The sequence below is a fragment of the Bacillus atrophaeus genome (assembly GCF_039519175.1).
In the GTDB taxonomy this organism is placed as follows: domain Bacteria; phylum Bacillota; class Bacilli; order Bacillales; family Bacillaceae; genus Bacillus; species Bacillus atrophaeus.
The window spans coordinates 1-115343 of sequence record NZ_CP154443.1; the positions used below are offsets into that span (position 1 = coordinate 1).

Annotated in this window: 107 protein-coding genes, 6 pseudogenes and 1 other annotated feature (1 of these 114 running past the window's edge); of the genes and pseudogenes, 30 read left to right on the plus strand and 83 right to left on the minus strand. The window is 43.6% G+C overall.

The window, feature by feature from the left end:
* The 6 genes and pseudogenes from AAHT65_RS00115 to AAHT65_RS00140 form a co-directional block, all read right to left on the minus strand.
* Window positions 1-243, minus strand: a pseudogene (locus AAHT65_RS00115) (primosomal protein DnaI); the annotation flags it as partial.
* A gap of 27 nt (window positions 244-270) precedes the next feature.
* A complete protein-coding gene (locus AAHT65_RS00120) occupies window positions 271-1689 on the minus strand; it encodes a replication initiation and membrane attachment family protein (RefSeq protein WP_268481622.1) in 1419 nt (472 codons plus the stop codon).
* A 111-nt stretch (window positions 1690-1800) separates the two neighbouring features.
* Window positions 1801-2259 carry a transcriptional regulator NrdR gene (gene nrdR / locus AAHT65_RS00125; RefSeq protein ID WP_088117730.1) on the minus strand — a complete coding sequence of 153 codons (459 nt, stop codon included), beginning with the start codon at window positions 2257-2259 and terminating at the stop codon, window positions 1801-1803.
* A 289-nt stretch (window positions 2260-2548) separates the two neighbouring features.
* Entirely contained in the window at window positions 2549-2929 is a 381-nt protein-coding gene (speD, locus tag AAHT65_RS00130) for an adenosylmethionine decarboxylase (RefSeq protein WP_003223584.1), read from the minus strand.
* A 234-nt stretch (window positions 2930-3163) separates the two neighbouring features.
* Window positions 3164-4186, minus strand: coding sequence for a glyceraldehyde-3-phosphate dehydrogenase (locus tag AAHT65_RS00135; protein ID WP_003325124.1), 1023 nt, complete (start codon window positions 4184-4186; stop codon window positions 3164-3166).
* Window positions 4187-4436: 250 nt separating this feature from the next.
* Complete coding sequence (locus tag AAHT65_RS00140; RefSeq protein ID WP_013390619.1) at window positions 4437-4817, minus strand: winged helix-turn-helix transcriptional regulator; 381 nt, start codon at window positions 4815-4817, stop codon at window positions 4437-4439.
* A gap of 187 nt (window positions 4818-5004) precedes the next feature.
* On the opposite strand from AAHT65_RS00140, the gene AAHT65_RS00145 reads away from it, so the two are divergent.
* Window positions 5005-6201, plus strand: a complete 1197-nt coding sequence (locus AAHT65_RS00145; protein WP_010789460.1) for an MFS transporter — start codon at window positions 5005-5007, stop codon at window positions 6199-6201.
* A gap of 90 nt (window positions 6202-6291) precedes the next feature.
* A complete protein-coding gene (locus AAHT65_RS00150) occupies window positions 6292-7134 on the plus strand; it encodes an aldo/keto reductase (protein WP_343310801.1) in 843 nt (280 codons plus the stop codon).
* Window positions 7135-7178: 44 nt separating this feature from the next.
* Here AAHT65_RS00150 and coaE read toward each other — a convergent pair whose 3' ends face one another.
* The 10 genes from coaE to AAHT65_RS00200 form a co-directional block, all read right to left on the minus strand.
* The gene (gene coaE / locus AAHT65_RS00155) at window positions 7179-7772 is read right to left on the minus strand and encodes a dephospho-CoA kinase (RefSeq protein WP_343310802.1); all 594 of its coding nucleotides are present in this window, start codon (window positions 7770-7772) and stop codon (window positions 7179-7181) included.
* Window positions 7773-7788: 16 nt separating this feature from the next.
* Window positions 7789-8421 carry a sporulation membrane protein YtaF gene (gene ytaF, locus AAHT65_RS00160; protein WP_003325118.1) on the minus strand — a complete coding sequence of 211 codons (633 nt, stop codon included), beginning with the start codon at window positions 8419-8421 and terminating at the stop codon, window positions 7789-7791.
* A 176-nt stretch (window positions 8422-8597) separates the two neighbouring features.
* Complete coding sequence (mutM, locus tag AAHT65_RS00165) at window positions 8598-9425, minus strand: DNA-formamidopyrimidine glycosylase (RefSeq protein ID WP_003325117.1); 828 nt, start codon at window positions 9423-9425, stop codon at window positions 8598-8600.
* 26 nt (window positions 9426-9451) lie between these two features.
* Window positions 9452-12094 carry a DNA polymerase I gene (polA, locus tag AAHT65_RS00170; RefSeq protein WP_088117735.1) on the minus strand — a complete coding sequence of 881 codons (2643 nt, stop codon included), beginning with the start codon at window positions 12092-12094 and terminating at the stop codon, window positions 9452-9454.
* Window positions 12095-12347: 253 nt separating this feature from the next.
* Window positions 12348-14084, minus strand: coding sequence for a two-component system histidine kinase PnpS (pnpS, locus tag AAHT65_RS00175; RefSeq protein WP_088117736.1), 1737 nt, complete (start codon window positions 14082-14084; stop codon window positions 12348-12350).
* A complete protein-coding gene (locus tag AAHT65_RS00180; protein WP_088117737.1) occupies window positions 14077-14799 on the minus strand; it encodes a response regulator transcription factor in 723 nt (240 codons plus the stop codon). Before AAHT65_RS00180 ends, pnpS begins: the two co-directional genes overlap by 8 nt.
* 224 nt (window positions 14800-15023) lie before the next feature.
* Window positions 15024-15962, minus strand: coding sequence for a malate dehydrogenase (gene mdh, locus AAHT65_RS00185; protein ID WP_003325113.1), 939 nt, complete (start codon window positions 15960-15962; stop codon window positions 15024-15026).
* A gap of 34 nt (window positions 15963-15996) precedes the next feature.
* Window positions 15997-17268: an NADP-dependent isocitrate dehydrogenase gene (icd, locus tag AAHT65_RS00190; protein ID WP_003325111.1), complete on the minus strand. Its 1272-nt coding sequence runs from the start codon at window positions 17266-17268 to the stop codon at window positions 15997-15999.
* Between the two features lie 165 nt (window positions 17269-17433).
* Window positions 17434-18552, minus strand: a complete 1119-nt coding sequence (gene citZ / locus AAHT65_RS00195; protein ID WP_003325110.1) for a citrate synthase — start codon at window positions 18550-18552, stop codon at window positions 17434-17436.
* Window positions 18553-18906: 354 nt separating this feature from the next.
* Window positions 18907-19371, minus strand: a complete 465-nt coding sequence (locus AAHT65_RS00200; protein ID WP_003325109.1) for a DUF441 domain-containing protein — start codon at window positions 19369-19371, stop codon at window positions 18907-18909.
* Window positions 19372-19467: 96 nt separating this feature from the next.
* On the opposite strand from AAHT65_RS00200, the gene ytvI reads away from it, so the two are divergent.
* Entirely contained in the window at window positions 19468-20583 is a 1116-nt protein-coding gene (gene ytvI / locus AAHT65_RS00205; protein WP_063637195.1) for a sporulation integral membrane protein YtvI, read from the plus strand.
* Between the two features lie 29 nt (window positions 20584-20612).
* Here ytvI and AAHT65_RS00210 read toward each other — a convergent pair whose 3' ends face one another.
* The 7 genes from AAHT65_RS00210 to dnaE all read right to left on the minus strand — a co-directional run bounded on the left by AAHT65_RS00210 (window position 20613) and on the right by dnaE (window position 30928).
* Entirely contained in the window at window positions 20613-20996 is a 384-nt protein-coding gene (locus tag AAHT65_RS00210; RefSeq protein WP_343310803.1) for an FxsA family protein, read from the minus strand.
* 96 nt (window positions 20997-21092) lie between these two features.
* Entirely contained in the window at window positions 21093-22850 is a 1758-nt protein-coding gene (gene pyk / locus AAHT65_RS00215) for a pyruvate kinase (protein ID WP_106046859.1), read from the minus strand.
* A gap of 40 nt (window positions 22851-22890) precedes the next feature.
* Window positions 22891-23850: a 6-phosphofructokinase gene (gene pfkA / locus AAHT65_RS00220; protein ID WP_088117740.1), complete on the minus strand. Its 960-nt coding sequence runs from the start codon at window positions 23848-23850 to the stop codon at window positions 22891-22893.
* Between the two features lie 192 nt (window positions 23851-24042).
* Window positions 24043-25020, minus strand: coding sequence for an acetyl-CoA carboxylase carboxyl transferase subunit alpha (gene accA / locus AAHT65_RS00225; RefSeq protein ID WP_003325104.1), 978 nt, complete (start codon window positions 25018-25020; stop codon window positions 24043-24045).
* Complete coding sequence (gene accD, locus AAHT65_RS00230) at window positions 25005-25877, minus strand: acetyl-CoA carboxylase, carboxyltransferase subunit beta (protein ID WP_003325102.1); 873 nt, start codon at window positions 25875-25877, stop codon at window positions 25005-25007. Before accD ends, accA begins: the two co-directional genes overlap by 16 nt.
* Before the next feature lie 333 nt (window positions 25878-26210).
* The gene (gene maeB, locus AAHT65_RS00235; protein ID WP_013390620.1) at window positions 26211-27443 is read right to left on the minus strand and encodes an NADP-dependent malic enzyme; all 1233 of its coding nucleotides are present in this window, start codon (window positions 27441-27443) and stop codon (window positions 26211-26213) included.
* 143 nt (window positions 27444-27586) lie between these two features.
* Window positions 27587-30928 carry a DNA polymerase III subunit alpha gene (gene dnaE, locus AAHT65_RS00240; RefSeq protein WP_343310804.1) on the minus strand — a complete coding sequence of 1114 codons (3342 nt, stop codon included), beginning with the start codon at window positions 30926-30928 and terminating at the stop codon, window positions 27587-27589.
* Between the two features lie 141 nt (window positions 30929-31069).
* Here dnaE and AAHT65_RS00245 point away from each other — a divergent pair, with 141 nt between their 5' ends.
* The 3 genes from AAHT65_RS00245 (at window position 31070) to AAHT65_RS00255 (ending at window position 32207) form a co-directional block, all read left to right on the plus strand.
* Window positions 31070-31411 (plus strand): YtrH family sporulation protein, encoded by a 342-nt coding sequence (locus AAHT65_RS00245; RefSeq protein WP_003325099.1) that lies wholly within the window; start codon window positions 31070-31072, stop codon window positions 31409-31411.
* Window positions 31408-31911: a sporulation membrane protein YtrI gene (gene ytrI, locus AAHT65_RS00250; protein ID WP_003325098.1), complete on the plus strand. Its 504-nt coding sequence runs from the start codon at window positions 31408-31410 to the stop codon at window positions 31909-31911. Before AAHT65_RS00245 ends, ytrI begins: the two co-directional genes overlap by 4 nt.
* A 104-nt stretch (window positions 31912-32015) precedes the next feature.
* Window positions 32016-32207 (plus strand): hypothetical protein, encoded by a 192-nt coding sequence (locus AAHT65_RS00255; protein ID WP_003325097.1) that lies wholly within the window; start codon window positions 32016-32018, stop codon window positions 32205-32207.
* Between the two features lie 17 nt (window positions 32208-32224).
* On the opposite strand, the gene AAHT65_RS00260 is transcribed toward AAHT65_RS00255, so the two are convergent.
* Window positions 32225-33166 carry a DHH family phosphoesterase gene (locus tag AAHT65_RS00260; RefSeq protein WP_003325096.1) on the minus strand — a complete coding sequence of 314 codons (942 nt, stop codon included), beginning with the start codon at window positions 33164-33166 and terminating at the stop codon, window positions 32225-32227.
* A gap of 135 nt (window positions 33167-33301) precedes the next feature.
* On the opposite strand from AAHT65_RS00260, the gene AAHT65_RS00265 reads away from it, so the two are divergent.
* The gene (locus tag AAHT65_RS00265) at window positions 33302-33604 is read left to right on the plus strand and encodes a YtpI family protein (protein WP_003325095.1); all 303 of its coding nucleotides are present in this window, start codon (window positions 33302-33304) and stop codon (window positions 33602-33604) included.
* A gap of 32 nt (window positions 33605-33636) precedes the next feature.
* Here AAHT65_RS00265 and AAHT65_RS00270 read toward each other — a convergent pair whose 3' ends face one another.
* The 14 genes from AAHT65_RS00270 to sppA form a co-directional block, all read right to left on the minus strand.
* Window positions 33637-34956 (minus strand): CBS domain-containing protein, encoded by a 1320-nt coding sequence (locus AAHT65_RS00270; RefSeq protein ID WP_003325094.1) that lies wholly within the window; start codon window positions 34954-34956, stop codon window positions 33637-33639.
* Between the two features lie 155 nt (window positions 34957-35111).
* The gene (locus tag AAHT65_RS00275; RefSeq protein ID WP_003325092.1) at window positions 35112-35795 is read right to left on the minus strand and encodes a metal-dependent hydrolase; all 684 of its coding nucleotides are present in this window, start codon (window positions 35793-35795) and stop codon (window positions 35112-35114) included.
* A 57-nt stretch (window positions 35796-35852) separates the two neighbouring features.
* A complete protein-coding gene (locus tag AAHT65_RS00280; RefSeq protein ID WP_003325091.1) occupies window positions 35853-36620 on the minus strand; it encodes an SDR family oxidoreductase in 768 nt (255 codons plus the stop codon).
* Window positions 36621-36749: 129 nt separating this feature from the next.
* Window positions 36750-36881 carry a hypothetical protein gene (locus AAHT65_RS00285; protein ID WP_003325090.1) on the minus strand — a complete coding sequence of 44 codons (132 nt, stop codon included), beginning with the start codon at window positions 36879-36881 and terminating at the stop codon, window positions 36750-36752.
* Between the two features lie 66 nt (window positions 36882-36947).
* On the minus strand, window positions 36948-38330 hold the full coding sequence (argH, locus tag AAHT65_RS00290; RefSeq protein WP_010789479.1) for an argininosuccinate lyase: 1383 nt from the start codon (window positions 38328-38330) through the stop codon (window positions 36948-36950).
* A complete protein-coding gene (locus tag AAHT65_RS00295) occupies window positions 38327-39538 on the minus strand; it encodes an argininosuccinate synthase (RefSeq protein WP_088117744.1) in 1212 nt (403 codons plus the stop codon). Before AAHT65_RS00295 ends, argH begins: the two co-directional genes overlap by 4 nt.
* Before the next feature lie 166 nt (window positions 39539-39704).
* A complete protein-coding gene (locus AAHT65_RS00300; protein WP_003325086.1) occupies window positions 39705-40220 on the minus strand; it encodes a MogA/MoaB family molybdenum cofactor biosynthesis protein in 516 nt (171 codons plus the stop codon).
* Between the two features lie 135 nt (window positions 40221-40355).
* Window positions 40356-41543 (minus strand): acetate kinase, encoded by a 1188-nt coding sequence (locus AAHT65_RS00305; protein WP_003325085.1) that lies wholly within the window; start codon window positions 41541-41543, stop codon window positions 40356-40358.
* A 321-nt stretch (window positions 41544-41864) separates the two neighbouring features.
* Entirely contained in the window at window positions 41865-42851 is a 987-nt protein-coding gene (locus tag AAHT65_RS00310) for a class I SAM-dependent methyltransferase (protein ID WP_343310805.1), read from the minus strand.
* 62 nt (window positions 42852-42913) lie between these two features.
* Window positions 42914-43417 carry a thiol peroxidase gene (tpx, locus tag AAHT65_RS00315; RefSeq protein WP_010789482.1) on the minus strand — a complete coding sequence of 168 codons (504 nt, stop codon included), beginning with the start codon at window positions 43415-43417 and terminating at the stop codon, window positions 42914-42916.
* Between the two features lie 116 nt (window positions 43418-43533).
* Complete coding sequence (gene ytfJ / locus AAHT65_RS00320; RefSeq protein WP_268537507.1) at window positions 43534-43974, minus strand: GerW family sporulation protein; 441 nt, start codon at window positions 43972-43974, stop codon at window positions 43534-43536.
* 12 nt (window positions 43975-43986) lie between these two features.
* The gene (locus AAHT65_RS00325) at window positions 43987-44670 is read right to left on the minus strand and encodes a DUF2953 domain-containing protein (protein WP_343310806.1); all 684 of its coding nucleotides are present in this window, start codon (window positions 44668-44670) and stop codon (window positions 43987-43989) included.
* A 79-nt stretch (window positions 44671-44749) separates the two neighbouring features.
* Window positions 44750-45244: an RDD family protein gene (locus tag AAHT65_RS00330; RefSeq protein WP_063637187.1), complete on the minus strand. Its 495-nt coding sequence runs from the start codon at window positions 45242-45244 to the stop codon at window positions 44750-44752.
* Window positions 45245-45256: 12 nt separating this feature from the next.
* Entirely contained in the window at window positions 45257-46261 is a 1005-nt protein-coding gene (sppA, locus tag AAHT65_RS00335; protein WP_343310807.1) for a signal peptide peptidase SppA, read from the minus strand.
* A 189-nt stretch (window positions 46262-46450) separates the two neighbouring features.
* Between sppA and AAHT65_RS00340 the strand changes: the two genes are divergently transcribed.
* Entirely contained in the window at window positions 46451-47254 is an 804-nt protein-coding gene (locus AAHT65_RS00340; RefSeq protein WP_035175224.1) for an NAD kinase, read from the plus strand.
* A 17-nt stretch (window positions 47255-47271) separates the two neighbouring features.
* On the opposite strand, the gene AAHT65_RS00345 is transcribed toward AAHT65_RS00340, so the two are convergent.
* The 5 genes from AAHT65_RS00345 to AAHT65_RS00365 all read right to left on the minus strand — a co-directional run bounded on the left by AAHT65_RS00345 (window position 47272) and on the right by AAHT65_RS00365 (window position 53321).
* Complete coding sequence (locus AAHT65_RS00345) at window positions 47272-48867, minus strand: amidohydrolase (protein WP_343310808.1); 1596 nt, start codon at window positions 48865-48867, stop codon at window positions 47272-47274.
* Window positions 48868-48889: 22 nt separating this feature from the next.
* Window positions 48890-50485, minus strand: a complete 1596-nt coding sequence (gene mbcS / locus AAHT65_RS00350; protein ID WP_343310809.1) for an acyl-CoA synthetase MbcS — start codon at window positions 50483-50485, stop codon at window positions 48890-48892.
* Between the two features lie 170 nt (window positions 50486-50655).
* Entirely contained in the window at window positions 50656-50871 is a 216-nt protein-coding gene (locus tag AAHT65_RS00355) for an alpha/beta-type small acid-soluble spore protein (protein WP_003325071.1), read from the minus strand.
* Window positions 50872-50966: 95 nt separating this feature from the next.
* Window positions 50967-52172 carry a tRNA uracil 4-sulfurtransferase ThiI gene (thiI, locus tag AAHT65_RS00360; RefSeq protein ID WP_343310810.1) on the minus strand — a complete coding sequence of 402 codons (1206 nt, stop codon included), beginning with the start codon at window positions 52170-52172 and terminating at the stop codon, window positions 50967-50969.
* 3 nt (window positions 52173-52175) lie between these two features.
* A complete protein-coding gene (locus AAHT65_RS00365) occupies window positions 52176-53321 on the minus strand; it encodes a cysteine desulfurase family protein (RefSeq protein ID WP_277713737.1) in 1146 nt (381 codons plus the stop codon).
* 195 nt (window positions 53322-53516) lie between these two features.
* On the opposite strand from AAHT65_RS00365, the gene brnQ reads away from it, so the two are divergent.
* On the plus strand, window positions 53517-54848 hold the full coding sequence (brnQ, locus tag AAHT65_RS00370) for a branched-chain amino acid transport system II carrier protein (RefSeq protein ID WP_268513552.1): 1332 nt from the start codon (window positions 53517-53519) through the stop codon (window positions 54846-54848).
* A 111-nt stretch (window positions 54849-54959) separates the two neighbouring features.
* Here the strand turns inward: brnQ and ezrA are convergent, their stop codons facing one another.
* Window positions 54960-56663: a septation ring formation regulator EzrA gene (ezrA, locus tag AAHT65_RS00375; protein ID WP_343310811.1), complete on the minus strand. Its 1704-nt coding sequence runs from the start codon at window positions 56661-56663 to the stop codon at window positions 54960-54962.
* A 197-nt stretch (window positions 56664-56860) separates the two neighbouring features.
* Here ezrA and hisJ point away from each other — a divergent pair, with 197 nt between their 5' ends.
* Window positions 56861-57670 carry a histidinol-phosphatase HisJ gene (hisJ, locus tag AAHT65_RS00380; RefSeq protein WP_343310812.1) on the plus strand — a complete coding sequence of 270 codons (810 nt, stop codon included), beginning with the start codon at window positions 56861-56863 and terminating at the stop codon, window positions 57668-57670.
* Here hisJ and refZ read toward each other — a convergent pair.
* Window positions 57667-58290 carry a forespore capture DNA-binding protein RefZ gene (gene refZ, locus AAHT65_RS00385; protein ID WP_010789498.1) on the minus strand — a complete coding sequence of 208 codons (624 nt, stop codon included), beginning with the start codon at window positions 58288-58290 and terminating at the stop codon, window positions 57667-57669. The two genes, hisJ and refZ, sit on opposite strands and share 4 nt — an antisense overlap.
* Window positions 58291-58417: 127 nt before the next feature.
* On the opposite strand from refZ, the gene AAHT65_RS00390 reads away from it, so the two are divergent.
* A complete protein-coding gene (locus AAHT65_RS00390; protein WP_003325063.1) occupies window positions 58418-58900 on the plus strand; it encodes a GAF domain-containing protein in 483 nt (160 codons plus the stop codon).
* 35 nt (window positions 58901-58935) lie between these two features.
* On the opposite strand, the gene AAHT65_RS00395 is transcribed toward AAHT65_RS00390, so the two are convergent.
* The gene (locus tag AAHT65_RS00395; RefSeq protein ID WP_343310813.1) at window positions 58936-60681 is read right to left on the minus strand and encodes a sensor domain-containing diguanylate cyclase; all 1746 of its coding nucleotides are present in this window, start codon (window positions 60679-60681) and stop codon (window positions 58936-58938) included.
* Between the two features lie 307 nt (window positions 60682-60988).
* Here AAHT65_RS00395 and rpsD point away from each other — a divergent pair, with 307 nt between their 5' ends.
* Window positions 60989-61591 (plus strand): 30S ribosomal protein S4, encoded by a 603-nt coding sequence (gene rpsD / locus AAHT65_RS00400; RefSeq protein ID WP_003325061.1) that lies wholly within the window; start codon window positions 60989-60991, stop codon window positions 61589-61591.
* A gap of 317 nt (window positions 61592-61908) precedes the next feature.
* Here the strand turns inward: rpsD and AAHT65_RS00405 are convergent, their stop codons facing one another.
* From AAHT65_RS00405 to AAHT65_RS00425, 5 genes and pseudogenes are all read right to left on the minus strand, one after another.
* Window positions 61909-62745 carry an alpha/beta fold hydrolase gene (locus AAHT65_RS00405; RefSeq protein WP_216413226.1) on the minus strand — a complete coding sequence of 279 codons (837 nt, stop codon included), beginning with the start codon at window positions 62743-62745 and terminating at the stop codon, window positions 61909-61911.
* A gap of 481 nt (window positions 62746-63226) precedes the next feature.
* Window positions 63227-65059 carry an amidohydrolase gene (locus tag AAHT65_RS00410; protein ID WP_343310814.1) on the minus strand — a complete coding sequence of 611 codons (1833 nt, stop codon included), beginning with the start codon at window positions 65057-65059 and terminating at the stop codon, window positions 63227-63229.
* Window positions 65060-65072: 13 nt separating this feature from the next.
* A pseudogene (locus AAHT65_RS00415) lies at window positions 65073-65665 on the minus strand (antibiotic biosynthesis monooxygenase).
* A gap of 97 nt (window positions 65666-65762) precedes the next feature.
* A complete protein-coding gene (ycaC, locus tag AAHT65_RS00420) occupies window positions 65763-66407 on the minus strand; it encodes an isochorismate family cysteine hydrolase YcaC (protein ID WP_003325057.1) in 645 nt (214 codons plus the stop codon).
* Between the two features lie 198 nt (window positions 66408-66605).
* Window positions 66606-67155: pseudogene (locus tag AAHT65_RS00425) on the minus strand (NADPH-dependent FMN reductase).
* A gap of 243 nt (window positions 67156-67398) precedes the next feature.
* Here AAHT65_RS00425 and AAHT65_RS00430 point away from each other — a divergent pair.
* The 5 genes and pseudogenes from AAHT65_RS00430 to AAHT65_RS00450 all read left to right on the plus strand — a co-directional run bounded on the left by AAHT65_RS00430 (window position 67399) and on the right by AAHT65_RS00450 (window position 70777).
* Window positions 67399-67845, plus strand: a complete 447-nt coding sequence (locus tag AAHT65_RS00430; protein WP_003325056.1) for a MarR family winged helix-turn-helix transcriptional regulator — start codon at window positions 67399-67401, stop codon at window positions 67843-67845.
* Between the two features lie 497 nt (window positions 67846-68342).
* The gene (locus tag AAHT65_RS00435; RefSeq protein WP_277713743.1) at window positions 68343-68741 is read left to right on the plus strand and encodes a DoxX family protein; all 399 of its coding nucleotides are present in this window, start codon (window positions 68343-68345) and stop codon (window positions 68739-68741) included.
* A gap of 137 nt (window positions 68742-68878) precedes the next feature.
* Window positions 68879-69817, plus strand: a complete 939-nt coding sequence (locus AAHT65_RS00440; protein ID WP_343310815.1) for a ring-cleaving dioxygenase — start codon at window positions 68879-68881, stop codon at window positions 69815-69817.
* A 61-nt stretch (window positions 69818-69878) separates the two neighbouring features.
* Window positions 69879-70076 (plus strand): annotated as a pseudogene (locus AAHT65_RS00445) (flavin reductase family protein); the annotation flags it as partial.
* An 89-nt stretch (window positions 70077-70165) separates the two neighbouring features.
* Window positions 70166-70777 (plus strand): alpha/beta hydrolase, encoded by a 612-nt coding sequence (locus AAHT65_RS00450; protein ID WP_343310816.1) that lies wholly within the window; start codon window positions 70166-70168, stop codon window positions 70775-70777.
* A 224-nt stretch (window positions 70778-71001) separates the two neighbouring features.
* Here AAHT65_RS00450 and AAHT65_RS00455 read toward each other — a convergent pair.
* From AAHT65_RS00455 to AAHT65_RS00465, 3 genes and pseudogenes are all read right to left on the minus strand, one after another.
* Window positions 71002-71181: pseudogene (locus tag AAHT65_RS00455) on the minus strand (cytosine permease); the annotation flags it as partial.
* 51 nt (window positions 71182-71232) lie between these two features.
* Window positions 71233-71310 (minus strand): annotated as a pseudogene (locus tag AAHT65_RS00460) (peptidoglycan-binding domain-containing protein); the annotation flags it as partial.
* Between the two features lie 541 nt (window positions 71311-71851).
* Entirely contained in the window at window positions 71852-72031 is a 180-nt protein-coding gene (locus tag AAHT65_RS00465; protein ID WP_157763250.1) for a hypothetical protein, read from the minus strand.
* Window positions 72032-72320: 289 nt separating this feature from the next.
* Between AAHT65_RS00465 and AAHT65_RS00470 the strand changes: the two genes are divergently transcribed.
* Window positions 72321-72899 carry a DUF421 domain-containing protein gene (locus AAHT65_RS00470; protein WP_088117758.1) on the plus strand — a complete coding sequence of 193 codons (579 nt, stop codon included), beginning with the start codon at window positions 72321-72323 and terminating at the stop codon, window positions 72897-72899.
* Window positions 72900-73557: 658 nt separating this feature from the next.
* Here AAHT65_RS00470 and AAHT65_RS00475 read toward each other — a convergent pair.
* Window positions 73558-74526 carry a DMT family transporter gene (locus AAHT65_RS00475; protein WP_343310817.1) on the minus strand — a complete coding sequence of 323 codons (969 nt, stop codon included), beginning with the start codon at window positions 74524-74526 and terminating at the stop codon, window positions 73558-73560.
* A gap of 134 nt (window positions 74527-74660) precedes the next feature.
* Here AAHT65_RS00475 and AAHT65_RS00480 point away from each other — a divergent pair, with 134 nt between their 5' ends.
* Window positions 74661-75542, plus strand: coding sequence for a LysR family transcriptional regulator (locus tag AAHT65_RS00480; protein WP_061670333.1), 882 nt, complete (start codon window positions 74661-74663; stop codon window positions 75540-75542).
* A gap of 88 nt (window positions 75543-75630) precedes the next feature.
* Here AAHT65_RS00480 and sr7p read toward each other — a convergent pair whose 3' ends face one another.
* The 3 genes from sr7p to acsA form a co-directional block, all read right to left on the minus strand.
* Window positions 75631-75759, minus strand: coding sequence for a small protein SR7P (gene sr7p / locus AAHT65_RS00485; RefSeq protein WP_258176558.1), 129 nt, complete (start codon window positions 75757-75759; stop codon window positions 75631-75633).
* A 131-nt stretch (window positions 75760-75890) separates the two neighbouring features.
* On the minus strand, window positions 75891-77159 hold the full coding sequence (gene tyrS / locus AAHT65_RS00490; protein ID WP_315915740.1) for a tyrosine--tRNA ligase: 1269 nt from the start codon (window positions 77157-77159) through the stop codon (window positions 75891-75893).
* Window positions 77160-77208: 49 nt separating this feature from the next.
* Window positions 77209-77447, minus strand: a binding site (T-box leader).
* A gap of 50 nt (window positions 77448-77497) precedes the next feature.
* The gene (gene acsA / locus AAHT65_RS00495; protein ID WP_003325044.1) at window positions 77498-79216 is read right to left on the minus strand and encodes an acetate--CoA ligase; all 1719 of its coding nucleotides are present in this window, start codon (window positions 79214-79216) and stop codon (window positions 77498-77500) included.
* Between the two features lie 161 nt (window positions 79217-79377).
* On the opposite strand from acsA, the gene AAHT65_RS00500 reads away from it, so the two are divergent.
* From AAHT65_RS00500 to AAHT65_RS00510, 3 genes are read left to right on the plus strand one after another with little or no spacing between them, the layout of a single operon-like run.
* Window positions 79378-80010, plus strand: a complete 633-nt coding sequence (locus AAHT65_RS00500) for a GNAT family N-acetyltransferase (RefSeq protein ID WP_003325043.1) — start codon at window positions 79378-79380, stop codon at window positions 80008-80010.
* Between the two features lie 25 nt (window positions 80011-80035).
* Window positions 80036-80680 carry an acetoin utilization AcuB family protein gene (locus AAHT65_RS00505; protein ID WP_063637168.1) on the plus strand — a complete coding sequence of 215 codons (645 nt, stop codon included), beginning with the start codon at window positions 80036-80038 and terminating at the stop codon, window positions 80678-80680.
* Entirely contained in the window at window positions 80677-81846 is a 1170-nt protein-coding gene (locus AAHT65_RS00510) for an acetoin utilization protein AcuC (RefSeq protein ID WP_061572547.1), read from the plus strand. The genes AAHT65_RS00505 and AAHT65_RS00510 overlap by 4 nt, the downstream gene beginning before the upstream one ends.
* Window positions 81847-81857: 11 nt before the next feature.
* Here AAHT65_RS00510 and motS read toward each other — a convergent pair whose 3' ends face one another.
* The 12 genes from motS to AAHT65_RS00570 all read right to left on the minus strand — a co-directional run bounded on the left by motS (window position 81858) and on the right by AAHT65_RS00570 (window position 93913).
* Window positions 81858-82577, minus strand: coding sequence for a flagellar motor protein MotS (gene motS, locus AAHT65_RS00515; RefSeq protein ID WP_343310819.1), 720 nt, complete (start codon window positions 82575-82577; stop codon window positions 81858-81860).
* Window positions 82567-83388, minus strand: a complete 822-nt coding sequence (gene motP, locus AAHT65_RS00520) for a flagellar motor protein MotP (RefSeq protein ID WP_088117762.1) — start codon at window positions 83386-83388, stop codon at window positions 82567-82569. Before motP ends, motS begins: the two co-directional genes overlap by 11 nt.
* 76 nt (window positions 83389-83464) lie before the next feature.
* The gene (gene ccpA, locus AAHT65_RS00525) at window positions 83465-84469 is read right to left on the minus strand and encodes a catabolite control protein A (RefSeq protein WP_010789522.1); all 1005 of its coding nucleotides are present in this window, start codon (window positions 84467-84469) and stop codon (window positions 83465-83467) included.
* 301 nt (window positions 84470-84770) lie between these two features.
* On the minus strand, window positions 84771-85847 hold the full coding sequence (locus AAHT65_RS00530) for a bifunctional 3-deoxy-7-phosphoheptulonate synthase/chorismate mutase (RefSeq protein ID WP_010789523.1): 1077 nt from the start codon (window positions 85845-85847) through the stop codon (window positions 84771-84773).
* A gap of 233 nt (window positions 85848-86080) precedes the next feature.
* Entirely contained in the window at window positions 86081-86407 is a 327-nt protein-coding gene (gene ytxJ, locus AAHT65_RS00535) for a bacillithiol system redox-active protein YtxJ (RefSeq protein WP_003325034.1), read from the minus strand.
* 24 nt (window positions 86408-86431) lie between these two features.
* Window positions 86432-86899: a YtxH domain-containing protein gene (locus AAHT65_RS00540; RefSeq protein WP_003325033.1), complete on the minus strand. Its 468-nt coding sequence runs from the start codon at window positions 86897-86899 to the stop codon at window positions 86432-86434.
* 34 nt (window positions 86900-86933) lie between these two features.
* Window positions 86934-87356, minus strand: coding sequence for a DUF948 domain-containing protein (locus AAHT65_RS00545; protein WP_003325032.1), 423 nt, complete (start codon window positions 87354-87356; stop codon window positions 86934-86936).
* 156 nt (window positions 87357-87512) lie between these two features.
* The gene (gene murC / locus AAHT65_RS00550) at window positions 87513-88811 is read right to left on the minus strand and encodes a UDP-N-acetylmuramate--L-alanine ligase (protein WP_003325031.1); all 1299 of its coding nucleotides are present in this window, start codon (window positions 88809-88811) and stop codon (window positions 87513-87515) included.
* A 235-nt stretch (window positions 88812-89046) separates the two neighbouring features.
* Window positions 89047-91977, minus strand: coding sequence for a DNA translocase FtsK (locus AAHT65_RS00555; protein ID WP_343310820.1), 2931 nt, complete (start codon window positions 91975-91977; stop codon window positions 89047-89049).
* Window positions 91978-92145: 168 nt separating this feature from the next.
* On the minus strand, window positions 92146-92751 hold the full coding sequence (gene ytpR, locus AAHT65_RS00560; RefSeq protein WP_315915755.1) for a YtpR family tRNA-binding protein: 606 nt from the start codon (window positions 92749-92751) through the stop codon (window positions 92146-92148).
* A 14-nt stretch (window positions 92752-92765) separates the two neighbouring features.
* A complete protein-coding gene (locus AAHT65_RS00565; RefSeq protein WP_315915756.1) occupies window positions 92766-93575 on the minus strand; it encodes a DUF1444 domain-containing protein in 810 nt (269 codons plus the stop codon).
* 17 nt (window positions 93576-93592) lie between these two features.
* A complete protein-coding gene (locus AAHT65_RS00570) occupies window positions 93593-93913 on the minus strand; it encodes a thioredoxin family protein (protein ID WP_003325026.1) in 321 nt (106 codons plus the stop codon).
* A gap of 237 nt (window positions 93914-94150) precedes the next feature.
* On the opposite strand from AAHT65_RS00570, the gene AAHT65_RS00575 reads away from it, so the two are divergent.
* Window positions 94151-94597 carry a YtoQ family protein gene (locus AAHT65_RS00575; protein WP_003325025.1) on the plus strand — a complete coding sequence of 149 codons (447 nt, stop codon included), beginning with the start codon at window positions 94151-94153 and terminating at the stop codon, window positions 94595-94597.
* Between the two features lie 124 nt (window positions 94598-94721).
* On the opposite strand, the gene AAHT65_RS00580 is transcribed toward AAHT65_RS00575, so the two are convergent.
* Window positions 94722-95795, minus strand: a complete 1074-nt coding sequence (locus AAHT65_RS00580) for a M42 family metallopeptidase (RefSeq protein ID WP_003325024.1) — start codon at window positions 95793-95795, stop codon at window positions 94722-94724.
* Between the two features lie 159 nt (window positions 95796-95954).
* Here AAHT65_RS00580 and AAHT65_RS00585 point away from each other — a divergent pair, with 159 nt between their 5' ends.
* Window positions 95955-96272: a PepSY domain-containing protein gene (locus tag AAHT65_RS00585; protein WP_003325023.1), complete on the plus strand. Its 318-nt coding sequence runs from the start codon at window positions 95955-95957 to the stop codon at window positions 96270-96272.
* Between the two features lie 51 nt (window positions 96273-96323).
* Here the strand turns inward: AAHT65_RS00585 and AAHT65_RS00590 are convergent, their stop codons facing one another.
* From AAHT65_RS00590 to trmB, 3 genes are all read right to left on the minus strand, one after another.
* A complete protein-coding gene (locus tag AAHT65_RS00590; RefSeq protein WP_343310821.1) occupies window positions 96324-98024 on the minus strand; it encodes an NAD-dependent malic enzyme in 1701 nt (566 codons plus the stop codon).
* An 81-nt stretch (window positions 98025-98105) separates the two neighbouring features.
* Window positions 98106-98951 carry a YtnP family quorum-quenching lactonase gene (locus AAHT65_RS00595; protein ID WP_268476050.1) on the minus strand — a complete coding sequence of 282 codons (846 nt, stop codon included), beginning with the start codon at window positions 98949-98951 and terminating at the stop codon, window positions 98106-98108.
* A gap of 71 nt (window positions 98952-99022) precedes the next feature.
* A complete protein-coding gene (gene trmB, locus AAHT65_RS00600) occupies window positions 99023-99664 on the minus strand; it encodes a tRNA (guanosine(46)-N7)-methyltransferase TrmB (RefSeq protein WP_003325020.1) in 642 nt (213 codons plus the stop codon).
* Window positions 99665-99870: 206 nt separating this feature from the next.
* Between trmB and AAHT65_RS00605 the strand changes: the two genes are divergently transcribed.
* On the plus strand, window positions 99871-100149 hold the full coding sequence (locus tag AAHT65_RS00605) for a YtzH-like family protein (RefSeq protein ID WP_003325018.1): 279 nt from the start codon (window positions 99871-99873) through the stop codon (window positions 100147-100149).
* On the opposite strand, the gene AAHT65_RS00610 is transcribed toward AAHT65_RS00605, so the two are convergent.
* The 5 genes from AAHT65_RS00610 to thpR all read right to left on the minus strand — a co-directional run bounded on the left by AAHT65_RS00610 (window position 100150) and on the right by thpR (window position 105798).
* A complete protein-coding gene (locus AAHT65_RS00610; RefSeq protein WP_003325017.1) occupies window positions 100150-100947 on the minus strand; it encodes a phosphotransferase family protein in 798 nt (265 codons plus the stop codon).
* 205 nt (window positions 100948-101152) lie between these two features.
* Window positions 101153-103285 (minus strand): type I pullulanase, encoded by a 2133-nt coding sequence (gene pulA / locus AAHT65_RS00615; protein ID WP_343310823.1) that lies wholly within the window; start codon window positions 103283-103285, stop codon window positions 101153-101155.
* Between the two features lie 23 nt (window positions 103286-103308).
* Entirely contained in the window at window positions 103309-104238 is a 930-nt protein-coding gene (locus AAHT65_RS00620; protein ID WP_106046893.1) for a YegS/Rv2252/BmrU family lipid kinase, read from the minus strand.
* Window positions 104239-104290: 52 nt separating this feature from the next.
* Complete coding sequence (locus tag AAHT65_RS00625; RefSeq protein ID WP_343310824.1) at window positions 104291-105220, minus strand: hypothetical protein; 930 nt, start codon at window positions 105218-105220, stop codon at window positions 104291-104293.
* 23 nt (window positions 105221-105243) lie between these two features.
* Window positions 105244-105798, minus strand: coding sequence for an RNA 2',3'-cyclic phosphodiesterase (gene thpR, locus AAHT65_RS00630; RefSeq protein ID WP_343310825.1), 555 nt, complete (start codon window positions 105796-105798; stop codon window positions 105244-105246).
* 147 nt (window positions 105799-105945) lie between these two features.
* On the opposite strand from thpR, the gene cysK reads away from it, so the two are divergent.
* The gene (cysK, locus tag AAHT65_RS00635; protein ID WP_343310826.1) at window positions 105946-106884 is read left to right on the plus strand and encodes a cysteine synthase A; all 939 of its coding nucleotides are present in this window, start codon (window positions 105946-105948) and stop codon (window positions 106882-106884) included.
* 123 nt (window positions 106885-107007) lie between these two features.
* On the opposite strand, the gene pepV is transcribed toward cysK, so the two are convergent.
* Complete coding sequence (gene pepV / locus AAHT65_RS00640) at window positions 107008-108399, minus strand: dipeptidase PepV (RefSeq protein ID WP_094232599.1); 1392 nt, start codon at window positions 108397-108399, stop codon at window positions 107008-107010.
* 96 nt (window positions 108400-108495) lie between these two features.
* Between pepV and AAHT65_RS00645 the strand changes: the two genes are divergently transcribed.
* Window positions 108496-109803, plus strand: a complete 1308-nt coding sequence (locus tag AAHT65_RS00645; RefSeq protein ID WP_003325010.1) for an NCS2 family permease — start codon at window positions 108496-108498, stop codon at window positions 109801-109803.
* Between the two features lie 123 nt (window positions 109804-109926).
* Here the strand turns inward: AAHT65_RS00645 and AAHT65_RS00650 are convergent, their stop codons facing one another.
* Window positions 109927-110058, minus strand: a complete 132-nt coding sequence (locus AAHT65_RS00650; protein ID WP_343310827.1) for a hypothetical protein — start codon at window positions 110056-110058, stop codon at window positions 109927-109929.
* Between the two features lie 300 nt (window positions 110059-110358).
* Between AAHT65_RS00650 and AAHT65_RS00655 the strand changes: the two genes are divergently transcribed.
* Window positions 110359-110580: a DeoR family transcriptional regulator gene (locus AAHT65_RS00655; RefSeq protein WP_003325009.1), complete on the plus strand. Its 222-nt coding sequence runs from the start codon at window positions 110359-110361 to the stop codon at window positions 110578-110580.
* 110 nt (window positions 110581-110690) lie between these two features.
* Here the strand turns inward: AAHT65_RS00655 and AAHT65_RS00660 are convergent, their stop codons facing one another.
* Both AAHT65_RS00660 and AAHT65_RS00665 read right to left on the minus strand, forming a co-directional pair.
* Window positions 110691-111410 carry a pseudouridine synthase gene (locus tag AAHT65_RS00660; protein ID WP_003325007.1) on the minus strand — a complete coding sequence of 240 codons (720 nt, stop codon included), beginning with the start codon at window positions 111408-111410 and terminating at the stop codon, window positions 110691-110693.
* A gap of 61 nt (window positions 111411-111471) precedes the next feature.
* Complete coding sequence (locus AAHT65_RS00665) at window positions 111472-113109, minus strand: putative polysaccharide biosynthesis protein (RefSeq protein ID WP_061571869.1); 1638 nt, start codon at window positions 113107-113109, stop codon at window positions 111472-111474.
* A 211-nt stretch (window positions 113110-113320) separates the two neighbouring features.
* Here AAHT65_RS00665 and AAHT65_RS00670 point away from each other — a divergent pair, with 211 nt between their 5' ends.
* Together AAHT65_RS00670 and opuD are read left to right on the plus strand one after the other, a co-directional pair.
* A complete protein-coding gene (locus tag AAHT65_RS00670) occupies window positions 113321-114589 on the plus strand; it encodes an NAD(P)/FAD-dependent oxidoreductase (protein ID WP_094232601.1) in 1269 nt (422 codons plus the stop codon).
* A 188-nt stretch (window positions 114590-114777) separates the two neighbouring features.
* Window positions 114778-115343, plus strand: the beginning of a protein-coding gene (opuD, locus tag AAHT65_RS00675) for a glycine betaine transporter OpuD (RefSeq protein ID WP_088117776.1). Its footprint extends 970 nt past the window's final position; the window shows 566 of its 1536 coding nt (coding positions 1-566); its start codon is at window positions 114778-114780; its stop codon lies beyond the right edge, outside the window.

Below are 115343 nucleotides of genomic sequence, written 5' to 3' on the forward strand. Positions count from 1 at the left end.
TCCTTCTAAAAGATTGTTGCAATTTTCATCCTCTGAACAATAAGCGCAATTTTTGCTTTGCTGAGCATATTCATAAAGCTTATTTAAGCTGCGTTCAATCATGCTTTGACTGATATCGCCATGCTCTTTTAAAAAAGCTTGTACGTCTTGGTCCTTCATTACTTTTTCTTTCATTTGTTCCAGGCGCTTCTGGAAATCCGGTCTGCCTGTTACTCCTTGCAGGGAACGGCTGATTGGTTCCATGTATCAATTCACCCCGCTTCTCTGTCTCTAATAGGCAGAGTATTTTTTGAGTTTCTTCATTTCTTCCATCATTTTCTTCTTTTGTTCTTCCAGATCATTTTGGCTTAACTGCTGTTGTCCATCAGCAGATTTCGGCTTCTCTGTTTTGTCTTTCAGCCAGTCAGGGAGCTTTTCTTCGCGTATAACTTTCTTGTTTCTGTTAGATGGCTGATTTGCTTTTCCGTCTGCCCATTCTAAATACTGGCGATGCTCTTCTATTGCAAGTTTCATCGCTTCTCTAACTGTTTTCACTTTTTTACGGGCCCAGTGTGAAGCGATTTTCTGGATATAATTTTTTGACAGCTTCATATCAGTTTTGAGCATAACATAATAAATTAAAACATTTGTTACACCTGGCTCAAGTTTCTGTTCGAACATTATATCTTCAATAATTTTCAAATCAGCTTTAGACGGCTCTGTCCCGTCCCCGATATCTTGAAGAAGCTTTCTCGGAGAAATCATTTCAAGCTGTGCAATGAGCGTGCCGTCCAATGAGTCCTGTTCTGCCTGTTTTTCGCCTTCACGCAGGCGCACCGGCTGTGTCTTGTCGATCAAGTCCGGCAGCTGTCCGTTCCGCTCAATCTGATACCAATCGCTCGCCGCTTTTCTCAAGGCTTCGGTTGTAATGACATCCTGTTCATTAATGGCGCTCATGACAACATTTTGCATCTGCAAAGGATCAATTCCATAAAGATATGACAGCTTCTTAATAGATTCACGCACCAGCTTTGTGATGGATTTCCGAGGGATCATTGTTTCTGAAAGCCCTGCTAAAAACAGGTCAAAATCAAACACGTCCTCTGTTACGGTATAAGAGGGCGCTTGTCCGACAGATGTATATTCCTCGCCTTGAGGAAGCTCCATCGTTTCCGCCATGTCGGCCGAAAGCTTCCATTCACTCGGCTGCAAGGCTTCAAACGCATGGTTGAACGGGCGTGTAATCTCCTTCGCCTCCTCTGGGACAGACGGATGAGCGAAAAATTGTTTCAATTGCTGATACGTCGTTTTGCCGACTCTGTTATATAAAAAAACGTTCAGCATTCCATCTTCAAAAAACTCATCCGGCCTGAGGGGAGGAAGCAGCTCATATATAAACATCCGCTCTTGATCAGCCTCTTTTACGTATACCTTTAATAATCCGATCCCTTCAAGTTTCCCTTGCTCTTGATGGATTTTCTTTAAATTCGACTGCGTAATCCCCATCAGCTGCCTGTGAGTGGATTCGGTTCCCCACAGACGGTTTTGTTCAAGCTCTCCCCACAATGTCATATATAGAGAATATGCAAAAGGGCCGATTAAGGGCTGATACAGTTGTGTAATGATTTGTCTGTCAATGTCCTGCAGCATGGAACGGCTTTTCACCATATAAGGGTCTACAGGCAATACATCTTTCCAATAGTCAGCCATACATTCTCAAACCTTCCGAATTGTTTCTACTTCTCATTTTACACCGTTTCTCATATCTATCAAATGCCAAATTTGCTCATGAGAAAAGAGCTAGAAGATTCCTTTTAGCTCTTAGCGCTCTTTCTTTATTAAATCTTTTAATTCATCAATAAATACATTAATGTCTTTAAACTGGCGGTATACAGACGCGAATCGGACATAGGCGACTTCATCAACCTTAGCCAGCCTGTCCATCACCATTTCCCCGACAAGTTCGCTTTTCACTTCAGAGACGCCTTGGTTTCTCAGTTCTTTTTCAATATCAAAGCACATATCTTCAAGGATTTTCAAAGGAACCGGTCTTTTTTCACAGGCTTTAATTAAACCGCGCAGCATTTTTTCCCGGCTGAATTCTTCGCGTAAGCCCTCTTTTTTCACGACGATAAGCGGAATCTCTTCTACCTTTTCAAAAGTTGTAAAACGGTAATGGCAAGATTCACACTCCCGCCTTCTGCGAATTGATTTTCCATCGTCCACAGGCCGCGAGTCAAGAACGCGCGTGCCGTTATGCTGGCATGAAGGACATTTCAATATAATCAGCTCCCATCTATTTCGTTGCTATGATGTCTGTTCGGCAGCTTCCGGCTAAAATGTCGTAATAGATGATGACGATTGCCCAATCTGTCGGGAGAGCCGTTTGTGCGGGCTGGTTCGGACACCCGCCTTGCTATCAATGATTATTCCCTTTCTTATTTTACAAAAAAAACGGAAAAAGAAAAAGCTGACTGCCATTATTTGCTTTACAAATATAAAAGGAGCGTAAGCTAAAAAGCGCGTAATGGCTTTTTAACTCCAGCTCCCTTTGTGTACGTGTTTAAAATTATAATACTTTGGCTTGAGCCTGTTTAATTTGAACAGGTCCCATTCCTCTTGGTATTTCAATGTTTTCTCTTGTATCAGCATGCAATGCCTCTGCAATGTAGTCAGCAGCGACATTAGGATCTAAGTCTCCACAAGTATAAACATCAATGCTCGCATATCCGTGCTCAGGAAAACTGTGAATCGTTAAATGTGATTCAGAAATAATAACGACTCCGCTTACGCCCTGCGGTGCAAATTTGTGAAATGCAACCTCGCGCACCTCAGCTCCTGATTTTAAAGCAGCATTTACAAACGTTTTTTCAATAAAATCCATGTCATTCAGCTTATCAAAATCGCATCCCCATAGCTCGGAGATAACGTGACGCCCCATTGTTTCCATAGTCATGGACCCCCCTTAACAAGAATTAAAAAGTGAAATTCCAACAACTGGGTCGGCTATTTACCACGGGGGAAAGTTAGTCCGGAGAGGTCCTAACCCTTTAAGTAATCCCGAAACAGTCTCGAGCAAGAAGTTCACGAAAAATAGTATACTTCGTTTAAGTCTATTTTGCAAGGCGAGTTTTTTCAAAATTGCAGGTAAGGGTTTTTGTTAATGAGTGCCCATGACTTTATTTTATACAGCTGAAGGGTGTTTCATTCTCGCGGCAACATGGCGGATGAGATCGACAACCCTGCAGGAATAGCCCCATTCATTATCATACCACGCGAGAACCTTTACTTTACGGTCCTCCATCACCATCGTCGTCAGTCCGTCAATGACCGCAGAATGTGAATTTGTATTATAATCAGAGGAAACAAGCGGTTCATCTGAATAATCAAGCACACCGTACATTGAACTTCTTGCTGCCTGCCTGAAAGCTTCATTCACTTCTTCAGCCGTTACATCTGTTTTTAGATCGACAACAAGATCAACTAATGACACATTCGGAACCGGCACACGCAAAGCGAGCCCGTGCAGCTTTCCTTTCAGGTGCGGCATCACTAATGACAGCGCCTTGGCAGCGCCCGTGGTCGTCGGAATGATGGATTCTCCGCAAGCTCTGGCACGGCGCAAATCCTTATGCGGGTTATCAATATTTTTTTGGTCATTCGTATATGCATGGACGGTTGTCATTAAACCGCTCTCGATGCCGAACTCGTCATCAAGCACTTTGACAACAGGAGCCAGGCAATTCGTTGTACATGAGGCATTGGAGATGATGACATGCTCCTCTGCATCGAATTGATCCTCATTAACGCCCATCACAATGGTAACGTCTTCATTTTTTCCCGGAGCAGTTAAAATGACTTTTTTTGCGCCGGCTTCTATGTGGCTCATCGCCTTTTCTTTTGCATTAAACTTCCCTGTTGCCTCTACCACGATATCGATATCATATTCTTTCCAAGGAAGCTTGTGCGGGTCTCTGCTGTTTAATAAAAGCACTTTTTTGCCATTCACAATAAGACTGTTTTCCGCAGCTATTACTTCTTTTTCGTACCGTCCGTGAGTCGTGTCATACTTTATTAAATGGGCCAGCGTTTCTGCGGAGTAACTCGCATTAATTGCCACCACTTGAATTTGATCATCTAACATTGCTTTTCTGAATACCATTCTTCCGATGCGTCCAAACCCGTTAATTGCTACTTTCACCTTCATAAGGTCACCCCTCATCAATTATGTCATTCTAATTTGTTGTTATCTGAAATTAGTATAACACATTAAAGCTTTTTTGCCAGTACATCTTGATAAAAATCAACGATTGTCATGATAATTTATGATGTACAGTGGGCTTTTTTGCATCCTAAATTAATTTTTATTGTGAATCCGCTTAAAAATCAGACCGGACATGGCATCAAAAAAAGAGCAGACATAAGATTCTGCTCCTTTTTTGATGTTCCGGTATTTTTTAAAGTTCCTGTTTTAATTTATCATTCAATACGCTCTCTTCTAAAACAGAAAAGGTATCGCCATATACTTTTGTGATATGTTTTGCTCCCCACGCACAAAGAGAATCTAAAATACTTTCCAGACTTCTCCCATAATCACTCAGTTCATATTCGACTTTAGGAGGAACTTGATTGTATACGATCCGGTTGATCACTCCGTCCGATTCTAACTCGCGCAGCTGCTGAGTCAGCATTTTCTGCGTAATATCCGGCATAAGTCGTTTTAATTCACTTGTTCGTTTTTTGCCATGTGTGAGATGGCAAAGGATTACACATTTCCATTTCCCTCCTATCACTTCCAGTGTCGCTTCTACTGAAATATTGTATTTTTTTTTCTGCATATTCAATTCATCCTCCTCTTCTATAGGAACAAAAAAGTACCTATAGCACTTTTAAGTACGTACTTTTCTTTAATGCGTATATCTCTCATAATAACATTTGCCGCTCGATATTGAACAAACTCTCATTATTTATATAGCTTGCTCGGCAGAATTTCAATCATACAGCACCTAATAGGAGGAGAGGAAAATGACTTTAAATAAAAAACGCAGCACACTCGCGCTTTTGGCGTTAGCCGTGAGTGCATTTGCCATCGGAACAACAGAATTTATCAGCGTTGGCCTTTTGCCGCTGATCGCGGATGATTTACACATCCCTGTCACGACAGCCGGTTTGACCGTTTCCCTCTATGCTTTAGGGGTCACATTCGGCGCGCCGATTCTGACATCCTTGACATCCAGAATGCCGCGGAAAACTTTATTAATTTGGATCATGTTGATTTTTATTGCCGGCAATACAATGGCGGCCAGCGCAACGAGTATTGGAGTTTTACTGGCCGCTCGGGTGATTTCGGCATTTTCACACGGTGTATTTATGTCAATCGGCTCCACGATCGCAGCGGATCTTGTACCTGCACATAAAAGAGCGAGTGCGATTTCGATTATGTTCACAGGACTTACCGTTGCAACCGTTACCGGGGTTCCTTTCGGGACATTTATCGGACAGCAATTCGGCTGGAGACTTGCATTTATTGTCATTATTGCAGTCGGCGTTATTGCTCTTGTCACAAACGGCATCCTTATTCCATCGGATTTGCGTAAAGGAACCCGTACAACGTTTCGCGACCAAATCAAGCTGGTGACCAATGGACGCTTGCTGCTTTTATTTATCATTACAGCATTAGGATATGGAGGAACCTTTGTTGTCTTTACTTATTTATCCCCATTGCTTCAGGAGGTAACTGGCTTTAAGGAAGGCACTGTAGCTTTTATTTTGCTTATTTATGGCATTGCCATTGCAATAGGCAACATGATTGGCGGAAAACTGTCTAACCGGAACCCGATTACTGCTCTATTTTATATGTTTATTGTGCAAGCTATTGTGCTTTTGGTTTTAACATTTACGGCTCCTTTTAAAATAGCGGGCCTCCTGACCATTATCTTTATGGGATTTTTGGCTTTTATGAATGTGCCTGGGCTCCAAGTATATGTAGTCATGCTGGCCGAGCGTTTCGTACCAAGCGCCGTCGATGTGGCGTCTGCCATTAATATTGCTGCTTTTAACGCAGGCATTGCGATTGGTTCATATTTAGGCGGAGTGATCACAGATTCGATTGGACTTATTCATACGGCATGGATCGGATCATTGATGGTTTTAGGAGCGGTGGGGCTGACAGGATACAGCCGCCTTCTCGAAAAACACGACCAAAGAAAAACAGTACAATAACTATCTTTGAAAGTAGGTGATACGCTTCTTTTTAGACCGGATTATTTTTAACTATCAAATACATGTAGCAAATTAAGGAGGAAATCAATAATGGCAACACATTTACAGGATACAGCAAAACTTCATAACGGAGTGAAAATGCCTTGGTTTGGCATCGGAGTTTTTAAAGTTGAGGAAGGTTCAGAGTTAGTGAATGCCGTCAAAACAGCCATTTCCCATGGCTACCGCAGCATTGATACAGCCGCGATTTACGGAAATGAAGAAGGCGTCGGAAAAGGAATACGTGAAGGGCTCAAAGAAGCCGGGATCTCAAGAGAGGACTTATTCGTCACATCAAAGATCTGGAACGCGGATTTAGGATATGAATCAGCCATCTCAGCATTTGAAGAAAGCTTAATAAAACTCGGATTAGACTATCTAGATTTATACTTGATTCACTGGCCCGTAGAAGGGAAATATAAAGATGCATGGAGAGCGCTTGAAACCCTTTATAAAGAAGGACGGATTAAAGCGATCGGAGTAAGCAATTTCCAAATTCATCATCTGGAAGAATTGATGAAAGATGCTGAAATCAAACCGATGGTCAACCAGGTGGAGTACCATCCGCGGTTAACCCAAAAAGAACTGCAGGCATTTTGCCTGACTCACGGAATTCAGCTTGAAGCATGGTCTCCTTTAATGCAGGGCCAATTGCTGGATCACCCCGTGCTGAAAGAAATTGCACATCAATATAACAAATCTGTTGCACAAATCATTTTGCGCTGGGATCTGCAAAACGGTGTCATCACCATTCCCAAGTCAACAAAAGCACACCGGATTTCAGAAAACGCAAACGTGTTTGATTTTGAATTAACAAATGAGGATATGAAACGAATTGATGAGCTGAATCAAAATGAACGAGTCGGTCCGGACCCAGACAATTTTGATTTCTAATATAAAAAAAGAAACACCGTTCAGAAAAGATGAACGGTGTTTCTTTATGACCAGCCAGAGATGATGTCATCGAGCCGGCGTTTTGTTTGCTCTAAACTGCCGCTGTTATCAATGATCTTGTCGGCACGTTTGATTTTATCTGCTAACGGCATTTGTGAGTTAATCCGGCTCAAGGCTTCTTCCTCTGTTAGCTGATTTCGCTCTTTCAGCCTTTTGAGCTGAAGCGCTTCTGGTACACTTACGACCAGCACCTTGTCTACCAAATGCTCCAGCTTGCTTTCAAACAGCAAGGGAATGTCTAATACGACGAACGGCTCGTTATTTGATACTCCCAAATCCCGTTTGCTAATCATTTCCGCTCTTACAGCGGGATGCACAATTCCGTTTAATGTAAGGCGTTTTTCTTCATTATTAAATATAATGGCCCCAAGCTTTCTTCGGTCTATGTCACCATTATCCAGCAGGATGTCTTCACCAAAAGCGTCAATGATTTGCCGGTAGGCCGGCATCCCTTTTTCAACCGCTTGTTTTGCAATGATATCCGCGTCTATAACAGTGATTCCTTTATTCTTCAGCATATTGGCAACCGTACTTTTGCCGCTTGCGATGCCTCCCGTTAAACCAATGACTAAGGTCAAGAACGCCACTCCTTTTTTACAGTTTCCACAGCCCGATCGTGATAAGCAAGAGCCCCGGCAAAAACGCCATTTTATCAATCCAGCTCCATTTTGATAACACATGGCCTGCATATATACCTATTGATACAAACAGCGAGCTCATGATTGCAACAGCAAAGCTCAAGGTGATAGGGGAAAATCCAAGAATTGCAGCGCCGATCCCCGCTCCGAAAGCGTCAATCGACAAGGCAAAGCCGAGCAGGAGCGCTTCTATTCCGTTAATGGTACCGGACCTGTCGATATCAGCGCTTGTCGGTTTCCTTAAAATGTGGATCACAATCCCCAATGACTTAACCTCTAGATTAAGTAAAGTTTTTTCGTGCAATAAGTAATCCTGTTCTTTTGTCGGCCTGAAAAATTGGTATAAGACCCATGCGCCGATTCCGACTAAAATCAGTCCGCCGAGTTTTTCTGTCACATACACGGGGAAAAACTTTGTGAGAAAGCCCCCGATCAACATAGACAAAAACATGACAGCGCCTGAACAGCAGGCAATCACGATAATGGCTTTCAACGGGATCTTCATTTTTCGCAAACCGTACGTAAATCCGACCGAAAAACTGTCCAAGCTGACTGCCAATGCCACTAGCAGCAAAGAAACCATTTGCATATCCGTTTCTCCCTTTCTGTTGGTGCGCGATAATCAGAGTCTTTTTTAAACCCCAGCATTTATTACATGGGCTCTTTATATATATGGGAAAGATGAAACATTCGTGTTATACAAACAAGAGTTTTCTTTCCTAAAAGACTTTGATCATTCACACCGCCAGCTTGAACAGTTAACCTTTATTGTTTCTGGCATTTGGCACAAAAGTGTGTGCCTCTTCCCCCGACGACGATTTTAGATATCATGGTACCGCACGTTTTGCATGGTTTGTCTTTTTTTCCATAAACAAAATGGCGGAGCTGAAACATTCCGATTTCACCTTGGGAATTTATATAAGAACGAACGGTGCTTCCTCCCGCATCAATGGCTTCTTGAAGCGTGTTCTTAATTTCCTCATGGAGCTTTTTGATTTTTTTTGCTGATAATTGGTTCGCTTTGGTCTCCGGGTGAATGCCCGCTCTAAAAAGCGCTTCATCTACATAAATGTTTCCGAGACCGACAACCGCCTTCTGGTCAAGCAGCGCGGTTTTCACGGCGCGGTTTGTTTTCATCAGCCGTTCTTTCAAATACGCGTCTGTAAATTCTTTGTCATCCGGTTCAGGGCCAAGCTGAGAAAGCGGCAGCTCTCTCATTTCCTCACCCGGATGAAATAAATGCATCGTTCCGAATTTCCGGACGTCGCGGTAGCGCAACTGGGTGCCGTCAGTCATCGTAAATACAACATGAACATGCTTATCGTCCGGGTCCTCCGCCTGGTGCAGCCCGTATTTTCCTTCCATTCGCAAATGCGAAACCATCACAAAGTGATCCAGATGAAAAAGTAAAAACTTTCCTCGTCTCCCGATGGATTGGATGGTTTCCCCTATTAAGTTTCGCGCAAATTCCTCCGGTTCGGCAGGCCTTTTAATAATATTCGGCCATCTGATTTCTACCGATTTGATCGTTTTTCCTCTCACAAGCCCGGTCAGAGTGCGCCGGACTGTTTCAACCTCTGGTAATTCCGGCACATCCATCACTTCCTTTATCTATTTGTTTATTTTGCATCGTACCAAGATGGGCCTGATGCGAAGTCTACTTTCAGCGGAACATCTAAGTTAAGAGCATGTTCCATCACTTCCGGCACAAGCTTTTCAAGCAATTTGATTTCTTCTTTCGGCGCTTCAAAAATCAATTCATCGTGCACTTGAAGCAAGAGCTTTGCCTTCAGCTGTTTTTCTTTCAGCTTAGCTGCCATATCAATCATTGCTTTTTTAATAATATCCGCGGCGCTTCCTTGAATCGGCGTGTTCATCGCCGTCCGTTCAGCAAAGCTTCTGAGATTGAAATTTCGGCTTGTCAGCTCAGGGATGTAGCGGCGGCGCTGCATAAGCGTCGTCACATAGCCCTTTTGCTTCGCTTCCTGAACTGATTCCTCCATGTATACTTTTACGCCTTTAAAGCTTTCCAGATAGCGCTCAATAAATGCCGCGGCCTCTTTGCGTGTAATGCCGAGATTTTGGGACAGCCCGTAATCACTGATGCCGTAGACAATGCCGAAGTTCACTGCTTTTGCCTGCCGTCTCATTGCGGGTGTCACTTCATCTTGGGCCACGTGGAACACATCCATCGCCGTTTTTGTATGGACATCCATATCATTTGTAAAGGCTTCGATTAAATTTTCATCCTTTGAGATGTGGGCCAGCACTCTTAGCTCAATCTGGGAATAATCAGCGGCAAATATCAGCCAGTCTTTCTCAGACGGGACAAAAGCCTGACGGATTTTGCGGCCTTCTTCCAGCCGAATCGGAATGTTTTGCAGGTTCGGATCGGTGGAGCTGAGCCGCCCTGTTTGCGTTAAAGCTTGATTAAAGCGTGTATGCACCTTATGCGAGTCTTTTCTGATGACCTTTAAAAGCCCTTCAATGTACGTGGATTGGAGCTTTCCGATTTGTCTGTACTGTAAAATATAGGACACGATGTCATGCTGGTCCGCAAGCTTTTCAAGCACGTCAGCAGAGGTTGAATAGCCGGTTTTTGTTTTTTTCACAACCGGAAGCCCGAGTTTTTCAAATAAAATGACGCCAAGCTGTTTCGGAGAATTAATATTAAACGGCTCTCCCGCAATTTCATGGATTTTTTCTTCATACTCCTTCAGCCTTGCGCCAAGTTCTTCTCCCATTCGCTCGAGCCGGCCCACGTCCACTTTTACACCGATTGACTCCATTTCTCCAAGAATCAATGCAAGCGGCAATTCAAGTTCTTCATACAGCTCAAGCTGATCGTTGTTTTCAAGCTCCTGGAGAAGCTTTTCACGAAGGCTGTCTACTGCCGCAGCCTTTCTGACAAGATGCATGGCAAGCTCATTTTCATCGGGAACCGCGCGTTTTGCCCCTTTTCCGTAAACGGCTTCATCGCTTGATACAATGTGTAAGCCATAATCCTTGGCAACGCTGGCGACGTCATCATACGTATTTGCCGGGTTGATGATATACGCCGCAAGAAGCGCGTCAAATTCTGCTCCTTTCAGTTCAATGCCCTGCCAGCGCAATGCGACTACCGAACGTTTGCTGTCAAATACCCATTTCTTCTGAGATTCGTCTTCCGCCCACTTTTTAAATATCTCTGACTTCACGGCAATTTCTTTAGGGATATAATAATGTCCCGTTTCATTGACGAGAGAAAAACCAAGAATCGGTGCTTCGTGGTAATTGTCGCCAATTTGTTCCACAACAAATGCAGACGGTGAAACGAGCATGCCGCTTGTCACTTCTTCGACCTTATGAATATCAACATCTTCAAACTCCTGCTGCTGTTCAGCTTCTCCGCTCTCTTCTCCGAGCCTTTCAAGCAGCGTATTAAAACCAAGATCTTTAAAAATAGAAATGACCTGTTCCCGATTAAAGCCGTCATAATCCAGTTCAGCAAGTGAAATGTCAATTGGCGCATCGGTCATGATCGTCGCCAGTTCCTTGCTCATAACGGCCTGATCTTTAAATTCCTCAAGCTTCTCCTTCAGTTTTTTGCCACTCACTTCGCCGATGGATTCGAGCAGTTTCTCAACGGAATGGAATTGCTTCAAAAGTTTAATGGCTGTTTTCTCTCCAACTCCCGGCACACCCGGAATGTTATCTGAGGAATCACCCATCAAGCCTTTCATATCAATGATTTGTTCAGGAGTAAGCCCGTATTTTTCTTCTACATGCTGAGGTGTATAAAATTCGACATCCGTAATTCCTTTTCTCGTAATAGCGACGGTTGTATGCTCTGTCGCAAGCTGTGTCAAATCTTTATCTCCTGAAAATATCTTCACTTCAAATCCGTCTTTTTCAGCAGACTTAGCAAGCGTGCCGATAATATCATCCGCTTCATACTGCTCAAGTTCATAGCGGCTGATTTGATAAGCGTCAAGCAGCTCGCGAATAAACGGCATTTGCTCCGACAGCTCCGGCGGTGTCTTTTGTCTGCCGCCTTTATATTCCTTAAATGTGCTGTGGCGGAACGTGGTTTTACCCGCGTCAAAGGCTACAAGCATATGTGTCGGCTTTTCGTCCTCCAGCATTTTCATTAAAATCATCGTGAAGCCGTATACCGCATTTGTGTGAATTCCTTTATCATTACTTAACAGCGGCAAGGCAAAAAATGCTCTGTATGCAAGGCTGTTTCCGTCTACAAGCACTAACTTTTTTCGTTCCGTCATTCATATATCCTCCTAAGAAGCGCAAGCTCCCTTTCATCTCAATTTGATAGTCTTTTGCTTCTCTTATTTTAACAAAGTTCAATTTGAAAGGAAAATGAGCGAACCTGGGGAGTAGACATAAAAAAGGACGGGAACACATATAGGTTCCCGCCGTCAAATTGGCTCCTTGGATGAAGGGGTTCTACTACATCCTAACAGCATAGGTTTAACAGTGCATGAAGATATTGTTAACACTTTGTAAAGATTGCCCAAGCTAATTGAGCGCCCGTTTCAGTACCACGATAAAAATCGTTCCCTGCCCCTGTTCGCTTTTTACTTCTATTTTGCCTTCATGGGCTTCTATCAAGTGCTTGACGATCGCAAGCCCGAGGCCGGTGCCTCCTGAATTCCTGCTTCTGTCTTTATCAACGCGATAAAAGCGCTCGAAGATTCGGGGAATTTCTTCTTTTTCAATCCCGATTCCCGTATCTGCGACTTCTATCTGAATATCCTCTTCTGCCAATTTTGCAGAAATGGTGACCGTTCCATGCTCAGGCGTGTAGGTCAGCGCATTGTTTGCCAGATTAAGAAAAACCTGCTTCAGCCTGTATACATCTCCTTGAACATAGAGAGGATCTTTCGGAATGTTCAGTTCAAATCGAATATCTTTTTCTGATGCCTTATGCTGAAGGAGCGTTTCAATCTCACCAAGCATTTTCGCCGCATCAAACGTCTCAACACTGAGCGTGAAGTTTTGCTGTTCAATTTTGGACAGATCCAGCAAATCTTGCACCAATGATTGAAGCCTCTCACTCTCCTTTAAAATAATAGAGAGGAATTCTAAAAGAGCTTCCCTGTCGTCCAATGCTCCGTCCAATAATGTTTCTGTAAAGCCTTTGATTGACGTAATCGGCGTTTTCAATTCATGTGAGACATTGGCAACGAAATCTTTTCTCATTTGCTCAAGTTTTTTTGTCTCCGTCATGTCATGAAAAACAAGAACGATTCCCTTCCATTCATCATCAGGCCCCATGATCGGAACGCCGTCCACTTCAAAATAACGTCTTTCAATATTGATCGGAAGCCTGAACAGTTTGCATTTTTTTGTTTCAGTCATGAAGATTTCTTCGACAAGCTGTATGATTTCCTCATGTTCAAATGCATCGTGGTAAAGGCGGCGGAGCAAGTGGTTTGGCTGGGTATGGAACTGCTTCGCATACGCCCTGTTTACAAGATTTATAAATCCTCTGCCGTCAATCAGTATCAAGCCTGATCCGATATTTTCAATGACAGTCAAAAGGCGGTCGCGCTGCATTTCTTGTGTTCTTGTCATCTCCATCAGATTGAACGCGAGGCTGTTCATCGCGCGTCCGAGCTTATCGGAGCGGCTTATGTATCCGCCGAATGTGCGGGCATCGTAATTTCCCTTAGACAGCTCTGTCGCCATTCCAGTCGCTGCTTCAATGGATTTTTTATAACGGGAGGTCATGCTGGTATAAAAGAATACAATAACAATAAAAGCGGTACACAGACTGGCTGCCAGCATGCCCCACATTTCCCCGCTGATGCCTGAGCTGCTTTCCGCCCGGGACGACAGCAAAACATAACCCGTTTTATTATCGGCGTTTGTCAGCGGCAGCCCGTAATAAAGTCTGGAAGCATCGTCAGATTTAACCAAAGTTCCTTTGTCTGCATGGAGATGGGTAATCACAGAAGAAACATTCGTGTTTTTGCCTGAACTGTATAACACGCGCCCTTCTTCATTCACCACCGCCGCGCTTACATCAAGCGCGCTGCCTGCTTCTTTAATTACTTTCTCGTTCTCTTTAGCTGTCAAATCTCCGGCATTAAGGAGAGAAGCCATGTATTTGGCTTCCTTTTCCATTTGGCCAGCTGCTTTTTCTTCATTAGCCGATTCGAAAAGCTGTTGTAAAAAAAGACCGAGTACACTAAACACCAAGATAATGAATACGGCGAGTACAGCAAAAAGACGCACACGGTAATTATTCATTCATTTTAGGCTCCTCCAGTTTATACCCCAATCCTCTGATCGTTTTGATATAGATGGGTTTTTTTGTATTTGTTTCGATTTTGTCGCGAAGGTGGCTGATATGCACATCAACAATCCGGGTATCTCCGGCAAAATCGTAATTCCACACAGCGCTGAGCAGCAAATCTCTAGTTAAAACTCTGCCCTTATGTTTTCCGAGATAGAGAAGCAGTTCAAATTCTTTCGGTGTCAGCTCAAGCTGGTTTGACTTAAAATAAGCTTCGTAATGGTCCGGGAGAATTTTAAGATCACCGATGATCAACTGGCCGTCCTTGACGTCATTCTGCCCGTCAAATGAGGGAGAAGCTATTTCAGAACGCCTTAAAATCGCCTTTACCCTGGCATTTACTTCTCTCGGGCTGAATGGCTTGGTCATATAATCATCAGCGCCAAGTTCAAGACCGAGCACTTTATCAAACTCTTCATCTTTAGCCGTCAGCATTAAAATAGGAAACATCAGCTTTTGCTGTCTCAACTGCTTACACACTTCGATCCCATCCAATTTAGGAAGCATGAGATCAAGCACAATTAAGTCAGGTTTTTCTGCCTCCGCCTGTTTTAAAGCTTCTTCACCGTCTGATGCGGTGACAACCTCGTAGCCCGACCGCTCCAAATTATACTGCAAAAGAGTAACGATAGATTCTTCATCATCCACAACTAAAATTTTTTTGCTCATGCTGTGCCTCCATTATCAAAATTCCCCGACATCCTATTTCTCTATTTTATGTCATCATAACACGTTTCATGATTTCATTTTAACGAATGGAAGCCGGTTCGACAATTCGCCTTTTTAATCATTTTGAAAAGAACACATCATATAGGATGGCACAAAAAAGACAGCGCTTACATTTTTGTATAAAAACAGGAAGGCTTCGTAACAAAGCCCTCCCTGTTATTATCTTAAGATAAAACTTTCATGACATTTTTAACAGATTCAGCAGATTTGTTCAACTGTGTTTTTTCGTAATCTGTTAATTCCAATTCAATAATCTGTTCAAGGCCGTTGCCCCCGACAATTGTCGGAACACCTAAGTATATGCCTTCATAGCCGTATTCTCCTTCGAGATAGGCAATAGTCGGCAATACACGGCGCTGGTCTTTTAAGATTGCTTCAATCATTTCTACAAGTGATGCGGCAGGAGCATAATATGCGCTTCCGTTTCCAAGCAGGTTGACGATTTCACCGCCGCCTTTTCTTGTCCGTTCTACGATTGCGTCAATCCGATCTTTCGGAATGAGTGTTTCTAACGGAATACCTCCGGCGTAAGAATAACGCACAAGCGGCACCATATCATCTCCGTGGCCTCCAAGAACAAATCCCGTTACATCTTTAACAGACAGATTCAATTCCTCAGCCACAAACGTTCTGAATCTTGCAGTATCCAGCACGCCTGATTGTCCGATGACGCGTTCTTTCGGGAATCCTGATTCTTTATACACGGCGTAAGTCATTGCATCAACCGGGTTTGTCAAAACGACAATGACACAGTCAGGAGAATGTTTTACGATATCACGCGTCACACTTCTCATGATTTTCTCATTCGTAGACACGAGATCATCCCGGCTCATCCCAGGTTTTCTGGCAATTCCCGCCGTAATGACTACAATGTCAGATCCGGCAGTGTCTTCATAGTTTGACGTTCCGGTAACTTTTGCATCAAACCCTTGCACAGGGCTTGCTTCTAACATGTCAAGCGCTTTTCCTTTAGTCGGATTTTCTAATTGCGGAATATCGACTAATACAACATCAGCCAATTCTTTTTGAGCCGTCAAAAATGCAGTTGTTGCACCGGTAAAACCGGCTCCGATTACAGATACTTTTTTACGCTTGTTCGCCATTTGCTTTTTCCCCTTTAACTTATAAGTTTAAGAATTAAGACAAGTTTTTGATTAATTCGTCAGCAAATTCCGAGCACTTCACTTCTGTGGCACCGTCCATTAATCTAGCAAAATCGTAAGTTACGACTTTAGATTCAATTGTTTTTTCAACGGATTGAACCACAAGATCAGCAGCTTCCTGCCATCCAAGGTGCTCAAGTAAAAGCACGCCTGAAAGAAGAACAGATGACGGGTTCACTTTATCAAGTCCCGCGTATTTAGGCGCCGTTCCGTGAGTTGCTTCGAAAATAGCGTGTCCTGTTTCGTAATTGATGTTAGCCCCAGGTGCGATACCGATTCCGCCGACTTGCGCTGCAAGTGCATCGGAAATGTAGTCGCCGTTTAAGTTCATTGTAGCTACCACATCAAATTCGCTTGGACGCGTTAAAATTTGTTGAAGGAAGATATCAGCAATGCTGTCTTTGATAATGATTTTGCCGGCAGCCTCAGCTTCGCTTTGCGCTTTGTTTGCTGCATCTTTCCCATCCTGTTCTACAATACGATCATATTCAGCCCATGTAAAGACTTTATCTCCAAATTCTTTTTCAGCCACTTCATAGCCCCAGTTTTTAAAGGCTCCTTCAGTGAACTTCATGATGTTGCCTTTATGGACCAATGTGACTGATTTGCGGTTTTGGTCAATTGCATATTGAATGGCCGCTCTTACAAGACGCTGTGTGCCTTCTTCCGAAACAGGCTTAATACCGATGCCTGATGTTTCAGGGAAACGGATTTTGTTGACACCAAGCTCAGTTTTTAAGAAGTTGATTAATTTTTCCACTTCTTCAGAGCCTTTTGCGTACTCGATTCCAGCGTAGATATCTTCCGTATTTTCACGGAAAATAACCATATCCGTATCTTGAGGGCGCTTAACAGGCGAAGGTACGCCGTTAAAGTATCTGACTGGACGAAGACATGTAAACAAGTCTAATTCCTGTCTGAGCGCTACGTTTAATGAACGGATTCCGCCGCCGATCGGAGTTGTAAGCGGGCCTTTAATAGCGATTAAATATTCGCGGATGTCTTCAAGCGTTTGGTTAGGCAGCCATTCACCCGTTTTGTTAAATGCTTTTTCACCTGCATAAACTTCTTTCCAAGTGATTTTCTTTTCGCCTTTATATGCTTTTTCTACAGCTGCTTCCAGAACTCTTGAAGCCGCTTTCCAAATATCAGGGCCGATGCCGTCACCTTCGATAAACGGGATAATCGGATTGTTCGGTACATTCAATACACCGTCAGTAACTGTAATTTTTTCAGCTTGTGCCACAAATATTACCTCCCAGTATGTAATTCATATTTAGAAAACATTTTATTTTTCTGATATAAAAAAACAAAATGATTTTTCTTAACATTCAATTAAAATTGTAAACCAAGATCACTGTTCCAAACAAGAGGCTAACTTCATTAAATCCAGCCAGCCCCCATTGGTTCTTTAGGCTCTTTCGTTAATCGGAATAAATTTTTGCTTGTCAGGGCCCGTATAATCTGCGCGCGGACGGATCAAGCGGTTGTTGTCATATTGCTCAAGAATATGCGCAAGCCATCCGGACATTCTGCTGACCGCAAAGATTGGCGTGAAGAGATCGTGATCAATCCCAAGGCTGTGATAAACCGATGCCGAATAAAAATCAACATTTGGCGGAAGTTTTTTTTCTGATGTGACGATGTCTTCAATTGCGATCGACATCTCATACCATTTGCTCTCACCCGTTAAGTTTGTTAATCGCTTGCTCATTTCTTTCAAATGCTTGGCGCGCGGATCTCCATGCTTGTATACACGGTGTCCGAATCCCATTACTTTTTCTTTCTTTTCCATTTTGGCGCGGATGTAAGGTTCAACGTTTTCCACTTCTCCGATCTCCGAAAGCATCTTCATAACGCCTTCATTTGCACCGCCGTGAAGCGGCCCTTTTAAGGCTCCGATTGCTGCCGTAATACCGGAATAAATATCAGATAGCGTAGCGACACATACCCTTGCTGTGAACGTTGACGCGTTCAGTTCATGGTCAGCATGGAGAATGAGCGCTTTATTAAACGCTTCCACTTCAATCGGCGAAGGATCTTCTCCGTTTAACGTGTAAAGAAAATTCGCGGCGATCCCCAGATCTTCTTTTGGTTCAATCGGTTCAAGACCTTTGCGAATTCTAGAGAAAGCGGCAACCAAACCAGGCACCTTCGCCTGAAGGCGTATCGCTTTTCTGTAATTGGCATCCGGATTCATAACATCCGCTTCATCGTCGAGCAGACCGAGTAAAGATACAGCTGTCCGGAGAGCAGCCATAGGATGAACTTTTTCGAGGGAATAAGATTTGAAGTGCTCAATAACTTCTTTCGGAACGGAAGCTTCCTGTGCAAGCTGCTTTTTAAATTCATTGAGTTCTTCTTTGTTCGGCAGCTTTAAATGCCAAAGTAAGTAAATAATTTCTTCAAAACTAGCATTCTCTGTTAAGTCATCAATATCGTACCCTACATATGTAAGGGTATCGTCGATAATAGAACTTACAGATGATGTTGTTGCTACAACCCCTTCGAGACCGCGTGTTGCTGTCATATTAACCTCTCCTTTTCAAAAAAATTCCCCTTTTAGAGTAATGTGAAACATGAGGCTTGCTTAAAGTGTAAAAAGTAATCACTTTTCCCTAAAAGAAAATGCTTACATTTTACTGTTTACAATTCATTAACCCCCTGCTTATGGAAGACCATAACTAAATCTTATAAGCTTGATTAACTTTAAGCCTATTCTTATTATAAACAATAATCAGACATTTGTTAAATGTTTAACTATAATTTTTTTTTCTTTCTCTCTTTTTCGTGGTTTTTACGTACAAAAAGTGCCTTTATTTGCGGGTTTTTGATTGTTTTTTCCCTTTTACTACAAAAAAAAAACGGCAGGCCGCCGTTTTTTTTAAGAACTGAACATTTTTACAATTTGCATGGCGAGGTACGCAATGCCTGCTCCGATGAGCGGACCGACCGCTACTCCGCCAAAAAGGGCAACTGCCAAAATGGTCCCGATGACAAGCGCCGTTGTAATATGAGGGTCATTCTCCAGCAGTGTAAGACCGTTTTTGGCGATCAGCGCCACTGCAATTCCCGCTCCAAGGGCAATCCATGCATAATAGGATCGTACTGCCTCTCCCAATTGTTTGAAGCCGATCTCTCCTGTAGCAATCGGCACAAGAACGGCAATAGTGATGACTGTTACCCCCCAATTGATACCTTTTGATTGAATAGCGGGAAATAATTTTTGGTCAAGTCCCACTATTTTGATCAAAATCAGGACGGATACAGCAATAAGCAATGATTGATTTTTAGCTATGAGTGCAATGGCAAGCAATAATACTAAGAATAAATTAGCTTGAGTAAACACGCCTAAGCTTCCTCCTTTGCAGATAAATGTATTCATAATCGCATGCATCGTGAATAAAATAAAAAATAGGACGTGCTGACGAGAGGAGGAGCATTTTTGAATCAATCCTATGTATCCATTTTCTTCAGGACTCTTTTTGTTTTTACAATTTCAACTGGGTCTATTGCCGCAGTCTATTATTCATTTCCGTTAATTTATCCATTCCTGATTGCCCTTATTCTCTCATCAGCCATACATCCTTTTGTAGAATATTTGGACAGGCTGACCAGTCTGCCTAGAACATTAAACGTCATTCTTGTTCTGGCTTTTTTTCTGCTTATCACAGTCGGGGCGCTGACTTTGCTTGTTGCAGAAATCGTGTCGGGAACCGCGTATCTCGCAAAGACGCTCCCTCCTCATCTCAACACCTTTATCATGTTTTGCGAGAAACTGTTCACCACTCATATTCAGCCATTTTATCATGAACTGACTGTTTTATTTAACGGGCTGGAAACAAATCAGCAGGCTTCCATCGTGACTCAGATACAGGCGCTGGGAGATTCCGCCGCTAAAAACGCCGGACTGATTCTGTCTCATATCCTTGAAATGATTCCGAAAATCTTCGCATTGCTCCCAAATACCGCAGCCGTTTTTATTTTCTCTCTTTTGGCTACTTTTTTCATCACGAAAGATTGGCACAAGCTGAAAGCATTACTGTTATCGATTCTCCCCGAACGGATTTCAGCAAACGGAAAAGCGGTCGGAAGTGAGCTGAAGAAAGCAATGGCCGGCTTTGTTAAGGCACAGGCAGCCCTTGTATTTCTTACGATGATTATTGTATGTATCGGTCTTTTCATATTAAAAGTCGAGCATCCCGCAACGATCGCTTTTTTAATCGGACTGGTTGATCTTCTGCCGTACTTAGGCACAGGTTCAGTGTTTGTGCCGTGGATCTTGTACTTATCTATTACAGGACAGCTTCCGCTTGCCATCGGGATTGGGATTTTATATCTTGTTGTGCTTATACAGCGGCAGCTGACTGAACCGAAGTTATTGAGCAAATCCATAGGAATTGATCCTCTGGCAACCTTAATCGCTTTGTTTGCCGGCTTTAAGCTATTTGGATTTTTAGGACTTATTGCCGGGCCCGCTATCCTCGTCTTTATTCAAGCTTTACTTACCACAGGCGCATTAAAAGAGGTATGGTCCTATATTACAGCCGGGCAAAAATAAAACAGCAGCCCGGATACTCAGGCTGCTGTTTATTTAATAATAATCCGTTTGTTTTTGGACATTCCTCTCAGCCATTTGAACAGAAGCGGTTTGCACCAGTTGCGGGTGAACGGAATAAGCAGACAGGCACCGGCCAGATCTGACAAAAAGCCCGGAAGCATCAGCAATAAACCTCCGATGAAAATACATAGACCGTCTAAAATGGCCTCACCAGGCATTTTGCCATATTGGAGCTCGCGCTGCACCCGGTAATACACCTCAACTCCCTGTTTTTTTGCAACGATAGCGCCAATGGCCCCCGTCAAAATCATCAACAGAACAGTTGGAAAAATACCGATCAGCTTACCGGAAAACAGAAAAATCCCGATTTCGATTGCCGGACACACAATAAAAAACAAAAAGAGAAATCTCATCGCCTGCACCCCACATCTCTTAAAACGCATTTATTCCGCTTAAAACAGCAGACAAGGAAAAGAGAAGGGAGTTACCCCCCTCCTGCTTTTACATATTTAGAGTACGCTCGCACGGCCCTGATAAACAGCACCGCGGGCAGCATCAACCGTAATGTCCTGTCCATCTGCCAAGATAGAAGTTGCGTTTTCCAGCCCCACGATAACCGGAATGCCAAGGCTTAAACCGACAACAGCCGCATGGCTTGTCAAGCCGCCTTCTTCTGTAATAAGCGCTGAAGCTTTTTCAAGCGCTGTAATCATATCACGGTCTGTGCTTGTTGTAACGAGCACTGCGCCGTCAGTCATTTTTTGTTCTGCTTCTTTTGCGTTTTGCGCAACAACAACAGGACCATACGCAGATTTACGTCCGATGCCTTGCCCTTTTGCAATGATATCGCCTACTGTGTATACCTTCATCAAGTTGGTTGTGCCTGATTCACCGACAGATCCTGCAGTAATGACAATCAAATCTCCGTGTTTCACAATTCCGCTGTTCAATGATTTTTGGACAGCATCATCAAGCATTTGGTCAGTTGAAGTTGCGTTTTGTCCGCTTTCAGGGAAAACACCAAATACAAGCGCAAGCTTTCTGGAAATTGATTCATTTACCGTCACCGCGACAATCGGTGCCTGCGGACGGTATTTTGAAATCATCCGCGCAGTATGGCCGCTTTCTGTCGGCGTAACGATTGCAGCCGCATTAAGGTTGATAGCTGTATGTGCCACTGATTGCCCGATTGCATCAGTAATCGTCATACCCACTTGCCCTCTGCGTTTTGAAAGAATTTCTTTATAATTCAGCGCCTCTTCAGAACGGGATGCAATGCGGTGCATGGTTTGAACTGCTTCGACAGGATAGCTTCCCGCAGCCGTTTCACCAGAAAGCATAATCGCATCTGTTCCGTCAAAAATCGCGTTTGCCACGTCACTTGCTTCCGCGCGTGTCGGACGAGGATTGCGCTGCATGCTGTCAAGCATTTGAGTCGCTGTGATCACCGGCTTGCCAAGCGCATTGCATTTTTTGATTAGTTCTTTTTGAACGAGCGGCACTTCTTCAGCAGGAATTTCAACGCCGAGATCTCCGCGCGCTACCATCAAACCGTCAGAGACTTCCAAAATGGAGTCAATGTTATCGACACCTTCTTGGTTTTCGATTTTAGGGATGATTTGAATATCACCAGCATTGTGCTCTTCAAGAAGTTCGCGGATTTCGAGCACGTCAGTTGAACGGCGCACAAAGGACGCAGCGATAAAATCAACGCCTTGCTCGATACCGAAAGTGATGTCTCTTGCATCTTTTTCCGTAATTCCAGGAAGATTGACACTGACACCCGGTACGTTTACGCCTTTTTTATTTTTCAGCGTTCCGCTGTTTAGGACTTTTGTTTTAATTTCACGCTTGTCAGCATGCACTTCAAGAACTTCAAGACCGATAAGCCCGTCGTCCAAAAGAATAGTAGATCCTTTTTGAACATCATCAGCAAGGCCTTCGTAAGTCACTGAAATTTTTTCAGGAGTGCCCAATACCTCGTCCATTGTGACGGTAAGCTCAGTTCCCGCAACTAGTTCAATTGCTCCGTTTTCCATTTCGCGCGTGCGGATTTCCGGACCTTTTGTGTCAAGAAGAATCCCGACATTTTTCCCTAGCTTTTTGCTTGCTTCACGAATGTTTTTGATTCTTGCGCCATGCTCTTCAAAATCTCCGTGAGAAAAGTTCAGGCGTGCTACGTTCATGCCTGCTTCCATTAGGTTAGTCAGCATTTCAATACTTTCACTTGCCGGACCGATCGTACAAACTATTTTTGTTTTTCTCAATTCGTTCACTTCCTTCTGAAATCTTGAGCCGTCTGCCGAATTAGATAGACAGTTCTTTTGAAAGTTGATACATGTTTTGTTCAACTGTATGTTTTTTATCCAATATTTCTATAATATCATGGTCTACAAGCTTATTGTTTTGTATACCTACACAACGTCCGCCTTTGCCTTCAAGAAGAAGCTCGACAGCATATGCGCCCAGGCGGCTTGCAAGCACACGGTCAGATGCGCTCGGCGATCCCCCGCGTTGGATATGCCCCAAAACTGATACCCTGGTTTCAAGATTTGTTTCTTCTTCAATGCGTTTCCCAAATTCGACTCCGCTGCCGACTCCCTCGGCAACAATGATGATGCTGTGTTTCTTACCGCGTTCATGTCCTCTTTTCAGTCTGGCAAGGATCTCAGACATGTCATAATCCGCTTCAGGAATCAAAATGGATTCTGCACCGCCGGCAAGACCTGCCCACAAAGCGATATCGCCTGCATGCCGTCCCATCACTTCTATAACATATGTACGTTCATGTGATGTCGCGGTATCGCGGATCTTATCAATTGCATCAATGACTGTATTTAAGGCCGTGTCAAAACCGATTGTGAAATCAGTTCCCGGGATATCATTATCAATAGTACCCGGTACACCTACACAAGGAAACCCGTGTTCCGTTAATTTTTTCGCACCCATGTAGGAACCGTCGCCGCCAATGACAACAAGCCCTTCAATTCCAAGCTTCTTTAAGTTTTCAATTCCTTTTTCACGGCCCTCAACTGTTTTGAATTCAGGACATCTTGCCGTATAAAGCTTCGTTCCGCCTCGATGAATAATATCACCGACTGAGCCCAATTCAAGCTTTTCAATTTTTCCGCTGATTAATCCTGAGTAGCCATTATAAATGCCGTATACTTCCACGTCATGATAAATTGCTTTTCTGACAACCGCGCGCACTGCTGCGTTCATTCCCGGGGAATCCCCGCCACTCGTTAAAACTCCTATACGCTTCATCCTTTATTCACCTCAAGCACCATATATGATTAAACATAACATGTTCATTGTCCTAAAACAATGAAAAGGGACACGCACTGCTCTAAAGCTCCCCACTAAACCCTACCTATTATACAATTAAATAAACTGTTTTTAAATAAAATTTAAGGAATGTCACAAAAAATAAACGTGAGCCAAAGGCTTCACGTTTATTTAGTTTACCCCTATATATTGATCTTCAACCGAAACTTTTCCAATCGCCTTATATTTTTCATAACGCTGCTGAATCAATTCTTCTTCATTCAGCTTAAGCAATGATTTTAACGATTGTTTTAAAGTCTCATCAATATAGCCTGCCTGCATCTTCACATCATGGTGCGCTCCGCCTTTTACTTCTTTTATCATATGATCAATAATACCTAATTCTTTTAAGTCAGGCGCAGTGATTTTCATGGTTTCAGCGGCTTTTTTGGCAAGGCTTGCGTCTTTCCATAAAAGCGCAGCGGCTCCTTCCGGTGAAATAACCGAGTAGGTGGAGTTCTCCAGCATATGCAGATGATTTCCCACACCAAGGCCGAGCGCTCCGCCGCTTCCCCCTTCACCGATGACGATACAAATAACAGGCACTTTGAGACCGGCCATTTCAAACAAATTCCTCGCAATGGCTTCGCTTTGTCCTCTTTCTTCAGCGGCTTTTCCCGGATAAGCGCCCTTTGTATCAATAAAACAGATGATTGGTCTGTTAAACTTATCAGCCTGCTTCATCAAACGAAGCGCTTTGCGATAGCCTTCCGGGTGAGGCATTCCGAAATTGCGGACAAGGTTTTCTTTTGTGTCTCTTCCGCGCTGGTGGCCGATGACTGTAACCGGAAGACCGTGAAACTTGGCAATTCCGCCGACAAGCGCTTCATCGTCTCCGTACGCTCTGTCTCCATGGCATTCAAAGAAATCAGTAAACAGATGCTTTATATAATCCAGGGTCGTCGGGCGATTCGGCAGACGGGCGATCTGAACTCTGTCCCAAGGCTTCAGGTTTTTATAAATATCGTCTTGAAGCTTTGTCAGACGCTCCTCGAGCCGTTGGATTTCGGCACTTAGATCCATATCTGAATCTTGGGTGAACTTCTTCAGTTCAGCGATTTTTGTTTGTAGTTCTACCACCGGTTTTTCGAATTCTAATCTTGCAGCCACTCAATGTCACCTCCTGTTTCATGCATATTCAGCAGACTTCCTAACGTCTCTTTCATCTCGGCGCGATGAATGACCGCGTCCAGCTGTCCGTGTTTCAACAGAAACTCAGCCGTTTGGAAATCTTCGGGCAGCTTCTCACCGATTGTCTGTTCAATGATCCGTCTTCCCGCAAAACCGATCAGCGCGCCCGGCTCGGCAAAATTATAATCGCCGAGAGAGGCGAAACTTGCAGATACTCCGCCTGTAGTCGGATGCGTCATGACAGAAATGATGAGACCTTTTTCCTCACTGAACAGTTTTAAAGCAGAGCTTGTCTTAGCCATTTGCATAAGACTCAAGATTCCTTCCTGCATTCTTGCACCGCCGGAAGCAGTGAAAATAATAAACGGAACCTTCTCCTCTTTAGCTTTTTCAACCGCAAGTGTAATTTTCTCCCCGACAACAGAACCCATGCTGCCCATTCTGAATGTAGAATCCATAATCGCAGCGATGACCGGAGAGCCGTTGATTGTGCCTTTCCCTGTCACGACAGCCTCGTTCAAGGATGTTTTTTCGCGGTCCTTTTCCAGTTTCTCCAGATAGCCCGGAAAATTGAGAGGATTCTCTGAGGCCATCCCCTGATTGAACTCTTCAAATGAATCGTCATCCATCAGGCTTTCAATACGTTGTTTTGCATTCAGCGGAAAATGATATCCGCAGTTCATACAAACACGCATATTTTTATCCAGCTCTTTTGTGAGCATGATTTTTTTACACTTAGGGCATTTTGTCATAATGCCTTCCGGAACATCATGTTTTGCTTGTTCTGATGGTACAGAAGCATATTTTTTCTTTTTAGTGAATATATCCTTTAACAAATGATTACCTCCCTTTTGTGAAGGGTTCTCTTCACCGCATGTCACCCAATTAGATAGACTTGCTAATACTTTACCGAAACTATTGTACTTTTTTTGTCAAACGCTGTCATCCTCAATTCGACAACTTTTTATCAGCAGAAGGATGTTTACGGGCTTGGCATATGTAATATAAATCGTTGCTGAGACTAGATTGATAGCGCATTCAGAAAAATTAGTTACACCCTGCTGAAATTTTTTTAAGACCTCCCCTCAAAAAAATTTCAGCAGCGGGTTAACCTGAGAAACAGCGCGTTGTTATTCTGTCAACGCGCTGCCATTTCTCAATCAATCACTTTATTCACCGATAATCGTCAGCTTTCTTGTCTTTTCAGCTACTTCCTCGGGATCAACGCTGATTCTTGCTACTCCTGTTTCCATCGCTGCTTTTGCTACCGCTTTTGCCACGGCAGGCGCAACACGTTTATCAAACGGAGCTGGAATTACGTAGTCAGCGCTGAGTTCCTCATCCGATACAAGAGAGGCAATCGCTTCTACCGCTGCAATTTTCATCTCTTCGTTAATGTGAGTCGCCCGCACGTCAAGCGCACCACGGAAAATTCCCGGGAATGCCAAGACGTTGTTGACTTGGTTAGGGAAATCGGAACGTCCTGTGCCGATTACGCTTGCACCAGCTTCGCGTGCGTCATCCGGCATAATTTCCGGATTAGGATTTGCCATGGCGAAAATGACAGGATCTTTTGCCATGCTTTGTACCATTTCTTTCGTTAATGCTCCTTCGACTGACACCCCGATAAATACGTCTGCATCCGCGATGACATCTTTCAAAGAGCCGTCTTTTCGGTCTTGGTTTGTGAATTTCGCCACTTCGTTTTTCACTGCGTTCATGCCGTTAGGACGTCCTTCGTAGATCGCCCCTTTTGAATCGCACATGACGATATCGCGTACGCCAAAATGGTAAAGAAGCTTAATGATCGCAATGCCCGCAGCTCCTGCTCCGTTTGCCACAACTTTAATAGAAGACAAGGATTTTCCGGACAATTTCAGCGCGTTCACAAGGCCTGCTACCGTTACAATCGCTGTTCCGTGCTGGTCATCATGGAAAACTGGAATGTTCGTTTCTTTTTTCAAACGCTCTTCGATGATAAAGCAGTTCGGCGCTGCGATATCTTCCAGATTGACACCGCCAAAAGTCGGCTCAAGCAATTTTACAGTTTCAATAATTTTTTCCACGTCATTAGTGGCGAGAGCGATCGGGAACGCGTCCACTCCGGCAAAGCTTTTGAATAAAACCGCTTTCCCTTCCATGACAGGAAGCGCTGCTTCTGGCCCGATATTTCCAAGACCGAGGACCGCAGTTCCGTCTGTCACGACAGCTACCATGTTCCCCTTCATTGTATAATCGTATACTTTATTTTTGTCATCATATATATCCTTACACGGTTCAGCTACTCCAGGGGAATAAGCAAGGCTTAAATCTTTCGCGTTTTTGACTTCCACTTTAGATTTAGATTCCAATTTTCCCTGGTTCACTTTATGCATATGTAATGCTTCTTCTCTTAACGACATGTTACTAAACACTCCTTAAAGGGATTTTTTGATCCGTATTCTGCTGCATTGGCTGGTTGAATGTTCTGGAGTTAAAATCACAGAATATTTAAATAGAGTAACATAATTGTTCCAATTGTATAACAAAAGTTTCCTTGTTACCACTATTTTAAAACGACGTTTTTATGGCCCAACAGCTCTTTTAAGCGATATAACACCTGATGGTCAGCATTTATCCTAAAGGAATCAGGCAGCTTGATCGTCTGTTTTTGCTTTTCATAGTAGAGATAAACGTCGTTTTCCCCTTTTATATGCTCCAGCAAAATTTGCTTTATTTTTTCCAGCAGCTCCTGACTGTGCTGCCCGCCCTCTATTTTTATATAGACGGAGGACGTTTCATTGCTCATATTATCCAACAAAGACGCCTTAGACATGATGAACTGGTTTTTGTCTTGCCTTACCTCGCATTTTCCGGCTGTAAAGAGCAGTGCGCCTTCTTGTAAAACCGGAGAAAGCTGTCTGAATTGTTCAGGAAATACGACGGCTTCGATCTCGCCGGTTTCATCACTTAATGTTAAAAATGACATATTTTGACCCGTTTTTGTCCGAATCGTTTTCGTTTTTGTCACAAGCGCTCCGAGCAGAATTTGTTTTTTTTCGGATTGCTGAGCTTTCAGGATCGGCACCGCCCCGCGGGCTGACAATCTGTCCCGATGGGCGGAAAGCGGGTGGCTTGAAAAATAAATGCCAAGCGTTTCTTTTTCAAATTGGAGCAAATCTACAAGCGGAAACTCTTCCGTCTCTACATATTTCGGCTTGATGGAAAATGACTCCTCTAAAAACAATCCCATCTGGTCATCGTCTGCGGAAAATAATTCAGCATGCTCTGCGGCTACGTCAATGGATGCCAGCAAAGTGGCGCGGTTTTGACCGAACTCATCCATCGCACCGGACAATATTAAAGCTTCTATCGTTTTTCGGTTCACACTTTTTGACGGCACGCGGAAGCAGAAATCAAATAGATCTTCAAATTTTTTATCTTTTCTTGCCTTATAGATATCTTTTACTGCCGAGACGCCTACATTTTTTACGGCACGAAGACTGTATCTGACGGCTCCGTTTTCAACTGTAAACGGAAAGCTGCTCCTATTCACTGACGGAGGAAGAATACGGATCCCGTTCCCCTTAGCTTCGTAAAGATATTGCGCTGTTTTATCCTCATTGCCAATGACGCTCGTCAGCAGTCCGCACATGAAATATAAAGGATAATGAGCCTTCAGATAAGCAAGCTGGCAGCCGATCATACTGTATGCCACAGCGTGACTTCTGTTAAAACCGTAATTAGCGAATTTAACGATCAAATCGTAGACCTCATTTGCAGTGTCTACAGAATACTCCTTTTTTAAGCACCCTTCAACAAAATGGCTTCGCTCACGATCAAGAATATCTTTCTTTTTCTTGCTGACCGCCCGTCTGAGGAGGTCTGCTTCTCCTAAAGTAAATCCTGCCATTTTGGAGGCAATTACCATGATCTGTTCTTGATAAACAATGACGCCGTAAGTATCTTTTAAAATATCCTTTAAATCGTTATGCGGAAAATGGACAGGCACGCGGCCGTGTTTCCGGTCTATAAATAGTGGTATATTTTCCATCGGACCAGGACGGTACAGAGCATTGACTGCAACGATATCTTCCAGACCCGTCGGCTTCAGGCGCCTCAGCACACTTCTCATTCCTGAGGATTCAAGCTGAAAAACGCCTGTCGTATCTCCTTTGGACAAAAGGGAGAAGGTTTTTTCATCATCATAAGAAATGCTAGAAAAATCTATTTTGATCTTCTCTTCTTTTTCAATCATGGTTTTGATTGATTCGATTAATGTAAGATTGCGCAAGCCTAAGAAATCCATTTTTAAAAGACCCAGATCTTCCAGGTGATCCATCGCGTACTGGGTTAAGTACACTCCTTCATGCCCTTCCTGAAGAGGGACAATATCAGTGAGAGGCTCTTCACTTAAAACAACTCCGGCCGCGTGGGTTGATGTATGTCTCGGCAGCCCTTCGATTTTCTTCGCAATTGAAAACACCTGGCTCAGCAGGCTGGACTCATTGAGCCGCTGATTCAGCTGAGGGGACATCTTTCTAGCGTCTTCAAGCGTCACTCCCGGCTTTGAAGGTATCAGTTTAGCAAGCTGATCAGCTTCTTTCGGATTGACGCCAAACACTCTTCCGACATCCCTGAGTGCAGCTTTTGCCGCAAGCGTCCCGAAGGTAATGATCTGGGCTGCGTGCATGGCTCCGTATTTATTTTTGACGTATTGAATCATCTCGTCTCTTCTCGTGTCTGGAAAGTCGATATCAATATCTGGCATGCTGACCCGTTCAGGGTTCAAAAATCGTTCAAACAGCAGATTGTGCTTGATCGGATCGACGTTTGTGATATAAAGCACATAAGCGACAAGAGATCCCGCTGCTGATCCCCGCCCAGGACCTGTTACGATTCCATTTTCGTGAGCATACTTCATAAAATCCCACACAATAAGGAAATAATCACTAAACTTCATCCGTTTAATCACGTCCAGCTCATATTGCAAGCGGCGGATTACTCTTTCATCAGGCGACTTGAAGCGCTCCTTCATCCCTGAGAAACATAGTTCAGTCAAGTACTCATCAGCAGGTTTACCGTCAGGTGCAGGGAATGACGGCAGGCGCGTCTGCCCGAGATTGACATCAACATGGCATTGTTCCGCAATCTGGACTGAGGCGCTTAACGCTTCGGGATGTTCTTGATAAAACATTCTCATTTCTTCTATTGATTTTAAGTCCAAGTCCGGAGTCTCTTCGCGGTTCAAGTCCGCCAGTTTTTCTCCGGCCTTGATCGCTTTCAGGCAGCGGTAAGCGGTCTTGTCTTCTTTCCGTATATAATGCACATCTCCTGTCGCCGCCACCGGAATGCCCGTTTCGGCAGACAGGCGGAGAATGTGATCGGATAATGCCTGGTTCCCTTTAAACGGCTGATAGCCTAAATAAAAGGCGTCTGTCCCAAAGACAGATTGCAGCTCCAAAGCGCTTTGTTCCGCTTTGTCATACAGCCCCGCCTCAAGAAGCGTTTCAATATACCCCTTCTCACCCGGAGTAATCGCAATAATCCCCTCGCTGTAGCTTTTCAGCCATTTTTGTTTCAAGCCTTCTTTTGATTTGGATTGCAGGACACTGCTTATTTTCAGGAGGTTTTGATACCCCGTATTCGATTTTGCTAAAAGAACAAGCGGGCAGGCCTCCACTTCGTTTTCATCTGTGAATACAGAAGCAGTCAGTCCGATAATCGGTTTTATTCCCCGCGCCTTGCATGCTTTATAAAACTGTATGGCACCGTACATAACGTGGTCATCTGTGAGCGCCAAAGACGTATACCCGAGCGTATCCGCTTCCTTGACGAGCTCTTCCACAGCAGCGGCGCTGTTCAAAAGGCTGTAACCGCTGTGCACTTGCAGGTGAACAAAAGACATATCCTCACCCCTTTCTCGTTTACGATCATTTTTCTTCCTTCATTATAAGACGGGTTTACATAAGAAACAAATGTTCTTTTTTGACTTGTCATCATACTTGTCCTGAGAGCTCAATATGATATAAGAGGTGAGGTGATCATATTGGACCAAGAAGCCAGCTTTATGGCAAATTTCATTAATAGTTATTTTATTGCGCTAGGCGTGCTGATCGGCGGGGCGCTGATCGGCGGAGTCGGCGCTTACTTGTCAGGTGAAGCTCCGCTCACCGCCATTACAAAACTTGCCAACAAATTGAAAATATGGGCGCTTGTTGCAGCCATCGGCGGAACTTTTGATGCGGTATACAGCTTTGAGAGAGGTATATTCGAAGGGAATACAAGAGATATATTCAAGCAGCTCCTTCTCATCATATCGGCCATGGGGGGCGCACAAAGCGGATGGCTGATTATTTCCTGGCTGACGCAGGAGCACATTTCTTCATGAGAGTGCCTCAGCTCTATAGAAAACCGGGATGGCAGCGTTTTTTCGCGGGTATGATGTGCGGCGCCGTTATCAGCTGGGTGATTTTCCTGTTTACGTATGGCACCTTTCAAGAGGAACAAGTGACTTTGATTGCAGAGCAGCAGGAGCATGTAAAAGATTTGAACAATCAAATCTCCATCTATCAGGAGGACCTTCATAAGCTGAATGAGGACAACAAAAAGATGCTGCTCATTCAAAGCGTCGATGTAAAATTGCTGAACAGCGAAAAATACAAAATTTCGCAGCCGGACAAGACAAAATTCGAAGAACATATTAAGGATGACATTTCAGAGGTCATCACAAAGGATATAGAAAGTGTCTATAAAACAAAGGAACTGTTAAAACGAACGATTGAAAACAAAATATATACCATTAATGAAAAAAAATACGAAGCTGAGGTGAAGGAATTAATTATTTATACGAGACTGACTGTCGAGATTGAAATATCATTTGCGTCATAAATGTGGAAATTTTTTAAAATCTTCCAAACTTCAGTCGCTTTTTACTCCGCTTTTTTATAAACTATAAATGAGGCAAATGTTGAATATGAAGGGAGGAAAGGGAAATGGATGTTTATAGCGACCGTCAGCAGGCAAAAGATCAAGCCGCCCGAATCAGACAAGGTTTTTCCGCATATGCAGAAACAAACGCACTCGCTTCCCTCATCAAAAAAGAACTTCAATCTTACAATCTCCAAGTCTATGAAGACCTTACTGAACTCGGCTGCTGGTTCATCCCCGTCACAGATGAACACTAAGAAAGAGGGTCACCCCTCTACTTGTGTTCTTTACATACTGTTTCTAAATCAGCCAAAATAGTGTCCGCTTCTTCCCAGCTGTAAATGGAAGCTCCTGCGGCAAGCGGATGGCCCCCTCCATTATATTTGCGGGCAAGAACATTAATAACAGGCCCTTTCGAGCGGAATCTGACTCTGATTTGATCTTCTTCTTCTACGAAAAACACCCATGCGCGAATACCTGAAATATTTCCAAGCGTGCCAACGAGCTGTGATGCCTCAGAAGCCGTTGTGCCGAATGTTTCAAGGATATCCTTTTTGATAAAAACAGAGGCCGCTCCATTTTCCGACACTGACACATTTTGATAAATAAAACCGTTCAGTTTCACCACATTCAATTTGGTTTCATACAATTGATTAAACAAATCTGTAGATGAAAACGGATATTCAATAAGTTCGCCTGCATATTTTAAGGTTTTTTTCGTTGTGTTCGGAAATAAGAACCGGCCTGTGTCTCCGACGATACCGGCATAAATCAATTCAGCCGCTTTCGTATTCAATTTCCAGCCGTGCTGCTTCCCTTCGAGGTACAGCTCATAAATCATTTCGCTCACAGAACTTGCATTCGTATCAACCCATAAAAGATCACCGTACGGGTCCTCATTCGGATGGTGGTCGATTTTCATGAGCTTATCGCCCAAACCATACCGTTTGTCGCAGATTCTTTCCTGATTTGCAGTGTCACATACGATGACAAGTGCGCCTTCATATGTTTTGTCATCCACTTCATCAAGGGAATACAAAAACGAAAGTGATTGTTCGGGGGTGCCGACTGCATAAATATTTTTTTCAGGATAGGTTTCTCTCAGTATTTCTGTAAGGCCGCACTGGGATCCGTAGGCGTCTGGGTCAGGCCGCACATGTCTATGTATGATAATAGTGTCATATAATGATATGGTTGTAATGAGTTCTGTTTTCATCTTGTACTCCTTTTTTGTCTTTTTTTCATTTAATCACAAACTTTACCGCCGGAAAAGAAAAACATTTATCCTAGAAATCAAGCCCATTTATGTATAGAATGGGTTTGTAAACTCTTACAATGGAGGACTTCATTTATGCTGGTTTTCGTTTTTCTGATTGTGCTTTCAGCCTGCTTTTACGTGTATTTCAAAGTAAAAGGCGTCCGAGCGAAGCGGCCGTTGGAGAAAGAATTCTTCTCGGCTAAATCAAGCATGTCCTTAGGGTCGCTGGTGCTGTTTTACGGAATTAATCAAATGATCTTATTTCATTCAGTTTTAACGTTAGTGATCGGCGGTATTTTTATCCTCGTAGGAGCAGGCAGCTTGTGGGCCGGGTATAAAGCCTATAAGCACTACGTCCCCCTTCATGCCAAAGAGGCAGAAAGAGACCACGCGTAATATCACGGAAGGGACGGGAGATGCACGTCCCTTTAGCTTCTTTCCATCAGCTGAACCATAAGCATCGCTTTGCAGACAATGTTTCCTTGGCTGTGGACTTCAACTTCCATTTTTCCAAATTTTCTTCCGGCTTCGAGAATACGCGGCTTGACTTCAATGACCGACTCCATCTGCACAGGCTTCAGAAAGAAGATGGTAATGCTCTCGATGACCAATTCTCCCCGTTTCCGCGAGCGCAAAAACCGATTGGCCGCCTGAGTGAGGATCGTGGTAAACACACCGTAAGAAATCGTTCCGAGCTGATTCGTCATTTGCGGTGTTACTTCATACTGATAAACCGCAGGATTTTGTTTATCATCTTCCTCTTCTTTAAATCCCCTTGAGACGATATCGTCCAGCTTTTCACCGACCTGCGGCTGCTTTTGGATCATTTGAAGGGCCTTTAATACATCCTGGCGGCTGATCATTCCGATTAATTTTTGATGTTTGTCTGTAACGGGAAGCACTTCAATTCCTTCCCACACCATCATTTGGGCTGCGGAAGCGACAGATGTTTTTCCTATCACCGTGACCGGATTTTTTGTCATCACCTTTTCAATCGGCGCCGATCGGTCATGGCCCGCGATATCTTTCGATGTGAGAATGCCGTGAATCTTCATTTGGTGATCGACAACCGGGAAGCGTCCGTGTCCCGTTTCAAAATTTTTCTCATACCATTTCTCCAGCTTATCCTTTGGAGAGAGGTACACGGTGCGGTCGGCCGGGGTTAAAATGTCTTCTACAAGCACGATTTCCTTTTTAATCAACTGGTCATAGATCGCCCGGTTAATCATCGCGGCAACCGTAAACGTATCATAGCTTGTGGAAAGAATAGGCAGTTCAAGCTCGTCCGCCAGCTGTACGATACTGTCATCCGTATTAAATCCGCCCGTCACCAAGACAGCGGCGCCAGCTTCAAGCGCCTGCCGGTGGGCGTTTATGCGGTTCCCGACGATCAAGAGATTCCCCGCGGCGGTATAACGCATCATCGCGTCAAGCTCCATGGCTCCGATGACAAATTTATTGAGTGTTTTATGGAGTCCGGCCCGTCCGCCGAGCACTTGTCCCTCGATTACGTTAACGACTTCTGCATATGTAAGTTTTTCAATATTTTCTTTTTTCTTTTGCTCGATCCGAATCGTGCCGACTCGTTCGATCGTGCTGACAAAGCCTTTATTCTCCGCCTCTTTTATGGCTCGGTAAGCCGTTCCTTCACTTACTTTCATTTCTTTTGCAATTCTTCTGACGGAAATTTTTTCTCCCACAGGCAGTGAATCAATATACATTAAAATTTGTTCATGCTTTGTTGCCAAGCGTTTCACCTCTAACCGACAGTCTTCTATGTCATATTATAAAGGTTGTGAGGAATCAATAGCAATGAAGCAGTGATGTTTTTTGAAAAGGGGTGCATAAATATGAAAGGGCGATCAGCATGGAAAAGAAAAAAACACAGGCGCGGCCTGTGTTTTTAAAGCTCGATCGTTTCTCCGACAGCCATGACTTTTCCGACTCCGCCCGGGAGGCTGTCCGCAAAAGCCTCAGGGTCTTGCTGAATGACCGGGAATGTATTGTAATGGACCGGTACAACCTGTTTCGCTCTCAGCCATTCAGCGGCAAGCTTGGCATCTTCCGGACCCATTGTGAAATTGTCGCCGATCGGCAAAAACGCAAGATCAATATGGTTCAGTTCACCGATTAATTTCATATCGGAAAATAAAGCCGTGTCGCCTGCATGGAAAATCGTTTTCCCCTCCACTGTTAAGAGAATTCCAGACGGCATTCCGGTATATGTGATCGTTTTGTTTTCTTCATCAGTAATGGCCGAACCGTGAAACGCCTGCGTCAGCTTCACCTTCCCGAAGTCAAACTGTCTGGAGCCGCCGATATGCATAGGATGGACATTCAAGCCCTTCCAGCCGAGATAGACAGCCAGCTCATTCGGCGCAACAACGAGTGCGTCATTTTGCTTGGCAATTTGTTCGGTATCGCCTACATGGTCATTATGGCCATGAGTCAATAAAATGACGTCCGCTTTTACATCTTCCGGCTTCAGATCGGTTAAATCGTTTCCGGTCAAAAACGGGTCAAACAGAATATTGTGGTCGTTTGTTTCTACTGCGATAACAGAATGTCCGTGATATGTCACTTTCATATCTTTCACCTCATCACAATTTTTTTATTTATTTCCCTTATGAGCCTTCCAAAAAACCTAGGTTGAATGGTGCCTGTTAATGACATTAAGCCCGCCGGTTGCTTCAATAACGGTTCCCGTCACTAGATCGGAGTTTTCCTCGCACAAAAAAGCAATGATTCTGGCGATATCTTCTCCCGTTCCGGATCTTCCTATCGGCGTCTTTTCCTTGCCGATTCTCAGTCTGGCCTCTTCTATTGACGCTTCTTTCATATCGCCGACGATGTCACCCGGGCACACCATATTGGCTGTTATACCGGATTCAGCCTCTTCTATCGCTATCGTTTTTGTCAGTGAGGCCAAACCGACCTTTGCGGCCCCGAAAGCGGAACGGTGAAGCCAGCCCGGGGCGTGCGCCGCACCTTGGAAACCATATGTTATAATCCGGCCGAATTGCTGTGTTCTCATGATCGGAATTACTGCTTTAAATAAATGAAAGACAGCGCTTAAATTCCCTTCAAGCATAGAGTACCATTCATCATCGGAATAATCGGCAAGCTTTTTCCGTTCAAATATGTAAGGCCCGGCGTTGTTAATCAGGAAGTCGATTCTCCCAAACCGCTCTTTCGCGGCATTGGCAATGTACAGCAAGTCTTCCTTTTTGGTGACATCTCCCTTTACAAACTGCAGCCGGTCAAGAAATTGAGGACAGGCGGCTTTCAGACGGCTGACAGCTTCCTCATCCTGTCTGTAGTTGACCGTCACAGAGTACCCTTTTTCAAGTAAGGTTTCCGTCACTTTACGCCCTAATCCCTTCGAACCGGCTGTAATTAAAGCATGTCGCACATGTATACCCTCCCAAAGCAACGTAGCCGCTTCAAATAAAGTCATTTCTTCCTCTACTTTACTATAAAAGAACGGCAATATCACTTTTTTACACTTTGACAAACGAAAAAAGCCGTCTGTTTAGACAGCTTATTCCGCAGAAGCAGGCGGTTCCTTTTCTGACAGCTCAACAAAACCGCTTTGATACACGTCAGTAATCTGCCGGATAGTCTCCTGCCCCTCTTTTTCATCATATATATACTGTTCTTGTTCTCTTTTCATCCCTCTGGCCTCCCATTCATTATATAAGTAGGGTGGCTATAATGAATGGAATTTATGAAGGAAAATTTAGCTACAAGCCTTTATGCTTTCCTTAGCTTTTACGAGTGCCTGCTCCACCTGTTTGAAACCGGTTCCTCCCGCGCTCATTCGTTTTTCAACAGCATGATACGGGTCGAGAACCGTGTAAATATCTTCTTCAAAAAGATCGCTCGCTTCAAGAAAATCGCTATATGGCATATCGCTTAAATAAATACCTTTTTCGATGCATGTGTAGACCAGTTTCCCGACAATTTCATGAGCTTCTCTGAACGGCATGCCTTTTTTCGCCAAATAGTCAGCAAGCTCTGTCGCGTTAGAGAAGTCTTGCTTCGTCGCCTGCTTCATTACATCTTTATTGACCGTCATGGTCTCAATCATTCCTGTGAAGATCTGCAGGCTGCCTTCCACAGTCTTCACCGTGTCAAACATGCCTTCTTTATCTTCCTGCAAGTCTTTGTTATAAGCGAGAGGGAGCCCTTTCATAATCGTGAACAGCCCCATCATATCACCATACACACGGCCGGTTTTTCCCCGAATGAGTTCCGCCATGTCCGGATTTTTCTTTTGCGGCATCATGCTGCTTCCCGTCGCGTAAGTGTCATCAAGTTCAATGAATTTGAATTCCTGAGAGCACCAGAGAATGATTTCTTCCGAAAAACGGGAAAGGTGCATCATCATCATGCTGCTGTTGCTTAAAAATTCAAGAATGAAGTCTCTGTCGCTTACTCCGTCCAGGCTGTTTTCGTATATGGAATCAAAGCCAAGAAGCTGTGCCGAATAATCCCGGTCAATCGGGAAGGTCGTGCCCGCCAACGCCCCGCAGCCGAGCGGAGACTTGTTAATGCGTTTCATCGAATCTTGAAAACGCTCTTTATCCCGCTCGAGCATCCAGAAATACGCGAGCAAATGATGGGCAAATGAAATCGGCTGGGCACGCTGAAGATGTGTATACCCGGGTAGAATCGTTTCCACATTCGCTTCCGCTTTTTTAATCAGCGCGTGTTGAAACTGTTCGATCAGCTCGATAATATGGCCGACGTGATTTTTTAAATATAAATGCATATCAGTCGCCACCTGGTCATTCCGGCTTCGTCCGGTATGAAGCTTGCCGCCCAGAGGACCGATTTCATCAATGAGCATTTTTTCAATGTTCAAATGAATATCTTCATAATCGACTGAGAATTCCAAGGCGTTATCTTCAGCTTTTTGCAGAAGTGTATTCAGCCCCTCACGAATTTTCAGCTCTTCTTCTTCCGTCAGGATACCGCATTTTTTCAGCATTGCAGCATGTGCGAGAGACCCTGTAATATCTTCAGCTACTAAGTTTTGGTCAAATGTGATGGACGCCCCAAACTCATCGACCCATTTTTCCGGTGTTTTTTGAAATCGGCCTCCCCAAAGCTTCTTCATGCGTTAATCTGCTCCTTCTTTTTCACGATGCTGTTGACTTTCGTCGGCAGCCCCCAAAGTTCAATAAAACCGATAGCTGCGTGGTGATCAAACGCATCGTCTTTTGTATATGTTGCAAGTTTTTCGTCATAAAGTGAAAACTCTGATTTACGTCCTTCCACAATCGCGTGTCCTTTAAAGAGCTTAACGCGGACAACGCCGGTAACATGCTTTTGTGTTTCTTTTAAGAACCCGAGAAGCGCATCCTTTAACGGTGAAAACCATAGACCGTTATAAATAACTTCTGACAGCTTTTGTTCAATTGCCGGTTTAAAGTGCGCGACTTCTTTGACCAGTGTTAAATCCTCAAGCTCTTTATGCGCTTTAATCAGCGTCATAGCACCCGGGCACTCATATACTTCCCGTGATTTGATGCCGACAAGGCGGTTTTCCACATGGTCAATTCTTCCGATTCCGTGTGCGCCGGCAACCTCATTCAGTTTCAGAATCAATTCAGAAAGTGAATACGATACGCCGTCGATTGATACCGGAACGCCTCCTTCAAACGCGATCTCGATGATCTCAGGAGTGTCTGGCGTTTTTTCCAAAGGTGCTGTCAGATCATATGCGCCTTCCGGCGGTGCTGCCCAAGGGTCTTCTAAAATGCCGCATTCGTTCGCGCGTCCCCAAAGGTTTTGGTCAATTGAGTACGGGCTGTCAAGATTGATCGGAATCGGAATCCCGCGGTCAGCCGCATATTCAATTTCTTCCTCACGAGACCATTGCCATTCACGGACAGGAGCGATTACTTCCAAATCCGGATTTAATGATTTGATAGAAACCTCAAAACGAACCTGGTCATTTCCTTTACCAGTGCATCCGTGCGCGACCGCTACCGCATTTTCCTTTTCCGCCACCTCGACTAATTTCTTTGCGATTAATGGACGTGATAATGCGGATACAAGCGGGTATTTTCCTTCGTATAGTGTATGCGCCTGAAGAGAAACAAGCGCAAACTCCTGTGCAAATTCTTCTTTTGCGTCAATGACGTAAGAGTTTGTCGCTCCCACTTCCAATGCTTTTTGCTGTACAAATGCCAAATCTTTGCCTTCCCCTACATCTAAACAGCAAGCAATGACATCATAATCTTGTTCTTGAAGCCATTTTATCGCTACAGAAGTATCAAGACCTCCTGAATATGCCAATACAACTTTTTTCTGTTCTGCCATGTTAAAAATCCCCTCTCAACCGTGTTCTCTTTTTGTATAAAAATAAATTATATTTAATAAAAATACATTTTGTATGTATACACTTTAACAAGTAAATTCTGTTTTTTCAAGCTTTTTATAAAAAAAACTTCACCCATTTTTTCGAGTGAAGTTTCGCAGGATTTATTCATTTCATATCTTTTCTGATTTCTCTGATTACATGGGCAAGCTCCGGGATAATCAGCTTGTCCATCGCAAGCTTTACCGCACCGCTTGAACCGGGTGTGGAGAAGACGGCAGTATTCAGGATGACCCCTGCCGCCGCTCTGGAAAGGATTGCGGCTGAACCGATATCCTCTGTATAGCTGAGCATTCTGAAAATCTCTCCGAAACCGGGCAGCTCTTTCGAAAATAACGGAGTGACCGCTTCAATTGTCACGTCTCTTTGCGCAATGCCAGTCCCGCCGTTTAGAAGGACCGCATCTGTATATTCATCCATACAGCCGGATAATACAGCTTTTTGAAGCGCATCCTTATCATCCTTTACGATGTGATAGGATACAATTTGGTGGCCGGCGTCTTCTAAATATTTCATCATCAGCCGGCCGCTTTTGTCGTTCTCTTCCGTTCTTGTGTCACTGACGGTAATGACCATGCATCGAACAGTGCCTGGGGCTTCTTGTTTATGTTCTTCCACACTCATGCTTTCACCTCATTGATATAGCTGATATTATTCGTATTGATTACGATTATGTACGCCCATATCGTATCGTCTTTATATAAAAAATTCAATACACACGAAAAAAGCACATTCGGCTGAATGTGCTTTTCCTCCATACTATTGAGCTAAACGGACTACATCACGGGCAATCATCACTTCTTCATCGGTCGGGATGATGATGACTTTAACCGGAGAATGCGGGTAGCTGATGAAAGCTTCCTCGCCGCGTACGTTATTAAGTGCAGGATCCCAGTATACTCCCATGAATTCGAGGCCGCGAAGGACGCGCTCTCTCACTTCGACACTGTTTTCACCGATTCCGGCAGTAAAGATGATAGCGTCAACGCCGCTCATTCTTGCCGCGTAAGAACCGATGTATTTGTGGATTCTGCTTGCAAATACTTCAAGCGCTGTTTCCGCACGCTCATTTCCTTCTTTTGAAGCTTCCACGATATCACGAAGGTCGCTTGAAAAACCGGAGATGCCAAGCAGTCCGCTTTTTTTGTTTAATGTATTTAATACTTCGTCTGCTGATTGACCTGTCTTCTCCATAATATAAGGAATAAGGGCCGGGTCGATGTTTCCGGAACGCGTACCCATCGCTACGCCCGCAAGCGGCGTGAAGCCCATTGATGTATCAATAGATTTTCCGCCTTCAACGGCTGCGATACTCGCACCGTTTCCAAGGTGGCAGGAAATAAGACGCAAATCTTCCAGCGGGCGGCCAAGAAGCTCAGCTGCGCGTTCAGTTACATATTTATGTGATGTGCCGTGGAACCCGTACTTACGAATGCCGAATTTCTCATAGTATTCGTATGGAAGGCTGTACAGATAAGACTGCTCAGGCATTGTTTGGTGGAACGCTGTATCAAACACCGCAACCGCAGGTACATTCGGAAGCACTTCTTTAAATGCTTTGATTCCGACAATGTTAGCCGGATTATGAAGCGGCGCCAGTTCAGAAATTTTTTCGATCTCATTTATCATTTCATCCGTTAATAATACGGAATCACTGAATTTTTCTCCGCCGTGAACGACACGGTGGCCGATCCCGTCAATTTCATTCAAGTCTTTGATAATGCCGAACTCAGTTAATTTGTTAAGCAGCATTTTAACTGCAACCGCATGATCTGGTATATCTGTAACTTCTGTATTTTTTTCGCCGTTTACAGAAATGGTAAACACACTGTCAGCGATACCGATTCGTTCAACTAAGCCTTTCGTTAATACTTTTTCTGAAGGCATTTCGAAAAGCTGAAATTTTAAAGACGAGCTTCCTGCGTTAATTGCAATAATTTTGGACATGATTGTCGCTCCTTTTTACTCTGTATCAACATTCAACTTCTTTTGTTCGTTCTTGTTTCCCAAGCGCCAGATCGCGCCGGAAAATATCTGACTTTTCCATTTAAACATTGTCATGTCAGCATTTCAAGTCAACATCGTTATTGGTAACGTTTTCATAGAGAAGTCGTTATTTTCAGATTAGTAAAACACCTGTTTCGGTTATTTTGAAAGACGATTATTGAGTTAGCGTTTGTAAAGATAGCCTGTTTCATTCAATGTTTGCCGCAAAAAAACAGTTTAAGCACCCATCGCAAGATGTTTCCTTAAACTGTTTTGATTCATCTATTTTTCTTCTTGAAACCACGTATCCAATTTAGCCATCATTTCGAGCATAGCCGGCTGGTTCGCAAATGACGGGAGATTGGCAAGCAGCATTTGCTTCGGCGGCTTCGTTTGATCGCCTTGTTTTTGAAGCACGAGAATGCTTTTGGCATGAGCCTCATCTTTAAATAGTGATTGAGGAAGCTGGAGCAGCGCATTCAGGTGGACCTTTTCGCTGAAAAAACGCTTGAGCTTATCACTTTGGGCGCTGTCAAATAAATGATTCGGAATCATAAAAAATAAGTAGCCGCCCGGTTTGGTGTGCTTCACGCTTTGTTCAATAAATAGGTGATGGGCGAAAGAATGGCCTTCATCCGCTTTTAATTCGTACGCCTTCGCCCCTTCATCATTCGGATAAAATCCTACAGGAAGGTCGCAGATGACCATGTCAACCGGGTCGACAAATACCGGTTCAAGGCTGTCCTGATGGAACAGTTCAATTTCCTTTTCCTGCAGGTTCGCCTGAGAATACGCGATTTTGAGCAGGACGTCATCAATCTCGATTCCATAGCTTTTTGCTATTTGTTCAGACTGCTGGTTTAAAACCGTGAGAAGGAGATTTCCCGTCCCGGCTGCGGGATCAAGGATCGTCATGTCCTTTTTCCCCTCAGTAAATTTATTGACCAAGTAGCTGATGAAAAGCCCGATTGTATCAGGTGTCATTTGTCTATTCGGGTGTGACTTGTCTTTTAAGCCTTTTAAAATGGCGAGCTGAAACGACTTCCGCACCCATTCGTGCTCATATTTATTAAATTCGGCTTTTGCAAGCAGAGCCTTCAGCGGTTCGGCTTTTTCAGCCGGAATTGAAAACTGGTCCGTTGTTTCAAGGAAATACATTTCCCCGGCTTCGGCAAGCGCCTCGATATATGAAATTTGCAGTTCTTTTGCTATCATTTGCGCGGCTTCATCCAGAAGCTCATAAACCGCGCCGACATGATCATTTTGCATTGTCTTCCTCCTTGCCATGAAAAGAGCTCCGGCGTCAGCACCTGGAGCTCTTTTTCACCTGCTTACTTAAGTAATGCCTTTGCAGCCTCAATCGGCTTTTCGTAGTTCGGGTGATTGGTTGCTTCGCTCACATATTCAGCGTAGACAACTTTTCCGTTTTCATCAAGAACGAATACGGAACGGGCCAGCAGCCGAAGTTCTTTAATGTAAACGCCGAAAGCTTCCCCAAATGACATGTCTCTGTGGTCTGATAAAGTTTCCACTTTATCAATTCCGTTCGCCCCGCACCAGCGCGCCTGAGCAAACGGGAGGTCTGCGCTGATAGTTAAAACGTTCACATCTCCAAGCTTTGCGGATTCTTCGTTAAAACGGCGGGTTTGCGCATCACAAACGCCTGTGTCGATAGAAGGGATAACTGAAATAATCGTTGCTTTTCCTTTGAAATCCGCTAACGATTTTTCTTCTAAACCGTTCGTTAACACTGTAAAGTCCGGAGCTTGCTCCCCAACTTTCACTTCTTGTCCGACTAATGTAACCGGGCCGCCTTTAAATGTAATTGAAGCCATTATATTTCCTCCCTTTGATATGTATAGTTCTATCATAGTAGAGTTTTATGCAAACTGCAAAGTTTATGCCAAGATCATAAAAAAAGCTAACTGCAATCTGCAGTTAACTTTAAAAGTTAAAGACCGATATCATTCATTTTTTTGTTTTGGCCTTTGTCATTTTTTTTAAACATTTGCTGGATACGTTCAATTGTTTGCGGAGCGGAATCCAAAAGCTTATCAATTAAATGTGTATTTTCGTCTAAATGAAGCATTCTGACACCGGTTGTTCCGACAATCAAAAACGCGATTGGCGTGATAGACACACCGCCTCCGCTCCCGCCTCCGAACGGAAGTTTTTGTTCTTTGCGTTCATCATCTTCAGACTTCTTTTCGGTTGGCTTGCTGCCAAATTCACTTCCGCCCGCCGCAAAGCCGAAACCGACTTTAGAAACGGTTAAGATGACACTGCCATCCGGTGTTTCAACCGGATCTCCGATGATTGTATTGACATCAATCATTTCCTTCAAATTTTCCATAGCGGTTTTCATTAAACCTTGAATGGGATGGTCTGCCATTGCGCTTCCTCCTTAAACTGATGAATCATTCTTTGAAGTTAATCGGGCTGATGGTTTCTTTCTGAATACAGATAAGCCGCCCCGCCAGTATCTTACAAATTTGAAAGCTGCAAGCATAGCATGCCCAAAGCGAAAAAAGAATATACACTGCAAATGGGTTTTGGACACAGGCATTTGGAATGAAGGGATGACTTGATACACCGGTTTATTGGCAAAGCTGAAGTGTTCATACAGCATCCCCATTATTCCGCCCTTCACTGCCCAAACGCCGCCGGTCAAAATCCCTGTCGCCGCTGCGTCTTTGATTCCGACGATTGTCGTCCACTCTAATTTTGTGACGCGAAAACTGGCGAGAAAGGCGGCGCCGATCTTTCGCATTCTTACCACTTGCTTCATAAGCATTTCAACTCTGTCTATGCTTTCTCTAAGTTCACGATAGGTTAATTTTTTCTTTCCGCTGCTTTTTTTGGTCTTCGATTCTGTATCCTGTTTTACATCGATTGAGGCATCCTCTGGATTCAGTTTAATGACCGGAAATTCTTTTTTGACCCGTATCAGCCCGTATAAGGATGTGAATTTCACCGTAAGTTTGTCATCATCATCTGAATGAAGATACTCAATGGCAATTTGGATTTTCATTCTGATAACCAGCACGAAAAGAATGAGAATAAGTACGGCAGACAAGAGATATACCATATCCTTCACTTCCTCTTAGAAAGCATTATCGTCCAATTCAAAAAAAAATAAACCCGGACCGAGGCCGGGTTTATTTTAGTCATTTGCGATATAGCTTTTCATGCACGACAGTCGTATCGGCAAAATAATCATGTATCCCCTGTTTCTTAGGAGTTACTCCGACAACGATATACAGAATCCAGATTTTAAGAATATACCGGCCGACGACCTCCCTGAAGATCACCGCGCTCCAGGTGAGAGAAGTATCCGGCTTAACTGAAACAACCTTGAGCCCAAAAACCATTTTCCCGAGCGTTTGACTGAAACATTTTGTCATCAGCGCAAAATAAGCGAGAAAGACAATGAGGGTTGTCACTGAATAGGCTGAAATCGTAAAAACACCCGATGTTTTCGGCAGTCCCATGACACTAAAGAGCGGTGAAACGATTAAGTGGTTCAGCCCCCATACAACAAGCCAATCAAGCAAGAACGCCCAAAAACGGATCCAAAATCCCGCGTACGCACGCTCAAACAGTTCCGCCTTTTCCGCAGGGGGCGCTTCATTGCGGTTCAAGTCATCATATGTCGCGTCCATTATTTATCCCTCCTACTTCGCATAGAGATACATCATTCTCGGCGAGCTGGATTGTGAAATTAATTCCTTCATATTCAGAAAATCAATTTCGCTCTTAAACATTTTGTTCGCCCCCATCGAAAAGAGAGAACCTAAGCCAAAGCTTTCCTCATAGGTGACAACAGATGCGTCTTTCAGATTTTTATGATCTTTTTTCATTGCAGCAATCGTATCATCATAAAAGCCAAGCTCATCAACGAGATTCAATTTCTTCGCTTGTTTGCCATCATAAACACGTCCGTCGGCGATTTTTTTCACTTCCGCTTCAGCCATGTTTCGCCCCTTCGAAATGACATCTACAAAACCTTCGTAAGAATTATCAACCATAGATTGCATAATTTTCTTTTCTTCATCTGTCATGTCACGAGTGGCAGACATGATGTCCTTGTGAGCACCGCTTTTAATTGTTTCAAATTTGATGCCGAGCTCATCGGCCAGCTTCGAATAGTTAACACTTTCCATAATAACTCCGAGAGAACCGGTGATCGTTTCCGGTGATGCGTAAATCTTATCTGCGTCCGCTGAGATATAATACCCTCCGGAAGCTGCCATTGAACCCATTGATACATAGATCGGTTTCTTTGTTTCTTTTTTAATCTCTTCAAGCTTTTTATGTATTTCGGCACTTTCGTAGACGCCGCCGCCGGGAGAGTTCACTTTCAGAACAATTCCTTTAACGGTCTTGTCTTCTTTGGCCTGTTCAAGGTTTTTCAAGAACGTTCTGTGATTATAGCCGTCTGAACCGAGCAGACTGCTTGAATCCCCGTTGTCTTGAATCGTTCCGCTGACTTCGAGTACAGCGATTTTACTGGAGAGGTTTCCGTCTTCCAGCGTGACTTCTTGTGATTCATCGTTCAGCGACGTAATATCCGTGTTGCCGCTGAAATTTTCAAAGAAAGCGATTGTAAGACTCGCAATTAATGAAACGCCGAAAATCCCAAGCGCAATCACCAATGCAATCCATCGTTTTGCATTCATTGTTTCTCCTCCTTTTATAAAACATGTCCCCTTCATTATACGACTGGCGTAAGAGAATGTTTCATTTTCATTCCAAAGCTTTGGCTTACCCAATAAGCTTCAAACATGGTACACTTATGGCCAAAGGTATTTTAACACAAATACTGGATGGCAGAAAAACTTAAATATGACAGCAAAGGGGAAATGATTATGACAGATCATCGCCGTAATGTTTATTTTTTTCACAAACAAGACAATGAAACAAAGGAACAAGTCAGCTCCTTGAAGCAACTGGCCGAATCGAACGGATTTACGGTCGTCAGCCAATCAGCCGATGCCAATATTATCGCAAGCGTCGGGGGTGACGGCTCATTCCTGCAGGCTGTCAGAAAGACTAACTTCCGCGAAGATTGTTTATATGTCGGCATCGCCAAAAAGGGGAAGGCTCATCTCTATTGTGACTTTAACAGTGATGAGACTGAAAAAATGACGGATGCGACGAAATTTGAACAAATTGAAGTCAGAAAATATCCGCTCATTCATGTCAAAGTGGATGACACGAACCATTTCCATTGTCTGAATGAGGTATCAATCCGTTCAAGCATTATCAAAACGTTTGTTATGGACGTGCTGATTGATGATTTGCATTTTGAAACGTTCAGAGGAGACGGAATGATCATTTCCACGCCCACAGGCAGCACCGCCTATAATAAATCGGTAGCCGGAGCAGTCGTTGATCCCCTGCTTTCCTGCATGCAGGTCACGGAGCTTGCGTCACTCAACAATAACACGTACCGGACACTCGGTTCTCCGTTCGTACTAAGCTCCGACCGCAAGCTGACCCTGAATATTATTCAAGATGGGAATGAGCATCCGATTATCGGGCTGGACAATGAAGCGCTGAGCACAATGAATGTCAAAAAAATCGAGATCACTCTTTCAAAAAAGAAAATCAAAACCGTTAAGCTGAAAGATAATTCATTCTGGGAAAAAGTAAAACGTTCCTTTTTATAAACACAAAGAGGACAGGCTTAGAGCCTGTCCTCTTTTTCATATACTATCTGTCCGCCGACCACTGTTTTTTCAATCTTTAAGCGGTGGAGATGCTCGGGTTCCGCTGCAAACGGATCGTCGCTGAGAATCGTAAAATCGGCGTCAAATCCTTTTTCAATTTTTCCCCGCGTACATTCCTTGTGAATGATCGCAGCGCTCCCTGTTGTATAGAGCTGAATCGCTTGATACACAGTAAGGCGTTCGTTTTCATTATAACTTGGACCATTCTTTTGTCGGCCGCTTGTCCGAAGCACAGCAGACTGAATGCCGAGAAGCGGCTCAACAGGCTCAATCGGAGCGTCTGAACCGCCCGCGCACAAAATGCCTTCCTCGATTAGCGTTTTCCAGGCAAAGGCCGTTTTCATCCGCTGCTCTCCAAGGCGGTCAATAACCCAAGGAAAATCACTCGCGACGAAATGAGGCTGAATATCAAGGGCCACCGGCATTGCTGCTGTTTTTTTGATCAATTCACGATTCAATACTTGGGCGTGTATCAATCTGTCATGCTGCCCCGGTTTCGGCGGAAGCTGCTCTATGACATTAAGCACTTTTTCAAAAGCAAGATCTCCAATAGCATGAACTGCGGCTTCCATGCCTTTTCCTCTCGCTTTTTTGATTAATCGGTAAAGCGTTTTGTCGTCATGAACCTGCACACCGTTTGTGGAGGGATCATCATGGTACGGTTCTTTTAATAAAGCGGTTCTGCCGCCAAGCGCACCGTCAGCAAAGATTTTCATCGCTCCGAATTCAAGGTAAGGGCCTTCCGGTTTCTCCATTGCGTCCCATTTGTCAACCACTTGATGATGGACGAGCAAATGACAGCGAAACGGATACTGGCCTGATCCCACAGCTGTTTTATAAGCCGCGACCGGAACAGAAACGTCCCCGTAGTAAGACAAATCCTCAGAGTGGCCTCCCGTCAGTCCTTTTTTCCAGCAATCCGTGATCGCAGTCTTCAGCGCCCTGTCCACATAAGCTTGAGAAACGGGAGGAATGGCCTGCGTGATCAGATCTTGCGCCTTATCCAGCAGCAGGCCTGTCGGTTCTCCATCCGTTTTCACAATGACGCCGCCGTCAGGGTCAGCCGTTTGGCTTGTGATACCGGCTGCTTTCAGGGCGGCCGAATTAACTGCTACCGCATGTCTGCAAATACGTTTGAGCATGACGGGCCTGTCAGGAAACAATTGATCAAGATCATGTTTTGTGACATATTCCGGCTTGTCAAATTGATTTTCATTCCAGCCCTCGCCGATCAGCCACTCACCTTCTGCCAGATAGCGCTCTGACTCTTGTGCCGCACGCACAATGGCTTCTTTTGATGTAAAAGAGGATAAATCCAGCCTCAGCTGTTTTTCCCCATGCCCAATCAGATGGAGGTGGCTGTCGACAAATCCCGGAAACATCACGGCTCCGTGAAGATTGATCTCTTTAGTGTCCGGTGAACCGTACGCTTTTTTGAGTTCGGCAAAACTGCCCGTTTCCTTAATGACCCCGCCTTCAACATATACTGCTTCGGCTTTTTGCCCTTCGGTTACCATTGTATAAATTAAGCCGCCGTACCAAATCGCCTTCACTTCAGCTTCACTCTCTTTCTTTTTACGACTGCGCCTTTTTATTGGCTTTAAGCTGTTCTTCACGTTTTCTTAGCTCGACACGTCTGATTTTGGCGGAAGCTGTTTTTGGCAGGCTTTCGACAAATTCAATTTCTCTAGGATATTTGTATGGAGCTGTGATCGTTTTAACGTGATTTTGAAGCATTTTGACAAGATCATCACTGCGCTTTTCATGATTTTGCAGCACGACATACGCTTTTACGATTGAGCCTCTGATTTCATCGGGGCTCGCCACTACTGCGCACTCTCTAACTTCTGGATGTTTGACAAGCGCGTCTTCGACTTCAAAAGGCCCGATCGTATAGCCGGAGCTTACAATGATGTCATCGTTTCGGCTTTCAAACCAGAAGTAGCCGTCCTCGTCTTTTTTCGCTCTGTCTCCCGTAAGAAAATAGTCGCCGCGCACTTGCTTTTTCGTTCGTTCAGGGTCTTTATAATATTCTTTGAAAAGCGCCGGTGTGCTTAGATGTACGGCAATATCCCCCGTTTCACCCGTTTTGCAGATGTCGCCGTCTTCATTAATAATTTCAACCTGATTTCCGGGTGTCGGTTTTCCCATGCTTCCCGGCTTTATATCCATATCTTTCAGCACACCGACTAAAAGCGTGCTTTCCGTTTGGCCATATCCGTCTCTGACTTTCACTCCGAAGTATTTTTGGAAAACATCAATGACTTCCCGGTTTAACGGCTCTCCCGCCGATACTGCGCTGTGCAGGGCTGAAAGGTCATAGGTTTCCAAGCCTTCCACTTTTGCCATCAGCCTGTACTCTGTCGGCGTGCAGCAGAATACATTAATTTGATAACGGCTTAATAGCTCCAAATATTTCTCGGCGCCAAATCTTCCGTGGTACACAAATCCGGTCGCTCCGCTTCCCAGCACCGCAAGCAGAGGGCTCCATACCCATTTTTGCCAGCCTGGCGCGGCTGTCGCCCATACGTTGTCGTTTTCGGAAATGCCGAGCCACTCGCGGGCGGATGTTTTTAAATGGGCAAATGCCCAGCCATGTGTATGTACAACGCCCTTCGGCTGACCGGTCGTCCCGGATGTATAGGATAAGAACGCCATATCCTCTCTAGTTGTATCTGCTGTTTTAAAACTGCTTCCATCAGCCTGAATGCTTAACAGGTCTTTCCATCCAGCCTCATTTTCTCCTATTGACAGCGTGATTAATTTGTCAGTCGACTTGACATCTTTAAATGCGCTGATAAATTGCGGATAAACAATGGCGCCCTTTACTTCTGCGTGCGCAATCCGATATTCAAGGTCTTTCGCCCGAAGCATTTCCGAGCAAGGAATAACGACCATACCAGCTTTCAGGATGGCCAAATAAACGGCATAAGCTTCTAGCACTCTCGGAACCATGACAATCAGCTTATCACCTTTTTCGAATCCTAAACCTGTTAGCGCAGCACCGATTTTATCGGTTTCTTCCATTAGCTTTTCATATGACCATGAAGCTTGTTTTCCTGATTCGTCCTCCCATAACAGGGCGGTTTTTTGTCCAGAACGGCTAAACTTTTCAATTTCATTTACTAAGTTATAGTTCATTGGGGCAATTAAATCTTCTCGTTTTAACACGGACAACTCCTCGCTTTCTCTCCCCATTATACATAAATGAAGCGCCTTTCAGAAAGGATATGCACGAAAAAACAAGTGCCAAGAGGCTCATCGTTCTTTGGAGATTCATTTTTAACATTGAAAAAGAGCGGGGTCGCCCCCGCTCCTTAAGCCATTATGTGTAATTGTGATTAAAACTGTTGACCACTCATGTTTTGTTGAGCGAAAGAAACAAGACGTTTTGTGATCTCTCCTCCAACAGAACCGTTAGCGCGAGAAGTTGTTTCTGCACCAAGGTTTACGCCAAATTCAGAAGCGATTTCAAATTTCATTTGGTCGATAGCTTGAGCAGCGCCTGGTACTAGTAGTTGGTTACTGCTGTTACCGTTTTGACTGTTTTGTGCCATGTGTCTCACCTCCTTGTGAGTATAGAATGTGTTAAAACACATGGCTTCATTCAGAAAAAGTTTGGTAATTGTATACAGTTCCCCTCTGCTTCTGCTTAAAAAAGCTCAGCAAATTTATCGTTTGCTTCTTGCTCGCCGTATAATTCAATTGTTTCAATTTGTTCCACTGCTTCTTGAATGAGCGGCTCAAAATCAACAAAGCTCTCAAAGTGTTCAATTTTTTCTTTTTTCGGCCGGGTTTTCGGACTTGGCGGGGTAAAGATCGTACAGCAGTCCTCAAACGGCTGAATGCTGGTGTCGTATGTGCCGATCTCACGCGATTTTTCAATAATTTCGGTTTTATCCATTCCGATTAATGGCCGTAAAATCGGTGTAGATGTCACCGCATTAATGGCATACATGCTTTCAAGCGTCTGACTCGCAACCTGTCCGAGACTTTCCCCTGTAATCAGCGCCAAGCCTTTTCTTTGTTCTCTGATTCTGTCTGCGATTTGAAGCATCAGACGCCGGGTTGCGGTCATCGTATAGTTTTCCGGAATTTGTTTTTGAATCAGCTCTTGTGTCTTCGTAAACGGCACAATATGAAGCGTCATCTTTCCGCCAAACTTTGACAAGCCCCGCGCAAGATCAATGACTTTTTGCTTTGCGCGCTCGCTCGTGTAAGGAGGGCTGAAAAAGTGAACGGCTTCTACCGACAGACCTCTTTTCATGGCGTAAAATCCGGCGACCGGGCTGTCAAATCCGCCGGAAAGCATCAGCATCGCTTTGCCGGCCGAACCGACAGGAAGGCCGCCCGCCCCTTTTTCATCACGGATCGTCAAATAGGTTGCTTCTTCCCTGATTTCCACTCTGAGAGGGATATCCGGATTGCGCACGTCGACTGTTAAGCCCTCGGTGTTCCGTAAAATATGAGCGCCGATTTCGGCATTCATTTCATTCGTATCTAACTCAAATTGCTTGTACGCTCTCTTGGTCGCCACTTTAAAGGTGTCGCCCTCTTGATATTCAGCTCGAATGGCCGCCAGCGCCGTGGTTTTAATATCTTCCAGGCTGCTTTCGCACTTAATGGCAAGGCTGAAGCTTTGAATGCCGAATACCTGCTTTAATTGTGATCGAATGGCATCCGGCTGTTCACCGTTTAATGTAATCGTCATCCGGTCGCGGTTCGAGAAGTATTTCAATTTATTATAGTCATTCAAAACAAGTTTAATGTTTTGCTTCAATCGTTCAATAAAGCTGCGTCTGTTTTTTCCTTTTGTTGATATTTCGCCAAAACGTATTAATATGTGATCGTAATTCATGTTTTACCTCGTCATTTTCTTTAGTTTTTTGATTCCCGGAACAAGCGCCTTCATAAATGGTTCTACAACATCGCTTGTCTGGCTGTAATTCAGGCTTATTCTGATACTGCTGCCAGCGATCTCTTCTCCTTTTCCCATCTGCAACAGCACCTTGCTCGGCTTATGTTCCCGTGCGGAGCAGGCTGCTGTCGTTGACACAAAAATATCCTGTTCTTCAAGCATATGCAACAGCACCTCGGCTTTGATGCCGGGCACTGAAAAATTGACAATGTGCGGCGCGCTGTTTAAAGTAGGGGTATTCATCACAACTCCCTCTGTCTCACTCAGCCTCTTGAAAAACAATTCCTTTGCGGCCGACATGGCGCCGAGGCGATGTGAAAAGTCTTGAGCCGCCATATTCACGGCTTTAGCAAGTGACACAGCTCCTGCTGTATGCTCGGTTCCAGCACGCAAGCCGCTTTGCTGCGAACCGCCTGTCAACAGCGGAACAAGGCGTGTGCCTTCTTTTACGAGAAGCGCGCCCGTTCCTTTAAGACCGTGAAATTTATGGCCAGAGATGGTGCAAAGATCAATTCCTGCTTTTTCTATCATTAAAGGCACTTTATGAACGCTCTGCACATAATCAACATGAAACAATATTTGCGGATAGGCTTGCAATACTAATCCGGCCTGTTCAACCGGCTGGATGGACCCGATTTCATTGTTCACATGCATCATGCTGACAAGAACGGTATCCGGCCGGATGGCGCTTTTGAGCTCATCGACTGACACAGCCCCGTCTGCGTTTACTGAAAGATATGTCACTTCAAAACCAAATAACTCCTCCAGCTGGTCCAGAGATTCAGCAACTGACGGATGCTCAATTGACGTCGTAATAATGTGCTTACCTGTTTTTATTTTGGACAAAGCAGCGCCTTTTAAAGCCAAATTGTTCGCTTCCGTTGCGCCTGATGTAAATACAATATCATAATTCTTTAGACCCAAAGCTTTTTTTATTTGATTTTTTGCCGCGTACAGCAGCTGTTCTGTTTCTGCTCCATACCGGTGCAAAGATGACGGATTGCCAAAGTAGCGCCGGCTTGTCTTTTCATATACGTCCAAAACTTCATCATAAGGTTTTGTCGTAGAACTATTATCTAAATATATCATCTTTTTTTACTCCTTTATGAAAGCGGTACATTGGACGGTATTTATGTTATCACAATAAAACTTAATAGAAAATTACAAAAAGCTAGTATTGACTTCTGTTCTCATTGCCATATAATAAGATTTGTTCATTTCGTCATATTATCTGACAATTAATTGACAGAATATTTTAACATAGTAACTAGGAGGATTTTTTTCATGAAACAAACATTACCTGTCAAAGAGACCGTTATTATCGGTTTTATGCTTTTTGCATTATTCTTTGGCGCAGGAAATATGATTTATCCGCCTGAATTAGGCCAGGCTGCCGGACACAATATATGGAAAGCGATCGGCGGATTTTTGCTAACAGGTGTGGGCCTCCCGCTTCTCGGAATCATCGCGATCGCATTAACGGGAAAAGACGCAAAAGGACTTGCCGATAAAGCGCATCCGGTTTTCGGCACAGTATTCACTGTGGTTCTTTACCTGTCAATCGGGCCTTTATTCGCTATACCGCGTACAGGAACGGTCTCATATGAAATCGGCGCGGTTCCTTTTTTAACCGGAATACCTGAGAGATTATCTTTATTTGTTTTCACGCTCTTATTTTTTGGCATTACTTATTATTTGGCTATAAACCCATCAAAAGTTGTGGATAGAGTTGGAAAAATTCTCACTCCAATCAAATTTACCATTATTTCTATCATTGTTATTAAAGCGATTATTACACCAATGGGCCATTTTGGCGCAGCACAACAAGCTTATACGGCAACACCGCTTTTCAAAGGATTTTTAGAAGGCTACAAAACAATGGATGCGCTCGCTTCAATTGTGTTTGGCGTCGTAGTCGTCAATGCGGTTAAAAGCAAAGGGGTTACAAATTCGAAAGCTCTTGCTGCCGCTTGTATCAAAGCCGGCATTATTGCGGCTCTGGGACTGACGTTTATTTACGCCGCGCTGGCTTACTTAGGAGCTACGAGTACAGATGCCGTCGGCCCGCTTGGAGAAGGTGCCAAAATCTTATCAGCTTCATCCAGCTATTTGTTCGGTTCTTTAGGAAATATAGTATTGGGTGCAGCCATTACAGTTGCTTGTTTGACAACAAGCATCGGCCTTGTCACCTCCTGCGGTGACTACTTTTCAAAATTGATTCCTAAATTGTCTTACAAAATGGTTGTGACCATTGTCACTTTATTCAGCTTGATCATTTCAAATTTTGGGCTCGCTCAGATTATAGCATTTTCTGTTCCCATTTTATCAGCTATTTACCCGCTTGCAATCGTTATTATCTTGCTTTCCTTTATTGACAAGCTTTTCAAAGAAAGAAGAGAGGTTTACATTGCGTGTTTGATTGCCACTGGGATGTTCAGTCTTATAGACGGTTTGAAGGCAGCCAGCATTCCCCTCGGATCATTAGACAAATTTTTAAACGCTCATCTTCCGCTTTACAGTCTGGGCATAGGCTGGGTTCTTCCAGCTGTCGCAGGAGCGCTGATTGGATATATTCTCACTTTCTTTATCAGTCCCGCTAAACAGCTAGTTAAATGAAGAAAATAGTAAAAAAACGCATGCAGTTCAGAAGAGAATCCGGGCTGCATGCGTTTTTATATGGAATGATGCATAAAAAGAACCCGCTTTACCAAGAAGCGGGTTCTTTTTTTATTGATGAACATGTAATGCAGATTGCTCCGATTCTATCTTCTTCACTGCGCCCGGAACGGTTTTTTCAACAGCGGCCGCCGCAATTTCGTATGCTTCTTTATAATCGTAAGCATAGAATCGTCTTTCTGCCTCTTTTAACTGCTCAGATAATATATGGTTCTGGCTTCTGAAGCGATTGCCGAACTGGATGATTTTTTCAATCAGATTCACCTGTTCTACCAGCCCTTCTGATTCAAGGCTGACTTGGCTGACGATTTCTTCCGCCTGCTTCAGATGCCTGCTGGCTTCTTCCATATTCAGCGGAATCTCATTTAATTGGTTCCCGGTTTCTTGAATATGGTGGTGAGCTTTTTCCAGCATCTCTTTTATATGTTCCGGTATTCCGGGTATGTTGCTTGTTTTAAGCAATCTCGATGTTTCAGAAATGGTTTTTTTCAAACCGTCAAGCGTCTCTCTCGCCTGCAATTCTTCTTTTCTTAATGCCTGCAGTTTCTCGCGGTATTCATCATGCTCTTTTTTGACCTCATCGATTTGCTTCTCAATGTGAGCAACCTCTTCTATCAAAAGGGAATACGCGACCTGCTCTCCGTCAAGCTTGTCTTTCACCTGATCAAGCAGCTTGCCGATGTCTTCAATTCGTTTCTCAAAGGCTTGCTGTTTACCAATCTCACCTGCTGTCAGCCTGTAGCTTTCCTTGACAAGCTCCGTTTCTGCCTTTGTCCGCTCTTTTTCTTCTTCGAGCTTATCGTATGCAATAACCAGTTCCGGCATTTTGCTTAATACAGACTGGCCGGCTTCCACTTCGCCCTCAAGCTGCTCATACAGGGATTGAATCGAATCATCAATCAGCTGAAGCACCGCAGATGCATCGTCGATATCCAATTCCTTCAATAAAGAGCTCTCCGCCCGTTTTAACTGGTTCGACAGATTTTCTAATTCTTTTTCGATTTGAATGTGCTCAAGCTTATAGCCCTTTTCCGTCATTTCGTGATAGCCGTCTCTCAGCTTTGTGATTTGGTTCGGAATGGTCTGCTTACAGTCAGCTAACAGCTTAGGAACATCATCTATGTATGATTGAAGCTGATCCAGACTGCGATCCTGTTCAAGAAGCACTTTTCTGGCAGCGATATAGTTCCCGCCTTCGGTCTCTTCTTCAAATTGTTTGATGCCGCTCCAGATCTCATCAAGATCCTGTTCAAGACTGTCATAAAGCTCCCCGTATAGATGGCTGTATGCAAGCAAGTTTTTGCGGGATTTGGAATAGCGCTCCCTGACCTCTTCGATCTCCTGGCGGCTTTTTTCTTCGCTTGTGACAAGATCGCTGATTTCCCGCAAAATCGCCTCGATATTTGACTCTGCCGCCGTCAGCAAGTCATCAATATGAACGAGAACCTGATTCGCTCTTTTGAAGCGGTATTTATCAGCTAATTCCTCGGCATCATAAAGGAGCTCTTCGACTTTGGGCATATGGGCTGTGACGATTTCATCCCATTCTTCGCGCCATTTTTCAAAGAACTCTTCTGTCTGCCCCGTCATTTTCAAATGTTTGATTTTGGACATTTCTTCCACAATCGAACGGTTTAAAATTTCAATTTTCCATGATTCCAAACGGTCAATTTCAGTGTATATTTTTTTCCTGAAAAAGTAGCCCGCTGCAAACAGCACGAGCAATATGATTAATAATCCAATGACTAACTCCATAATGAGCCCCCTTGTTGTATATCCTTAATCTGTCAGGGTGTTTTATTATTCAGAAAGATTTCAGTATATGTATTGAGAAAAACTGTCGTTTTCATTGTTATTATGATACCATGTAACCAACATTTTTTGACCAGAAATCAAAAACTTTTTGCATAAAATCGGCAGGATTTGACTATTTTTTAACGGGGTGAGCAGCAATGTTAAAAAGAGACGGACATATTCATACGCCATTTTGCCCTCACGGATCAAAAGACGCGTTTACTCTCTACATCGAAGAAGCGATAAAAAAGAGGTTTCAATCCATCACTTTTACCGAGCATGCCCCTTTGCCCCCCTCATTCACTGACCCTACGCCGCTCCAAGACAGCGCGATGACGCACGCTTCATTAGAACGCTACTTAAACGAGCTGTCAGGACTCAAAAAGGAATACAGCGGCCAAATTGCCATACTGACAGGGCTTGAAGTCGATTATATATCCGGCTATGAGCATGAAATCAAATCATTTCTGGATACATATGGGCCCTCTCTTGATGACAGCCTATTATCCGTCCATTTTTTGCCCGCCGGCTCGTCCTTTCTCTGCCTTGATTACGATGAGCATACATTTAAAGAGCTGATCGCGGTATATGGGAGCGTTGAGAATGTATATGAGCAGTACTATAACGAAATCTATTCTTCCATTGTAGCATCAATCGGCCCCTTTAAGCCAAGACGAATCGGTCATCTCACCCTTGTCAAAAAATTCGCCAAGCTGTTTCCGTATGAGATGTCGGCAACCGTGCGGAAGCTTGTGTCACGGTGCCTGGACGCCATTAAGGCAAACGGGATGGAACTCGATTTTAATACGGCAGGTCTCAGAAAGGCGTACGCCGGTGAAATTTATCTGGAGGAGTGGATGATCGCGGCTGCGAAACAAAAAAAAATCCCGCTCGTCTACGGGTCTGATGCCCATCAAGCGCAGGATATCGGATATTCATATGAGTCTTACCGGAACGCCGCCCGCTAATTCGTAAGCGCCACATCTCCGGTGCTGAAGACGCTCTTGATCCATACTTTTACTTCTTCAAAATACATTTTATAAAAATACGGCTCGTGCGGCTGCATGTAAAGCACTTCAGTAATATATTGGGGCTGGAGATAAGGCATCATCAAGAGAGATTTTAATTGAAGGATAAAATGCGGCACAGGCAGATTCAAATATTCCTTGTTTTTCGCCCCTTCTTCAATGATCAGCTGTAAGATATACTTTTCTTTCATCAAATAAGTGGACATGATTTCACGAATCAGCGTGGAATCAATCGTCACCTCCCGATAAACAAACCGAGTTAATTGACGGTTATCGTGCTGATAGGATAAAATATCGAAAACCAATTGCAGGATGCTTTCCTGTGTGCTTTGGAATTCGGTGCGGCTGCAGGCATTTTCAAGCGTCTTGCTGTAGCCTTCGTAAAACTCGGAAACTAAATGTTCCATCAGACCGCCTTTGCCTTTAAAATAGTAGGAGATGTGCGCAACATTAACATCAGCTGACTTTGCGATTTCACGGACAGACGTACCGGTAAATCCTTTCTGGTTAAACAGCATAACGGCAGCTTCAATAATTTTGTCTTTGGTGCTTAATTTCATACGGCTCACCCCTTCTTAGTTATAACAATTCAAGCAGAAGGCCGCCGTTCCTGTAAGAACTTATCGACAAATGCCGGCATCACGGCAAGAACTTTGTTTTATATTATAGAAAAAGTGAGGGTTTTCCATGTTTCATGTCGAAAAACAATCTGGAGATAAAGAAAAAGACTACCAGCTTCTGCTAAAACAACTTGAAGCGATAACAGAAGACGAAACCGATGCCATTGCGAATTACGCAAATGCATCAGCACTTCTTTACCATTCATTAGACGAGGTCAACTGGGCGGGATTTTATTTCGCCAAAGAAGGAGAGCTCGTGCTCGGGCCGTTCCAAGGGCTTCCTGCCTGTGTCCGGATTCCTTTCGGAAAAGGGGTGTGCGGCACAGCCTATTCAAACGGAACTGTCAAGCGGGTGAGTGACGTTCACGCTTTTCCCGGGCATATCGCCTGCGATGCGGCGTCCCAGTCTGAAATCGTGCTGCCGATTCATGTAAACGGGAAGGTGATCGGCGTTTTGGACATTGACAGTCCCGTCAAAAACAGATTTGACGAAGTTGATGAAACGTTCCTTACGTTATTTGTTGAAAAGCTTGAAAAAGCATTAGCATAGAAAACAAGGAGCCGGTCTGTGTACCGGCTCCTTTTCTATTGAGAACTTGTTCCGTGGATGATTAAACGGTTTTTCCCGCTTCTTTTGGCGGTGTAGAGCGCTTCATCGGCTTGCTGCACCAATTCTTTTAACGATTTTCTCGCTTCCGCCGTCCAGCAGGAAATTCCGCACGAAATCGTCACTTCGGGCTTTGTGCTTTCTCTGACTGCGCGAACGAGCCTCTGGGCGATTCGTTTTCCCGCTGCCACATTCAGCATCGGCAGGTAAATCGCCAGCTCCTCGCCTCCCCAGCGGGCCCCGATATCATGTTTACGTATGTTGCTTTTGATGACAGCCGCCACCTGAATTAAGATCTCGTCCCCCGTCTGATGTCCGTATGTGTCATTTACATTTTTAAAATTATCAATGTCAATCAGAATGAACACGCCTCTTTGATGGGTTTTCATGCTGTATTGAATTTTTTCATCTAAATAGGTTCTTGAATATAATTCTGTCAGCTGATCAGTCTTGACGAGATGTTCCAGACGATCACGAAGCATGGAATTGGTAACAGCCAGTGTAGAGTGATGGATCAGTGCCTCAAACAACTTGTATACTTCAAAGGTGAAGGCATACAGGTCTTTTTTCAGCACGATGGCAAAGCCTAATATCCGGTCATTCTCCATCATCGGCACGGCCATAAGGGAGCCATAACTCTCCTCTCCGAATAAAGAACGCCCGTTTCCGATGAACACCCCTTTTTCTCCATCGAAAAGCTTTTCTTTCACCGAACGGATATACACGTCAGAAGAGCCTGTTTCAAAAAAAGGGGTGCCTCCGGGCAGCAGTGTCTGTTTTTCAAAGTGATCAATATGAAAAAAGCCGACTTCTTCAGCATGAAACGACTCTACGATTCTTGCCGTCAGATCTTTCATTGTGTCTGTCAGTCTCAGCCGCTGATTGAGCTGGCGGGATGTTTCATTAATCAATTCCAGATTGGCAATGCTTGTTTTGGACTGCTCATAGAGCTGGGCGTTTTCAAATGCTCTTCCCGCCGCATTTGCAATCAGTGACATTTCATCCAAATCGCCTGCGGAAAGCGGTCCCCCGGACTTTGCCTCAGCCATCAGCACCCCGTATGTTCCCTGCTGACCCTTTATCGGTACATAAACGGCTGATTCGTTTTTTCTCAGTATCTCCCCGGATAAATACACATGAAGCGCAAAGGAATCGGCACCTTCTCCTTCCATCAGCAGCTCTTTTGCGGGCAAATCCCGGCATGTATCCCGATCCTGAGAAATAAACAAAGAAAAATGAAAGGACGGATAAACACCGTTTAAGCTTTCCAGCAGCTTCTTCAGCACTTTCTTTTGATCTAAGAGCGAGTGAAACAGCTCTGTCAGGTTGTATATTTTTTTCTGATGCACCGCCGCTTCATACAGCTTTTCCTGCTTCATGGACTGATTCAAAAACAAGGAAATCAAGTCAGGCAGTTCGGCAGGAATCTCTTCTCCCTGTTTACAGGTTAAGTTTAGGCTGCTGCCTGTTGAATGATCTGAGATTACATAAAAAGAGCCGCTGATTTTCGTTGCAGCAAAACAAGCTTCTTCCTCGGTCTTGTATTTCGTTTGAGCAGATTCTGCCGGTGAAAGGGTTAATAATAGAGATGAAAAGCAGGATTCAAGAGCTGAGGTCAGCCAAAGCAGCGAGTCGGCAAAAGTCACGGATTTTGGCATCGTTAATAAAAAATGCAGCATGCGCTGATGAAAGATCGGCAATATATGTTTTGTTTGGTTTATCAATTTTTATCACCTAAAAAGTAAACTTCTAATTTTTGTTTATTATAGCATAACCGTTTGCTGAATAGCTTTGCAGACGATGATGGGGAAATGGTTGACTTCAAAGCGAAAAACTTATATAATGCTCTTTGTGTGAAATATTGCAGCCTTTTTGTTCAGCTTCTGTGTTTCATTTTGTTCCTTAAGCTTTAAGGTGTATCGTGTAACTCTCTGCTGCTGGAGCGAGGATACATGAAAACATAATGACATAGTCGAATAGAGCAGACGGTTTTTATTTTCCACAAAATAAAACCAAAGGAGGAGTCACATTATGGCTCGCTATACAGGTCCATCTTGGAAACTGTCCCGTCGTTTAGGAATCTCTCTAAGCGGAACAGGAAAAGAATTAGAAAAACGCCCTTACGCTCCAGGTCCACACGGTCCAGGACAACGTAAAAAATTATCAGAATACGGTTTGCAACTGCAAGAAAAGCAAAAACTTCGTCACATGTACGGTGTAAACGAACGCCAATTCCGCACATTGTTTGACAAAGCTGCTAAACTTACAGGTAAACACGGTGAAAACTTCATGATTCTTTTGGACGCACGTCTTGACAACCTTGTGTACAAGCTAGGTTTAGCACGTACTCGCCGTCAAGCTCGCCAATTGGTTAACCACGGTCACATTCTTGTTGACGGAAGCCGCGTAGATATTCCGTCTTACCAAGTAAAACCTGGTCAAACAATCGGTGTTCGCGAAAAATCAAGAAATCTTTCTATCGTGAAAGAATCTGTAGAAGTGAACAACTTCGTTCCTGAATACCTTACATTCGACGCTGAAAAACTTGAAGGTTCATTAACTCGCCTTCCTGAGCGTTCTGAACTTGCTCCAGAAATTAACGAAGCGCTTATCGTTGAGTTCTACTCTCGTTAATCGTAATGCTTCTTTAAAGAGCATTGACTTAAACCCTAGAAACTTTGTTTCTAGGGTTTTTCTTTTGGTTCTGCTATGCAGAATACCGTATTCTCCTTTATTTATTTGGGATGTAATGAATTGGATTTCAATTATATTTAGAATTCCTCTTATGTGTAAAAACAAGTTATTGTACAGAAACTCATGCTTTTTGAGACAAATAAAAAAGTAAAGGAGGTACTTATAGTACCTCCTTTACTTTCCCTCTTCATAGAATGAAAGAAGAACCTGGTGTTATACAATCCCCTTTTCTATCCATTAAAAGTATTCATTTATAATTAGTCCTTTAAAAAGGATAATAATGCTTCATTAAATTCCTTGGGATGTGTTGCATTCAACCCATGTGGCCCCCCTTTTATTAAAGCTACTTTGGCATTAGGAATTGCTTCATAGGTTCGCTTCCCACTATATTCAAATGGAACAGTTGCATCCGAATCACCATGAATCACAAGAGCAGGGATATTAATTTTGGCTAAATCTCCCCTAAAATCTGTTTTACTGAAAGCACCAATACAATCTAAAGTCCCTTTAGGAGATGCACCTGCTGCAATATCCTTATTGTAAAGCCGGAATGGTTCACTAACTAAATCCGTTCGATCTCCAGCTGCAAAAAATATTTTCGTAAACTCATCAAGAAAAGCTAATCGATCATCTTTTACCCCGTTTTCAAATCCTTGAATTGCTGCATCATCTAATACTCCCTCAGGATGATCTTCTGACTTATAAAGAAATGGTGGTACAGCTCCTGCAAATACAGCCTTTTCTACTCTATTGGTTCCGTAGGTTCCAATATAGCGTGCTACTTCTCCGCCCCCCATTGAAAATCCGACCAGTGTCACATTTTGGAGATCCAAGTGTTCTAGTAACAGATGTAAATCAGCAGCTAATGTATCATAATCGTAACCGTTCCATGGCTGAGAAGAGTTTCCGAACCCTCGACGGTCATAAGTTATGACTCTATATCCACCCTCAACGAGAGCCGGGACTTGGTATTCCCAAGATCGACCACTTAATGGCCAACCGTGAATTAATACAACTGGCCTCCCCATACCGTGATCCTCATAATAAAGTTCAATAGGTGTGTGATTTTCTGTTCCTACAGTAATTTTTGCCATTCCTATACCTCCAATATATAGCCTTTTCTCCAATAATCGAGGTGAACCTCGTATCCTATTAACTTTCTTTTCTTCCAGCCTCAATAATCCTTCCTATAATTTATATATGGTTAAGATAGAAGGTTATTTCAAATAGGGAGGAAGCTGCAGGACTAAAACTATTTAACAGTTAGAGAAATTTCTTATAATCCAATCATTCCCCAACTTCCTGCTTAAATAAAGGAATTACCTTATATATCACATGATGCTATGGGTTTCTCTAAGAGAGAGTATACCAACATACTTAATTACAGGCAGTTTAGTAAAATATAGGTGAGCCGACTGTTAACCAGTCGGCTCCTACCTCTGTTTGATCTAGTTACGTTATTAATTAAATAATAATTGCCTTCATGTCGCTAGATTTTCACTTTTTTTCTTTAAAGAGAAAGTTAGGCTTTTTTCATTTTTTATGTTTGGGTCCGTCATCGGCCCCAAACCCTTATTAGAAAGCAAAGCAAGTACAACCAATACCCCATTTAGTTCCATCTTTTCCTATTACGGTATGAGTGTGTTGATGGAGAGGGTTACTGCAACTATGTTTGTGATCATGGGCATCGTGAGAAAGTATATTGTGGGTTAGGTTAGCACCACCATAACCATAAACCCCCGTCGGTGCCCAATCAGGTGATGCTGGCGGCAATTCAGGTGATAAATTTTTAAATTCATCATTTCCATAAACAACTTGCCCACCCATAATGGTGAGTAATGATTCAAGGTCTTTGATTTCTTCTTCTGGCACAGTAAAGTAGTCAGCAGACAATACAGCAATATCAGCAAACTGACCTACTGCAAGGGTTCCCTTTTTATCTTCATCATCAGAGAACCATGCACTTCCTTTGGAATATAATCCCAGAGCTACGTTTCTGTCAAGTTTATTCTTTTCATCGTATATCGAAAGTCCACCAATGGTTTTTCCTGCAACCATCCAGTAAAGAGCAACCCAAGGGTTATAGCTGGAAACCCTCGTTGCATCACTACCCGCGCCAACAGGTATACCCAAGTCTAGCATACGATAAATCGGAGGAGTACGCTTTGCAGCTTCCTTTCCGTATAAATCAACAAAGTATTCACCTTGGAAAGCCATGCGGTCTTGGATGGCAATACCGCCATTTAAAGCCTTAACACGTTCCATACTACGATCTGAGATTGTTTCTGCATGGTCAAACCACCAGCGTAGACCATTAAAAGGAATTTCTCTGTTGACTTCCTCAAAAACATTTAAGAAACGTGTTATTGACTCGTCATAAGTTGCATGTAAACGGAATGGCCAACGGTTTTCCACCAATAGAGAAATTACTTTCTTTAAGTCAGCTTCCATCACCGTAGCTAGGTCGGGCCGCGGCATTTGAAATTTTTCAAAATCGGCTGCCGAGAATACTAACATTTCTCCGGCACCATTCATTTTATACTTATCACTTCCTTGACCTGGAGAAACGATTTTTGCCCATGAAGCAAAGTCTTCATATTCATGATTTGGATTTTGTGTAAATAGATTATAGGCAATACGCAAAGTTAATTGATCCTTCTCGGCTAAATGTTCAACAACTTTGTAATCGTCAGGATAATTTTGGAACCCGCCGCCTGCGTCAATAGCACTTGTAATACCTAATCTATTTAATTCGCGCATAAAATGGCGAGTTGAGTTAATCTGGTCGTCAAAATTAAGTACTGGGGCTCTACCCAGACTTGAATAAAGAATAGAAGCGTTAGGATTGGCAATTAAAAGACCCGTTGGATTACCTCGTTTATCTCGTTCTATTAAACAACCCGGAGGATCTGGTGTATCTTTTGTGTATCCCAGTGCACGCAGTCCTGCACGATTTACTAGTGCTCTATCGTAAAGATGTAGTACAAAGATAGGTGTGTCTTCAGAAACAGCATTAATCTCTTCCAAAGTTGGCATCCGTCTTTCTTTAAATTGAAATTCAGACCAGCCTCCAACTACTCTTACCCACTGAGGAGCAGGTGTGCGTCTTGCCTGCTCTTTAAGCATTTCCAGAGCGATAGCAAGTGATGGCACACCTTCCCAGCGCAATTCCATATTATAATGAAGACCGCCACGAATAACGTGTATATGAGAATCATTCAAGCCCGGAATAGCTCTCTTTCTTTTAAGGTCTATTTTTTTGGTTTTTTCTGTGGCACTATCAAGAAGCTCATCTCCACCTACTGCAGTGATTAAACCATCAGTTATGGCGATAGCCGATACCTCAGGTTGAGAAGGGTCAAGAGTAGTGATTTTTCCGTTATATAAAATCATATCCGGTAAATTCATGTTCACACCTCGTCTACTTCCTGTTATTCTGTAACCATGGATGAAATATTTTACCGAAAAACGGCATTACTACCCATGATAGCAAGGAAACTATACATACAGAAACCAAAAAAGATGACATAACAGAGTTCATGTTTTTTATGATAGGCCCTATCACTATAGGAACCAACTTGCTAAGAGGCCATACACCAAGAACGGTAATAATAGACATTTTCCATTTTGACGGTGGAACTGGCGTTTTCAGCGTAATAAACCAATAAGCCAAACTGCTTTCAGTTTTGTAAGTTGGATTAGTGGCTTGAAATGGTTCTGCCTTTTTTAACAAATCTCGGCGAATATCTGATTCTTGCCAAGCAAGGGATTCTCAAACGTATCGAAGCGAAAAACAACAGTATACTCTCTGGATCCGTTATTGGGGACTATTAGATTTACGCCTAAATGCCCTGGAAATTTAGTAGCGGCAGCTTCGATTTCATGTCTCCACGTTTCAAACTGTTTTTCTCTGCCTTCTTGAATTTCCCATGTAACAATTGTTGTTACTGGAACACCAGCATCCATAGTGTTCCCTGTATGAGTTTCTCCCACAGTTACTCTTTCTTGATTCATTTTAAAGGCAATTATTAGTTTCAGTTGTAATCGTAAAATTAAAAGCCTTGCTATACTTCTTAATTAAAAAGGAGCGCTGATTAAATCAGCGCTAAATTTATGCATTTTGTTTACTAAGATCTCGCTGAGCTCCCTTATAGCTTCCAATTACATTTTGATAACCAGGAAGTTGACTAGAAAGTAAATTGCCAAAGCCCTCAACATCGTTACGCCAATCGCGTTGTAATTCGCATGCTACGCTAAACCAGTTCATAAGCTGCACACCGCCATGAGCCATTCGAGTTAAAGACGCATCTGCCACTTGTTTGCTGACTGTTCCAGAAGCATCCGTAACAGCGAATACTTCATACCCTGCCTTAATAGCCGAAAGTGCAGGGAAAGCAACGCAAACATCCGTAACTACACCTGCGATGATAAGTTGTTTTCTTCCAGTTTCTTCGATTGCTTTAACAAACTCTTCATTATCCCATGCATTAATTTGTCCAGGTCGTGCTATTTTTGGCGCGTGAGGGAAAAGCTCAACCAATTCTTGCATCAATGGCCCGTTAGGTCCGTTTTCAAAGCTTGTTGTTAAAATCACAGGTAAATCAAAAAACTTAGCTGTGTTAGCAAGAGCCATAACGTTGTTCTTGAATTCATCCACACCATAATCACGCACTAAGCCGGAAATAAGGCCTGTTTGATGATCCACTAAAAGCACGACAGCATCATCTTTGGAAATACGAGAATATAAATCAGACATTCTAAAGTCCCCCTTTATTAAAGTAATCGAAGAAAGTTTATGTATTGGAAAATCCATCTGAAACTTCTTCATTAGGTACAATCAATTTAGCACTTAACTGATTGCTCTATCAGTTTAATTATAAACCGATTAATTGTCAATATTATTCATAAAAGTTAGAAAAATGTACATATTCTTAAAAATACTGACCTCTTTCTATTAATCTAGAACAAGACTGTGATCGACCCAATTTATAAATTGTTGTAAATAACTCTGAAGGTAACGTTTTGTTCTTTCATCAGTAAGTACAGCATCAATCTTTTCATGTACTTGTGAAATGAGAACCTTCTGAAATGGAAGAACAGGAACATGCATTGTTTCTAGTATTTCTCTAATTTGCATTTGAGCATAGACAGTCCCTAATCCCTCGAGTTGCTCCAATTAATCCAACCGATTTTCTGCTCATAACAGAGGATTCTCGAGGTCTCGCTGCCCAGTCTAATGGATTTTTTAATACACCTGGAATTCCAGAATTATACTCTGGGCACACGATAATGATACCGTCAACACCCTGAATAGAAGATTTAAATGATGTCACTGTTTCTGGAGCACCACCTTTTTCCAAGTCTTCGTTAAACAAAGGAAGCTCATTAATCTCGATCCAGCGAAATTGGATGGAATCATCCATATCCATCCATGATTGAGCAATAATTCGATTATAAGAATCTTTCCGTAAGCTAACACAAATAAGTCCAATGGTTTTGGTCAATCATTTCCTCCCTTTTGAAATTAATCACTATAATACCTCAATATTACAAACGAAAGAAGTGACCTTATACCTGATCCCATTGCTATCGAGCAATCATTCTTATTTTTAAATGTGAGGTATCTATTTCTAGATATTTCACCTATAATACTGGTTTCTCCGTATCAAGTTGGACGTGTTTAAACTTGACTTTACATCAGTTTATCCCTAGACTGATTGAAATAAAAGATGAATGAGGTGACATTCATGAAAGAAAACATAACAAATCACTCCTCATCTAAAAAAGAGGAACGAATAGGTTTAATGTTATGGTTCCGAATAGCTAGAATATATAACCAGAGTATCCGAGAATCCAATCAGCATTTGAAAAAGTGGAATCTATCGACAGCCCAATTCGATGTCTTAGTTCAAGTGGGTTCTCATGACCGATTATCCCAACAAGAACTGGCAAACAAGCTTTTGGTTACGAAAGGCAACATTACTCAACTGTTAAGTAAAATGGAAGCATTAGGGCTAATTAAACGAGAACAAGAATGGAAAACCAAATACCTTTCATTGACTAAGGCAGGAAAAGAGTTTTTTTATGAAGTTGTTCCGAAACAAGAGCATTTTCAGGCATCCCAATTTTCCAACTTGAATTACAAGGAGAAAAAACAACTTCTAAATTTACTTAGGAAAATTCAAAAACCATAGGAGATAATAGCCTATCAGTCCTGCTGTTAAAAGTGCCTGTAAACTATAGTTCTTCGATAATAAAGGTACAATAATTACAGCATCAACTATAAATTTTTAACCCTTCAAAAATTTAGTAAAAAAAACGTTGACAGAAAATTGTATACGCATTACAATTATCTCATATTCAAGATATTTAAATTAAAGGTATTTAAATTTTGGAGAGAAAATGCATAAATTTTCCCTTTCTAGTATTGAGGATAACATCTAAAGTAGTTCATGAAAGAATAAAAGAAGAAATAACAAAAAGCAAACTAAATATCACAGAGTCTTCTGTCTTAGAAGTCTTTTATCAAAGAGGGAAACAAACGATTCAACAAATTAGAAAAAATATATTAATCTGAAGTAGTTCAATGACCTATATTATAGATAGTTTGGAGCAAAGAGGTCTATTAGCTCTCATTTTTTTTAATAAATTATCTCGAATTCGAGATAAAAATATTTAAGGGGGATTTAAAATGCTAAGTGTCGGTTTATTAATCATTCGTTTAATCATTGGTTTACTATTTGTTGGTCACGGTGCTCAAAAATTATTTGGTTGGTTTGGCGGTCATGGTTTAAAAGGTACAGGAGGCTGGTTTGAATCCATTGGTATGAAACCTGGAATAACGGTGGCTCTTTTAGCAGGATTATCAGAACTTTTTGGAGGAACTATGTTTGCATTAGGCCTATTAACTCCCCTTGCAGGAATCATCATTGCAGGAACAATGGTAATGGCTATTGTAAAAGTACATGGAGCAAATGGACTATGGGTAACAAACAATGGATACGAATATAACCTAACTTTACTTGCTGTTACAATAGGTATTGCTTTAACAGGTCCTGGTCAATATGCTGTTGATACATTTTTATTCTAATATATCTCGAATTAGAGATTTTCGAACATGAAATAAATATTATCAAATCCATATTTTATAAGCAGTATAGAGTAACCTTTCAAGCCGTTTTAATTAAATAATTACATTTTAAGAACTATAACAGAGGAGTGTTAAAAATGAGTAAAAAAACAATGGGTATTCACCACATTACAGCAATCGTAGGGCATCCACAAGAGAATGTCGATTTCTATGCAGGCGTGTTAGGTTTACGTTTAGTTAAGCAAACCGTCAATTTTGATGACCCTGGTACGTATCACCTTTATTTTGGCGATGAAGGTGGTAAGCCGGGAACCATTATAACCTTCTTTCCATGGGCAGGTGCTCACCAAGGTACAATAGGAGGCGGTCAAGTAGGCGTCACTTCTTATGCAGTGCCTAAAGGTGCGATGGAATTCTGGGAACAAAGACTAGAAAAGTTCAACATTGTGTTTACTAGAGTGGAACGTTTTGGAGAACAATATTTAGAATTTGACGACCCTCACGGTCTTCACTTGGAGATTGTTGAAAGAGAAGAAGGAGAACTCAATACATGGAGCTTTGGGGATGTTACACCTGAAGTCGCTATTAAAGGGTTTGGGGGAGCAACCCTGCTATCAACTCAACCTAATAAAACAGCAGAATTACTCGAGAAGGTAATGGGACTTAAATTGGTTGGTAAAGAAGGAGATTTCGCTCGCTATCGTTCTACAGCTGATATAGGGAATATTATTGATCTTAAATTGACTCCTATCGGACGTGGACAAATGGGAGTTGGCACCGTACACCATATTGCATGGCGAGCTATTGACGATCAAGACCAATTAGACTGGCAAGAATATATTGCAGCAAATGGATATGAGGTCACACCTGTACGAGACAGAAATTATTTTAATGCGATTTACTTTAAAGAATATGGAGAAATCCTGTTTGAAATTGCAACTTATCCTCCAGGATTTGCTCATGATGAATCAAAAGAGACAATGGGCAAAAATTTGAAGCTTCCATCACAATATGAGCCTCATAGGGAGAAAATTGAACAAGTGTTACTGCCGTTTGACGTAAGAGAACTAGATTAATCTTGTGAAGGGAATAACTTCTTTGCTTTCAATTGAGCCAGGTTCTATGTCTGAAAGATAAATTTATAAATTTTTAATAGGAAGCATTATACCTAGACCAATTGCTTTTGTCACTACGATTTCAAAAGATGAAGTTTTGAATGGTACGCCATTTAGCTACTTTAATATTGTATCATCGAACCCTCCTATGATTTCGTTATCTATTCAACGATCCGACAGGAAACAAAAAGATGCAGCGAGAAATATTATCGAATCTAAGTAATTTGTGGTTCATATTGTTGACGAACAAAATGTTGAGAAAAACACCTTACCGCAAGTAGAGGTTCGTGTTCTGGAGGGAGATAAATAATGAAGCATATTTTCAATAAAGGGAAAGATTCAACAAAACCGACATTATTATTACTTCATGGTACTGGGGGAAATGAATTAGATCTGTTGCCTCTTGCGGGAAGAATTGATGATAAAGCTTCTGTCTTAAGCGTTCGAGGAAATGTATTAGAAAATGGAATGCCTCGATTCTTCCGCAGATTGGCTGAAGGGGTATTCGATGAAGAAGACCTTATTTTCAGAACAAAAGAATTAAATAAATTTCTTGATGAGGCAGCAGAAAAATATAGTTTTGACCGCGATAATATTATCGCCATTGGCTACTCAAATGGGGCAAATATAGCAGCTAGTTTATTATTTCACTATAAAAATGCCTTAAAGGGTGCCGTTCTTCACCACCCTATGGTACCGAGAAAAGGAACTAATCTACCAGATTTATCAGGTAAGTTCGTGTTTATTGCTGCTGGAACGAATGATCCAATTTGCTCGCCAATGGAATCAACTGAACTTCAATCTTTATTAGAAAAAGCTAATGCAAATGTAGAACTTCATTGGGAAAACAATGGTCATCAATTGACAATTGAAGAGGTAGAAGCTGCAGCCCAATGGTATCAAAAAATACAGTCAAAATAGTACGAATAAGTAGATGTGACACTATGCCTTATGATAAACGGAAGCATGTTGTGGAATAAAATTTGACTACTATATTCCCCCATACCCAAAAACCCTTTGCTCAGCATTAGCAAAGGGTTTCCTTTTATTACAGGAAATTCAACAATGATTAGTTAACAAACAGTAGTTATTCTTTATATTGGAAATTGACTATTTTTTGTTAAATTAAGGGTAACAACATAAATAACCTTTGCTATAGGACCCACATAGAATGATGTATTAATAAAAGGCATTTCTGCAATAATTGCTATAAGAAACGCTATACATGTGACTCGGTTTATTTTCCCATATTGACCATTTAAGTCAAAAATATCTTTCACATTATACTTACCATGACGTAATAAATAATAACCTACAAGGTTAAGTTCCTGTGCAACTTTTGTGTTCTGGTGTAACAATGCTTCAAGCTGCGCTTTCGTTTTCGGTCCGTAGATACCATCTCCAGAAAGCCCGTGCATAGACTGGAATCGTTTGACCGTATTTGCTGTCTTCACTCCTTAATAGCCGTCAATGCTGAAGTCATTGCACTTTTATCTGGATAGAAAGAGCGCCGCCAACGCCTTTGGAATCTGTATAACAGCAACGCCTTTGGTTAATAGGCCAGTAACTTTACATACCCAATCAGGTGAAACATTAAATGCAGTCATTGGATCAACTGGGTCAAATCCTATAATATGTATTCCCTCCTTTCATATTCTTTCTAAACTGCCACTGCTCTCAAGCCGTTAACCTCCAATTGTCTCTCATGAGATTTACCGGAAGCAGTTTGCAAAGAATATAAAAAGCGCCCTCCATTGGAAAGCGCTACTCATTGGTTCTTATGAATCAAAATTGTTCGGGCAAATCCTCTCTGCGAAGCGACTCCCATTCTGTAATAATCTTTTGATCTTCTACGTCATGAGAAAGAATTGTAACTGTCTCAAATTTCTTAACCTTATCAAGATAGAGTCTCCCTGTTTTACACAATTCCTTAATGTCAATATCCTTCAACTTTACAAGGAACATTTACAAGAGCAGTCCCAGAGACTCTTAATTCTAATAAATATTCTCCGTTTTTGGTGAAATGGACACCTTCATAATTACCATTTGGCTTCTCTCGCATTTCACTTTTTGTCGCTCAGCCTCTTCACGACGTCGTTTTTCTGCTTCATCTCTTTGACGTACAATTGCTTGCTGCTGAGAACTATAGCTCCTCATATCGTACCTATAACCCATGTCATCACCTCCCACCTTATTATCGGTGAAAGGAAGAAACAAAGGAATAATTTGCAGAATGTGACGAACGAAAACCCTACACCCAATAAGGGCATAGAGCTCTTGGATCACTATATTTTTTTGTGGCGATGGGGAATATTTTGCCTCCCCGTCGTGCCTTCAAGTTTACACTACAATTATTAAATCCCAAAAAACGTTCAGTTCGTGACTTTTGTTCCGTTTATTCTTTTATGAATAATACCTTTTGTACTAAAGAAAACTACAAAAAAAATGAAAACTAGGTGATGAAATGAATTTTGCTTGGGAAGCATTAATTTTAATTGTGTCTGGCATCATTCTTCTGAGGATTTCAGGAAGAAAATCAATTGCACAAATGACATTGGCTCAAACAGTAGTAATGATCTCAATCGGTACCCTTATCGTTCAGCCGATAGTAGAAACAAGTTTATGGAAAACTCTGATCGCCGCTACTATTTTTACTGTAGCTTTAGTTTTGATGGAGTGGTTTCAAGTAAAAGCAAACTGGGTAGAAAAATTTTTAACCGGAAAAGCAAAATTGGTTATAGAAGATGGACAAATCAATATAGATAATTTAAGAAAAATGAGGCTAACAGTTGATCAACTTGAAATGCGTTTAAGACTTCATGGCATTTCGAATATTAACAATGTAAAGAACGCTACTTTAGAAGCCAACGGACAATTAGGATATGAACTAAAAGATGATGCAAAACCTTTAACTGTTGGCGATTTTAAGAAATTATTTAATCCTTCGAACATTAATCCGATCAACCAACAGAATAATCAAAACAATATATTTGAGGAAATAAACAGGGAACAGACTCAACAGAACCCTAAAAAGCTGCATTAATGTTAGACGCTCTGGATAAGAGCGTCTAACATCCGGTTAAATAACGTTTTTTAATTCTTTTTCATTTACAATTGAATCACGCAGACGTTTTATATGTGAAAAAGAAAGATCCATATATACTGAGCAATCCAGCGATAAATTTTCCCTTCGAGTAACCATTCTCGATCATCTGTAATGTCACTAATACGTTTTTGAAACTTGTTTATCTTCTCCTCGTAAGTCAAAATTCTTTTATACCTTACCATTCGGCCTTACCGTTTCTTTATAAACCGGATCATTTACCTTTCCTTTAGGCTTAGGCAAAATAGCGTCAAGTGTCTACTCCATACTGAGCAGTCAAACCACTTTCTTCTGTTTCTTCTAATGATTCTCGAAGAGCTTTAATGCTGTTCATCATCCAGCGCTAATTCTTCAAGATATTTCGATTTCTTTTTTATTCATGAATGCTCCCCCCTTTTCATACCTTCTCTAACTGTCAATTCCTCTCTTCAAATTCACAAAAAGGCCGTATTCTTACTGGTTTCTTTTACTTTCTTCATAAAACAGTTTGAGTAGTTCTTCATTCTGTCTATGAATTTTATGCACATTCTTATTAATCGTTGCCAATTCCCATATTACTGCTATTCCAAGAATGATTATAAGAGACGAGAGGTCCATTCTAATACCCCCTATTAAGCTTTCTGGAATTCAAATTTCTCATTTTGGCAGAAAGATTTTTTCTTTGGTAATAATTATTTTGAATTAAACCGTACATTACTAAAAATGTTCCCAGCAATTCGAATGGTGTAATTGTTCCTCCTTGTAAAACAACAATCGCTAATGTAGTGATTGGAACTAAGTTAATAAATAAAATGCCATTAATCGGCGTTAACAGTTTAATACCTAAATTCCAGCATAAAAGTGCAATGGCTCCAGGGAAAATAATCATGAAAGCCATTTCAGGATAAATATGTCCAATGACTTCTGCCTTGGGCACAGATAGGAAACCTGATACAGTGGCAAAGAATGTTACGATACCTGATATGAATGTTCCTAGAATACATGTTAAAGTCGAATAGCGAAGTGTTGACCATTCATTAAAATGATTACCGCCCATAGAATAAACAACCCAGCCTACAACTCCTATAAACATGAAAAGGATAGGCATAAAACTTTCTTTCAACGTGAAAATGAATGATAAGTTACCATTCGTTATGACAAGAATTGCCCCTGATAAAGCAATAAAAATACTTATGAAGGTGTGTTTCATTGGTTTAACATTTTTCAAAACCCACATAATAACTATGGAAATCATCGGCATTAAAGATTCCATAATAGAAGCCGCAATTACCCCACTATGCCCCATTAAATCTTGACCTAAAAAAATCAGAATATTATATACTGTAAACGCCATTGTTCCAAAAAACAACAGGCCCTTCCCTTTTCCTTCAAAACAAAACGATTTCTTCCCCTCTTTAAATAAAAGCAATGCACCTAAAATGATACTAACTGCTACATATCGCAGTAAAGAGAAATAAAAAGGATTGATATACTTTAGAGCCCTTTCTGCAACCGGAAACATGGCTCCCCAAGACATACTAGCTGTTAAACATAAAAGTGCTCCGACTAAAACTTGATTTTTTTTCATTACATTCTTTCCCTTCAAAAAATAAGTGGATTAAATTCCAATCCATATCTTATAATGAAGTTAATATCATGTAAAATAACCTATAATGAACATTATGATCATTTAAAATGATATCTAAGAAAGGAGCCAATTTTATGGAACTGCGTGATTTACAAATTTTTCAGTGCGTTGCTAAAAAGGGAAGCATTAGTAAAGCTGCTGTTGAATTAAATTACGTCCAATCTAATGTAACAGCGAGGATTAAGCAGTTAGAGCAAGAATTACGGACGCCATTATTCAATAGACATAAACGCGGGATGTCATTAACTTCGGAAGGCCGCAAAATGCTAGAATACGCAAGCAAAATTTTGCTTGATTTGCAAGAGCTTAAGCGAGTATTTCTAGATAGTGAAACACCTACAGGTATATTAAACATTGGCACAGTTGAAACTGTCAGCAGCCTTCCAAAGATTTTAGCCTCCTATCATAAACAGTTTTCAAATGTTGATTTATCTATACAGGCCGGCCTAACAGAAGATTTAGTTAAAGATGTCATCGAATTTCGGTTAGACGGCGCTTTTGTTACAGGGCCGATTAAGCATCCGCAGATTCAGCAATATGATGTGTGTTTCGAAGAACTTGTTTTAGTTACAAGAAATAAAACATTCAATTTGGAGGAATTTTCGATTGAACCCTTTTTAGTATTTAGCCAGGGCTGCGGGTATCGCTCTAAATTAGAACAGTGGTTAAAAGAAGAAGAAATTATGCCTAAAAGGATTATGGAATTCAGTGTATTAGAAACAATCTTAAGCAGTGTAGCACTTGGCCTGGGTATTACCCTCGTCCCGCGATCTGTGGTCAAGCACCTTGCAGTGGATGAAAAAGTATATTTACACAAAATTCCAGAAAAACACAGTATCATTTCAACTGTCTTTATTCATCGTAAAGATACTTATATAACAAACTCACTGCAAAGCTTCTTACAAACAATTGCAGCTTATGAAGTGAATCGCTGTCACTCTGGACAAGACAAATAAATGGCCCCATAATGAGGGTTTTTTATTTTCATTTTCGGTCCTTATACGCCGGCAGAAGCCCATTCATGAAAAAGAAAAACCCCAACCGCTATGCGGTCGGGTTTTTTTTATCGTCTGATTCATCCTCTGAGTCACACCGGACAACACGGTTTTGTTCCTGCTGCTCCCAATAATCCCGCTGCAATCTTTCTTTCGCAATCGTACACATGAGATTCACAGTGAGCTCTCCTTCCTGCTTAAAAGGTGATGATCTGTCGTGTTTGCCCTATCTAATATACTCTTTTCCTTAATGTCTATGCGCTAAACAAAAAATATCCTTTGCCGTTTAAGGCAAAGGATATTTTTTTCTTATTTATATGTGATCAGGAAGTATTTTTTCTTCCCTCGGCGCAAGACGGTAAATTGATCTTCAATACGGTCTTCCGCAGACAGAATGTGTCCGATTTCTGTTTGGCGTTCGCCATTAATATAGACTGCGCCGTTTTTAATGTCTTCACGCGCCTGGCGTTTAGACGGGGACAATTTAGATTCCACCAGTACATCCACTAAAGTCAGCTCTTGGCTGCGTCCCGCTTCAAGCGAAGGTACATCTTTAAAGCCTACCTTTACGTCTTGAGCAGAAAGCTCTTTAATGTTGCCGCTGAACAATGCCTGCGAAATGTTAATCGCTTGCTCTAAGGCCTCACGTCCGTGCACCAGCTCCGTCACTTCTTCTGCAAGGCGCTTTTGCGCTTCCCGCTTCTCAGGCGCTGTTTCCGTTTTTTCAGCGTATGCTTCTACTTCTTCTTTTGATAAGAACGTGAAGTATTTTAAGTACTTTACAACATCACGGTCATCTGTGTTAATCCAGAATTGGTAAAATTCATACGGTGACGTTTTTTCTTTATCAAGCCAGATAGCGCCGCCTTCGGTTTTTCCAAACTTGGTGCCGTCCGCTTTTGTCACAAGCGGGATGGTGAGACCGAATGCTTTTGCCCCTTCTTCTTCTGATTTTCTGATCAGTTCAAGGCCTGCCGTAATGTTGCCCCACTGATCGCTTCCGCCGATTTGAAGTTTACAGCCTTGGTCTCTGTACAGATTCAGAAAGTCAAACGATTGCAGAATCATGTAGCTGAATTCTGTATATGAAATGCCTGATTCTATCCTTGAGCTGACCGTATCTTTCGCCAGCATATAGTTAATGCCGAAGTTTTTGCCGACATCCCGAAGGAAATCAATGACGTTCATTTTCCCGATCCAGTCGAAGTTGTTTGCCATAACAGCAGGGTTTTCGGTTGCATCAAAATCAAGAAATCTTGATAGCTGATTTTTGATTTTTTGTGACCATTCCACAACAATGTCCGCCGTGTTTAATGTACGCTCGGCTTTTTTGCCGCTCGGGTCGCCAATCAGCCCTGTCGCACCGCCTACAAGGGCGATCGGATGATGGCCAGCCAATTGAAAACGGCGAAGCGTCAGAATCGGCAGCAGGTGCCCGATATGCAGACTGTCCGCAGTCGGGTCAAAGCCTGAGTATAAGCGGATTTTGTCTTCATTTAACTGTTTATTCAGCCCTTCCTCGTCAGTTATTTGCTGAATCAATCCTCTGAAGGATAAGTCTTCAAGTAAATTTGCCATAAGTATGCTGCTCCTTTTTTATCAAAATAAAAACGCCCCTTCGTTTACACGAAGGGACGATTGTTATCGCGGTACCACCCTACTAATAAGATGAGGGCATACTCTCTCTTATCACTTTGTCTGATAACGGATCAGATCCGTTCTTTCACTACTGAAAGCCCCATCAGGCTTTGTTTGCAAAAGCGGTTCATGAGTGTATTCGAAGCATCCGTCTGTGCTGATTTTCACCGGCCATCAGCTCTCTGGGACAAAATCGGATATTCTACTTGTCTCAATCTTTACCTTTTCATATTTAGCTATTTCATTTTTATCATAAATAAAATCTGATGTCAACGTGCTTAGTCTTCCATTGTTGACAGGTCTCCAGCCGGCAGATCCAGCTCCCATGCTTTTAATACACGTCTCATAATTTTTCCGCTCCGTGTTTTAGGGAGCTTATCTTTAAACTCAATTTCACGCGGTGCCGCATGCGCCGCCAAACCTTGCTTGACGAATTGGCGGATATCTTCTTTCAGCTTGTCAGACGGTTCATGCCCTTCTCTGAGCGAGATAAACGCTTTGATAATTTCGCCGCGCACCGGGTCAGGCTTTCCGATGACGCCCGCTTCTGCAATCGACGGGTGTTCGACGAGCTTGCTTTCCACTTCAAACGGGCCGACGCGTTCACCTGACGTCATGATCACGTCATCCACCCTGCCTTGGAACCAGAAATACCCATCTTCATCCATGTAAGCAGAATCTCCAGAGACATACCAGCCGCCCGGCATAAAATAGGATTCGTACTTTTCCGGGTTGTTCCATATCGTATGCATCATAGACGGCCAGCCCTTTTTAATAGCCAGATTTCCCATTCTGTACGGCGGAAGTTCATTTCCTTGATGATCCACGATCGCTGCCTCTATTCCGGGGAACGGTTTTCCCATTGAGCCTGGTTTAATGTCCATACAAGGATAATTGCATATCAGCTGTCCGCCTGTTTCAGTCATCCACCATGTATCGTGAATCCGTTTGTCAAAGACTTTATGCCCCCATCTGATGACCTCAGGATTCAGCGGCTCTCCAACGCTCAGGACGTGGCGGAGGGAGGTGAGATCATATTTGCCCGCCATTTCGTCTCCCGCGCCCATCAGCATGCGGAAAGCGGTCGGCGCGCTGTACCATACGTTTACACCAAGCTTTTCAATCGTTTCATACCAATTTTCAGGACTGAATCTTCCGCCTACAATTACATTGGTTGCCCCGTTCAGCCACGGAGCAAAAATGCCGTACACCGTGCCGGTCACCCAGCCGGGGTCTGCGGTGCACCAATAAATGTCTTCTTCCTGTAAGTCCAGCACCCATTTGCCTGTCTGATATTGCTGAATCATGGCTTCATGAACATGCAGCACTCCCTTCGGCGTACCTGTTGAGCCCGAGGTGTAGTGAAGCAAATAGCCGTCTTTTTTGTCCATCCATTCAATTTCAAGCCTCGTGCTCTCGCCTTTCACTGCTTCATTGTAATCAATCACTTTGCCGCCGTACTCTTCCTCGCCTCCAACCACAAAAATATGCTGTAAATGCGGGAGCCGGTCAGCCGGAATTCTGTCAAGCAGTTCCGGTGTCGTAACTACAACCTTTGCCTCACTGTTTTCGAGACGGTCCTTTACCGCTCCCTCCATAAAGGCTTCAAATAAAGGCCCGGCGATTGCTCCGATTTTAATAGCGCCTAGCATAATAAAATAGAGCTCAGGCGTTCTCGGCATAAAAATAAAAACGCGGTCCCCTTTTTCCACATTTCCATACCGCTTCAGCACATTCCCGGCTCTATTGGTTTCGTCCTTCATTTCTTTAAAAGTGTATTTTTCTTCCCGTTTTGCATCTTTGTAATAAAGCGCTACTTTGTTTTTTCGAAACGATTCGGCGTGACGGTCGATCGTTTCATAGGCTGCGTTCAGCTTCCCTGTTTGATGCCAGGAGAAATTTTTCTCTGCTTCTGCCCAGTCAAAATGCTGATATGCTTCTTCATAATTTTCTAGGTTATAATTCCCCTTCACAACTGGTAACGCTTTCAATTCCATGCAAACTTCCCCCTTTGCGTAGTTGTCAACCCCATTATAGTATACATTCACATTTTTCTCAATTTTTAAAATATATCATCATATATATTGAAAACGCTTTAATTTTTGATATTCTTAAAAGAGAAGTGCTTTTTAACCACAACCGATGGGACGGTGAATAAGTGGAACATCATAAAACATACCATTCTGCAGAAATAAAAACAGCAACAGGCGCCTTAGTCATCGAAGGGCCTATTACGCCAGAGATTTTAGCAAGTTATGAGTTTCATGAAGGTCTGACCGCGTTTCGTCCTCATCATGAGCAGCACGAAGCATTAATTGACATTGCAGGGCTTCCTGAAGGGCGGATTATCATTGCCAGAGACGGGCAGACCGTCGTAGGTTATGTCACGTATTTGTATCCTGACCCGCTGGAAAGATGGTCTGAAGGGAAAATGGAAGATTTGCTTGAGCTGGGAGCAATTGAGGTTGCCCCGGCCTTCAGAGGATCTTCTGTCGGGAAGACGCTCCTGACGGTAAGCATGATGGATGAGCAGATGGAAAACTATATCGTGATGACTACCGAGTATTACTGGCACTGGGATTTAAAAGGAATGAAAAAGGATGTGTGGGAGTACCGCAAGCTCATGGAAAAAATGATGAATGCAGGCGGGCTGGTCTGGTTTGCGACTGACGAACCGGAAATCAGCTCACATCCGGCAAATTGCCTCATGGCCCGAATCGGAAAAAACGTGAGCCAGGATTCGATTGAGCAATTTGACAGACTGCGCTTTTATCATCGTTTTATGTATTAACTGACACAGAAAAAGGGGAAAAAAGATGATCGCAGAGCAAATCATGAAACGGGAAGTTATAACAATGACCAAGACGGATACAATTGAAACAGCGATTCATAAACTCAAACAGCACCGCATTCGGCATATTCCTGTCATTAATGATGATCGGCATGTGATCGGCTTGATTACCGACAGGGATATCAAACAAGCCAGCCCGAGCATTTTTGAAGAAGGTGAACGAAACCGTTACCTAAAAAAAAGTCTTGAATCTCTCATGAAAAGAGATGTCGTTTGTGCTCACCCGCTTGACTTTGTAGAAGAAATATCAGCTGTTTTTTATGAGCGCGGCATTGGCTGCCTGCCGATTGTGCTGAATCAGAAGCTGGTCGGCATTCTCACAAAAACCGACCTGCTGCGGACATTTGTCAAGCTGACGGGCGCTGACCAGCCTGGTTCGCAAATTGAATTGAAGGTAAACAATGTGACAAAAAGCCTTGCTGATGTCAGTCTGATCTGCCAAAATCTTCAGATCAAAATTCTAAGCGTGCTTGTTTATCCTGATGAAGATCTCGGCTCAAAAGTATTGGTGTTCCGCATTCAGACAATGAATCCGCTGCCGTTTCTGAATGAATTACATCAACAGGGACATCATATCGTGTGGCCGGCAGAACAAAGGAATAAGCCATGAAAGACAGTGTGTTTATCTATTCGCCTTCCTATCAGACCTACATGTTTCATCAGGAACACCCTTTTAACCAGCAGCGTGTTTTGTTAACATATGATTTACTTCAGTCATTGAATGCGTTCGAAGAGGGAGACATTGTCAGTCCGCGCTTTGCAACAGAGGAGGAACTCGCTCTTGTTCATACTGAAGATTATATTCAGGCAGTGAAATCAGCCGGCGCCGGAAAGCTTCCCGTGACAGAGGGAGAAGGATACGGGCTCGGCACCGAAGATACGCCGGTCTTCGCCGGGATGCATGAGGCCGCGTCTCTTTTGGTCGGAGGAACGTTGACTGCCGCAGATTATGTCATGACGGGACAAGCCAGACACGCCGCCAATTTAGGCGGAGGACTTCATCATGGATTTCGCGGAAGAGCCTCCGGCTTTTGCGTTTACAATGACAGTTCTGTTGCTATTCAATATATCCAAAAAACATATCAGGCCCGGGTGCTCTATATTGATACCGATGCCCATCACGGAGACGGTGTGCAATTTACGTTTTATGACAACCCTGATGTCTGCACAGTGTCCATTCATGAGACAGGGCGGTATTTATTTCCGGGTACGGGCCAAATACAGGAGAAAGGCAGCGGAAAAGGCTACGGGTACTCGTTCAATATTCCGCTTGACGCTTTTACGGAAGATGACTCGTTTCTTGCCGCCTATCAAACCGCAGTCACTGAAATTGCGGCCTATTTTAAACCAGATGTGATTGTAAGCCAAAATGGAGCTGATGCTCATTATTACGACCCGCTGACACACTTATCTAATACGATCGCCATTTATGATGAGATTCCCCGGCTTGCCCATTCCTTGGCCCACCAATATTGCGGCGGAAAATGGATCGCGGTCGGAGGAGGAGGTTATGATATTTGGCGTGTCGTGCCGAGAGCATGGAGCAAAATTTGGCTTGAAATGAAGGGCATAAACCCCGGCTCTGACATTCCGGCAGAATGGATTGCAAAATGGCAAAAGCAGTCTCCCGTTCCCCTGCCCGCTTTCTGGAGTGATCCGGATGATTTATATCCTCCTATCCCCCGCAGGGCTGAAATCACAGAAAAAAACGCCCAAACAGTGTCTAAAGCGCTGCATGCCATCAGAAATGAACAACGGCAGAAAACAAATCAATAAAAAAACGACCTTTACGAAGAGGTCGTTTTTGACTTTTTAATTACGATTTCCACACGGCGGTTTTCTTTCATGTGATCTGCCGTTTTATTATCTTTCACGGGCATAGTATCCGCATAACCTACAGCGATAAAGCGCTTGGAAGGAAGGTTTTCTTTTGATGTGAAATACTGGATGACACCGCTGGCCCTTGCCGCAGATAGCTCCCAGTTAGACGGATATCGGTATGTGGATATATTGCGGCTGTCGGTATGGCCTTCCACCTGTATTTCGTTTGGCATGGTTTGCAGCAGCACCGCAATTTGGTGAAGAAGCGTCTCTGCATCCTTCAGAACGGCGGCTTCGCCGGTATCAAAAAGCACGGCTTCCTGTAAAACGAGAATCACTCCGCGCTCATCGCGTTTTGCAGTCATTTTAGCGCTGAGATTATGCTTTTGAATATATGTATTTACTTTCTGCAAGAGTTCATCCTGCCGGTTATCCTGCTTCTTTTGTGCGGTATCAGATGTATTGATGGCCGTATTGTCAGGCTGAATCCCGCTGCCTTCCTTTTGAATCGATTCGACCGCTGATTTAAATTTTTCCACATCTATCTGCGACATCGAAAAGAGCAAAATAAAGAACACAAGTATTAACGTAACCAAATCCGTAAAGGTCACCATCCAGCTTGATGACTGACTTCGGTTATCCCTTGTCCCATTCCTTCTGTTAAAACGGTCTCTTCTAAGCTTCATGCACGGAATCCTTTTTCGAGTTCACTTGACTGTTTTGCAGCTTGCGCCATTCTTCCCGAGAACTGAACACAACGAGCTGGCTTTCCAGATTGCGCGGATTTTTGCCGGACTGTATGCCGATGATGCCCTCAATCATCACTTGCTTCGTAAAAATTTCACTTTCTGTCTTTTCTTCAAGCTTTGCGGCAATCGGATTAAATACCATATTTGCTAACAGCGAACCATATAAGGTTGTTAGCAGCGCAACGGCCATATTCGGACCAAGCATTCCCGGATCATTTAAATTTTTAAGCATCAGCACAAGCCCGACAAGTGTTCCGATCATTCCCCACGCAGGGGCAAACTCTCCTGCCTTTTCAAGCACCCGCCGTCCCTTCCGGTGCCTTTCTTCCATTGCGGCGATCTCAGAATCCATGACAAGACGGATCGTTTCCTCGTCCCAGCCGTCAATGGTTAATAGAAGCCCTTTTTTCAAAAACGGGTCTTTGATGACACGCGCCTGCTCGTCAAGCGATAAAAGCCCCTGTTTTCGCGCCTGATCTGAAAGACTGACAAACGTTTTTACAAGATCTTTGACATTGTCTTCCTTGCGAATGAAAGCCTGCTTTAAAACAGAAGGCGTTTTCTTTAAGTCTTTCGGCGGAAAACTGACAAAAATAGCGGCGCAAAGACCGCCTGTTACGATAAAGAAAGAAGTCAGGTCAAGGAATGAACGAAAGCCGCTCAAGCCTGAGCCGGATATAATACCGATGACAATAATAACGCTCCCTAATACAAATCCAACGGGTGTAAGATAATCAAAACGTTTCATAGCTTCTCCCCACTCAGATGAAAAGAAAGCAAGGATTTCACCGAAAAGAGTGAAGCTTGCTTTCTTGATTTTTTTCTTATGACTTGGTTGATTGTCTTAATTCAATGCGGTGCGGCAATTCGACAATATGCTCTTCCACCTGCTCTTTATTCATCAGCTTTGTTAACAGTCTCATGGCAACTGCGCCAATATCATACGTAGGCTGGACGACCGTTGAAAGCTGCGGACGGACCATCAGACTTAATCTTGTATTGTCAAAGCCGATAATCTCAAGGTCTTCAGGAATTGACAAACCGCGGTCTTGAGCGGCATGGATAACCCCAAGCGCCATTTCGTCCGTTCCAGAAAGGACGGCTGTCGGTTTTTTCTCAAGGCTCATTAAACCGTCTAATGCTTCAAGCCCAGAATCATACGTATAATCGCCTTCTGCGACAAATTGCTCTTGATACGGAAGATCTGCTTCTTGAAGAGCCCGTTTATAGCCTTGCAGCTTTTTGGAGCGGTTGATCGGTTCTGCAAGCGGTCCGGAAACAAAGGCAATATCCTTATGTCCTTTATCGATCAGAAGCTTTATCGCGTCATATACCGCCTGTTCGTAATCAATAGCGACCGAAGGCGTCTGCCCTTGCTCTTCAACTGATGCGGCAAGAACGATCGGCACAGGTGAGCGTTTGAACTCTTCCACATGCTCGTCCGTAATATTTCCGCCCATAAATACAATCCCGTCCACTTGTTTGCCGAGCATCGTATTTAATAAATGAAGCTCTTTCTCCAAGTTCTGGTCAGAGTTGCTTAATATGATGTTATATTTATACATGGTTGCGATATCTTCAATTCCCCGCGCAAGCTCCGCGTAAAAGATGCTTGAGATATCAGGGATAATGACACCGACTGTTGTTGTCTTTTTGCTTGCCAGACCTCTTGCCACTGCGTTCGGACGGTAGCCGAGGCGGTCAATGGCTTCAAGGACTTTTTTTCTAGTCGTAGGTTTTACATTCGGGTTGCCGTTCACAACTCTGGAAACGGTCGCCATACTTACATTTGCTTCTCTCGCTACATCATATATCGTAATGTTGCTCATCCTAAAACCACTCCTTTTACTGGATACACTTATCCTTATCTATAGCATAAACACTTTATGTAAAGAATTGTCGTATTGTCTTCAATTATTGTCGTTTATGATTGTAAGCGTAAGTCATTAGTGTACATTATTTTTCATTATTCATCAAATTACTATTCCTCATGAAATTATACACGTTTTTACAAAGGATGAAAACGTTCACTTGGGTTTTGTAATTAAAATAAACAAAGAAACGCCAAACCGTCTGGAATAAAAAAAGACCCGCTTCACAGCGGGCCTTTTCGGCATTTATCGCGTTGGGTTACGCTTTTACTTTGACCATTGGCTTTAGCTCGTTCAGCCAGTTTTCAAACTCCGGAATCGCCATTTGCTGCGCAGAGTCAGACAGTGCAACAGACGGATCAGGGTGAACCTCTGCCATCACGCCGTCAGCGCCGATCGCAAGCGCTGCTTTAGCTGTCGGAAGCAAGAGATCACGGCGGCCGGTTGAATGTGTGACATCAACAAAGACCGGTAAATGAGTTTCTTGTTTAAGAATAGGCACAGCAGAAATATCAAGCGTATTTCTCGTTGCTGTTTCGTATGTTCTGATTCCGCGCTCACAAAGGATGATCTGGTCGTTTCCTTGTGACATGATGTATTCTGCGGCATTGATGAATTCTTGAATTGTAGCGGCAAGTCCGCGTTTTAACAGAACAGGTTTTTTCACAGAACCCGCTGCTTTCAGCAATTCAAAGTTCTGCATGTTTCGCGCGCCGATCTGAATGACATCAATGTAATCGATCGCCTCTTCAATATGAGCCGGAGTGACGATTTCGCTGATTACGGCAAGATCAAATTCGTCTGCCACCCGTTTTAATATTTGAAGGCCTTCGACACCCAACCCTTGGAAATCATAAGGACTTGTACGCGGTTTGAATGCTCCTCCGCGCAAGATTTTAATGCCTTGTTTTTTGGCTGCGGCTGCGACTTCCGCTACTTGCTCGTAGCTTTCAACGGCACAAGGGCCAACGATAAAGCGCTGCTCTCCGTCTCCGACTTTTTCGCCTTTAATATCGACAATCGTATCTTCAGCTTTTTTCTTACGGGAGACTAGCAGCGCTTTGCTGTGGTCTTCCTCTTGAAGCTCTAATCCGGCTTTGAAAATTTCTTTGAAAATGTGCTGAATAGTAGAATTTTCAAATGGCCCGTCATTATTTTCAATGATATTGTTAAGCATTGTGCGTTCTCTGACCGGATCAAATCTATTTACACCCTGCGCTTCTTTCGCTTTACCGATCTCTTTTACAACAGCTCCGCGCTCGTTGATTAATTTTAGTATTTGCAAATTCAATTCGTCTGCTTGCTGTCTGAGAAGCTCTAACTCTGTGTTGCTCATCTTCTTCATCCTTTCCCTGCACATTCATTTTTTATTTTCATGGTTAACATGCATCTTACTATAATTGTGCCTAAATAGAAACATCAAATGACAAAATTATCGCGAAATTTCACTTTATTACCCAAACGCTTTTAAGTGATAAAGTATTGTATGATGTAATCCTACATGATATGACTGAAATGATCAATAGTTTTTTCAAAAAAAAAGCGCCAGATACAATCTGGCGGCTTTTTTTATGAAATATGCTGTTCTATTGAGTTTTCTGTAATTTGTGAATGGGAGGTATGCCATTTGACTTCTCCGTTTTGGATGACAAAAACCTGAGGACTTTCGTGTTTGACTCCGTATGTTTCAGCAATGAAATTCGAGAGAGGCCGGCTCTCTTGAATTTGCAGGTAGTATGCAGGCACCTCTTCATGTTTATCCGCAAAGGCATCAAATTCATGAAAAGCGGCCTGGCTGATCGGACATGTCAAGCTGTGCTTAAAGAACACAAACTTGTCTTCCTTTTCTGCAATGCTTTTAAATTCTTCCTCAGATTGAATCAGCTGTTTCGCCATGATGACATAATTCTCCTTTCATACTCAGCGCTTCACTTGTTCAGCCTGCGCTTGTGCGTCTTTTACTTCGCTTTTGATTTCGTCTTTCGTTTGGGCGACTTGATCTTTTGCTTGCTGTGCCGCTTTTTTCGCTTCTTCTCCCAATTCGTTAAGAGCAGCGTTTGAATCAGAATTTGCAGTGTCAGTTGTATTTTTGGAGCGGTCTTTTAAGTCCTTCACCTTATTCATAATCTGGCCTGACTGATCTGCTACAAGCTGTGTGATATTTGATGTTTTGTCTTTTGCGATGCTTACATATTCAGAACCTTTTTCCTTGGCATCTGCTGTCATTCTGTCAGTTCTGTCTTTTAAGGCAACCGCTTGATTTCCGAGATCGTCTCGCAGTTCTTTACCTGATTTAGGTGCTAGGAAAAGGGCGGTGGTTGCACCGATGATTCCTCCGATTAGTGTACCGATAAGAAAATCTTTACTATTAATTCCATCTTTGCTCATAATTATTCCTCCTAATTGTATGGTTTTCTTATGATTAAAGAGATGCTTTTTTCTTTTGCTTCCACTTTTCCCAAATCTCCATCGCTGCTTGGCTCCAGGTGACGACTTGATTGATCTTATCTTGGTTCTCTCTCACTGATGTCGATACAGACCCTGCTGCCTGCTTAATGGATGTATTGAACTGCTGGACAGAAGTTCCCACACCTTGAACAGCATGAACGACCGTGTTTAGTTTTTCTGATTTTTCTTGGATGTCTTCCGCCAAGCGGTTGGTCTTATGTAAAAGCTCGGCAGTTTCAGCGGTGATTCCTTTCATTTGTCCTTCAAGCCCGTCGAGTGTTGATGCAACATTTTTTAATGTCACCTGCAAAGACTTTAACGTTTTGGACAAATAGATCACTAAGATGAGAAATGCTACAGCGATGAGTGCAACGCTTAAATAGAGAATAATAATCATCTAATACCTCCTTATTGCAGGATATAATAGTGTTTACCCGATATTTGAAATCATAAACATGTATAAATGGGCTGTAAACATATAATTCTTCATGTTTCGTTAAATTCCTTTATTAAGTGCAAAGTAAAAAGCAGTGAGAGCCCCACTGCTTTTTTACTATGCTATGACGTTCTCGTAGGCTCTAAGGTATTTTTGAATATCTCCTGCTCCCATAAAAATGAGAACCGCTTGATCATGAGCCTTTAAAACAGAGGTGTCGTTTTCGTCAATTAGCTTCGCATTGTCGATTTTTTCCTGAAGATCGGCAATCGTCAGTTTGCCGATATTTTCACGCGCCGAGCCGAAAATATCACATAAGTAAACACAGTCAGCCGCGCTCAGGCTTTCTGCGAATTCGTCAAGGAATGACTGCGTACGCGTAAACGTGTGAGGCTGAAATACTGCGACGATTTCGCGCTCAGGAAATTTCTGTCTGGCTGCTTCAATGGTTACTTTAATTTCAGTCGGGTGATGCGCATAGTCGTCAATTAAGACCTGATCTCCGAGTATTTTCTCGTTGAATCTGCGTTTCACTCCGCCGAACGACTGAAGGGCAAGCTTGATAATGTTCACATCAATTTCTTCGTAATGGCATAAAGCAATAACCGCCAATGAGTTCAGCACATTATGGTGGCCGTACGCCGGAATATAGAATGTATCATAAAATGTATTACGGACAAAGACATCGAATGTTGTCCCTTCCGTATTCTTTACGATGTTTCTTGCTTGAAAATCATTCTCTTCTCCCGTGCCGTAATAAACGACCGGCACATTCGCATGGATTTTCGGCAAATACTCATCGTCCCCGCAGGCAATAATGCCTTTATTGACTTGAAGAGCCATGTTTTGAAACGCATCAAACACGTCGTCAATATTGGAGAAGTAATCTGGATGGTCAAAATCAATATTCGTCATGATCGCGTAGTCCGGCTGATAGCTTAAGAAATGACGGCGGTATTCACATGCTTCAAACACGAAATACTCGCTGTTTTCATTCCCCATTCCGGTTCCGTCCCCTATTAAGAAAGAGGTCGGTTTTGCCTGCTGCATCACATGGGCTAAAAGGCCCGTCGTCGATGTTTTGCCGTGTGCGCCCGTTACGGCTACGCTGATGTATTTTTTCATGTAGTCACCAAGAAATTTATGATATCTGATGACCGGAATTCCTTCAGACAGCGCCTTTTCTATTTCAGGATGTGTATCAGGAAACGCGTTTCCGGCAATTACAGTCATGCCGGCTTTAATGTTGTCAGCGCTAAAAGGAAGAATAGGAATATTCCTTTTTTCAAGAGCGGCTTGCGTGAAAATTTGTTTTTCGATATCCGATCCTTGGACAGTATATCCGGTATCATGAAGTATTTGGGCAAGCGGACTCATACCTGTCCCTTTTATTCCAACAAAATGATAAACAGTCATAATTGTACCTCCAACAAACGTCTATCTGTTCCCCAGTATATGACGTTCATTTCAATTTGCAACCGCAGCGGCAAAAAAGCCGCCGGCGGCTTTTCCGATTATTTTTTTCGCTTATTTTTATTATCCGGCTTTTTCTTCCCGGTTAAACATTTCATATTATAATTTGTTAACGGCCGGCATGCATAGAAAATATCTATCCATTATCATACCATGTTTGGGATGAAAATGAACCATATTATTCATTTGTTAACTCAGCAGCTGTGATGAGCACCTCTCTCGGCTTGCTCCCTTTTGCTTCCGAGATCATGCCTTCCGCTTCCATCATGTCGATCAGCCTTGCTGCGCGATTGTAGCCGATTCTAAATCTTCTTTGCAGGCTTGAGGTGCTTGCGCTGTTTTGTTCTACCACAAATTCGCAAGCTTCGAAGAACAGCTCATCCTCTTCCTTCAAGGCAGTTCCTTGTCTGATGAGCTCTTCTTGTTCAAATAAATAAGATGGCGGCAGCTGGTCTCTGACGTGGGCAACTACGCGGTCAATTTCTCTGTCAGATACAAAGTTGCCCTGAAGCCGGACCGGTTTTCCTGAACCGTTTTCCAAAAAGAGCATATCCCCTTTTCCAAGAAGTTTTTCCGCACCTGCCATATCGATAATTGTTCTAGAATCAACTTGGCTTGAGACGGAAAATGCAATTCTCGTCGGGATATTCGCTTTAATCAAGCCGGTGATTACATCGACAGACGGGCGCTGTGTCGCGACAAGCAGATGAATGCCGCACGCTCTCGCTTTTTGGGCGATTCGGGCAATGCTTTCTTCGACGTCATTCGGTGCAACCATCATTAAATCGGCCAGCTCATCAATTACCACAACCAAATAAGGCAACTTCTCCCCCGTTTGATGCTCGGAGGTTAATTGATTAAAGCGGTCAATGTCGCGCACGCCCGAATGAGCAAACAGCTCGTAACGGCGCTCCATTTCTTCAACAACCCATTTCAAGGCAGCCGTCGCAGCTTTCGCATCAGTAATCACAGGGCTGACCAGGTGCGGAATTTTATTGTATGGCGCCAGTTCGACCATTTTCGGATCAATTAGCAGCACCTTGACATCGCTCGGATCTGCCTTATAAAGCAGGCTGACTAATATCGTATTGATGCACACGCTTTTTCCTGAGCCCGTAGCGCCTGCAATCAGGCCGTGGGGCATCTTTTTCAAGTCAATGACAACTGGGTTTCCGGAAATATCAAGGCCGAGCGCTGCTGTCAGCGGCGACGCGTTTGTCCGGAAGGCGGCGCTTCGAATCATTTGCCTCAAGTCCACGACCTTGCTCGTGCGGTTCGGGACCTCTATTCCGATGGTGTTTTTCCCGGGAATCGGCGCTTCAATCCGAATGTCCTTCGCTGACAGGCTGAGTTTAATGTCATCAGACAAGTTGGTGATTTTATTCACCTTCACGCCCGGTTCAGGATGAACTTCGAATCTAGTGACGGACGGCCCTTGGGTCACATGAACTACATTCGCCCGCACATTGAAGTTTTTCAGTGTCAGGTCCAGCAGTTTGCGCTGATCCTCGATCCACGTGTGGTCATCCTGACGCTGCGCGGGCGGCACGTCAAGTAATGAGACATTAGGAAAAACATAGCCTGCACGGCTTCCCGCCGTTTTTTGCTGTTTATGCGTATCACTTTTCAGCATCAGCACATTAAACGGAACCGATGATCCTTTTTGAGAATGTTCGGTTTGCTTAGCCTGTCCTTTTTCTTTCCGTGAATCAGCAGCCTCATTTCGGCCATGTACCTCTGTTGTATGATTATCCATTTCTTGCACCTGAGCGGTTTGCATGGCAGGCTCAGATACATTCTCTGCGCTTTCTTCTTTCCGCTCTTGTTCTGTGATAGGCTCTGCATTTTCTTGTTCATCTTGTGTGCGGAATTCGCTCAGACCTTCTGTTTGGCGAGAAACTAATTCTTCTTCAGTATGCTGATCTGTGAAATCCGGCTGACGTTCAATTTTGTCCTCTTGAGAAGATGGTACGCTCGCTTCTTCCTGTACCTGCGGCGTCAGTTCTTCTTTTTCTGCGTCCGGACCGGACTCCTCATTCAGGTGAGCTTCAGCTTGTTCTGCCTGAGGAACAGACAGCGGTGTTTCTTCTCGTGCTTTGGGAATGAACTCCTCGTCTAGGTTTGGTCCAGCCTTCTTCTGGCGGGGCTCATTCGCTTGTGAAGCAATCATTTCGCCCGGCTCTTCCTGAACATGCGGATTGAACTCATCGGCCTCTATGTTTGGCTTAGGATTCTCTTGTTGAAGTTCATCTTGCCGGTCGGTTTGAGAAGCTGACGACGCTTCGGGCTCTTCCTGAACATGCAGATTGAGCTTATCGTTTTCTATGTTTGGTCCAAACTCCTCTTGCTTGCGCTCATCCGCTTGATCAGCTTGAGAAGCTAATGGCGCTTCGTTTTGAGCATGCGGAATGGATTCCTCGTTCTGAATACTTGTTTTCACTTGAGCTTTTGTTTCCGTCCCGTCGTTTTGCTGAAACAGATTTTTCATTGGCTCGGCGTGTGTGCTTACCGTTTCTTCCGATGCTGGCGGAGCCTGCTTCTCCGGTGTTTGAGATTCTTCCTTTTTCTGAACCGGCTGTTTTTCTAAAAATGGATTTTCTCGCTGTTTTTCGGCTTCTTCTGACAGCAGCGTGACTTTCTCTTTCACAGCTTTCGGCGGTGCCTGTTTGTCTGTTTTTTTCGCAGGCGGTTTCGGAACATCCGTCTTGATTCTGTGTTTTCCATTAAAACCATAGACCGGTGACGGAATCGATGTCGGTTTAAAAGGCTTCTTTGCCGTTTCTGACTTTTCATATGTATGCTTCGTTCTATCAATCTGCTCTTTTTCCTGCACGGGACGGCTTTGAGCAGCTGAAGAAGCATTGCTCCGTTCATACGTCTCGCGCCTTCTCTGTTCGGTTCTCCATTGGCCGTCCGGCACAACAGGGAAACGAAACTTGCCTTTTGGGTATTCATAATATATTTTGGGATCTTCCAGTCGCTTTAATTGACCTTCCGGATGATGCCGTTCTTGTTGATTCTGAACTTGAGCGGGTTTTGTTTCCCGTTCATCGTTCTCCTCTTCATTTTCTCCTAAAAATAAATCAAAAAATTTATTCAGCCAACTCATGGTTCATCACTCTCTTACTCCCTTTGATGTTTTTCTGGGACGATTTTTAGTATACCACTGCTGCGTGACTCAGAAAAGATTTAGCTTTACAGCAGAACAAAGCCGCTGAGCATTAGGCTCAGCGGCTTTGTTCACATGATTCGATATTTTCCCCTGATTTATGGGAGTCTAAAATTGAAATGGTTCTCCTGCCTCATATTCTCCTTCTAACACAAGAATACCTTTTTCCTTCGGAGCATCCGGTAAATCGAGTTCCTTAGCGGAGCAGATCATACCGCTGGAAGCGACGCCTCTCAGTTCAGCAGCCTTAATCACAAGTCCGCTCGGCATCACGGCGCCTACTTTGGCCACGACAACTTTTTGGCCTTGGTCAACGTTTGGCGCTCCGCATACGATCTGCACTGTTTCATCTCCTGTATTAACCTGGCAGATGCTCAGCTTATCAGCATTCGGATGTTTTTCTTTTGATTCAATATAACCGACAACAAATTTAGGTGATAAATCGACAGTCAGTTTTTCTTCAATGCCGTTTCTGTTCAAGATCTCGTTTACATCTTGCACAAAGGTTTCTGAAAGTGCGACAGGGCCTTTTTCTGCAATTGTTAAATAGGAAGACGCATTAAAAATATTAAAGCCTGTCGTTTCCTTTGTCTCTTTGTTATAAATTTTCACAACGTCGCCGTGCTTTTCTAATCCGGCTTGCTCGCGTGAAACATCTTGAAGAGAGATTAAAAGCGTATCTCCCACACCTTCTTTATTATAAAAAGCGTTCATAAGTAAAATCCTTTCTAATCCTTTTTCGGCCGGTTTTTTGCCAAGATAAACACCGGTTCCAGCTTTCCTTCATTGTACAGGAATGAGAGAGCGGTAATCGGAACGGTGCCGCTTGCAAAGAAGCTCATTGACATTTGCCCAAGAATATCATACCCTGTTTCATTTCGAATGTCAGCAAGTATCAGAACGTCCTGATGCGGAACAGAGATGGCTAACTCGCCCTCTGAATTGTGTTTATATTCATTGAGGATGGCTTCATTTAATATTCGGCTGGCATCATACCCGTCATTCGCTCGGAAGAAATAAAAGTAATTTCCGGCGACTGTATCTTCTTTGACAACCGTTCTTAAAGAACGGAGATTAAAAGAGGCCGTTTCTCTGATCCGCTCCTTTGACCAGTTTTCTTTTTCAAGCATGCGCTGGTCTATCAAGCGGTATGTGTTCCCGAGATCAAGCGCATAGTAGATTCTGGTTTCGGCTGTGTGGTCATCATAGACAAGCGGAATCCCTTCGCTAGATGTATCGGGAAAAGAGGTCGAACGAATGACCGGATAGATCCGGCTTTCCTTGCCCGTCATTTCTTGCGCTTTGCCTTCCATGGCGGCAAGCGCTTCTGCAACGTAATAAACGATCTCATCAATCGCTTCCTCTTTTTTCACTTCCCATTTTGCGATAATCGGCGGCAGTTCAAGTGTGATGCCTTTTTTAGTCGTTTGATCCTCAACACGGAGGGTGTCTTTTTCTCTGTCAAATAAAAAGGAACGATTCTCGTGCTGAAGGCGCTGTTTTAATAGATCTGACAGCTTCCTTGACGTCATTTTCAAGCTAATGCCCTCCTTTGTTATTGAGCAAGAGATTCAGTTAAAAATTGTTCGATTTCCTCTTTTGTTTTTCGGTCCTTGCTTACAAAACGGCTGACTTCTTTGCCTTCATTAAATACGACAAAGCTCGGGATGCCGTAGATTTCCCATTCCGCACATGTATCAATAAATTTGTCACGGTCGACATAATAGTACGTGAATTCAGGAAAGTTTGCTTCAAGCTCCGGTAGAAACGGTTCTACAAAGCGGCAGTCAGGACACCAGTCTGCTGAAAACATGAAAACGGCCCAATCATCTTTTACCGCTTTTTGCAATTCTTCAATTGATTCTAATTTCTTCATTTTCTATTCCTCCAGTTGTTTTTAGTTTTTACAAATTTGTATGCAGATACTAAGTCCACTTGGATCATACCAAACTGATAACAGCAAGACCAACTATATGCAATAAATGACTATGTAAGATTAATGTTCCCATTATCATTATCATATTTTATTTGCATTATCAAGCACGTTTCGTTTAACATCTTGGTATCAAGGGCAAAATTTACAGAGATCAGCCATACATAAGGAGGAATTGGTATGCAATTTACCGTTTACTTAGCAGGAGAAATCCACAGCAACTGGCGGGACGAGCTGAAGGAGAAAACAAAATCTTTAAAACTTCCGATTACGTTTGTCGGTCCGATGGAACATCATGACCGTTCAGACAACATCGGAGAAGAAATTATGGGAGAGCAGCACGATGCCGTTTTAAAAGATGATAAGGCTTCTGATGTGAATAACTTCAGAACAGCTGTCCTCATGAATAAAGCAGACTTTGTCATCGCCCTGTTTGGCGAAAAATACAAGCAATGGAATACGGCGATGGATGCCTCTTATGCCATCGCAAAAGGTAAACCGCTGATTATCATCCGGCCGGAATCGCTCCACCATCCGTTAAAAGAGCTGACAAATAAGGCAAATATCACTGTAGAAACCGTCAACCAAGCCATTAAGGCCCTCTCCTATGTATTTGAAGCTGAGTAAGCAGGCACCGCTTTTGGCGGACCTGCTTTTTTGTTTCATGACACCCTTAGCCCTCCGTGCCGAAGAACCTAAAAAGCTTGCCGGCGCGGGACAAAGCCTTTGCCGACAAGCTTTCATACAAGAGTTACATATTCTCTTTGATCGATTCAACCGTCTGTTTATCACAGGCAGTCACGAGCTTGATCAGCATTTCTTTAGCCGCTGCGTAGTCATCAATGTGGATGATTGAGGCGTTTGTATGAATATAGCGGGAACAAATGCCGATGACCGCTGACGGAACACCATTGTTTGAAATATGCACTCTGCCGGCATCAGTACCGCCGCCGGATACAAAATATTGATAAGGAATATCGTGAGTTTCCGCAGTATCGAGGACAAACTCTCTCATTCCGCGGTGCATCACTGTGGTTCTGTCAAGTATACGAAGCAGAAAGCCTTTGCCGAGCTGGCCAAATTGCTGCTTGTCGCCGCTCATATCATTCGCGGGACTTGCATCAAGAGCAAAAAACAAGTCGGGTTTGATCATATTGGCGGCAGTCTGCGCGCCTCTTAAGCCGACTTCCTCCTGAACCGTTGCACCCGCATAAAGATTATTCGGCACGTCCTTGCCATGCAATTCTTTCAAAAGCTCAATGCTCAAACCGCATCCGTATCTGTTATCCCAAGCTTTTGATAAAATTTTCTTTTCGTTCGCCATTGTCGTAAATGGGCATACCGGGACAATCTGCTGTCCGGGTTTAATCCCAAGATTAATGGCATCTTCTTTATCATCCGCTCCAATGTCAATCATCATGTTTTTGATATCCATCGGCTTGCTGCGCTGGGCATCTGTTAATAAATGAGGCGGGATGCTGGCCACGACACCCGGAATCGGGCCTTTATCTGTCTGAACTTCAACCCTTTGAGCGAGGAGCACCTGACTCCACCAGCCGCCGAGGGTCTGAAATCTCAGCAAACCGTTATCAGTAATGGAGGTCACCATAAATCCGACTTCGTCCATATGTCCGGCGACCATAATTCTCGGCGCGTCCTCCGCGCCTTTTCTTACTCCGAAAACACTTCCAAGTCTATCCTGCACGATGTCATCGGCATATTTTGAGAGCTCCTGCTTCATAAATGCGCGAACCTGATGCTCATTGCCGGGGGCTCCGGGCAGCTGCGTCAGTGTTTGGAAAAGCGCTTTCGTTTCTTGATTCATGTTTTCCCCTCATTTCTTATGTAAGTCTTTTTATTTTATTAGAAAAATAGCTGTTTTCCAAGCACCTTGTCCGAATCGGCTCATAAACCACACATTACTTAACAGCACCTGGCATCTTCTGTATAATAAAAAGTACGATAACTCAGGAGGTGCTTTATTGTGAAATTGCGTCATCTTCTTTTAGGAGCAGGACTTGGAATTGCAGCAGCTGTCATTGTGAAGCAGTATGCCATGAAGCCTTATATTTCATCTGAAAAAGCGCTTCAAATTGTAAAATCAGCTTTTAAACAGCGGGGACCGATTGATGGATCATGGATTTATACCGAGCCTGAACCTTATCACGTTAATGGAGAAACCGTACATGTCTACAAAACCGGCGTGACACGCTCTGCATTCGGTGAATTAGAGCAATATGAAGTTATGGTGGATGCGAAAACTGGAACGATTGTAGATGTCGTTGATTCCGTCGCTTCCTGACAGGACGAGTATATGATAAGAGCCGCTGCGGTATGCAGCGGCTCTTTTATCTTATATTGCCTGTATTGGTTTATACACTGGATACCACATCGCATCTTGCACTGCCTGAATTAAATCTTCCGGCTCTTCTTCAGCCACTCCGTCCTTGATGGCCGCTTCGGCTACGGCGACCGCTACTGTGGCAGATACAGTCCGTAAATCTTCAACTTTTGGAAGCATCGGAGCTCCCGGCTGTCCTACATTCACCATGCCTGCTATGGATTTGGCGCAGGCTGCAAACATATTATCCGTAATGAGCTTTGCTTTTGTTACAATCGTTCCGAGGCCAAGGCCCGGGAAAACGAGCGCATTATTCGCCTGTCCGATATGATACGTGACGCCGTTGTATTCGACTGGCGGAAACGGACTGCCTGTCGTTACAAGCGCACGCCCCTCCGTCCACTCGATCAAGTCTTGCGGTTTTGCTTCTGATAAGTTGGTCGGGTTTGACATTGGCAAAATGGCAGGCCGCTTTACATGAGAAGCCATTTCCTTCACAATTTCTTCAGTGAAAGCGCCTGACACTGTCGATGTTCCGATCAGGATCGTCGGTTTTGCCTGCCGGACTGTTTCTGCCAAATCAATTGAACCGCCTTCTCCGCCGCGCTGATACCCCTTCACTTCTTCAGCCGGGCGTGCGTAAGGCACTTGGAAATCCCGCAGATCGTCCATATCGTCGGTTAACAGCCCGTTTCTGTCTACACACCAGAAACGCCGGTATGATTCTTCCTCATCAACGCCTTCACGCACGAGAGCTTCACGGAGCTGCTCAGCGATGCCGATGCCCGCCGTGCCCGCACCGAATATCACAACTCTGTGTTCTTTCAAAGGCATTTTTGAAGCTTTCGCACAAGAAAGCACTGCCGCTAGTGAAACTGCACCCGTTCCTTGAATATCATCGTTAAACGTACAGATTTTATCTTTATACCGTTTTAATATCTCCCGTGCGTTTTTTGTGCCGAAATCTTCCCAGTGAAGCAGTGCATTTGGGAACGTTTCTTTTGCCAATGTGACATATTCATCAATAAATTGATCATATCGCTCGCCGCGGACTCTGGAATGCTGATTCCCGACATAGAGCGGATCATTAAGAAGGCTTTCCTGATTCGTTCCGGCATCCAGAACAACCGCCAGCACTCTGCTCGGATCAATCCCGGCAGCCGCTGTGTAGACGGCAAGTTTTCCGACAGAAATTGCGATTCCGCCGACCCCCCAGTCTCCGATTCCTAGAATCCCTTCCGCATCGGTTGCAACGATTAAATCAATTTGATCATTCTTGCCGCCAAACTGTTTAAACGCGTCACGCATTCCCTCTGGATCATCAATGGATAAGTACAGTCCGCGCGGTTTTCGATATTCATGGCTGTACTTTTGGATGGCCGTTCCGACAGTCGGTGTATAAACGATTGGGAGCATTTCACCTAAATGGTCATTTAACAACCGGTAAAACAGCGTTTCGTTACGGTCATGAAGAGAAGTCAAATAGACATTTTTGCTCAATTCATCAGGCTGTGATACGAATTGTTCGTAAGCCCTTTTAGCCTGTTCCTCAATGGTCAATACTTTTGGAGGCAAAAAGCCTTTTAACCCAAGTTCTTTTCTCTCTTCTTCAGTAAACGCAACCCCTTTATTTAAAAAAGGAACGGAAAGGATTTCTAATCCTCTTAACGTTGTTTTTATTTCTCCTTCTTTCGTCACTTGAAATTGATTCACCCTGCCTCTTCCTTTCACAACATAATTTTTACTAGGTTGCTTTATTTGCCGGAAATCATGCAGGGTAAACATAAAAATATGCTACTTCCCCGTGCGTTTGAGTGAATCTGTGATGCTGCCGTCCTCTTCCCATTTCACTGCTCTGTAACATTCATCATGATAAAAGATCATCCAGGCGTCTTTTCCCTCGGCATAGGCCAGCCATTTTTGTTTTTCCGATATAGTAGTCATCGGATAATCATCATAAGCTAACACCCATAATGGATTGCGGTGGGCGGCGGTCGGCATGAGATCAGCCATGTGAATGGCGGTTTCATCCCCGTCCTCACACACAAGGATGCTGTGGCCGTCACTGTGGCCCCCGGTGTGATGCATCGTGATCCCTTCTGTAATCATGCAGGAACCGTTAAAGGTTTTCACCTGGCCCTCTACAGCCTCCCAGTTTTCTTTCCAATACGTATTTTTGGATCTGATATTCGGGTGGCGCATTTCATTCCACTCGACAGACGAGGTATAGATGTCTGCATCGGGGAACACAGAGACAAGTTTTTCATCTTGGTATTCTGTCAATCCTGAGGCATGATCAAAATGAAGATGCGTCATCGCAATGATGTCAATATCATGAACCGTCAATCCTAGTTCAGCCAACGATTTTTTTATATTAGACTGCTGTGTAACGCCGTAATTCCTTATTTGCTTCTCCGTCATCTTTCCGGACCCAATACCTGCGTCAACCAAAATATTCAGCCCGTTTTTTTGGATCAAGATGGGGTCTGTTCTCAGTTCAATTTGATTTTTTTCATTTACAGGATATTTCTTTGACCATAACGGTTTCGGAACGACGCCGAACATCGCGCCCCCGTCCATATGGGTAACGCCTCCGTCAAGCCAGGTAAACACAATATTGCCCATTTTCATTGTTTCCATTGCGATCCCTCCTGCATTTTATGGTAGCAAATGGAGCAACAAAAAAACAGACTCCCGTATCAGAGTCTGTTTTACGTTCTCCATTCCGCTTCCGCCCGGTAAATCGGCTGGCCCAGCGCAGAGAATTTTTCTTCATATTCTGTCATGATATTGCCTTCCGGATCACTGTTATGCAAATCGAGGCTGACATACGTTAAAAGCAATCCATATTCAGAAAAACTTTTCAGCGAATACTCGAACAGGCCGCGATTGTCTGTTTTAAAATGAATCGCTCCGGCTCCGCCCATCACTTCTTCATACTTTTTCAAGAAATGCGAGTAGGTTAAACGGCGTTTTTCGTGCCGGTTTTTCGGCCAAGGATCGGAAAAGTTTAAATATACCCGTTGGACTTCACCGGGATCAAACACGTCGGTGAGTGTATCAGCGTCGATATTCAGCAGGCGCACATTCGGCGCTCCGCTTTGCTTCACTTTCTCAACGGCGGTAACGATGACGCTTTTAAACAATTCAATTCCAATATAGTTAATATCGGGATGCTGCTTGCCCATCCCGGAAATGAATTGTCCTTTTCCCGTTCCTACTTCGATATGGATCGGGTTTTCATTGCCAAACACAGTGCTCCATTTCCCCTTATAAGCAGCAGGGTCGCTTATTGCAATATCAGAGTGTTCAGCCAAAAAATCATTGGCCCACGGCTTATGGCGCATTCTCATATGATTGACACCTCTATCTATAATTTCGACTAACAACATACCATGAATTAAAAAGACCCGCAAGCGCGTTTTTATCATTTCCGGCTTCATTGACGCCCGCATAAAAAAGGAGGTTCCCCATGAGCCGGAACACTCCTCTTTCTTGCATAAAAACGTGCTGTTTTGAACACGTTAACCCTTATGATACTGAAGGGATGTGTATGGATATGGGCTTAAATCATGAGCATCAGGTTCATCTATTGAAAGACATACTGACTGACCATCAATTAGATTGCTGCGGCACTGTTGCAGAATATGAACAGCTTGAACGCGTCATCAAATCATTAATGGCCAACACCGATCTGAATTCAAATATCAAACACGTGCTGGAAGATGTGTACCAATACAGCCAATCAGGCAGAACGGCCAATTCCATCGACTCGCACATCCGGGAGCATCAGAGCCATTTATCTCAATGGGTGGAGGAAATGGATTCGTACTCCTGATTATTTTACGATCCGATTCATCAGGATATGAAGTTCCTCCATGGCGTCATGATATCCTTTGTCGTTGCCTTTTGATTTATGCCAGACGATAAATGTGATGGTCTCTGATAACATGTACCATGACATTCTTAACCGCAGATGATCTGTTAATTTTATGCCGTACATGCTAAGCCAGCTGTCCCACGCTGGCTCTTCGACGTAATGATACAGCAAAGGCCCGAGGTCCATCGCCGGATCAGCAATCATAGCGCCGTCCCAATCTATTAAATACAGCTGGTTGTCTTCAGACAATAGCCAGTTATTATGATTTACATCACAATGGCAGACGACCTTTTCACCGACATGCACTTGATGCAAATGCTCTTCTAAATAACCGATTCCCTCTTGAATCAGCGGCGAAGATTGTTGTACAGCAAATACAGCCTGTTTGAGCTGAGATAATAAGACCTCCGGATTCAGCGGTTCTTTTCCGAGTCTCTTCAGCATGTCCAACAAGGCTTTGGAGGTATGGATTTTCCGAAGCAATTCAGCAACGGGCTGTCCGCTCATATCCTTAGGCTTCAACTCTCTTCCAGCCATCCAGTGCTGGGCCGTAATGACGTCACCATTCTCCATCCGTCTTGTCCAAACCAGCTTCGGAACAATGCCTTCGGCGGATAAAACAGCTAAAAAGGGTGAGCTATTACGTTTTAGAAAAAGCTGTTGGCCGTTATGTTTTGCATAATATGCATCTCCTGTAGCTCCTCCGGCGGGGAAGATCTCCCAATCGCTACCTAGTAATTGTCCCAACCAGTTCATATCAATTTTCAACCCATCATTTCTTAAAATATTTTAGAATAAGGCTGATCTGCCTTCCTATCATTGGCAAATGCCTTCTAGCATACAAATATCATGAAAATAAAAAAGACAGCTATTGAGAGTCTCATATGCTAATCAATAGCCGTCTTTTAAATTTTATCGCTATAGCACAAACTTCGTCAAGCAAAACTCTTAAGAACTGAGGTTAAATATATAAGATACATGTTCCGATTCCCTCAATGATCAGCTCTTCCTTTATCTCTTTCGGCGGTTCGCGAAAACCGGACGGATCACACAGAAGGCGATAGGTTTTCCCGGCAGGCAGCATCATTTCGGCTTTATCCGGGCTGGAATGGTGGACGATAATGATCTCTTTCCATTCATCCATCGTTTCCAAATCAAAGAGTCTGTATGCTATAAGATGCCCTCTTGCTTCCAAAAAATCAAGGTGGCGGACAACCTCTGCTGCCCTCTTCAATCTGAATGCGGGATGAGCTTTTCTTATTTCAATCAGCCTGCGGACATACTCGACATCCTCCCGGAATTCTGAACGACGCGTCCAATCAAGCCGGTTGACCGAGTCCCCGGATTGATAGCTGTTTTCATCTCCTTGCTTTGTCCTGAAAAATTCCTGTCCGCTATGGATAAACGGAATCCCTTGAGCCAGCAGCACAACAGCAGTCGCAAGCTTCTGCCTGCTTCTTTTGACGCTGTCTGTTTCATGGGGGAGCACGTACTGCATTTTGTCCCAAAAGGTATGATTGTCATGTGACTCGACATAGTTAACGGACTGGCTTGGTTCCTGCACAATCGGGTCTGTTTCCTTCCAGCCGGCAGAACCGGTGATTCCGTGGATGACCGCATCAATCTGATCGCCATTGCCGAGCGCAAAACCCGCCGCTTCGCGCTGAAAGGTGCTTCCTTTTACGGCATCGCGAAACGAGTCATTGAAAAAACCGATACCCGGTAATTGAAAAGCGTTCGCTAATGTTGCTTTTTTGTCATCGCTAATAGGTGTGTCAAGATTCCAGCCCTCCCCAAACAGCAGAATTCCCGGTTTTACCGCTAAGGCCCGTTCTCTAATCTGGCGTACTGTCTCAATATCAAGAATCCCCATCAAATCAAATCGAAAACCGTCCGCGTCATATTCCTTCAGCCAATGAACAACACAATCAATGATATACTTTCTCGCCATCAGCCTTTCGGAAGCAATGTCATTGCCGACGCCAGTTCCGTTGGACGGCATGCCATCAGCATCATGGCGGAAAAAATAACCCGGCACTGTATTTTCAAAGGGCGAATGCTCCCGTTTATAGACATGGTTGTACACTACGTCTAAAATCACTTGCAGACCGTTTTGATGAAGAGTTTGAATCAATTCCTTCAATTCAGATTTTCTTACCTGCGGGTTATAAGGGTCAGAAGAGTAGCTCCCCTCAGGGGCGAAAAAATGCAGGGGATTATATCCCCAGTTATAAGCGGCAAGCGGATTCTTTTCATCCACTCCGGCAAAATCGTTCACAGGGAGGAGTTCAATGTGGGTCACGCCAAGTTCTTTCAAGTAAGACAGCCCGGCAGAAACACCTTCCCGTGTTTTGGCATCTGTTTCCGTCATCGCCAGGTACTGCCCTTTTTTCTTCATACCGCTGTTTTCATGAATCGAAAAATCACGAATATGCAATTCATAGATCACTGCATCAGCCGGATTCGAAAACGGTATGCCTCGAGAAGTGATGTGAGGGTTTTCTGGGCGCAATACTACGCCTTTTTCTCCATTGATCGTTACTGCTTTTGCATAAGGATCGACGGTTTCCGTCCACTCTAAATTGTTGCAAATACGGTACATATATTCGTATCCATGCAGATCACCGTCTACAAGGGCGGCGAATACCCCATGGTCCTGCCTGGTCATTTGAAGCACGAGTCCTTGTTGTTCCGGATGAGTCAGCTTGACGGCCGCTGCCGTCGCTGTCGGAGCCCATACCTTAAACACTGTACGGCTGGGGGTGTAATCCGCTCCCAGCGCCCCGTCAAAATAAAACTGGCTGTCAAACGCTTCGGTTCGTATCACCGCGCCAATTTGCAGGTCTGTTTTGTCCCCGCCGGATGCTCTTATATAGTGGGTTTTCCCAAGGGAAACCGGATGCTCAGACACCAATATATACTTGTATTTTCCGTCTATATGACACTCCGCCCGGACAGAAAGTGAAACATCACCGGCTTCTGTCTCAAGGACAAAAGGGAGTGTATACTTCTCCTTTTTGCCGGATGGAATGAGCACTGTAATGACATCCATTTCATCCAAATACGCTTCGAACTTGCGGTTGAGGCATACCATCGGATCTCTCCTTCAGAAAACATTTATGATTTTAACCGCAGAGGGGCAGGACACGGTTTCAGCTCAACCGGAGTTGTCCCGATCAGCTCTCCGTCGGCGTGAAACGGGATTTTGTCTCTTGTGTTCAAGGCAATCTCTTGCGCTTTGAATATCGTCACGCCTTTCATATTCACATGCTTGCCAAAGTTCATCGCAAATAATAACCAATATTTTTTTACGAACGAAAGATTTTCAACGATGACAATATCAAATGCCTGTTCACGGGGATTTGCCAGGGGCGCCGCCTTCATGCCTCCTCCGTAAAACGGGTGGTTCGAAACGATGGCAAACCATACGTTGTGAAATTCACGCTCTTCTCCCTCTGCCGTACAGGATAGTGAAAACGGCTTATAGGTGACAGAAGCGTACAAATAAGAAAGCGGATACACGAGAAACCCGAGGCGGAGCCATGTCAATGCCCGCCTAAAAGGAAATTCCATTGCTTTTTTGGTCACATGCGCATCAAATCCGATGCCGATATGATTCAGAAAGTAAAGAGTCTGCGCCTTTTCATGGGGAAATCTCATACTGCCTAATTGAAAGGATCGGGTCAGCGGCCGCTTCTGTTTTTTGATTTCATGAAGCAGATCCGATTTTTTGATAGAGAACCCTTTTGAAAAATCATTATACGCGCCGGCCGGAACAAAACTCAGCTCCACATTTTTAACATGTGTAAGCCCGTTTACCGCTTCATGCATCGTCCCGTCCCCGCCGATGACAATCAGCCGTTTCAGCTTATGTTCCTGCATCGTTGAAATCTGTCTGGCCAGCACCTCGGCGTGGCCCGGATATTCCGTCATAAAGGAGCGGTGTTCTATCTTTCGTTTGATTAATTCCTTTTGGACAGCCTTCCATACACGCAGCCCGTTCCGATGTCCCGCTGCCGGGTTAATAATAAAAAACCATTGGCTCATTGCTATATCTCACCTGCTTATTTTATGAGAAAACCGTCCGGGGCGTGCCGCTTTAGTCGAGCCACTCTTTTCTCCGATAAGAATCAGACAGGCAAAATGACAGCAAAGCCTTCGCAGCCTTCATCTGATGATGTTTAATCGGCGCCGTGTTTTTTTGCTGCTTTTGCATCCACTCTTCCGCGCTCCGTTTATCTATTATTTTTAATCCGTACGGCGGTTCGGGATAGTCAATGTAAGACGTTTTAGTTAGCAGCAGTTTCTGCACCGGAATGTCGGCCTGTTTTTCCTTTAACAGCTGCGAAACGACTGAGCCCGTACGAAACAAACTGAGCCCCGGATTCAATACAGATGCTGTATCGGCGGCGGTTTTCTTTTCCCAAAAACGATTTTTTGATCCTATATACACACTGTCTTCCTCCGCTTGCAGGTAAACCAAGCAGAATACTTCAAGAGGAGAAATGATGATGATGCTTAATTCAACAGCCGCCTGATGAATCTGGAGGACCGGCTCATACATGATAAAGTATGAATCGGGCAGCTGCTGAGCCAGCTCACGCAAAATGCCGTTATGTTTCACTTTGTTTGAAAGGTTTGACATCTCTGAAAGCGTGGAGCTCGCCCATTTCAATTGAAAGTCGTACAAATGGTTTTTAAAAAAAGAAGCGAGCTCCGATCTGTCAGACGGGAGATTTCCAAACGCGCCGCCCTCCTCCTCCAATTCATCAAACCAGTGATGCCTCCCATGATGTATATCGGATGTTACTTCTTCTTTTTTTCTTTTTAAGAAAAAATGTTTTCGCTTTGATGCAGGTTCTTCTTCCGCTTTTGACATTTGGCTTTCTTTTTCGTTTTGCTGCTCGTCAGCTGCTTCCAAAAGCGATTTCCAGCGTTCTTTTTTTAATCGGATAAACTGATTCATGTAATGATAAGGGTCCAATTCATATCTCGATATATAATCATGGATTTTTATAATCTGTGCCATTCTGTTTCTCCACTCCGCTTTGATTAAGTTGATAGATGAAATTGAGCGATTTCCTCGTATTTCGGCGATCGGTTCAGATGGGTCTGAAATAAGGAAAACCGTTCTGTAAAGCTTGTCACTTCGCCGCTTTTAAACGGAACATATGATGGGAAGCCCTCGATTCCGTCCCATTTTCTTGCCAGTGTAAGATGCGGGCGGAAGGCTCTCTTTTCCACCTGAAAGCCGGCCTGAAGCACCGCTTCTTTTGTTCGCTCACGGAGCGCTGCAAGGCGGTCATTTTCCTTCGGTTCCAAATGTAAAACCCGCGGCTGTCTGCGGTCGCCAAACACGTCAATGTTCCCAAATTGTACAGAAAACGTTTCTGTTTCTTCAGCAATAGCCTGAAGCGATCCCTTAAGCTGATGAAGTTGGCTGTCTTCTGCCGCACCGAGAAAGATTAAAGTGATATGGTAATCAAGGGGGTGCACCCATTTCTTAAACGTAAAAGCCGGTTCATGTTTAGCAGCCTCGAAGATCGAATTCGCAATTTCAGGTGAAATCGGAATGCCGATGAAATAATGCGGCCGTGTGTCTGACATGTCTGTCGCTCCCTTCTTCTATGGCTATTATTTTATCATAAAGAACAGGCGCCGATGAGAGAATCATGCCCGTAAAACGCTCTCGCCGCCGCACTTATATATGTTAGGATATTATGTACAGATTGTTTTATTCAGAAAGGAATGACAATGTTGAAAATCGTTGAAAATACGTCTGATCTCATTGGTGATACACCCCTTGTAAAACTGAACCGGCTACAGCCTGAAAATGCCGCGCAAATCTATTTAAAGCTTGAATCTTTTAATCCGAGCGGAAGTGTAAAAGACAGAGCCGCTTACAATATGATTATTGAAGCCGAAAAAAACGGCGATCTGAAACCCGGATCGGTCATTATTGAGCCGACAAGCGGAAATACCGGAATCGGCCTTGCCATGAATGCGGCGGCCCGAGGCTACAAAGCGCTTTTGGTGATGCCTGATACGATGACGAAGGAGCGCATTAATCTCCTTAAAGCGTATGGAGCCGAAGTCGTGTTGACACCGGGAGCAGAACGGATGCCCGGCAGCATAAAAAAAGCAAAGGAGCTTGCCGAAAGCATTCCTAACAGCTATGTTCCCATGCAATTTGATAACAGCGCAAATCCTGAGGCACACCGTAAAACAACCGCTCTTGAAATTGCCCGGGCAATAACTGAAATCGGCAAACCTTTAGGTGCCTTCGTTGCGACATCGGGAACAGGCGGAACCATCACAGGAACCGGCGAGGCATTAAAAGAATTGTATCCGAATATGACCGTGCATGTCGTAGAGCCGGCGGGCTCCCCCGTTTTGTCCGGCGGCAGGCCCGGCGCTCACAAACTTGTCGGCACAAGCCCCGGATTCATACCAGATATTTTAAATCAGCAGGTTTATGATGAAATTTTAAAAATCACCGATGAGGACGCCTATACCACCACAAGACGTTTAGCGGCTGAGGAAGGAATACTTGTCGGCCCGTCATCAGGCGCTGCCTGCTTTGCAGCCATCGAAACAGCAAAACGCCTCTCCCCTGATCAGGCCGTCGTGTGCATGACCGCAGATACGGGAGAGCGGTATTTATCGACTGATTTATGGTCTTTTGAATCATGATGAAAAGGGATGCCTGCAAAGCATCCCTTTTCATCGGAAGACGTAACCGCTAAAAAAGACCGCCCTCAAATAGAGTTCGGTCCTTGTATAAAGATCCTGCCATAAAAAACTGATCTTAAAAACTTATTTTGCCAATTCGTAAATGGCCTGCGCATATAAAGCCGTTGCTCTCAGCAAATCATCAATTTCAATGTATTCATCCTTTTGATGAGCGCTGTCGGGACGCCCCGGGAACAAAGGCCCGAAAGCAACACCCGCCTGCAAGGATCTGGCGTACGTCCCTCCGCCGATTGAAATTAAATCCGCTTTTTGCCCCACTTGGCCTTCATACACAGCCTGAAGGGTTTTTACTAATGGATGATCCGCTGATACATGATGCGGCTTGCTGTCTTTAAATTCTCCAAGCTGGAATGTACCGTTGTTTTCAAAAGCTTCTCTTATTGTCTGGCTTTCTGCCGTTACAGGATATCGGATATTGATGCCAAGTTCCCCGCCCTTTGCTTTCTCATAACGGAACGTTCCGACATTTAACGTCAGTTCGCCGCTAATTTTATCCTCACAGGCTATGTTCAGCTTTTTACCCCGCGTATCGTTGGAGAATGACTCCGTTATAGCATGGATAAAATGGCGCCCTGCATCATCAAGCTCAATACGCTGTAAAAATTCAGCCAGCTTAATTCCGGCATTCACGCCGTTATTTGGCTCCATTGCGTGGCAGGATTGACCAAACATGCGCAAGACTACCCGGTTTTCCTCAACAGACACTTCACCTTTGCCATCCGTATCCTTCAGCATTTGCTCAAAAGATTTGAGAATGTCCTCTTGTCCGGATCCTTCGATCACAGCTTCTGCTGCGTCAGGCACCATATTTAAACGAAGGCCTGATTGAAAAGAAGCAAGCACCGATTCCGCAGATGAATCAAGAGTAGGCGGCAAAATACGTAAAGACGCATCAATAATTCCTTTTTCGGCATTAATAATAGGAAAATCGGCATCAGGCGCAAAGCCGACAGTCGGCATATCCTCGTGCTTAAAATAATGCTCCACACAGCGCCAATCGCTTTCTTCATCCGTTCCGATGATGATTCTGACGCGCTTAGACAGCGGGAGCTGCATATCCTTGACAATCTTTAAAGCGTAGAACGCGGCCATTGTCGGCCCTTTATCATCTATCGCGCCTCTCGCATAGATACGCCCGTCCCGGATATCGGCGGAAAAGGGATCGCTTGTCCAGCCGTCTCCGGGCGGCACGACGTCAACATGGCAGAGAACGCCGACGATCTCCTCGCCTTGCCCCCATTCAATATGTCCGGCGTACCCGTCAACATTTTTAGTCGTGAACCCCTCTTTCTCACCAAGCGAAAGCAATGAAGTGAGGCATTCATTTACCCCTTTTCCAAATGGCATACCTGCGGCGGCTGTTTGTTCATCCATCACACTGTTGATTTGTAAAAATTGCTGCGTATCCCTTATTAAATCCTCTTTTTTCCTAATAACTTCGACTTCCCAGTTCATAACAATCCCCTCTCGTCAAAATATGACTTGCAAAAACCTAATAAAACGAATAATATTAATGGTGTTTTGTTAAAACGTTCGTAATTGGAGGATATTATGTTTCATCTAAAAGAGCATCAAACTTCAGTAAAAAAAGAAATCATGGCCGGGATGACCACCTTTTTCACCATGGTCTATATCGTTGTGGTAAACCCGATCATTTTATCTGATGCAGGCATTCCGTTTGACCAGGTCTTTACCGCGACGATTATTGCCTCCATTGTCGGAACTCTGTGGATGGCCCTTGCAGCGAATTTCCCGATTGCCATCGCTCCCGGAATGGGCATGAACGCTTATCTGGCGTATCATGTCGTAGGCTCCAGCGGCGGCAGCATCACATACGCGACAGCCTTCAGCGCTGTATTTATAGCCGGAGTTCTCTTCATTATTTTATCGCTAACTCCTTTAAGAAAACAACTCATAGAAGCGATTCCGGATAATTTAAAATACGGCATCACGACAGGCATCGGTTTGTTTATCGCCTTTATCGGCTTGCGTCAAGCCGGAATCATCGCGGCGGATAAATCCAATTTAGTTACGCTCGGCAACCTTCATTCGCCTGGGGTTATTTTAACGCTGATCGGCCTTTTTATCAGTATTATCCTGATGGTGCTAAATGTAAACGGCGCCTTATTTATCGGGATGATCGCGACCGCTCTGATCGCGTTCTTTACCGGACAGCTGCACTTTACGGAAGGATTTATCTCATTTCCGCACTTGCCGGAAGGCCTCGTCATTTCGAATCCGTTTGCTGCCTTCGGTGACGTCATTCATCACGGTCTGTACGCAGTCGTGTTCTCTTTTCTGTTAGTGACGATTTTTGATACAACAGGCACGATGATCGGGGTGGCTGAGCAAGCAGGACTCATGAAAAACGGACAGCTTCCGAATGCGAGAAGAGCTTTATTGGCTGACTCCACCGCTACTACAGTAGGCGCGGCCTTCGGTACCAGCCCGACCACCGCATTTATCGAATCATCCGCTGGGGTTGCTGTCGGAGGAAGAACCGGTCTGACATCACTGACCGTTGCTGTATTGTTTGCTGCTTCAATGTTTTTCAGTCCGCTCGTCAGCGTCTTATCCGGAATTTCAGCGATCACTTCTCCGGCATTAATTATCGTCGGAAGCCTGATGATGGGCGCTGTGTCCAACATCCGCTGGGGCGAGCTTGATGAAGCCTTTCCGGCATTTCTTGTCATCTTGGCTATGCCGCTTACGTCAAGCATCTCGACAGGAATCGCACTCGGATTTATTTCTTATCCGTTAGTCAAGGCAGCGAAAAGAAAGTGGAAAGACATTCATCCCCTGGTGATAATCTTTGCTGTCCTCTTCTTTATCCAGCTGTTCATTTTGGAAAGCCATTAAAAAACAATCCCTCTCGCGAAACGAGAGGGATTTTGCATATACAAAAAAGATAAAACCGATTCTAAAAGACACAGGGAATTTGGAGCGAGTTGATGGAGCTTGCTCTGGCATTGATTTCTTTTCTTATTGCCTCTTCCCCGCTCCGTTTGCCCCGATCAAGCCGACCAGATCCCCGGACATGGCTCTCCAAAGAAGCACGGGAAAGTACGATTTTTCGATCGATATTACCCGACCATCAATCACCGTAATTAACATTTCTCTCGATCCGCTCACCTCCTGAACAATTTAGAATATGATAGATAAAAAAAGTTTCTATAATCATAATAAACGTGCGCCACCACACATAATAATGCTAAAAAGATGAATATGGCTCTTGATAAATGGAAAAAATTGATTGATACTTATCCCTAGATTCACAATAGCAATATCGTGTATAATAAAGGCGAAATAAATTAGAGAGACAAATTGTCTGCCTTTGTTGCTTATTCGTTCGCAGTTTTAGTCGTGAGTTGTGGTTAGTCAAGTCCATCCGATCTTATGATAGGGAGTGGTTTTTTGAAGCCTTCAACAAACCGTATGCTAACTCGAATCAAATCAGTTTATATGTTCATCCAAGAAAAAGGCCTTGTGACGACACAAGAACTGGTTGACGAATTCGGCATTACACCCAGAACAATCCAGCGTGACTTAAATGTGTTAGCATATAATGATCTTGTTCAAAGTCCTAGCCGAGGCAAGTGGGAGACAACGAGAAAGAAAGTAAAGATTACTTCATAAGCGCAAAATTACATAGGGCTGTCTGTGTGAGGCAGTCCAATAGAAATAAGGCAAAGGGATATTCCCTTTGCCATGTTGTTGTGCGATCAAATCGTACGCATGCGGGCGTTTTACGTCTGCGTGTCATTCAGCCCGTTAAGCTCTTCTTCTGTCAGCTCCCGATACTCTCCAGGCTCCAATGAAGGGTCCAGTAAGAGGCTCCCCATTGATAGCCGTTTCAAAAATATGACCTCATTTTCGACGGCCTTCGCCATTTGCTTCACTTGATGATATTTTCCTTCTGTGATCGTCAGGCGGATTTCTGTATGTTCCTCACTATTTGCAATAGTTTCTACCTTAGCGGGCTTTGTCTTGTATCCGCCCTCTATGAAGACGCCCGATTCGAGATTAGCAATATCCTCTTCTGACAGCCCCGACCTCAAATGCACTTCATACGTTTTAGGGACATGCTTTTTCGGCGATAAAAGCCGATGGGCCAGCTGGCCGTCATTTGTCAGCAGCAGCAATCCGACTGTATCTTTATCAAGTCGTCCCGCCGGAAACGGCTCGAAACGCATATCATCCGGTGCCAGCAAATCAATAACCGTCTTTTGCCGGCTGTCCTCTGTGGCAGAAAGCACACCCTGTGGCTTATTCATCATTAAATAAATAAATTCCCGATATTCAATTGGTTCCCCATAAACGGTGACTTCATGCTCTGAGGGATCGACATGTGTTTTTACATCTTTAGCCTGCTTTCCGTCAATGCTGACGGCACCCGCTTTAACGATTTTTTTCACTTCTTTTCTTGATCCGATGCCGCTATTGGCAAGCAGCTTGTCAAGCCTCATATCATTCTCTCCTTTATATAAAAGTAAAGCCCGCATTTTGCGGGCATTTGATGCAAACTTGTTATTCAGAAGAATGTCTTCCTTTCTTTAAAAACCCCGGCAGCCGGCGTCCGAACATTTTCTCCAAAAATCCTAAACGGTAAGCTCCGTACATATAGACAGCTCCGCCGATGACGGCAGCGACAAAGACAACAAAGGCTGATTGCATCTGGCCATTTTCATATGAGATAAACAGGCTCAAAATCCACTCGGTAATTTTCACAGCGATCCCCATGACGGCGGACAGAATAAAAATCAAAATGGCGCGCTTGAGTAAAATCTTATATGAGTACCCCGCATGGCGGCGGATCATGATAAATCCGTACAAAAGCGAGACGGAGTAGCCAAGCGCAGTCGCCAAGATGGCGCCGTTGCCCTGAAACAATTTGATAAGCGGCACATTCAGCAGCACTTTGACAATGACACCCAGCACGAGGCTGACAACGGCGAATTTTTGCTTATTAATGCCTTGCAGAATAGCAGCGTTGACGGTAAACAAAGAAAACAATATGGCAACCGGCGCATACCAGAACAAGATGTCTTGTCCGATTTCAGGATGAAGGCTTTCAGAACCGTAAAAGAACGTATATGCCGGATCTGATAAAAACGACATCCCGATGACCGCGGGAACCACTAAAAACAGGATAATCTGCATTGTCTGGTTAATCTGCTGGTTCAACAGCTTAAAATTCCTGTTCGTAAATGATTCCGTAATGGTCGGAATCAAGGTCAGCCCAAATGCAGTCGCCAAGGAAACAGGAATCATGACAAGCTTTGGCACATACAGTGTGACAATCGCAAGCATGTCTTGGCTTATATCTTTATAGCCCGCTTCAATCATCGCTTTATTAAACGTATTCGTATCAATATAAGAATAGAGCGGAATCGCCAAGCCTACAAAAACATAAGGAGCGGCATAGCTGAAAAGCTCGAGAAACATTTTCTTATAGCTTAAATCGGCGGTCGGGCCTGTATTCGGCTGCATGGCCAGCAAATCGCCTTTTCGTTTATTCCAATAATAATAAAGCACAATCAATCCGCCAAACGCACCGATCAGTGCAGCGAACGTTGCATAGCCGACTGCAATGACAAGGCCGCCGTCAATGACTTTTAAAACGATATAGGTCGCGCTCAACAGAAAAATAATGCGCGCAAGCTGCTCGACCACTTGTGAGACAGCCGTCGGTCCCATCATCTGGTGCCCTTGAAAAAATCCCCTCACAAGACTCATAATCGGCACAACTAACAGCGCCAAGCTGACCATGCGGATGACATATACCACGTGATCAACCGTCAGTCCATTATTATCCGCGCCTCCAAGGGAGATTTTTGCGAAAAATGGAGCAGACAGATACAAGATAAAAAAGGCAATCATTCCGGTGACAAGCATGACTGACATGCCGGCCTTCAGCATCTTCCTGCTTGTTTCATAATCACCCTTCGAATTGTATTTCGAGACAAACCTGGACACCGCCGCCGGAAATCCCATGGTAGCAATGTTTAAAAAAATTGTATATTGATTATATCCGTATTGAAATAAGGCTCCGCCTGTTGCTCCGACCATCGCGCCGAAAGGAATTAAATAAATCATACCTAATATCCGCGATATGTAAGTACCGAGTGTTAACACAAACGTGCCTCTTAACAGTTTGCTTGACATGTTTCTTCATCACCATTTTCTACGAAGATTCAACTTTTCTATTTTAACACAACTGGTCATTTTTACGGTAATAAATACAAAACAGAATCTCTTCATAGCCACAGTTTGGATAAAAGACGTTTAAGGCAAACGCTTCTTTCGCTATAATAGAAGCGTATGGAGTTTTTTCCTCCTGCCGACCTATATGTGAAAAGAAAGTTGTTGATGAACTATGAAGCAATATGACGTAATCGTGATTGGCGGCGGACCATCAGGCCTGATGGCTGCGATTGCAGCGGGTGAACAGGGCGCCAGTGTTTTATTAATAGATAAAGGAAATAAATTAGGACGCAAGCTCGCCATTTCCGGAGGCGGCCGCTGCAATGTGACGAACCGCCTTCCCGTAGAAGAGCTGATCAAGCATATTCCCGGCAACGGGCGTTTTTTATACAGCGCCTTTTCGGAATTTAACAATGAGGATATTATTGCGTTTTTTGAAAAACTCGGCATTCAGTTAAAAGAAGAAGACCACGGGCGGATGTTCCCTGTTACAGACAAAGCACAAAGCGTGGTGGACGCGCTTTTAGACCGGCTGAAACAGCTCGGTGTCACCATTCGCACAAATGAAAAAATCAAAACCGTCAGCTATGAAAACGGACGGGCGGCGGGCATTATCACAAACAATGATGAGGTGATTCACGCCCGGGCAGTTATTATCGCTGTCGGAGGAAAAAGCGTTCCCCATACCGGGAGTACGGGAGACGGCTACGCCTGGGCAGAAGCTGCGGGGCATACCATTACCGAGCTGTTTCCGACAGAAGTGCCGGTCACTTCCGCCGAACCGTTTATTAAACAAAAAACATTGCAGGGCTTATCCCTCAGAGATGTCGGCGTCAGCGTGCTGAACAAAAGAGGCAAGCCGGTCATCACCCACGTGATGGACATGCTGTTTACCCATTTCGGCTTGTCAGGCCCGGCCATTCTCAGATGCAGCCAATTTGTTGTTAAAGAGCTGAGAAAACAGCCCGAGGTGAAACTGCGCATTGACCTTTACCCTCATATAAACGAAGAAGAGCTGTTTCAAAAGATGCAAAGGGAACTGAAGGAGGCTCCGAAAAAAGCAATCAAAAATGTCTTGAAGCCGTGGATGCAGGAGCGGTATTTGCTCTTTTTGCTTGAAAAGAACAGCATAGATCCGCAGATTTCATTTTCTGAACTGCCGAAAGAGAACTTCAGAGCCTTTATAAAAGACTGTAAGCAGTTTACTGTGACCGCCAACGGAACCCTCTCCATCGACAAAGCCTTCGTGACGGGCGGAGGTGTATCTGTAAAAGAAATTGATCCAAAGAAACTGGCTTCAAAAAAAATGGACGGGCTGTATTTTTGCGGAGAAATATTGGATATTCACGGATATACAGGAGGCTACAATATCACGTCAGCTCTTGTCACCGGCCGGCTCGCAGGGGTTAACGCCGGACGTTTCGCCAAAGAAAACGCTTAAGACACTTACCCTTTGAGAATGAATTTTGCAGCATAGATGTCTTGAAGAATTGCTGAAGTAATGGTAGGGTGGAATCGTTTTGTTTCACCTGATCATGGGGTATTGTGAGGAAAGAATGGTTTCCGGCTGCATGACTTATACTAGGCTTACAAGTAAAAGTAAAATAAATGTCAGAGGGTGAGGATAATTTGAATAAAAATATTTCAAGTGTTTTTTGGATTGTGATTGCTATCACAGCAGCAGCAGTGCTGTGGGGAGTGATCGCTCCAGAAAACCTGCAAAATGTGTCAGAAACGGCACAAACCTTTATTACAAATTCATTTGGCTGGTATTATTTATTAGTTGTTTCTATTTTCGTCGGATTTTGTCTCTTTTTAATATTCAGCCCGATCGGCAAAATCAAGCTGGGCAAACAGGACGAAAAGCCGGAATTCAATCTGCTGTCTTGGTTTGCAATGCTGTTTAGCGCCGGCATGGGAATTGGACTAGTTTTTTACGGTGCGGCTGAACCGATCAGCCATTTTGCAATCAGCTCTCCATCAGGTGAAACAGGAACCCCTCAAGCTTTCCGGGATTCACTCCGATATACATTTTTCCACTGGGGGCTGCACGCATGGGCCATTTACGCGGTGGTTGCGCTGTGTATTGCTTACTTCCAATTTCGCAAAGATGCGCCCGGTCTGATCAGCAGCACGCTGTACCCTATTTTAGGCGAAAAGGTAAACGGGCCGATTGGAAAAACCATTGACTGTAT

Excerpts from the sequence above, each read along its gene's own strand:
- thpR (WP_343310825.1), bottom strand. The coding sequence starts at position 105,798 with ATGTCAGACACACGGCCGCATTATTTCATCGGCATTCCGATTTCACCT.
- AAHT65_RS00435 (WP_277713743.1), top strand. The coding sequence starts at position 68,343 with ATGCTAAGTGTCGGTTTATTAATCATTCGTTTAATCATTGGTTTACTA.
- tpx (WP_010789482.1), bottom strand. The coding sequence starts at position 43,417 with ATGGCTTCAATTACATTTAAAGGCGGCCCGGTTACATTAGTCGGACAA.
- AAHT65_RS00595 (WP_268476050.1), bottom strand. The coding sequence starts at position 98,951 with ATGGAAACAATGAAAATGGGCAATATTGTGTTTACCTGGCTTGACGGA.
- refZ (WP_010789498.1), bottom strand. The coding sequence starts at position 58,290 with ATGAAATTAAGCACCAAAGACAAAATTATTGAAGCTGCCGTTATGCTG.
- AAHT65_RS00180 (WP_088117737.1), bottom strand. The coding sequence starts at position 14,799 with ATGAGCAAAAAAATTTTAGTTGTGGATGATGAAGAATCTATCGTTACT.
- polA (WP_088117735.1), bottom strand. The coding sequence starts at position 12,094 with ATGACGGAACGAAAAAAGTTAGTGCTTGTAGACGGAAACAGCCTTGCA.
- AAHT65_RS00210 (WP_343310803.1), bottom strand. The coding sequence starts at position 20,996 with ATGAGATTTCTCTTTTTGTTTTTTATTGTGTGTCCGGCAATCGAAATC.
- pepV (WP_094232599.1), bottom strand. The coding sequence starts at position 108,399 with ATGAACTGGGAAGTCGAAGTTATTAGGAAAAAAGAGGATTTAATAAGG.
- AAHT65_RS00540 (WP_003325033.1), bottom strand. The coding sequence starts at position 86,899 with ATGAGCAAAGATGGAATTAATAGTAAAGATTTTCTTATCGGTACACTA.
- AAHT65_RS00405 (WP_216413226.1), bottom strand. The coding sequence starts at position 62,745 with ATGGCAAAAATTACTGTAGGAACAGAAAATCACACACCTATTGAACTT.
- ytxJ (WP_003325034.1), bottom strand. The coding sequence starts at position 86,407 with ATGGCGAAACAGCTGATTCAATCTGAGGAAGAATTTAAAAGCATTGCA.
- AAHT65_RS00340 (WP_035175224.1), top strand. The coding sequence starts at position 46,451 with ATGACAGATCATCGCCGTAATGTTTATTTTTTTCACAAACAAGACAAT.
- ytfJ (WP_268537507.1), bottom strand. The coding sequence starts at position 43,974 with ATGGCAGACCATCCCATTCAAGGTTTAATGAAAACCGCTATGGAAAAT.
- AAHT65_RS00530 (WP_010789523.1), bottom strand. The coding sequence starts at position 85,847 with ATGAGCAACACAGAGTTAGAGCTTCTCAGACAGCAAGCAGACGAATTG.
- AAHT65_RS00665 (WP_061571869.1), bottom strand. The coding sequence starts at position 113,109 with ATGTCAAGCAAACTGTTAAGAGGCACGTTTGTGTTAACACTCGGTACT.
- AAHT65_RS00645 (WP_003325010.1), top strand. The coding sequence starts at position 108,496 with ATGTTTCATCTAAAAGAGCATCAAACTTCAGTAAAAAAAGAAATCATG.
- pnpS (WP_088117736.1), bottom strand. The coding sequence starts at position 14,084 with ATGAATAATTACCGTGTGCGTCTTTTTGCTGTACTCGCCGTATTCATT.
- AAHT65_RS00140 (WP_013390619.1), bottom strand. The coding sequence starts at position 4,817 with ATGCAGAAAAAAAAATACAATATTTCAGTAGAAGCGACACTGGAAGTG.
- tyrS (WP_315915740.1), bottom strand. The coding sequence starts at position 77,159 with ATGGCAAATTTACTTGAAGACTTATCCTTCAGAGGATTGATTCAGCAA.
- ytaF (WP_003325118.1), bottom strand. The coding sequence starts at position 8,421 with ATGCAAATGGTTTCTTTGCTGCTAGTGGCATTGGCAGTCAGCTTGGAC.
- AAHT65_RS00265 (WP_003325095.1), top strand. The coding sequence starts at position 33,302 with ATGCTGGTTTTCGTTTTTCTGATTGTGCTTTCAGCCTGCTTTTACGTG.
- AAHT65_RS00605 (WP_003325018.1), top strand. The coding sequence starts at position 99,871 with ATGGGCTTAAATCATGAGCATCAGGTTCATCTATTGAAAGACATACTG.
- AAHT65_RS00510 (WP_061572547.1), top strand. The coding sequence starts at position 80,677 with ATGAAAGACAGTGTGTTTATCTATTCGCCTTCCTATCAGACCTACATG.
- AAHT65_RS00330 (WP_063637187.1), bottom strand. The coding sequence starts at position 45,244 with ATGGACGCGACATATGATGACTTGAACCGCAATGAAGCGCCCCCTGCG.
- ycaC (WP_003325057.1), bottom strand. The coding sequence starts at position 66,407 with ATGTCTGATTTATATTCTCGTATTTCCAAAGATGATGCTGTCGTGCTT.
- AAHT65_RS00670 (WP_094232601.1), top strand. The coding sequence starts at position 113,321 with ATGAAGCAATATGACGTAATCGTGATTGGCGGCGGACCATCAGGCCTG.
- brnQ (WP_268513552.1), top strand. The coding sequence starts at position 53,517 with ATGAAACAAACATTACCTGTCAAAGAGACCGTTATTATCGGTTTTATG.
- AAHT65_RS00255 (WP_003325097.1), top strand. The coding sequence starts at position 32,016 with ATGGATGTTTATAGCGACCGTCAGCAGGCAAAAGATCAAGCCGCCCGA.
- AAHT65_RS00325 (WP_343310806.1), bottom strand. The coding sequence starts at position 44,670 with ATGGTATATCTCTTGTCTGCCGTACTTATTCTCATTCTTTTCGTGCTG.
- AAHT65_RS00545 (WP_003325032.1), bottom strand. The coding sequence starts at position 87,356 with ATGATTATTATTCTCTATTTAAGCGTTGCACTCATCGCTGTAGCATTT.
- acsA (WP_003325044.1), bottom strand. The coding sequence starts at position 79,216 with ATGGAATTGAAAGCGTTACCAGTTGTGAAGGGGAATTATAACCTAGAA.
- mdh (WP_003325113.1), bottom strand. The coding sequence starts at position 15,962 with ATGGCGAACAAGCGTAAAAAAGTATCTGTAATCGGAGCCGGTTTTACC.
- AAHT65_RS00355 (WP_003325071.1), bottom strand. The coding sequence starts at position 50,871 with ATGGCACAAAACAGTCAAAACGGTAACAGCAGTAACCAACTACTAGTA.
- AAHT65_RS00365 (WP_277713737.1), bottom strand. The coding sequence starts at position 53,321 with ATGATATATTTAGATAATAGTTCTACGACAAAACCTTATGATGAAGTT.
- AAHT65_RS00625 (WP_343310824.1), bottom strand. The coding sequence starts at position 105,220 with ATGGCACAGATTATAAAAATCCATGATTATATATCGAGATATGAATTG.
- cysK (WP_343310826.1), top strand. The coding sequence starts at position 105,946 with ATGTTGAAAATCGTTGAAAATACGTCTGATCTCATTGGTGATACACCC.
- AAHT65_RS00470 (WP_088117758.1), top strand. The coding sequence starts at position 72,321 with ATGAATTTTGCTTGGGAAGCATTAATTTTAATTGTGTCTGGCATCATT.
- AAHT65_RS00260 (WP_003325096.1), bottom strand. The coding sequence starts at position 33,166 with ATGAAAACAGAACTCATTACAACCATATCATTATATGACACTATTATC.
- AAHT65_RS00480 (WP_061670333.1), top strand. The coding sequence starts at position 74,661 with ATGGAACTGCGTGATTTACAAATTTTTCAGTGCGTTGCTAAAAAGGGA.
- AAHT65_RS00305 (WP_003325085.1), bottom strand. The coding sequence starts at position 41,543 with ATGTCCAAAATTATTGCAATTAACGCAGGAAGCTCGTCTTTAAAATTT.
- ezrA (WP_343310811.1), bottom strand. The coding sequence starts at position 56,663 with ATGGAGTTAGTCATTGGATTATTAATCATATTGCTCGTGCTGTTTGCA.
- AAHT65_RS00285 (WP_003325090.1), bottom strand. The coding sequence starts at position 36,881 with ATGAAAAGAGAACAAGAACAGTATATATATGATGAAAAAGAGGGGCAG.
- maeB (WP_013390620.1), bottom strand. The coding sequence starts at position 27,443 with ATGTCGTTAAGAGAAGAAGCATTACATATGCATAAAGTGAACCAGGGA.
- AAHT65_RS00580 (WP_003325024.1), bottom strand. The coding sequence starts at position 95,795 with ATGAATCAAGAAACGAAAGCGCTTTTCCAAACACTGACGCAGCTGCCC.
- AAHT65_RS00465 (WP_157763250.1), bottom strand. The coding sequence starts at position 72,031 with ATGGGTTATAGGTACGATATGAGGAGCTATAGTTCTCAGCAGCAAGCA.
- ccpA (WP_010789522.1), bottom strand. The coding sequence starts at position 84,469 with ATGAGCAACATTACGATATATGATGTAGCGAGAGAAGCAAATGTAAGT.
- AAHT65_RS00390 (WP_003325063.1), top strand. The coding sequence starts at position 58,418 with ATGTTTCATGTCGAAAAACAATCTGGAGATAAAGAAAAAGACTACCAG.
- AAHT65_RS00660 (WP_003325007.1), bottom strand. The coding sequence starts at position 111,410 with ATGAGGCTTGACAAGCTGCTTGCCAATAGCGGCATCGGATCAAGAAAA.
- AAHT65_RS00145 (WP_010789460.1), top strand. The coding sequence starts at position 5,005 with ATGACTTTAAATAAAAAACGCAGCACACTCGCGCTTTTGGCGTTAGCC.
- AAHT65_RS00450 (WP_343310816.1), top strand. The coding sequence starts at position 70,166 with ATGAAGCATATTTTCAATAAAGGGAAAGATTCAACAAAACCGACATTA.
- AAHT65_RS00610 (WP_003325017.1), bottom strand. The coding sequence starts at position 100,947 with ATGAACTGGTTGGGACAATTACTAGGTAGCGATTGGGAGATCTTCCCC.
- AAHT65_RS00555 (WP_343310820.1), bottom strand. The coding sequence starts at position 91,977 with ATGAGTTGGCTGAATAAATTTTTTGATTTATTTTTAGGAGAAAATGAA.
- murC (WP_003325031.1), bottom strand. The coding sequence starts at position 88,811 with ATGACTGTTTATCATTTTGTTGGAATAAAAGGGACAGGTATGAGTCCG.
- AAHT65_RS00440 (WP_343310815.1), top strand. The coding sequence starts at position 68,879 with ATGAGTAAAAAAACAATGGGTATTCACCACATTACAGCAATCGTAGGG.
- AAHT65_RS00275 (WP_003325092.1), bottom strand. The coding sequence starts at position 35,795 with ATGAAAGTGACATATCACGGACATTCTGTTATCGCAGTAGAAACAAAC.
- pulA (WP_343310823.1), bottom strand. The coding sequence starts at position 103,285 with ATGGTATGCCTCAACCGCAAGTTCGAAGCGTATTTGGATGAAATGGAT.
- AAHT65_RS00475 (WP_343310817.1), bottom strand. The coding sequence starts at position 74,526 with ATGAAAAAAAATCAAGTTTTAGTCGGAGCACTTTTATGTTTAACAGCT.
- AAHT65_RS00310 (WP_343310805.1), bottom strand. The coding sequence starts at position 42,851 with ATGCAAAATGATCATGTCGGCGCGGTTTATGAGCTTCTGGATGAAGCC.
- AAHT65_RS00620 (WP_106046893.1), bottom strand. The coding sequence starts at position 104,238 with ATGAGCCAATGGTTTTTTATTATTAACCCGGCAGCGGGACATCGGAAC.
- ytrI (WP_003325098.1), top strand. The coding sequence starts at position 31,408 with ATGAGAGTGCCTCAGCTCTATAGAAAACCGGGATGGCAGCGTTTTTTC.
- AAHT65_RS00650 (WP_343310827.1), bottom strand. The coding sequence starts at position 110,058 with ATGTTAATTACGGTGATTGATGGTCGGGTAATATCGATCGAAAAATCG.
- thiI (WP_343310810.1), bottom strand. The coding sequence starts at position 52,172 with ATGAATTACGATCACATATTAATACGTTTTGGCGAAATATCAACAAAA.
- argH (WP_010789479.1), bottom strand. The coding sequence starts at position 38,330 with ATGAAGAAGCTTTGGGGAGGCCGATTTCAAAAAACACCGGAAAAATGG.
- AAHT65_RS00120 (WP_268481622.1), bottom strand. The coding sequence starts at position 1,689 with ATGGCTGACTATTGGAAAGATGTATTGCCTGTAGACCCTTATATGGTG.
- AAHT65_RS00300 (WP_003325086.1), bottom strand. The coding sequence starts at position 40,220 with ATGAGTGTGGAAGAACATAAACAAGAAGCCCCAGGCACTGTTCGATGC.
- motS (WP_343310819.1), bottom strand. The coding sequence starts at position 82,577 with ATGAAGCTTAGAAGAGACCGTTTTAACAGAAGGAATGGGACAAGGGAT.
- citZ (WP_003325110.1), bottom strand. The coding sequence starts at position 18,552 with ATGACAGCAACACGCGGTCTCGAAGGGGTTGTAGCAACAACATCATCT.
- AAHT65_RS00295 (WP_088117744.1), bottom strand. The coding sequence starts at position 39,538 with ATGGCAGAACAGAAAAAAGTTGTATTGGCATATTCAGGAGGTCTTGAT.
- AAHT65_RS00430 (WP_003325056.1), top strand. The coding sequence starts at position 67,399 with ATGAAAGAAAACATAACAAATCACTCCTCATCTAAAAAAGAGGAACGA.
- AAHT65_RS00150 (WP_343310801.1), top strand. The coding sequence starts at position 6,292 with ATGGCAACACATTTACAGGATACAGCAAAACTTCATAACGGAGTGAAA.
- AAHT65_RS00575 (WP_003325025.1), top strand. The coding sequence starts at position 94,151 with ATGCAATTTACCGTTTACTTAGCAGGAGAAATCCACAGCAACTGGCGG.
- hisJ (WP_343310812.1), top strand. The coding sequence starts at position 56,861 with ATGTTAAAAAGAGACGGACATATTCATACGCCATTTTGCCCTCACGGA.
- AAHT65_RS00505 (WP_063637168.1), top strand. The coding sequence starts at position 80,036 with ATGATCGCAGAGCAAATCATGAAACGGGAAGTTATAACAATGACCAAG.
- dnaE (WP_343310804.1), bottom strand. The coding sequence starts at position 30,928 with ATGTCTTTTGTTCACCTGCAAGTGCACAGCGGTTACAGCCTTTTGAAC.
- ytpR (WP_315915755.1), bottom strand. The coding sequence starts at position 92,751 with ATGAACGCTTTTTATAATAAAGAAGGTGTGGGAGATACGCTTTTAATC.
- trmB (WP_003325020.1), bottom strand. The coding sequence starts at position 99,664 with ATGAGAATGCGCCATAAGCCGTGGGCCAATGATTTTTTGGCTGAACAC.
- speD (WP_003223584.1), bottom strand. The coding sequence starts at position 2,929 with ATGGAAACAATGGGGCGTCACGTTATCTCCGAGCTATGGGGATGCGAT.
- motP (WP_088117762.1), bottom strand. The coding sequence starts at position 83,388 with ATGAAACGTTTTGATTATCTTACACCCGTTGGATTTGTATTAGGGAGC.
- rpsD (WP_003325061.1), top strand. The coding sequence starts at position 60,989 with ATGGCTCGCTATACAGGTCCATCTTGGAAACTGTCCCGTCGTTTAGGA.
- AAHT65_RS00570 (WP_003325026.1), bottom strand. The coding sequence starts at position 93,913 with ATGAAGAAATTAGAATCAATTGAAGAATTGCAAAAAGCGGTAAAAGAT.
- sppA (WP_343310807.1), bottom strand. The coding sequence starts at position 46,261 with ATGAATGCAAAACGATGGATTGCATTGGTGATTGCGCTTGGGATTTTC.
- AAHT65_RS00135 (WP_003325124.1), bottom strand. The coding sequence starts at position 4,186 with ATGAAGGTGAAAGTAGCAATTAACGGGTTTGGACGCATCGGAAGAATG.
- AAHT65_RS00410 (WP_343310814.1), bottom strand. The coding sequence starts at position 65,059 with ATGAATTTACCGGATATGATTTTATATAACGGAAAAATCACTACTCTT.
- pfkA (WP_088117740.1), bottom strand. The coding sequence starts at position 23,850 with ATGAAGCGTATAGGAGTTTTAACGAGTGGCGGGGATTCCCCGGGAATG.